Here is a 113,035-nt window from a genome sequence, read left to right as displayed (position 1 = left end):
TCCGCCCAGGGCCGCTGGCGCGCGATCACCAGCGCCCACCTCGTCGCCCTGGTCCGCTCCGGCGCCGGGTTCGAGAACGGCGTCCTGGTCGAACGAGGGAGGCGGTGGCCGCGTGACGGCGGCCACGACATACTTCAAGGCCGTTGACACAGCTACGAGTCGACGTGACCAGACATTCGTCCTAGCTCTGCGTCGGGTTGCTGTCCAGCTTGCGCCGTTCCCGGCGTCCGGGATGGCGGATGACCACTCCTCCCATGCCGCCTGCCCCGGTGAGCCGGATCAGCGGAGTTCCCGGGAGCCGGTCGGGAGTGGTCTTGTCCTTCAGGCCGCCGACGCCGGGATCCATGCCGCTGGTGTCTGTGGCCCAGCTGTCGGGGATGATGATCGTGACACCGGATGTGTCCCCGTACGCCTCCACCACGACCTCCGTGAGACGGCACTCGACCCTGGTGAAGTCGAGCTTCACACCCCCCACGCCTCCGTGCGCGATCACGTGGCCGGGTACCTCCCAGCGTCCGGGGCCTTGGGACACGCCGTACATGCCGCCCTTGAGGGTCAGCGGCGGCCGGCTCTCCGGCGCATTCGGCCTCGGCAGGTCGACGGTCAGCACAGCCAGTTCGGCGTGTGTCTTCGACTTCAGCGCCTGCTCCAGGCGCGAGTCCAGTTCATCGAGATCGATTCGCCCCTCGGCCGCCGCGTCGCGCAGCTGTTCCACCACTGCCTCACGATCGTCGTGAGAGGCGCGGACGTCTCCTGGCCGAGCAGAGCGCGGCGGGATCTCCGGAGGCTGAGTAGGCATGGCCGCAAGGATAAACCGTCAGCGGACCGAGATGCCTTGGATCGCACGTCCCATCGCAACCTAGCTACCAGGCCTCCCAGATCCGGACGTTGACGGTAAGTCAGGACAGCTGACCGGGCTGTGGATCACCACGTCCGGGCACGTTCACTCACACCTGCCTGGGCACGCTCGGGAGTACCCCGACAGGGCTTCCCGATCTCGATCGCGCCCTCACCTCGCTCGGCCGACTGCTTCAGACGCTGGGCTGCACCGTCTCGCAGAGCTGGGACACCGGCTGCCGCCGGCTGCTCGGGCCGACCTGTCAACCGGGGCGGCCCGGAGCGAGACACCTGCAAGCACACCCCCGCCCGCACCCGATCACTGACGTGAGGTACCCACAACACGACGTTGACAATCATTTTCATTTACAGGATGCTGGCGAAGCCCCGCGCCCGCCGACCCGTCCTGCGGCCGGAACGCGGGGCCCACGCCACGTGATTCCTGGGAGCAGCATGTCGACATTCCGTAACCGCCGAGAGTTCCTCGCCCTGGCCGGCGCGGCCGGTACAGCCGGGGCCCTGGTCCTCACCGGCTGCGGGGCAGGCTCCGGCTCCGGTGGCGGCTCGGTGGACGGCAAGGCGGAGCCCAGGCGCGGCGGGCAGCTCCGGGCGCTGTTCACCGGAGGCGGCGAACAGGAGACGATCGACCCGCACGCCGAGGCCCTGGCCATCGACATGGCGCGCACGAAGGCGCTGTTCGACCGGCTCGTGGAGCTGGACGGGAACATGGCGCCGGTGCCGAGGCTGGCCGAGAAGTGGGAGGCCGACGCCGACGCGACGGTGTGGCGCTTCACCCTGCGGGACGCCACGTTCCACGACGGGAAGAAGCTCACTCCCGAGGACGTCCTGTTCAGCTTCGGCCGCATACTCGACCCCAAGGCGACCAACCACTTCGCGCAGGGCCTGCTGTCGGTCATCGACCTGAAGAGGAGCCGGGGTGTCGGCAGGAACACCGTCGAACTCCAGCTGGTCCGGCCGAACGCCGAACTGCCCGCCCTGCTGGCCACGTTGGGCACGTCGATCGTCAGCAGCCGTTACTCCGACCCCGCCGAGCCGGTCGGCACCGGGGCCTTCCGCCTGAAGTCCTTCCAGGCCGGCCGCTCCTTCGTCGCCGAGCGCTTCGACGACCACTGGGACGGCGGCGCCTACGTGGACGAGCTGCGGATCCTGTCCGCCGAGGCCGACGCGCGCGGCAACGCCCTGCGCGCCGGCGAGGCGGAGTACGGCTACGAGATGACGCCGACCTTCGCCCGTACCGCGCAGGCCGACAAGTCGGTCCGGATCGTCGCCGCCAAGGGCAGTACCGCCCAGGCCATCGTCATGAAGTGCGACCAGGAGCCCTTCACCGACCCGGACGTGACGCTGGCCTTCAAGCTGCTCGCCGACCGGGAGAAGCTGGTCGAAGTCGTCCTGGCGGGCCAGGGCGTGGTCGGCAACGACATGTTCGGCAAGGGCTACCAGTACTACCCGCAGGACGTTCCGCAGCGGAAGCGCGATGTCGAGGAAGCCCGCGCGCTGCTGAAGAAGGCCGGCGTGCTCAACAAGCCGCTGTCCATCTACACCTCCTCCGTCGCCAGCGGTTTCGTGGAGGCGGCGACCCTCTTCGCCGAGCAGGCCGCCGACGCCGGACTGCGGGTGAGGGTCACGAGCGGTTCGTCGGAGACGTACTTCAGGGACCAGCTCACCAAGGGCGTGATGGGCAGCCACCGCTCGGGCGCCATGACCGTCCCCACCTACATCAACGACCGCCTGCTGACGAAGTCCGCCTTCAACGCCTCCGGGTGGCGCCGCAAGGACTTCGACGCGACCTTCGCCAAGGCCCAGTCCACGACGGACGAGGCCGAGCGCACCGAGCTGTACGGAAAGCTCCAGCGGACCGTCCACGACGAGGGCGGTCTGCTGATCTGGGGTCACCCGGACTGGCTGAACGCCGTCTCCTCCCGGGTGCGGGGCGTCGAGGACGCCCCTCCCAACACCCTGGACTCCGCCCGCTTCGACAAGGTGTGGCTGGCCTGAGGATGCGCGGGTACGCCCTGCAACGACTCGCCGTCGGAGCCGTCCAGCTGGCCCTGCTGGCGGTGCTGGTGTTCGCGTTGACGTCGCTGCTGCCCGGCGACGCAGCCGAGGTCCGTAACAACGAGGACGCCACGCCCGAGCAGGTGGCGGCGCTGCGCGAGCAGCTCCGGCTGGACCGGCCGGCCCTGGAACGCTTCACCGACTGGGCCCAGGGCGTGCTCACCGGCGACCTGGGCACCTCGCTGGTGAGCGGCGGCCCGGTGCTGGACATCCTGACCGAGTCGGCCGGCCCCACGCTGGTGCTGGCCGCGGTGGCCCTCGTTGTCGTCGTGCCGCTCGCGGTGCTGCTCGGCATCGCCTCCGGGCTGCGCGAGGGCGGGCGTCTGGACCGGGCGGTCACGTCCGTGACGCTCGCGCTCAGCTCCGTACCGGACTTCCTGCTGGCGCTGCTGCTCGTGGCCGGCCTGTCGCTGAAGCTGGGCTGGCTGCCCGCCACCTGGGTCGGCGTGGGCGCGGCGGACCTCCTCGTCGAGCCCGCGCTGCTGGTCATGCCCGTCGCGGTGGTGGCGGCCCGCATGGTCTGCCTGCTGTCGCGGCAGGTGCGGGCGGGCATGGTGACGGTCCTCAAGGCGGACTACGTCGTCCAGGCGCGGCGCCTCGGCGTGCCGCGCCGGACGCTGCTGCTGCGCCACGTCCTGCCCAACGCCGCTGTGCCCGGGGTCCAGGAACTGGCCCGGGTGGGCGACAACCTGGTCGGCGGGGTGCTGGTCGTCGAGGCGGTCTTCGCGATCCCCGGTGTGGCGACCGCACTCGTCCGTGCCGTGGAAGCCCGCGATGTGCCCACCGTGCAGGGCCTGGCCCTGGTGGTGGCGGTGGCGGCCCTGCTGTTCAGCCTGGTGGCGGATCTGGTCTGCCATCGACTCGTCCCGCGAACGGAGGTCCTTCGGTGAAGGCCACGGCCATGCCCATGGTGTCGGTCGGCGGGCTGCTGCTGGCGCTGCCGCTGGGCGCCGCCCTCCTCGGACCGCTCCTCGCCGATCCCGCCGTGCCGGGCGCGTACGCCCCGTACGCCCCGGGCGGGAGCGAAAGCCCGCTGGGGACGGACGGGTTGGGGCGTGATGTGCTGGCCCTGCTCCTGCACGGCGGGCGCAGCGCGCTCGGCATGGCGCTCGGCGCGGTCGCCGTCGCCTACCTGGCGGGCGGACTCATCGGTCTGCTGGCCGCGACGGCCCGCCGCCGCTGGGCCGACGAGCTGCTGATCCGTCCCCTCGACGTGCTGCTGCCGCTGCCCACGCTGCTCGTGATCAGCGTGGTCGCGGTGGGCTGGCGCGGCTCGCCCGCCGCCATCACTCTCGCGATCGCGGCTGTCAACGTCCCGCCGGTGGCACGGCTGGTGCGGGCCGCGGCCCTGGACGCGGCGAGCAGTCCCGTGGCCGAGGCACTGCGGGTGCAGGGCGAGTCCCGGCTCCGTGTCCAACTGGACTACGTGGCACGCTCGGTGCTCGCTCCGGTCGCCGCCGACATCGGCACCCGCATCACCCTCGCCGTGTTTCTCGTGGGCTCGGCCAACTTCCTCGGCCTGGGTCTTGACCCGACGGCTCCCGACTGGGCGGTGAGCATCTCTCGCAGCCGCGAGGGCCTGCTCCTCCAGCCGTGGGCCGTACTGGCGCCCGCCCTGATGCTCGTCATGTTCACCGTGGGGCTCAACCTGCTCGCCGATGGCCGGCTCGCCCGCTCCCGCCGTACGCAGGAGGCCGTCCGATGACCCCGATCGTCTCCGTGCGGTCACTGACCGCGCGTGCCGGGGACACCGTGCTCCTCGACGCGGTCGACCTCGACCTGTACGAGGGCCGGGTCACCGCGCTCGTCGGCCCGTCCGGCAGCGGCAAGACCACGGCCGCCCTCGCCCTGCTCGGTGAGGCGGGCCCGGGGGTACGCCTGACCGGCGGGGTGGCGGCCGACGGCGTGACCGTCGTGGATGAGGACGGCATCACGAAGGCCGCCGCCGGACTGCGCGGGCGGGTGGTCGCGTACATGCCCCAGCACCCGGGCAGCGCCCTGAACCCGGCCCGCCGCACCGGAGCCGTCCTCGCCGAGCTCGCCCGGCTGCACCACTCCGCCTCCACCGGTACGGCGGCCGTCGCCGAAGCGCTGGACGCGGCCCAGTTGCCGCCGGGACGGGACACCGGGCGGCGCTTTCCGCACCAGTTCTCGGGCGGGCAGCGCCAGCGCGTGGCACTCGCCCAGACGCTGGTGTGCCGCCCACGGGTGCTCGTCCTCGACGAGCCGAGCACCGGCCTGGACACGGTGACCCGGATGAGGCTGGCCGGGGAGCTGGCGGAGCTCGCACGCACCGGCCTGGCGATCCTGCTCCTCAGCCACGACCACGACCTCGTCCGGGCCCTGGCCGACCACGTGGTCGTCCTGCACCGGGGGCGGGTGACCGCGTCGGGCGGCCCAGCCGGCGCCCTGCCCGCCCGGCGCGGGGTGACCACCACGCGACACGCCCCCCGCGACGGCGACGGCCCCCCGGTCCTCGACGTGAGGAACCTCTCCGCCCACCTCCACAGCCGCCACCGGGGCCCCGTGCTGCACGGGGTCGGCCTCCAACTGCCCGCCGGGGCCTGCGTCGGCGTGGCCGGGCTGTCCGGCAGCGGCAAGACCACGCTGGCCCGCTGCGTCGCCGGACTCCACGAACGCCACCGCGGCGACGTGCTGCTGGACGGCGACCGGCTGCCGGTGCTGCGCCGCCGCACCGCCGAGCAGAAGCGACGGGTGCAGTACGTCTGGCAGGAGGTGCGCTCCTCCTTCGACGAGCGGCGCCCGGTCGCCGAACAGGTCGCCCGGACCGCCGTACGGCTGCGGGGGCTCACACGCGACGAGGCGAGGCACACGGCCCTGCGGATGCTGGACCGTCTCGGGCTCGCCGCCGACACCGTCGCACGCCGACCGGGTGGCCTGTCGGGGGGCGAGCTGCAACGTGCCGCGCTCGCCCGCGCCGTACTCGCCGAACCCGACGTGCTCGTCTGCGACGAGATCACCACCGCCCTGGACGCCGACGCGACCGACGCCGTCCTCGCCGAACTCGCCGCCCTGCGTGAACGGCACGGCACCGCGCTGCTCTGGGTCAGCCACGACCTGGAACTCCTCGCCGCCGTCGCCCACCGCATCGTCGTCATCGACAGCGGACACATCGTCGAGACCGGCACACCTCAGCAGGTGCTGCGGGCCCCCCGGGCCACCCTCACCCGGCAGCTCGTCCACGCCATGGATCTCGGCAGGGCGCTCAAGGCCACCGATCAGGCCGCCCCGTCCGTCTCCGGCGCCTGAACGACTCACGACCCACCACACCCCCGACCACGGAGGACACATGACCGACCGCACCGCAGCGGGCGACACGGCTGCGAGGGGCGACGCCCGGGCACTGCTCGACGCGCTGCCCGACACGCTGCCCCGGGACGAGATCCTCGCCATCAACAGCTCCAAGTCCGACATCCACACGCACCGCACGTACGCGTACAACGGCTGGACGTTCGACCTGCCGCCCGGCGTCTTCAAGCCCGGCGACACCAGCCGTATCGTCCACGACCGGCTGCTGGACGGCACCATCCCGCTCAAGGGCCGCGCCTACGCGGCCATCGGTGTCGGCCTGGGCGTCGAGGCCGTGATCGCCGGCACGGCCGGCGCCCGCGAGATCTACGCCGCCGACGTCCACCCGGACAGCGTCGCCACCGCCGCCGCCCACTACGAGCGCGTCGTCGGGGACCGCCCCGGCACCGCCTTCCGTCCGCTGGTCTCCAACCTCTTCGAGGAGTTCCCCTCCTCCGCCCGCCTCGACGTCATCACCTTCAACCCGCCCGCGGTGAGCGTGCGGACCAGCGACGACCCGACGGTGGTCCGCAACGTCTGCGTGGGCGCCGAGATCGTCGTCCGCTTCTTCGACCAGATCATCGACCGGGACCTGCTCGCACCCGGCGGCGAGATCTACCTGGTCGTGTCCAACACCTCGGAGCTCAAGCGCATCGTCGCGTACGCCGTCGACGCCGGGTTCCGGCCGGAGATCCTGCACCGCCAGACCTGGGAGGTCGACGACTGCCAGGCGTACTTCTTCAAGCTGAACCGTCGGCCTGCCGCCTGACCAGGAGGAGAAAGACATGCATGAGCACATAGCGGAGGCCGTCAAGGAGCCCGATGTGGTGGCGGTCCCTCCGGGAGCGGTCTGTCTGCGCTTCGAGACCATGAAGCTCTACTCGGCGCTCGGCGCCGTACGCCACCTGCTGGAGACCGGGCAGGTCGAGCCCGGTGACACGCTCGTCGACAGCTCCAGCGGCATCTACGCCCACGCACTGGCCCTCGCCTGCCACCGCTACGGCCTGCACTGCCACGTCGTCGGGTCGACGACGGTGGACCGTACGCTCCGCGTCCAGCTGGAGATCCTGGGCGCCACGCTCGAACAGGTCCGGCCGTCCAAGAACCTGCGCCTGGACCAGAACCTGCGCGTGGAGCGCATCGGCGAACTGCTGCGCGAGAACCCCGGCTACCACTGGATGCGGCAGTACCACGACTCGATCCACTACCTCGGCTACCGCGACGTCGCCGACCTGATCGGCAAGGAGGTCCCGGACGGACCTCTGTCCATCGTCGGCGGGGTCGGCACCGGAGCCTCCACCGGCGCCATCGCCACGTATCTGCGCGAGGCGGGCCGGGAGGTCACCCTCGTCGGCGTGCAGCCCTTCGGCAGCGTCACCTTCGGTGCCGAGCACGTCTCCGACCCCGACATGATCATCGCGGGGATCGGCAGCTCCATCCCCTTCCAGAACGTCCGGCACGACCTGTACGACCGCATCCACTGGGTCAACTTCGACTACGCCATGTCCGGCGCCGTCGAACTCCTGCGCGCCAGCGGCATCTTCGCCAGCCTGTCCGCCGGTGCCGCCTACCTGGCCACGCTCTGGGAGCGCGAGCGCGACGACTCCCGGACGTACGTCTTCCTCGCCGCCGACACCGGGCACCGCTACGTCGACAGCGCCTACGCCGACCACCCCAAGGCCATCGGTCTGGGCTCCATGCGGCCCCACGAGGTCCTGACGCGGGACGGGCTGCGGCACCCCTGGTCCGCGATGGACTGGCCGCCGAGCGACAGCGCCCTCGTGCGCGGCGAACCGCTGCTGGTACCCGGCGCGGTCTAGCCGCCCTCCTCCCCTGATCACCCCCGGACGAAAGAACTCGACATGTCTCCCTCGCAGCCGCACTCCGTGGCAGACCTCCGGCAAGCGGTTCTCGACGGCGCCTACGGGCCGCCGCCCCAGGAGCTCGCCGTGACCAGCGCTTTCTGGCTCCACCACACCACCCGGCTCGCCGGCAGCCAGGTCACCTACCGCAACAACTACCTGCTGCTGAGGTCCGGGGACGCCTTCGGGGCCTCTTCCTTCGAGGCCGGAGCCCTCGCCCCCGAGTTCTGCGCGGACGCCTCGGGCCACACCCTCGACACCCTCGTCCGGCACGAGTCGGCACCCGTGCGCATCGCCGCCCTCGACGCCTACCTCGGTCGCGTTCAGCCGCATCGCGGCGCGCCCGACGCCGAACCCGTCGTCCTGCCGACCGGCACACCCGAGACGCGGGCCCGGGCCAGGGACGCGGCCGTCGCGGGACTGCTGGACATCGCCCCCGGTGCCAAGGTCGCTCTCATCGGCGTCGTCAACCCGCTCGTCGCCGCGATACGCGAACAGGGCGGCACCCCGCTGCCCTGCGACTTCAACCTGCGCGCCACCAACTGGGGCGACCCCGTCACCGACGACATGGACCAGGTCCTCGCCGAGGCGGACGCCGTGGTCGCCACCGGCATGACCCTCAGCAACGGCAGCTTCGACGTCATCCTGGGGCACTGCCGCAAGCAGGAGGTTCCGCTGGTGGTGTACGCGCAGACCGGCGGCGCCGTCGCGCGTGCCTTCCTCGGCGCGGGCGTCACCGCGCTCTCCGCCGAGCCCTTCCCGTTCTCACAGTTCAGCGCCGACGAGACCGTGCTGTACCGGTACCGGGCGGCAGGCTCATGAGCAGCGAGACCAAGGACCCGGGCCCGGTGGACACGGACAAGGCGGCCGGCGGGGCCGCGCGGGAACCGGCCGCGAGCGTGGCGGCCGTACCGGGCGACTGGAGGATGACCCGCCTGCTGTGGCCGCTCATGCTCGCCTCAGCCATCGGGCTGGTGCCCTTCACGATCTACAGCACGTTCCTCGTCCCCATCGCCGACACGGCGGACAGCGGTGTCGCCGCGCTCGGCCAGCTGCGCGGTCTGGGCGGCCTGGCCGCGCTCGCGGTGGGAACCGCCCTCGCTCCCCTGATCGACCGCGTACGCAAGGAGTGGGCGGCCGCGGGCGGGCTGGCCGTGCTCGCCCTCTCGGCGGCCCTCGGCGCGACCGGCGATTTCCTGCTGCTGGCGGCGTTCTGCCTGCTCGTCGGCGCCGGTACGGCCGTGCTGAACCCGGCGCTCACCGCGGCGGCGGCCGACCGTTTCGACAGCGACGCGGCCTCCGGCCGGGCGGCGACCCTCATCACCGCCACGCAGTCCCTCACAGCACTGCTCGCCGCGCCCCTGGTCGCCCTGCCCGCCCTGCTCTGGGGCTGGCAGGGCGACCTGTGGGCGATCGCCGCCGTCGCGGCCGTGCTCGCCGCGTACTTCCTTCTCCGGGGCCGCCGCCCTCACCCGGCCGGGCAGGACAGCGCGGCCGGGGCGGACAAGGCGGAGCGGCCGGGCTACCTGGCGTCGTTCAGACTGCTGGGCGCGCTTCCGGGCGTGGTGCCGCTCCTGTTCGTCGCCCTGCTGCGGACGGCGGCGTTCATGGGGTACCTCGCCTACCTGGCGGCCTTCTACGACGAGCGCTTCGCGCTGTCCCCCGGGCCGTTCGCCATCGTCTGGACGTTGAGCGGTACCGCGTTCTTCCTCGGGAACCTCGTCGCCGGGCGTCTGCTGAGCGCCGACCGGCCGAAGGTCCCCACCGAGCGGCTGATGACCCTGGCCCTGCTGGTGGCACTGGCAGCACTCGTGGGCGTGTTCTTCACCCACTCCCTGTTCCTCGCCCTCCCGCTGACCGCCCTCGTCGGCGCCGGTCACGCCACGGTCGCCGCCTGCGTCACCACGCTCCTCGTACGCCGCTGCGGCTCGCTGCGCGGCACCGCGCTGAGCATCAACTCCGCCGGCATGAGCCTCGGCGTGTTCGTCGGAGCCGGTCTCGGCGGCGTGGGACTGGCACTGGGCGGCTATCCGGGCACGGCCGCCGCACTGGGTGCCCTGACGCTGGCGGCGCTCGTCCTCGCCCGTGTCGCCGCCCGCCATGGAGACATGAGCGAGGGCCGGGCCGCGTAGCTGGAGTGGGGGCGTGCCCACGGGCCGCTGGCGTAGGGCCCGTAGGCACGCGGAGGCACTGGCCTGCCCTGCGGAAACACGGCGTCGACCGGCAGGGGGTCCGTTCCGGCACCGAAGCCGTCGAGCGCCCGGAGGCCGTGCGTCAGGCCCCCGTGACCGCCGCCGGGGACACCGGCTCGGCCGCCGGGGGCTTCAGACGGCGGACGACCAGGCCCGGGAGCAGGGATGCGACGGCGAACAGGGCTGCCAGGCCCAGCCATCCCGGGGGGCCCTGGACGAGGACCACGGCGGTGATCAGGAGGGGGCCCGCCATGTCCTGGACCGCGAAGCCCAGGCTGAAGACCGAGAGGTAGACGTTCCTGCGGTCCTCGGGGGCGTAGGTGTAGGAGAGTTCCCAGGCTCCGGCCGCCTGCCAGAGCTCCCCCGCGGTCAGCAGTACGCAGGCGGCCAGCGCCGCCGCGATCGCCAGGGAAGCCTTCGTGTCCACGGGGACGGCCAGTACGGCGGCGCAGCCTGCCAGGGCCAGTCCGGCGCGGCGCAGGGCCCGGACGCCGGTCCGGGGGTCGGTCACCCCCTTGGCGAAGGGCACCTGGAGCACCACGGCCAGCACGGTGTTGACGAAGACCAGGATCGGGACGAGGGCGTCCGGGGCGCTGTCGTGGCTGGTCACCCACAGGGGCAGGCCCACGGCCAGCAGGGTCATGTGCAGGGTGAGTACGGAGTTGAGTCCGGCCAGTGTCAGGTAGCGGCCGTCCCTGACGGCTCGGAAGGCGGCGAACGGGTTGCGGAACGCGGGGGCCTTGACCGGGCCCGGGGCGCGCAGCCGCAGCATCAGCAGGGCAGAGACGGCGAAGGCGGCCGCGTTGCCGATGAGGACACCGCGGTTGATCCAGATGTCGTCGATCAGCAGCATCGGGGTGGCGGCGAGCGCGCCGAGGGAGAAGCCGATGTTCCGCACGGTGCGGACGACGGCCATCATCCGGACCCGGTCGCCGTCCCCGGCGATGCCCCCGACGAGCGCCTGGGTGAGGGGGCCGGTCGCGTTCTGGGCGACGGCCTGGCAGGACGCGGCGACGGCGAAGGCCACGGGGCCCTGGACGAACGCGAGCCCCGTGAAGCACAGGGCGCGCCACAGCATGGCGCCGATGAGGACGTTGCGGGCACCGGCCCGGTCGGCGAGGCCGCCGAGCGGGATGGTGGCGACCAGCCCGACGAACGCTGCTATGCCGAGGCCCGCGCCCAGTTGGACGTGGGTGAGTCCGGCCGCCGTGGTGAAGAAGACCGTGGCGCCCGCCAGGAAGAGGCCGGTGCCGAAGGAGCTGGTCAGGGTGGCGAGCGCGAAGAGGCGGCCGGCGGGACTGCCGGGCAGGTACTCGCTCAGGGGCGGGAGGCCGAGGCGTTGGGCCGCCGGGCCGGTGCGGGGCCCGGTCATGGGGCGCCCACGGTGACGGTGATGTACGAGGCGGCCGTGCGGGCCGTCGCGGCGGCCTCCGCCGGACCCGCCCCGGTGGCTATGACGTAACCGGCGCGCTGCCAGGAGCTGGTGGTCACCACGACCTGCCGGCCGGGCACGGCGGACACGGCCACCTCCTCGACGCCGTCCAGCGCCTCGGCCTTGTCCGTGCCGGTGACGGCGAGGACGACCGCGTCCGGTGTCTGTGCGGCCGGGGCGGGCAGGAAGGTGACGGCAGCGGCGCGCCGGGCGGGGCGCGCCGGTGCGGGGTCCTCGCCCGCCAGCAGCCCGAGGAGGTCCGCGAGGATGCCGTCGCCGCCGTACGCGAGGTCGATCAGGGAGTGGATACGGTCCCCGGGGAGACGGCCCGCGCACTCGATCAGGTGGGGCCGCCCGCCGGTGAGCACCCACTCGGCGTGCAGGATGCCGGTGCCGAAGCCGACGGCGCCGACCAGACCGGCCATGGCGGCGCGCAGCGCGTCCTCGTCGGCCGCGCCCGGGGGCGCGGGCACGGTGTGGCCGAGTTCGACCGGGTGGCGGCCGGGCAGGACGTCCTTGGCGGTGACGTTGAGGAAGCCGACGGTGCCGTCGTGGACGAGCGCCTCCACGCTGAACTCCGGCCCGTGCAGGCGTTCCTCGACCAGATAGCGGGCGCTGTCCGGGTAGTTCACGCGCAGCCGGGGCTCGTCCGCGCCGACGGTGTGCTGCCAGGCGGACTCGGCGTCGTCGTCGGGGCCGAGCAGCACCACGCCGAGGCTTGCCTGGCGGTTGGCCGGTTTCAGGACGCACTCCCCGCCGTGCCGGGCACGCAGCTCCTGGACGTCGGCGGGGCCGGTGGCCTCGGCGAACGCGGGCTGTGCGAGGGCGTGGGCGGCGGCGGCCCGCCGCAGCTCCCCCTTGTCACGCAGGGTCCGGGCCGCGCGGACACCGCCGCCGGGCAGGCCCCAGGCGTCCGCGAGTACGGCGGCGGCGACGACCCCGTACTCGACGCCGGGGAACACGGCGCGGACCCGCGGCGGGCGGGCCACGGTGCGCGCGAGCTCCCCTGCGCCCCCCTCGTCCTGGGTGGCGGCGGCGCGCACCTCGGCGACGCAGCGGTACCGGGAGGCCGCCTCACGGATGTTCCGCGCGTCGATGATGTGCGGCTCCTCCAGGATGAGCAGGCTGGCCTCGGGGAGCAGCCGGTCGAGTTCGGCCATGAGGAAGGCGCCGTAGCCGACCAGGACATGCGTGACGCCCTCGGCGGGGGCGCGGGTGTCGGTCGTCATCTGACCTCTCCTATCGGTTCGGGCCCTGTGCGGGGGTCGGCCGGGGTGCCCGGGCCGTGCCCCTGTTCTTCCAGGCCTCCCGCATCACGATGGCGAAGAACTCGGCATAGGTGCGCTGCACGTGCAGTCCGAACTCCTGGACGTCGCCGTGCCGTTCACGCAGTCGGTTGATCGGGACGTTCATCGCGGCGTGGTGCTCGATGTGCAGGTTGTTGCCGTTGGTGAACCAGGTGGTGAGCCGGCTTCCCGTTATGGAACGCGTATTGCGCAGCACATCGACGCTGGCGGTGTCGCACAGGACGTGCTCGGGCAGTTCGACCAGAAAGTGCATCGGCATGGCCACGATGAAGGGCAGCAGCCACAGTCGCAGGACGAGCGGGCCTTCGCCCAGGAGGCAGGCGGCGGCGATCAGCGCGAAGAAGGCGGCGAACCAGCGGTATTCGCTGATGATCGCCTTCCGGCTCCTGGGTGCGATCTGCCCCATGTCGTACTGCCAGGTGCCGGGGACACAGCGGGCGGTGTCGCGCACGACGGCCAGGATGCGCGACCCGTCGAACAGCCCCTTGGCCAGGGCTCCGAGCGTCAGCGGCTTACGGGTGTCGAAGCCGAAGAACTCCGTGTCCTGGGGCGTGCCCAGGTAGCGGTGGTGCTGGAGGTGACGTACCCGGTAGTGGCTGTACGAGACCAGCATCGGCGTGCCGAGGGGCACGCCGGCTATTCGGTGCCAGCGCGAGCTGCGGAAAGCGGAATGGTGCAGGCATTGGTGCTGCAATTCCACCGCGTGGGTGTAGGCGGCGGCAAGGATCACGATACCGGCGGCGGCTGCCGCATAGGATGCCTGAATCGCGAAGAATACCCCGGACCCGACCATGACGGCAAGCGCGCACAGTTTCCCGATGAAGACCGCTTCGTCTCTGCCGCGAACAGCTGCACGCTGGAAAAGAAATTGCGGAGAAAGCGCGTTTTTGGACATCAGAAAGATACCCCCCGTTGTTCAGTGATTCTGCTGGAGATTCAGCGCGATGGCGCCCTGGGCGGGCGCCATCGCGTCGGGGTCAGTCGGTGGTGGGCGTCTGCTGGAGGCGTGCCCGCCACTCCTCGACCTGCTCCGCCACGCGCTCCGGCGAGGTGCCGCCGAGGCTGCGGCGCGAGGTCACCGAGTCCTCCACACCGAGCACCGCGAAGACGTCCTCGGTGATGCGGGCGTCGACCTGCCGCATGTCCTCCAGCGACAACTCATCGAGGCTGCGACCGTGTTCGTCCGCCAGGCGCACGAGGCGGCCGGTGATGTGGTGGGCCTCGCGGAACGGCATGCCCAGCTCACGCGTCAGCCAGTCGGCCAGGTCGGTCGCCGTCGCGTGAGCGGCACCCGCCGCGGCGCGCATCTCGGTGGCGCGCGCCTTCATGTCGCCGACCATGCCGATCATGGCCTTCAGACAGAGCTCGAAGGTGTCCGCGCCGTCGAAGGTCCGCTCCTTGTCCTCCTGCATGTCCTTGGAGAACGTCAGCGGCAGGGCCTTCATGACCGTCAGCAGCCCGAACAGCGAGCCGTGCACCCGGCCGACCTTCCCGCGGACCAGTTCGGCGGCGTCGGGGTTGCGCTTCTGCGGCATGATCGAGGAACCGGTAGTCCAGGCGTCCGAGAGCTCGATGAAGCTGAACTGCGGCGACATCCACAGCACGATCTCGTCGGCCAGGCGGGACAGGTGCGTCATGCACAGGGAGGCCGCGGAGAGGTACTCAAGGGCGAAGTCCCGGTCGGAGACGGCGTCCAGGGAGTTGCGCATCGGCCGTGCGTAGCCGAGGAGTTCGGCCGTACGGTCACGGTCGATCGCGAACGACGTCCCGGCGAGCGCGGCGGCCCCGAGGGGGGACTCGTTCATGCGCGCGCGGGCGTCGAGCAGCCTGCCGTGGTCGCGCCCGAACATCTCGACGTACGCCATCAGGTGGTGGCCGAAGGAGACCGGCTGCGCACTCTGGAGGTGCGTGTAACCCGGCATGATCGTCGCCGTGTTCTGCGCGGCCTGCTCGACCAGGACCTCGATGAGCTGGTGGACCAGGGCGAGCGCGCGGTCGTTCGCGTCCCGCACCCAGAGGCGGAAGCTGGTGGCGACCTGGTCGTTCCTGCTGCGGGCGGTGTGCAGCCGCCCGGCCGCGGGGCCGATCAGATCACGCAGCCGGGACTCGATGTTCATGTGGATGTCTTCGAGTTCCACCGAGAAGGCGAAGGTACCGGAGGTGATCTCGCCCCGGATCACCTCCAGGCCGTCCTTGATCGCCGTCGCGTCCGCCTGGGAGATGATGTCCTGCTCGCAGAGCATCGTGACATGGGCGACCGAGCCGTCGATGTCCTGCATGGCCATACGCCGGTCGAATCCGATGGAGGCGTTGATCTGTTCCATCACTTCGGACATGCCCTCACCGAAGCGCCCCCGGATCAGCCCACTGCCCTTGCTCGCGTCGTTGTGCACTTTCTGCGCCGCCTTTCGAAGAAGAGAGAAAACCGTGCCGGAAAAACCTGCGGCACACTACCTGACGTCAATATGCACCCCGGCGACGACCTCTCGGCATATATCGACCGCCTGTGCGGCGGTCGAAGCTGTGGCCAGGACGTAGCCGACCCGTGTGTGGGAGTTCCGGATCGGGGAAATCGTGTCCCCGGCCTTCAGCGGAAGGTGGAACTTCACCACACCGGGCAGCCCCGGCCACCGCTGCGCCCCGCTGACGCCGACGACCGTGCCCGGCGGTGGCGCGAAGAAGCGGATCGCGGCGGCGCGCGCGACCGTGGGCGCGGGCGGCGGGGGCGCGGTCCGGTCCAGGGACCACTGGACCAGGAGGTCGATCAGGTCGTGTCCGGTCGCCTGGCGCACGAGGGTCGGAATCTGGTCCCCGCCGACCCGGGTGTGCGTCTCGATGACTTCCGGGCCGTCGGGCGTCAGACGCACCTCGGTGTGGGTGCAGCCGTCGGTGATGCCCATGACGTCGAGGAACGCGGAGACGTAACCGCCGATGGCCGTCGCGACGTCCGGGGGGAGTGGCGCCGGTACGACGTGGCCGACCTCGACGAAGGGGTTCTCCGGGTCCGAGTCCTGAGTGAACTTGCCGGTGATCGCCAGCACATGGTGGTCACCGGCGCAACTGACCGCCTCGACCGAGAACTCCGGACCCGCGAGGAACGGCTCCGCGATGTACGTGTCGGTGGTCGCGGGCGGCATGACCACCTCCTCGGCCCGGCGCAGGCACACCACGTGCTCGCTGCCCAGGCCGTGCCGGGGCTTCACGATCACCGGGTAGCCGTGCTCGGCCGCGAACGCCCGGATCTCGTCGGCGTCGCGCACGACGGCGGACGGCACGGTGGAGAAGCCCTTCTCCCGCAGCCGGGCGCGCATGGCCAACTTGTCCCGGGTGCGCCCGACCACCTCCGCGGAGAGGCCGGGCACACCGAGTTCCTCCGCGATCCGGGCCGCGGGCAGCAGACCGTGCTCCGTGAGGGAGAGCACCGCGGTGAACGGCGCCCCGCGGTGGATCTCCCGCAGCAGCGGGATCAGCGCGGGGTCGTCGTACCCGGTCAGTACGGTGCGCCGCGCGACCCGCACCAGGTCGGCGTCGTAGCCCGCCGGTGTGTCGACCAGCGTGATGTCCGCACCGAGCTGGCGGATCCGGTCGCACAGACCGGGACCGCCGCCGACAACGACGACCTGCTTCGGATTCTCCATGGTCAAGCCCTCTCAGCGCCTCGCCGCGTGCCCTTGCCCGCGTGCCCCTGTCCGTGTGTCCCGCCGGAACTCACGTGGCCCGGATGTAGCCGTCCAGGTCGGCCTGCGAACGGCTGCGCAGCATCGAGTAGCCGGTACGGCTGTTCACCGAGAAGGGCTCCGCGCCCGGCACGATGCCGTCCGGTTCGTCGTGGGCCCGCAGCACGTCGACGCTCGGCGGGCGCGGCCCCTCGGAGCGCTCGTCGTAGTGGAAGCGGATCCCGTGCCAGATCCCGCCCTGTTCCCGCGCGGCCGGCTTCCAGGGGAGGCCGGCCCGAGCGTGCAGGTAGGCGTCCTCCAGGGACAGCCCCTGCTGGAGCTCGACGAGCTCCGGTACGTGGTCGCCCGCCGGCCGGGCGGCGGCCTCGATGACGCTGATCCGCTCGGGAGTCATCTTGAACTCCACGTGCATCACGCCCTGTTCCATGGCCCAGCTGGACGCGATGCGCTCGGTCACGGTGAGCAGTTCCCGCAGGCGGTCCTCCGGCAGGTCCACGCCGGAGACATGGCCGATCTCGTAGCAGGCGGGCAGCGGCGACACGAACTTGCGGGTCACCGAGTGGGCGAGGACTCGGCCGTCCCGCACGACGCATTCGAGGCTGAACTCCGGCCCGCCCACGTACTCCTCGACCAGGGCGTCGGTGCTGAACTCGTAGTTGGTCAGCCGCGAGGTCCGGAAGGCCGACATCCTCGTCAGCGCTTCCTCCACCTCCTCCCGGGAGTCGCACTTGCGCACGAAGAGGCTCATCGCCATGTCGACCGGCTTGACGATCACAGGGAAGGCGACGCCCGTCCAGTCGAACGACCTGCTCTCCTCGACGGAGGACAGTTCGGCGATCGTCCGGGGCTGGGGGATGTCGTACTCCTGGAACATCCGCCGCATCAGGGCCTTGTTCCGGGAGGCCCGGATCCGGGCCACGTCGTTGTGGTACAGGCCCAGTTCCCGGGCCAGCACATCGGCCGCGATCACCGCGAACTCGTTGCCCGCGACGACCGCGTCGAACCGCCGTGCCCCGATCTGCGACAGCAGTTCCCCGGGCGAGTCCGACAGGGCGGGCACCCTGATCCACTCGTGCAGCGTCGTGACCCGGTCGCCGACGGTCGAGCTCTCGATCGTCACGATCGTCAGCCGCCAGCCCTCGCGCTCACAGATCGCGGCGATCCGGCCCAGCGACCACTGCGCGACCGGGTGCAGCAACAGAACATGCTTGTTCACGTACGTCCCTCACACTTGTTCACGTACGTCCCTCACAGGCTTTCGTTGCGAGCGAAGTACCGCTCGAACCCGACCATTTCCTTGCAGCGCCGGATGATTTCCTGCTGGTAGTACTTCTGGTAGAGCTTGGTGTCGTCGGTGACGCAGTACGACGGCAGCAGCACGGTCCTCGGGCGTTCGCTGTCGTTGGGTCCGCTGAAGTGCGGGGTCAGCGAGTGGAACACCAGGACGTCACCGGAGGCCAGGGCGGGGACGTGGATACGGGAGGCGTCCAGCCGATCCGGATCGCAGTCGCCCTCGGGGTTCCCCGGCGGGCCGGGCACCAGCTCCTGGTGGCTGCCCCGGTAGAACGCGATGCCGCCGGAGCGCTCGTCGCTCGGATAGAGGTTGATGACCACCGTGCACAGCAGGTCCGGGGCGGTGTCGAGCCACTTCCAGTAGAGGAAGTCCTGGTGCGTGGCGTAGCCCTTGACGCCCGGTTGCTTGCGGATCAGCTTGCACTTGAGGATCTCGGCGGAGCCGCCGAGTACCGCCTCCAGTGCGCCCATCAGCTTGGCGCTGGTGGCGGCCCCGTTCAGCGTCGGTGAGATGTCGAGGACCGGGTCGAGGCGGTCAAAGGCGTACTCACCGTCCGGTCCACGCCGGAACTCGGTACGCAGATTCAGATCGTCGTCCAGCCCGTCCACGTTCCACAGCCGCTCGCACTCCGCGCGGAACGCGTCGACCTCTTCGTCCCCGAACAGGCCAGGCAGCACGGTGTAGCCGTCCTGCCAGTACTGCTTCGTCTTCTCCGCCAGATCGACAGCGGCAATCATCGCGTCTCCCCCGCTTCGTTCGCCGTGATTCCCCGGTACCCCGGACGGGCCCTGAACTCCGAGAGTCGCCCGCGCAGTTCGGCCGCGGCCTCGCGCACCCGGCCCGGTGCCGTCCCTCCCTGGCTGTCGCGGGAGGCGACCGACTCCTCGACGCCGATGTCCGGCCACTCGGCGCAGGCGAGGCGCGGGTCGATGCCGCGCCGTGCCTCCAGCGGCAGCTGGGCCGGCGAGCAGTCCCGCTCCCCGCAGAGACGGACCAGCTTCGTCACCAGGTGGTGGGCCTCCCGGAAGGGAATCTGCCGCTCGCGCGTCAGCCAGTCCGCCAGGTCGCCGGAGGTGACGAAGCCGATGTCGGCCGCGCGGCGCATCGCGTCCACGTCCGGCCGCATCAGGGTGGCGAGCGAGACCGCGGCGTCCAGGGACAGCGCCAGGGTGTCCGCCGTGTCGAACAGGGGCTCCTTGTCCTCCTGGAGGTCCCTGAAATAGCTCAGCGGGAGCCCCTTGACCACGGTTTGCAGCGCGTGCAGATTGCCCAGGACCCTGCCGCTCTTGGCGCGCATCAGCTCGGCCGCGTCCGGGTTGCGCTTGTGGGGCAGGGCCGAGGAGGAGCTGACCAGCTCGTCGGGGAGCGATACCAGCCCGACGGGCTGCGAGGACCAGTAGACGATCTCCGCACCGAAGCGCGAGAGGTTCAGCGCGACCGACGCACCGGCGCTCAGGAAGTCGAGGGCGAAGCCGCGGTCCCCCACGCTCTCCAGGGAGTTCGCCGTCGGCCTGCCGAATCCGAGAGTCCGGGCCACGCCGTCCCGGTCGACGGGGAACCCGGTGCCGGCCAGGGCGCCGGACCCCATCGGGCTCTCGTCCTGGAGGGCGTGCACCAGGCTCAGCCGCTCCGCGTCGCGCAGGAACGTCTCCGCGTAGGCGAGGCAGACATGGCCGAAACTGATCGGCTGCGCGACCTGGAGGTGTGAGAACCCGGGCATGACGGTCGCGGCGTGCCGCTCGCCCTGGACGAGCAGCGCCTCGGTCAGGTCCAGCACCCGGGCGCGCAGGGCGGTCACCTGGTCGCGGAGCCACAGCCGGAGCGCGGTCACGGCGAGATCGTTACGGGCCCGCGCGGTGCCCAGCCATCCGGCGTCGGCCCCGATGCGCTGCTCCAGATACTCCTCGACGGCCGTGTGCACGTCCTCGGCGTCCGGGTCGAGCGGATCGGCTCCCGACCGGATCAGCCCGGCGAGCTCGTCAAGGCCGCGGTGCAGCCCGGCCGCGGCCTCCGGCGGCACGATCCGCTGCTTCAGCAGCATCGTGACGTGCGCATGGGACGCCGCGATGTCGTAGGGGGCGAGCCTGCGGTCGAAGTGCGCGGTCGTGCCGATCGCCGCCATGTGGGCGGCGGCCGCGGACCGTTCGTCGACGGTCACGAGGGGACTCCTCCGGTCGGGCGCTCCGCCGCCTCGGCCAGCCGCCCGGCGAAGGCCCCGGGCGTGCCCGGTGCGGCGGCGGCCGCCGCGAGGTCCGCCCAGTCCGGGCGGAGGCAGAACAGCAGCAGCGCCCTGGCGATGTGCAGACGTGCGACGGCCTCCGGGTAGATCATCGACTGCGGGCCGTCGATGACCTCGGGCACGACCTCGTCGCCCCGGTAGGCGGGCAGGTTGTGGAGGAAGATCGCGTCCGGGCGGGCGTGGGCCATGAGTTCGGGCGTGACGCGGTAGGGCGCCAGCTGCGCGCGGCGCGCCTCGGCCTCGTCGGCCTTGTTCATCGGAATCCACGCGTCGGCGACCACGACCTGCGCGTCCTTGACGGCGAGCTGCGGGTCGGTGGTGGCCGTGAAGCCGAGCAGGTGCTCGGTCCGGTCGGCGGGCAGCGCCATGGCGGCGGGCGTCGCGCAGGTGAACCGGGCGCCGACCTTGGCGGCTGTCTGCGCCAGCGACAGGGCGATGTTCGTACCGTCCCCGACGAAGGCGATGCGGATGCCCTCCACCGTGCCGAACTGCCGCTTGACGGTGAGGAAGTCGCAGAGGGCCTGCGTCGGGTGGTGCTCGTCGCACATGCCGTTGATGAAAGGGGCGGGCGACAGCGCGCAGATCGCTTCCTGGGCGGCGAAGTCGTAGATCCGGCTCAGGAGTACGTCGTTGAACCGGCCCGCGACGTTCACGAAGTCGGGCAGGTGCTCGGTCTTCGCGGCGTGGCGTCCGACGCGGGCCTCAGCGCCGTTGTAGTGGATGGCCTGGCCGCCGAGATCACCGATGGCACGTTCGAACGCGGTCCGCGTGCGCAGCGACGTCTCGTCGAAGATCATTCCGAGGCACTTCCCGCGCAGCAGGGCGGGGAGGTGGCCGAAACGCTGCTTGTGCTCCTCCAGCGCGTCGGCGACGGCAATCACGTCGAGGACGTCCGAGGCGGTGAGGTCGTCGATCGTCAGAAGCTGTTTGCGGGTCACGCGACGCCTCCCTGGACCACGGTCCCCAGCTGGCGCAGCCGCAGCGCGTTGAGACGGATGAATCCGGTGGCGTCGTCCTGCCGGTAGGGGCCGCCCTCCTCGAAGGTGACCAGGTCCTGGCTGTAAAGGGAGTTGGGGCTCCTGCGGCCCTCGACGATCACGTTGCCCTTGTAGAGCTTGAGGCGCACGGTTCCGGTGACGCGCTCCTGGCTCTTGTCGATGAGCGCCTGGAGCATCTCGCGCTCCGGGGAGAACCAGTAGCCGTTGTAGATGAGTTCGGCGTAGCGCGGCATCAGCTCGTCCTTGAGGTGAGCCTCTCCCCGATCGAGCGTGATCGACTCGATCGCGCGGTGCGCGTGCAGCCAGATGGTTCCGCCGGGGGTCTCGAACAGGCCGCGGCACTTCATGCCGACGTACCGGGTGTCGACGATGTCGATCCGACCGATCCCGTTCTCCGCTCCGAGTTCGTTCAGCCGGGTGAGCAGAGACACCGGGTCCAGTCGCTCGCCGTCGATCGCGACGGGGTCGCCCTTCACGAAGTCCACCTCGATCGTGGTGGGCCGGTCGGGGGCCTCTTCGGGGGACTTGGTGCGTACCCAGGCGTCGTCCTCGGGCGTGAGCCAGGGGTCTTCGAGCGTCTTGCCCTCGCACGAGATGTGCAGGAGGTTGGCGTCCGCCGAGTAGGGCGCCTCGCCACGCTTGTCCTTGGCCACGGGGATGTCGTGCCGGTCGGCGAACGCGATCAGCTGGGCGCGGCCGCCCATGTCCCATTCACGCCAGGGTGCGATCACCTGGATGCCGGGGGCGAGGGCGTAGTAGGCGAGCTCGAAGCGCAGCTGGTCGTTGCCCTTGCCGGTCGCGCCGTGGGCGACCGCGTCGGCGCCCACCTCGCGCGCGATCTCTATCTGGCGCTTCGCGACCAGCGGCCGGGCGATCGGCGTGCCCATGAGGTAGTTCCACTCGTAGGCGGCGTTTCCGCGGTACATCGGAAAGGCGTAATCGCGGACCAGCTCGTCGCGGAGGTCGTCGATGTAGATGTTCTCGGGCTTGACGCCGAGAGCCAGGGCCCTTTCCCTGGCGATTTCCAGCTCCTCGCCCTGGCCGAGGTCAGCGGTGAATGTGACGATTTCGGCCCCGTACTCGATCTGTAGCCACTTCAGAATGACCGAGGTGTCGAGCCCCCCCGAGAACGCCAGGACAATTTTGCGTGGCTTGCTCATACCTACAGATCTCTTTCAGCTGTATAGAGTGGCGGGCATCGGAGTCATGGCGGTGCACCAGGCCCTTCCGGCACACCGATGAGGCCCGCGTGAGGTCACGCGCAGCAGGAAAGCGTCATGGTTCTTGGATTCCCCCCGCTGCCCCGTTGCGTGGACCGGGGATTCTTTTTGAGCCTCGGTGAACTCACCGCGGGAACAGCATGAATGAGCCATCTTGCAGGGAGCAAGAGCCGCAGAGCATCATCTCAATATCCGAGACATATCGCGCCGATGGTGCGCACCTGCACGGATTGGTCCGACAAGTGCCCCTATTCCAGTCCGGTTTCCGCCTCAGGCGCCTTCCACGGCCCACAGCGGCGACGCGACCGCACCCCGGAGCGTCTTGGTGCGGAGGGACTCCACACCGAGACGGAGGGAGCAGGCGCCGTGCGCGTAGGCATCGCGTTCTCGGCGGCGGCGAGGCTGGTGGCGGCGGCCACGAGGTGGCCGAGCGCCGCGCGCCGTCGGCCGGGGCGAGGTACGGACTGATGGTCCCGGGCCGTACGAGGACGAGGGCGGCCAGGACCGCCGCGGCCCCCGACGCGCGGGTCAGCACGGAGGCGCTGGAGCGCCCGGGGTTCTGGGCGAGTTGGCCCACCGCGAGTGCGGCGATGCCCTGGCCGGCGATCAGACCGCTGCCCAGGAGCGTCGCCGCCTCCCCCATCCGCTCCAGCGGCGCGACGTGTTCCGCGAGGCTGAGCACCGCGACGAGATGCGGCGCCACGCCGAACCCGATCGCGGCGATTCGGCGGTCGCGCCGATGAAGCTGTCGACGACGAGGAGGGGGAGCAGCACGCTGGTCACCGCCATGGCGCGGAAGAGCGCCAGGAGGGCGGGGTGCAGCAGCCGTACGCGGGAGGCCTTGCGGGCCGGGACCGGCCGGTGGCCGCGGCGGTCGGCGTGGCGCCCGAGGAACGGCCCGCCCACGGCCTGGCCCGTCCACGGCATCCCGGCGGCGATTCCCGCTGTGCCGATGCTGTTGAGTTCCGTCAGCGTCAGAAGGGTGGCGATGGGGCAGATCGCCGCGGGCCGGCGCGCCACCAAGGAGATCGCGGGCAGCGCGGGACCCGCGATCCGTGTGACGGTCCGCAGGCTCGCCATCGCTGCCACTTCGCTGGAGACACCTCCGACCAGGCCGCCGCGGCGGAACGCTTGGGGATGCGGATGCACTCAACTCACTTTGCATCCAGCCATGTTGCGCATCAAGAGACTCAACTCACTTTTTCTGTCCGCTAATTCAGCCCGGCGACCGTAACCGCACCACACTCCGGCAACCCCCCTAGAAATTCGGGATCTCACAGTGTGGACAATTTGGGAGGAGGCGACGAACCCCGCCCGGCAATCGTCGTAGGTTCCGTTCCTGTCGCCCACATCGCGGCCGCCTGTCTACTGGCACCACTTCCGCCACTGACCCACGCATCGATCAACAGACCTATGGCGCAAAGCAGTTGGACGGAGGCACAGCCTCCGGGGGAGGCTTGCGGGAAGGGGGCACCGCCCCGCCCGTCCTGACGCGCGGCTTCGGCCCGTGCCTCTCTCACTCCCTGTCTCTTTCCGTGCCGTACGGAGCTGCGGCACCGCTCCCCGTTGGCAGGCCAGTTCGAAGTCGAACCTCCACAGGTAAGGATCAGGAACGATGAGCGCTATTCGCGACGAGCTCGCCCGGCACATCGAGCAGGGCGTCATTCCGCCCTTCAACTACGCGTACCCTTCCCGCTCCGCCTACCGCCCCCTGAACGGGACCCGGAACATCCGGGAGATCTGGGCCGAGGACCTCCAGCGACACCCCGTTCCTGAACTGAACCTCTATCTGCACGTGCCGTTCTGCCGGTACAAGTGCGGGTTCTGCAACCTCTACACCGTCATCTCCGAGGACATGGACGTGTACGACGCGTACATGGACGCCCTCTGTACCCAGATCCGTGACCACACGGAGATCATCCAGAGCCGTCGGCTGCGCACGATCTACATCGGCGGCGGAACTCCGAGCCTGCTGAGCCTGCGCCACTTCGAGCAGCTCTTCGGGACGCTGGACGAGGTGTATCCCAACTGGCGGAGCACGGTGGAGGAGGTCGCCATCGAGGCCACTCCGGACTCCATCGTCAAGGAGCCCGGCACCCTGGAGGGCCTGATCGCCCTGGGTCTCACCCGGGCCAACATCGGCATCCAGTCGCTCGTCCCCTCGGAGATCCGGGAGGCGGGCCGGGGACAGGCGGGCGAGGGCGTCATCCGCCGGGCCATCGAGATCACCCGCGAGAAGCGGCTGCCCAACCTGAGCACCGACCTGATCATGGGCTTCGCCGGGCAGACCCCGGAGAGCTGGCGGCACTCGGTCGACGAACTGGCGGCGCTCGCCCCCGAGACGATCAGCACCTACTTCCTGACCGTCCGGCCCGACGCGTGGTTCTCCAAGACCGGCGCGTACCAGTACATGATGAGCCCCGACCTGTACGAGCGGTACGACTACGCGAACGCCACGTTCCGCGCGGCCGGATACGTACAGGAGTCGAACGTCCGCTACAAGAGGCTGGGGCGCGGCGGCTACCAGCAGAAGGTCCTCACCTTCCACGGCGTTCCGCTGCTGGGCCTGGGCGCCGGGGCGCGCAGCTACACCAGCTCGGTCGACTACATGGTCGGGAACGTGAAGCCGAGCCTCACCGAGGTCGCGGACTACATCACCAAGGCCAGGAACCACGAACTGACCCCGCTCACCGGGTTCGTCCTCAACGACGAGGAGATCATCCGGAAGCGGCTGGTCCTGGACTCCTTCGACCTGGATCTCAACGAGCTGAACCGCTTCGGCTACCAGGAGATGGCGCACCTCTTCGAGCCGGTGCTCACGGCGGCCGAGGACATCGGCCTGCTGCGCCGCCTGCCCACCAACCGCATCCAGCTGACGCAGCTGGGTTTCAAGCACCGCGACACCCTGTCCTGGATGCTCTTCTCCAAGAACGTCATCGACCTGGACCGCGAGTACTACGCCGGCCTGCACAGCGAGAACAAGCGCGCCCAGAAGCACATGGGCAGCGAACCGCTCAGCATTTCGGGCCTGAGGACCCCCCGGTCCTGATCGCGGTCCCTCGGCACGACATGCCCGCACCACGTGCCTGCACGGCTCGCCCCGGTGCGGCCCGGGAGAGCTCCATGACCCGGCTTCTTGTCGCCGCGGGCGGCGGCGACGTGATCGGCACGACCCTCGTGCACCACGCGCTCCACGGCGACGAGCCGACGATGGTGCTCAGCTACTCGTGGAAGCGGCTGGACGTCGACCCGGCCCCCGAGCCCGTCAGGCGAAGGGGGTGGGGTCGGACAGGAGTCCGAGAGAGGGCGGTGCTAACGTGCGGGCACCCCGGCCCCACACGGACTTCTGCCCTGCTCACCGACACGAAAGGGCACAGGACCATGACCGTGCCGCCGACTCCGCCCCCGCATTCCCCGGTGCCCCCCTCGCCTCCGGCGGCGGGCCCGTACGGCCCCTGGAAGCCGGTGCCCCGGCAGCCGCTCAGCGGGCTCGCGGTCGCCTCGCTCGTGCTGTCGCTGCTGATCTGCCTCGCGCCGGTGGGGCTGGTCCTCGGGATCGTCGCGCTGGTGCGGCTCCCGCGCACCGGCAAGCGCGGCAAGGGGCTCGCGGTCGCCGGGACCGCCGTGGGCGGCACGGTGGTGGCCCTGTCCGCGGTGCTGCTGGTGGTCGGCGGGGTCCGGTTCAGCGCGTGGACGGGAGAGGGGCCGGCCCCCTTCACGCCCTCGGACCGGGCGGCGACGTCGCTCTACGACCTGGCCGAGGAGGACTGCTTCACCCCGGCCTCCGGGCTGCCCACCCCCGGCGGGGACCGGCTGAAGACCATGTCGGCGGAGATCGTCCCGTGCGACGAGCCCCACCAGGGGCAGGTCTACGGGTCGTTCGAGCTGACGGGCAAGGCGTTCCCCGGGGCCGCCGCCGTCGCCGATGCGGCAAACAAGGGATGTGCTCCCCTGCTGCACGACTTCGCGCTGGACACCACGGCCCTGCCCCGGTCCCAGATGTTCTCCTACCACCCGGACTCCGCCGGCTGGGCGAGCGGCAACCGCACGGTGCTGTGCTGGCTGGGCTCCACCGCCGGCCGGCTGGAGACGTCGCTGCGGCAGGATCTGGAGGACTGGGACGAGGCCCAGTTCGCCTATCTGATGGCGCTGCGTCCCGCCAGCGAGGCCCGGGTCAGCAGGCCCGCGACGGCGGCGGACGACAACCTCGCCGGGGCGACCGCCTGGGCAGGGCGGATGGCGGCCGGGACGGACGAGTCGGCACGGATACTGCGGGTCACGGGCGGCCTCCCGGCCGAGGCCGAGGACCCGGTGACCGCGTTCGCCGACCGGCTCGACAAGCTGTCGGGCGTCATGAGCGCCGCGGCGAAGGCGCGTACGCCGCAGGAGTTCGAGAAGCTCATGAACAGCATCGGCGAGGACGACGGGTCCCGCGAGGAGCGCGCCGTACGCGACGCGCTCGGGCTGCGGCTGCCGGGCGGGGCCGATCTCGCCGGGTGACCCGCGCGCCCTGCTTGTCCCGGCTCTCCCCCTGCCCGGGGCCCCTCGCGCCGGAGCGCACCACGCATGACACTGGACCCTGACCGCAGGCACTTGACACTTCGGAAGCCGACGCTTCGGAACACAGTCATCGGAGGGGGATCCTTATGCGGGACAGCCATCGCGCGGAAGCCGAAAGGCTGTTGGTGCGCGCCGTGGAGGAGGAGGCACGGCGCACCGGCGGCCGGACGGACGCCGGTGCGCTGATGGCGCGGGCCCGGGCGGCGCTCGACACCATCACCGCGGGCGCGGCCGAGGAGTACGCCGCGTACACCCGGGTGCTGGACTCGGCGGCGGCGGGAGCGCGGCCGTTGTCGGAGCGCTTCAGCCGGGCGTCGCTGGGAACGCCCCTGCTGGTCACCGGAGTCGCGGCCGCCGCCGCGTTCACCGCCGATGTGGCGCTCGGCACGGAGACCGCGCTGGCGCTCGGTGCGGGCGCGGCCGTCGCGGTGGCCGGTGCGGCGACGACCGTGGCGAAGGTGACCGCCTCGCACTGGCCCGCCGCGCACCGCCGGGCCGGGGCGGCCGGACAGCCCGGCGGGGCCGAGCAGTTGCGGCTCCAGTGGCTGAGCGCCCTGGATGTGCGGGGCATCCGCCCGTATCTGGACCAGCAGCGGATGCTGGCTCCGGCCGCCCGCTCCCCGAAGAAGCCCGCCTCCCCCGCCGTACGGCAGTTGCGCGGCGTGGACCGCAGTGCGGCGGCCCGCACCCGGGTGATGCTGGAGCAGACCTTCGGCCATCTCCCGCAGGCCGAGGGGCCGTTCGTGGGACGGAGGGCGGAGCTGGCGCAGATCACCCGGTGGGTGCACGCGGCCCGCGCCTCCACACAGACCCGACCGACCGTCGTCGTGCTGCACGGGGAGCCGGGGTCGGGGCGCACCACGCTCGCGGTGCGGGCGGCGCACACGCTCAGGGACCAGTTCCGGGGCGCGTGCGTGGTCGATCTGCGCGGCCAGGTGGCCGGGGAGAGCCCGCTGCCGACCCGGGACGCCCTGCTGCATCTGCTGAACCGGCTGGGCGCGCCGCGCGAGCAGCTGCTGTTCCGGGAGGGCGCGTCGGCCGAGCAGCAGGTGCGGCGGCTCGCCGAGCTGTACCACCAGCACCTCACGGGGACCCCGGTCACGATCGTGCTGGACGACGCGACGGACGCCGGGCAGGTGCGCACCCTGGTGCCGGAGCGCTCGGACAGCCTGGTGATCGTCACCGCCAGGGAGCCGCTGGAACTGCCCGGGGACCTGCCGGCCCGGGTGCACCATCTGCCGGTCGGCCCGCTGGACGCGGCCGGGGCGGAGGAGCTGCTGCGCGAGGTGGCCGGGGAGGAGGAGACGGGGCCGTACGACTACCCGTCGACGGACGCCGTCGTGGAGCTGTGCGGCGGGCTGCCGCTCGCGCTGCGGGTGGCCGGTTCCGCGCTCGGGGCCCGTAGCCGCCACACGCTGGCGAAGGACCTGGCGGCAGGGCCGCCCCCGGGGGCGTCCGGGCCGGAGGCCCCCGTGGAGCGGGCCTTGTGGCTGCGCTACACGGACCAGGGTGAGCAGGCCAGGCGGCTGCTGCGGCGGCTCGCGCTGGCGGGCCGGGCGAGCCTGGGGGCGGCGGCGGCAGCGGCCCTGCTCGCGGCGGACGAGCAGGAGGCGGAGCGGCTGCTGACGGTGCTGGCGCGGGCCGGGCTGCTCACCCGCGTACGGGGCTCGCGCTACCGGCTGCACGATCTCGTACGGGCCTTCGCGCTGGCCCGGCTGCTGGACGAGGAGCCGCCCGCCGAACGGGCGGCTGCACAGGAACGGCTGCTGACGAACTACGCGGAGCTGGCCGACGCGGTGATCCGGATGGTCGACGGGAAGATGTCGACCCGGGCGGGCCGGTTCGGCTCGCACGGCTTCGGTTCGCTGGACTCGGCGCTGCGCTGGCTGGACGACGAGTCGAGCTTCATCACGGCGGCGCTGCGGCACGCGGAGGGCGTCGACCAGGGCACGGTGCTGCATCTGCTGGGCGCCCTGTGCGACTACTGCCTGCTGCGCGGCGACCTCTACCGCCTGGGCGAGATCAGCGAGCTGACGCAGGCCGTGGACCAGGGCCTGCTGGAGCGCTCGGTGCAGTGGCGTACCGGCATCGCGGCCCGGCAGCTCGGCGAGCTGGACAAGGCCCGCACCACCCTGTCCTCCGTCGTCGGCCTCTACCACGAGGCGCGGAACGACGCGGGCGAGGCGCTGGCCCTCTGCTCGCTCGGCATCACCCTGCACCACCAGGGCAACCTGACCGAGGCGGCGGCCCGGCTCGGCGAGGCGCTGGCCCTCCAGTCCTCCGGCGCGCAGGACGAGGACCGGGCGTGGACCCTGCACGCGCTGGCCGCCGTGGAGCGCGACCGGGGCGACCTGGCGAAGGCGCTCACGCTGCTGGACGACGCGCTGCGCCTGCACCGGGCGGGCGAGTCGCTGCACGGCGAGGCCTGGACGCAGTTCCAGCTGGGCCAGGTCCGGCTGCGCACGGGCGAGGTGGCGGCCGCCGAGGAGGCCCTGAGCACGGCCCTGGAGCTGTACGGCCGTACCCGCGACGGGCGCGGCGAGGCGTGGGCGATCACCCAGCTGGCCCGGGCCCGGCTGCTGGACGACGACCCGGCCGCCGCCCTGGAGCAGCTGCGCGACGCCCTGGCCCGGCACCGGGACAACGAGGACGCGCGCGGTGAGGCGTGGACCCTGTACTACCTGGGTCAGGCCTTGGAGGAGGACGGGGACACCGATCAGGCGGTGCGGGAGCTGGAGCGGGCCCGGACGATGTTCTCCCGGATGCGGGACGTGTACGGGCTGGCGTGCGCCCGGCACCATTCGGGCCGGGTGACACGGGACCAGCGGGCCGCGCAGACGGGCAACCTGCGCAATTCGGGGTTCGCCCGGCAGCTGCTGATGGACGCGCGGGCCGATTTCCGGCGGATCAGGGTGCCGTACGGTCAGGCGTGGGCGTGCGTGGAGCTGGCGTTGATCGACGCGGGCAACGGGCGGGCGCCGCAGGCGCTGGAGCTGTGCGGTGAGGCGGCGGAGCTCTTCGCCTCGTACGGGGACGCGCGGGGCGGCGACTGGGCCCGGTTCCTGCGCTGCACGCTGCTGCCGTACGCCTCGCCCGGGGGCAGCGAGGTGGGCACGGTGGTCGCGCAGCAGGAGCTGGCCGAGCTGATCGAGGCCCGGCACCCGGCGCGGGACGGCAGGCTGGAGCAGTCCGCGGCGGCGTTCGCGGTGGCGCTGGAGCGGGGCGTGGACCTGGAGGACGGCTGGCAGGCATGGCGGCTGGGCCTGACCCCGACCCGGCGCGCGGGCCAGATCATGGGCGTCCCGAGGGTGCCGTCGACGCCGTGACCGTACGGGCAGGGGTGCGGTCCGGGCCATGACCGTACGAGGTGAGGGCGTCCGGCTGCGGGCCGGACGCCCTTCCCGTACGCGCAGGGCCTGTGCCGCGCGCTACTTCCCGGGCGAGGCCGCCCCGTTCCCCGCGGGCGCGGCCGTGGCCGCCTCCGGGTCGGGGGCCTCCTCGAAGTTCACCCTGCCCATGTGGCGGTTCATCGACTTCATCAGCGCCCACACGCCGACGGCGAGCGCCGCGAAGACGAGGAAGCCGAGGACGCCGGGAGTGACCTTGTTCTTGTCGAGCTCGGCGGCGAGCGGGACGAGGTGCGTCAGTGCCTGGGTCGCGTACATATCAGGCATTGTCGCGGATGCCCGCGAAGAGGTCGCTCTCGGGGAGGGAGGTATCGACCAGAGACTTCGCCAGCTCGTACTCCTCGGTCGGCCAGACCTCGCGCTGGATGTCCATCGGGACCCGGAACCAGCCGCCCTCGGGGTCGATCTGCGTGGCGTGCGCGATCAGCGCCTTGTCGCGGATCTCGAAGAACTCGTCGCAGGGAACGTGCGTGGTCAGGGTGCGCTCGACGCGCTCGAACTCCTTCCAGCGCTCCAGCCACTCCCCGTAGGGGGACTCCAGGCCGCGGGCGAGGAGCGCCTCGTGCAGGGCGACGGTGCGCGGCCGGTTGAAGCCCTGGTTGTAGTAGAGCTTCCGCGGCTCGTAAACCGGGCCGAACTCGTCCTCGGGGAACTTCTCCTTGTCGGCCGCACCGTCGAACGCGATCATCGTGATCTTGTGCGTCATGATGTGGTCGGGGTGCGGGTAGCCGCCGTTCTCGTCGTACGTGGTGATGACCTGCGGCCGGAACGCGCGGATCTTCGCCACCAGGCGTCCCGCCGCCGATTCGGGGTCCTCCAGGGCGAAGCAGCCCTCGGGCAGCGGCGGCAGCGGGTCGCCCTCGGGCAGCCCCGAGTCGACGAAGCCGAGCCACTCCTGCTGGACGCCCAGGATCTCGCGGGCCTCGTCCATCTCCTTCTTGCGTACCTCGTGGATGTTCTTCTCGATGTACGCGTCGCCCTGGAGCTTCGGGTTGAGGATGGAGCCGCGCTCGCCTCCCGTGCAGGTCACGACCAGCACGTCCACCCCCTCGGACACGTACTTGGCCATGGTGGCCGCGCCCTTGCTCGACTCGTCGTCGGGGTGGGCGTGAACGGCCATCAGTCGCAGCTGCTCAGTCAAAGCTCGATCCTCAGTCATTCGGTCGCTCTGGTCGATCCGGTCTCTGCCAAAGAGGTGCCGGCCCGCGTGACGTCGGTGTGGGGCGCGGTCGGGTGACGCGCGGGCGACTTCTATAGTGACTGACCGAGGGGCCGGAAAATTCCTCGATGCCCGACCCGGAGGGAACGATCATGACGGCGGTTCGCGGGACCACGCCCGAGGGGCGGTACGGCCGCACCGAGGACCAGCGCGCGGACCGCAAGCTGAAGATCGTCGGATCGGTCCTGGGCGTGGCCCTGCTCGGCATGGTCGGCTGGATGGGCTTCCACTACGTGGGCGGTCAGGGCATCAGCGGCGAGATGATCAAGTTCGAGGTCGTCTCCGACACCCGGGCCGACGTCCACCTGGAGGTCCGCAAGGACCGCGACGGCCACGGCTACTGCGTGGTGCGGGCGCTGAGCGAGGACGGTTCCGAGGTGGGCCGCAAGGAGGTCCGCTTCGACGGGGCCGAGAAGCGGATCGACGAGCTGGTGACCGTCGTGACGCGTTCCCGGGCGACCGCGGTCGAGCCGATGGGCTGCACCGCCGACGACGGCCCGACCGGCTGATCCGGCCACACCCCCGCTGACCTGCGGCGACGCACACGAAACTGCGGCCGGGTCGGGCGTGTGACGTTTACCTTCTCCCCCTTTTCCTGCGGAATTGTTAGGCTCGTGGTTTCGCCCACCCGTGGAGGCACATGCTTCTGGGTAGGGCGATGCTTTGTATTCCCAGCACCGACGAGGAGCACCTGTGACTCAGACCAGCGAAAACGTCACCTGGCTCACGCAGGAGGCGTACAACCAGCTCAAGGCCGAGCTGGAGTACCTGTCTGGTCCCGCCCGCACGGAGATCGCCGTCAAGATCGCGGCGGCCCGTGAGGAGGGTGACCTCCGGGAGAACGGCGGGTACCACGCGGCCAAGGAGGAACAGGGCAAGATGGAGCTGCGGGTGCGCCAGCTCACCCAGCTCCTGGAGCACGCGAAGGTCGGCGAGGCGCCGGCCGACGACGGCGTGGTCGAGCCCGGCATGGTCGTCACGATCGCCTTCGACGGCGACGAGGACGACACGATGACCTTCCTGCTCGCCTCCCGTGAGTACGCCAGCACGGAGATCGAGACGTACTCCCCGCAGTCCCCGCTCGGTATCGGCGTGAACGGCAAGCGCACGGGTGAGGACGCGGAGTACGAGCTGCCGAACGGCAGGACCGCCACGGTGAAGATCCTGGCGGCGAAGCCGTACACGGGCTGAGAGACGCCCCCACCACGACAGGACACGACGCGGGTGTCCCGGCCCTTCGGAAGGGCCGGGACACCCGCGTCGCCGGGTACGCGCCCCGCGTCAGCGGCTGGACCGCCGGTACTTGCGGACCGCGAGAGTGCGGAAGACCACGACGATCAGCACGGACCAGAGCAGCGACGCCCAGACGGGGTGCTGCATGGGCCAGGCGCCGGAGTCCACCACTCCCGGGTTGCCGAACAGCTCGCGGCAGGCCTGGACGGTGGCGCTGAAGGGGTTCCAGTCGGCGACGTGCCGCAGCCAGGGCGTCATCTGGCTGGAGTCGACGAACGCGTTCGAGATGAACGTCACCGGGAACAGCCAGATGATCCCGCCCGAGGTCGCGGCCTCCGGGGTGCGGACCGACAGCCCGATCAGGGCGCCGATCCAGGTGAAGGCGTACCCCAGCAGGAGCAGCAGACCGAAGGCGGCCAGGACCCGCCCGGCGTTGGTCGGCTCGGCCGAGCCGGGGCGCCAGCCGACGATCAGCGCGACGACCGCCAGGACGAGGAGGGTGATGCACGTCTGGGCGAGGTCGGCGACCGTGCGACCGGTGAGGACCGCGCCGCGCGCCATCGGCAGGGACCGGAAGCGGTCGATGAGGCCCTTCTGCATGTCGTCGGCGATGCCCGCCGCCGACCCGGCCGTGGCGAAGGTGACGGTCTGCGCGAAGATGCCCGCCATCAGGAAGTTCTTGTAGACGTTCGGATCGGTCGTGCCGCCGATGCTCATCGAGCCGCCGAAGACGTACGTGAACAGCACGACGAACATCACCGGCTGGATGACTCCGAAGAGCAGCATCTCCGGAATCCGTGACATGCGGATCAGATTCCGCTTGGCGACGACGAGGGAGTCCCTGGCGGACTGGACGACCCCGCCGGAGGGGCGGGGCGCCAGGACGGGGGCGTCCTTGGTGGTGACGCTCACCGGGCGTCCTCCTTGCTTTCGGGGCCCCCGTTCTCCTGCTCCTGCTCCTGCACCTCGGCCGCGTGGCCGGTGAGGGAGAGGAACACGTCGTCCAGGGTCGGGCGGCGCAGGGCGATGTCGTCGATCTCCACCCCGTGGCCGTCCAGGTCGCGGATGATCTCGGCCAGCAGCTTCGCCCCGCCGGTCACCGGGACGGTCAGCTTGCGGGAGAGCCGGGCGACGGTGACCTCGCCCTTGCCGAGCGCGGACAGGACGGACCGGGCGGGCTCGATCTCGTCGGGGCGGTGCACGACGACCTCGACGCGCTCGCCGCCGGTACGGGCCTTGAGCTGGTCGGAGGTGCCGCGGGCGATGACCTTGCCGTGGTCGATGACGCAGATGTCGTGGGCGAGGCGGTCGGCCTCCTCCAGATACTGCGTGGTCAGCAGCAGGGTCGTACCGCCCGCCACCAGGTCCTCGATGACGTCCCACAGCTGCTGCCGGTTGCGCGGGTCGAGGCCGGTCGTCGGCTCGTCCATGAACATCACCGGCGGTGAGACGACGAGCGCGGCGGCGAGGTCGAGACGGCGGCGCATACCGCCGGAGTACGTCTTGGCGGTGCGGTCGGCGGCGTCGGCCAGGTTGAACCGCTCCAGCAGCTCGCCCGCACGGGCCTTCGCGGCCCGGCCGCGCATCTGGTAGAGCTGCCCGACCATCTGGAGGTTCTCCCGGCCGGTCAGATACTCGTCGACCGCGGCGAACTGCCCGGAGAGCCCGATCGAGCGGCGTACCTCGTTGGGCTTCCTCAGCACGTCGATCCCGGCCACGAAGGCGCTGCCGCTGTCGGGGCGCAGGAGGGTGGTCAGGACCCGGACGGCGGTCGTCTTGCCCGCGCCGTTGGGGCCGAGGAGGCCGAGGACGGTGCCCTCGGGAACGTCGAAGTCGACGCCGTCCAGGGCTCGTACGTCGCCGAAGGTCTTCACCAGACCTTCGGCATGGATGGCACCTGGCATAAAGGGACTCCCCCGTCACTCGCGGCTGACCGCACCCGTACGTGGTTTCCCCGCCGATCCTAGGATCGGCGGGGCCGCACCGCGCGGTGAACAACGAGATCGGGCCAACCGGCGGGAACCGGACGGTCAGCCGATGACCCGGTACCCCTCCGCGCGCAGCGCCGCCTCGACCTCTTCGCAGTGGCGGGGCCCCTTGGTCTCCAGGTGGAGGTCGACCTCCACCTCGGTCAGGCCGAGACGCGGGTCGGTGCGCACGTGACCGATGTCGAGCACGTTCGCGTCGGCCACCGTCAGCGCGGCCAGCAGGGCGGCCAGCGCCCCCGGGCGGTCGGTGAGCCGCAGCCGCAGGCTCAGGTAGCGGCCCGCCGCGGACATCCCGTGCCGCAGGATGCGCTGCATCAGCAGCGGGTCCACGTTGCCGCCCGACAGCAGGGCCACCACCGGACCCCGGAAGGCCTTCGGGTCGCTGAGCAGCGCCGCCACCGGACTGGCCCCGGCCGGCTCGACGACCAGCTTGGCCCGCTCCAGGCAGAGCAGCAGGGCACTGGACAGCTCGTCCTCGGTGACGGTGCGGACCTCGTCGACCAGCTCCCGGATCAGCGCGAACGGTACGTCGCCGGGGCGGCCCACCTTGATGCCGTCGGCCATGGTGACCGGGGCGTCGAGGGAGACGGGGTGCCCGGCGGCCAGCGAGGGCGGGTAGGCGGCGGCCCCCTCGGCCTGGACACCGACGATCCGGACGTCGGGGCGCAGCGCCTTCACCGCGACGGCGATGCCCGCGGTGAGACCGCCGCCGCCGAGCCCGACGACGATGGTGCGGACCTCCGGGCACTGCTCCAGGATCTCCAGGCCGACGGTGCCCTGGCCCGCGATGATGTCCGGGTGGTCGAAGGGGTGGATGAAGACCGCGCCGGTCCGCTCCGCGTACTCCTGGGCGGCGGCCAGCGTCTCGTCGACGACCTGGCCGTGCAGCCGCACCTCGGCCCCGTACTCCTGGGTAGCCGCGACCTTCGGCAGGGGCGCCCCGACGGGCATGAAGACGGTGGAGCGCACGCCGAGCAGGGAGGAGGCGAGCGCGACGCCCTGGGCGTGGTTCCCGGCGCTGGCGGCGACCACCCCGGCCGCCCGCTCCACCGGGGTGAGCCCGGAGATCCGGACGTAGGCGCCGCGCAGTTTGAAGGAGCCGGTGCGCTGGAGGTTCTCGCACTTGAGGTGGACGGGGGAGCCGACCAGCCGGGTCAGATGGCGGCTGCCCTCCAGCGCGGTCACCCGGGCCACCCCGGACAGCATTTTCTGCGCGCCACGGACATCGTCGAGGATCAGGGGCGGGTGGGGGGCGGTCGCGCGGAAGCTCATGCCCGCAAGTCTTGCAGCTCGGACCGTGCGCGGCAGACTTGTCTCATGGCGGCCTGCGGTGTTGTCCGCAGGTTTGTGCGGCACTGGTACGCGTTGCCCCGGGGCCGCGTACTCTGTCCCCCACTCCATCCGACACCGCATGAAGAGAGCCCCCGGCCATGCCCCCTCAGGACATGACGACTGCTGCGTCTCCTTCCGGGGGCGCCGTCCCCGAACACCCGGGCCCCGACCACCTGCTGGACTCACTCCAGCACCAGGTGGCGGTCTTCGCCCGCCGCGCCGAACAGACCCGCCTCGGCGGTGTCGGCCAGGTCCGCAACTCGATGGACCGGGCGGCCTACCTGCTGCTGAACCGGCTGGACCGGGAAGGCCCGATGGGCGTCAAGGCCCTGGCGGCCGGGATGGGTATCGACTCCTCGACGGTGACGCGGCAGGTCGCGCCGCTCGTCGACACCGGACTGGTCAAGCGCACCTCGCACCCGGAGGACGGCCGGGCCGTCGTGCTCCAGCTCTCGCCGCGCGGCCAGGCCCGCCTCGACGAGGTACGCGCCTCCCGGCGTGAGCTGATGTCGCAGGTCACGGACGGGTGGTCGGAGGAGGAGCGGGACACGTTCTGCGCCCTGCTCACCCGGTTCAACGCCTCGCTCGCGGCCCGGCAGGCCGCGTACCAGTCGACGCAGACCGACTGACGCCCGGCGCCGGTCCGGGCACCCGCGGCATCCGGACTCTTGACCGGGGCGGTGTGCCGGGGCTCGGATGAGGTCATGAGCGAGCGGGCCGAACACCGGGACCGGCTCCGCGCCCAGGAGTTCGAGGCCTTCGTGGCGGGCGCGGGCGGACGTCTGCTGCACACCGCGACGCTGCTCACCGCCGAGCCTCCCGAACCGCCGGGCGCGAACGTACGGGCCCAGCGGCTGCTGTCCGCGGCGCTGGCCCGTACGTACGCCGACTGGGACCGTTCACACGGCGGCGACCCCTACGAGCTGGCCCGCCGGGAGCTGGCCCTCCGCTTCGCCCGGGAGGCCCGGCAGCACCGGCGGCCGCGCGGCGGGGTGCTGGGGCGGCTCACCCCCGTCGAACGGCTCGTGCTCGTGCTGCGGATGTACGAGGAGGTCGACGAGGAGCGGACGGCGGCGCTGCTCGGACTCCCGGCCGACCGGGTCCGCGCGGTCTGCGCCCGTGCGGTGGCGGCGCTGCGCTCACCGGGTTCGCGGAGCGGGAGCGGGCGGCCGGCTCCGGCGCCCCGGGGGACGCCGTGAACGCCGGCCGGGAGCCGCGGGGGGACTCACGGGCCGAGCAGGTCCGCCGGATGCTGGACGGCCCGCACCCGGTGCTGCCGCCGGACCTGGCGGCGCGGGCGGTACGGCGGGGCGGGCGGCGGCTGCGGCTGCGGCGGGCGGCGCACCGGACTGCGGGGGGGCTGCTGGGCGCGGCGCTCGCGGTGTTCCTGGTGTGGGCCGGCATCGAGCAGCCGTGGGAGCGCGAGCCGGCGCGGGTGACGCCGCCGCTGGAGGGATGGTGAAGCCGTCGGGGTGCCGAGCCGTTGGGGTGCCGACCGCGACCGGCCTACCCTGGAGGAGTCGGTCGTCGTACGAGCCTGGGAGGCCGTGATGACCAGAAAGATCGCCGACTGCCGCAAGTACCCGAGCGAGATGAACTGCTCACTCACCATTTCCGGCGAGGAGGACGAGGTCGTACGGGCGGCGAGCGAACACGCCGTGTCCGTCCACGGACATGAGGACAGCCCTGAGCTGCGCGGTCAGATCCGGGAAATGCTGGAGGACGAGAAGGTCAGCGTCTGAGCGTGCGGGCGCCCGCCGGTTGGGGCGGGCGCCCGGGTACGTCGCCGTGCCGCGTGATCAGCCCAGCGCCTGCGTGAGGTCGGCGAGCAGGTCGTCGCCGTTCTCGATGCCGACGGAGAGCCGGACCAGGTCGGCGGGGACCTCCAGCAGGGAGCCCGCGACGGAGGCGTGCGTCATCCGGCCCGGGTGCTCGACCAGCGACTCCACACCGCCGAGGGACTCGCCGAGCGTGAACAGCTTGGCCCGGTTGCAGACCTCGACCGCAGCCTCCTCGCCGCCCGCGACGCGGAAGGAGACCATGCCGCCGAACGCCTTCATCTGCTTGGCGGCGACCTCGTGGCCGGGGTGCCCGGGCAGGCCCGGGTAGAGGACCTGGGTGACCTTGGGGTGGCGGGTCAGCAGGTCGGCGACCTTGGTGGCGTTCTCGGTGTGCCGGTCCATGCGGACGGCGAGCGTCTTGATGCCGCGCAGTACGAGCCAGGCGTCGAAGGGACCGGCGACCGCGCCCATGGCGTTCTGGTGGAACGCCAGCTCCTCGGCCAGCTCCGGGTCGCTGACGACGAGCGCGCCGCCGACGACGTCGGAGTGGCCGCCCATGTACTTGGTGGTGGAGTGCACGACGACGTCCGCGCCGAGGGACAGCGGCTGCTGGAGGTAGGGGGAGGCGAAGGTGTTGTCGACGACGAGGCGGGCCCCGGCCTCCCGGGCGACCTGGGCGACGGCGGCGATGTCGGTGATGCCGAGCAGCGGGTTGGAGGGGGTCTCGACCCAGACGGCCTTGGTGCGCGGGGTGAGCGCGGCCCGGACGGCCGCCACGTCCGAGGTGTCGGCCACCGAGAACTCCACGCCCCACCGCGCGGCGACCTTCGCGAACAGCCGGAACGTGCCGCCGTAGGCGTCGTTGGGGATGACCACGTGGTCGCCGGGGGTCAGCAGCGTACGCAGGAGGCAGTCCTCGGCGGCGAGACCGGAGGCGAAGGCGAGACCGCGGCGGCCGCCTTCCAGGGCCGCCAGGTTCTCCTCCAGGGCGGTGCGGGTCGGGTTGGCGCTGCGGCTGTACTCGTAGCCGCCGCGCAGTCCGCCCACGCCGTCCTGCTTGTACGTGGACACCTGGTAAATGGGCGGAACCACGGCGCCGGTGAGGGGGTCGGCGGTGTTCCCCGCGTGGATGGCGAGGGTCTCGAAGCTGTGCTGGTCGCTCATGGCCCCGAGCGTAGTTCGTCACGAGGGCCCTTACCGCCCACTCGCCGCTCCGGGGACAATGGGGCCATGGAGATTCTGTTGTTCCTGCTCGCGATGTGCATGCTGGCCGCCGTGATCGGCCCCTGGGTCATGCGCCGCCGGGGCGGTATCCGCCAGGTCGCCCCGGGTTCGCCGGACGCCGCCGACCCCGACACGTACGGCTTCGCCCGCCAGGAGGAGCTGGACGTCCGGATGCCCGGCCCCGACCAGGACCTCCTGGACGTCCTCGACGTCGTCCAGGCCACCCAGGACTGGCGGGCCGCCTCCCAGCTGCTCGCCGGTACGCCGAAGGAGGGCGAGGTCCGCTGGCAGCGCGTCCAGGCCTTCGCGGGTGCGGCCTCGCTGGAGCTGGCGCAGCAGCCGGGGAAGGGCGGGGCGTGGCTGCGCGCCTGGCGTGCGGAGTCCCCGAAGGACGCGGGCGGCGCGGCGGTGCACGCGGAGTTCCTGGTGCAGCAGGCGTGGCGCTCCTCGTCGGCCGGGAGCGACGACTTCCGGATCATCCTGGAGGAGGCCCGCACGGTCTGCGGCGAGGCGGCCCTTCTCGCCCCCGGCGACCCCGTCCCCTACATCGTGGAACTGGCGGTGGCCCGGGGCCTGGGCTACGCCCCCGAGCAGTTCGACCAGCTCTGGGCGAAGATCATCGACCGGGCCCCGGCGCACTTCGGCGCGCACCTCGCGGCCCTGCACTTCCACTGCGAGAAGTGGCACGGCTCCCGCGAGGACGCCGACGCCTTCGCCACGGCCGCCGCCGCCCGCGCCCCGCAGGGCTCGCTGCTGGCCGCGCTGCCGCTGTTCGCGGTGTACGAGCACCTGCCGGAGGTCAACCTCGTACAGGGCTTCTACCGAGGCCAGGTGGTGACCAGGGCGGTGGAGGGCGCGATGTTCGCGGTCCACGCGGCCCGCCCGGACGACCCGATGCTCGCCCACGTCCGCCATCTGCTGGTGCTGTTCCTGGTTCACATGGAGCGCTGGTCGGAGGCGATGCACCAGCTGGTCCGCATCGACGGCCATGTGGGCGCCCTGCCGTGGACGGCGGGTCCGGACCCGGCCGCGCAGTACACGGTCTACCGGGCGCTGGCGGTCGCGGGCTACGAGGCGAACGGCGGCAGCCCGGCGACGCTGCCGCACTGAGGCCCTAAGACTGAGGCCCTAAGGCTGGACGGGTGCGGGGGCCCGGCCCACCGCCGTGGTGACCAGCGCGCCCGCCAACAGCGCCGCGCCCGTCGCCGTGACCGCCGTGACACCGATGCCGTCCGCCACCAGCCCGCCGGTCAGCGCCCCGAGCGCGATGGCCCCGTTGAACACCCCGACGAACAGCGAGGAGGCGGCCTCACGGGCGTGCGGGGCGGCGAGCAGCACCCAGGTCTGGGTGCTGACCGAGACACCGCCGTAGCCGAGCCCCCAGGCGGCCATCAGTGCGGCCGCGAGGACGGGCGAACCGCCCAGCCACGGCAGGGCGGCCACCGTGACGGCGAGGACCGCGCCGATCGCCAGCAGCGTCACGCGCGGCGAGCGGGCCGCCCCGGCCCCGGCGAGGAAGTTCCCGGCCACCCCGGCGATTCCGTACACCAGGAGCAGGGCGCCGATGGTGCCCGCACCGACGCCGGAGACGTCCTCCAGGACCGGCCTGATGTAGGTGTACGCGGCGAAGTGCCCGGTGACCAGGAAGCCGACGACGACGAGGCCGGTGCGCAGCCGGGGATCGCGGGTCAGCCGCAGCACACCGCCGATCGGTACCGTGCGCTCGGCGGGCAGCCGGGGCAGCAGAAGCGCCGCCGCGACCAGCACCACGGTCCCGAGCCCGGCTGCCGCCAGGAACGCGGCGCGCCAGCCCGCGAGGGCCCCGAGGTACGTTCCGGCCGGGACGCCCAGGACGGAGGCGACAGCGACTCCGCTGAAGACCAGCGAGGTGGCGGCCCCGACGGATGCCGCCGGGACGAGGCGCACCGCGAGCCCCGCGGCGACGGCCCAGACACCGCCCATGCCGATGCCGACCAGGACGCGGGCGACGACCATCGTCCCGAAGTCCGGCGCCCAGGCCGCGCCCAGGTTGCCCATCACCAGCAGGGCGACCAGCGCGCAGAGGGCCGTACGCCGGTCGGTGCGGCCCAGCAGCGGCACGAGGGCGGGGGCCGAGAGTGCCGCGACGAGTCCGGTGATGGTCAGCGTCAGACCGGCCACGCCCTCCGGGACGCCGAGTGAGCGGCCCATCGGCGTGAGCAGCCCGACGGGCAGCATCTCGGACGTGACCACCGTGAACGTGGCGAGTGCGAGGGCGGACACGCCCCACCAGCCGTTCGGCGACCGCCCTGGCCGGGCGGTCGGGGCGGGCGGGGCACCTGAGCATTCCTGAACGTGCGTCATGTCCCCAGCCAATCGGGGAGGGGCAACGGGAACAACGGCCGATCACTCATCCTTCTATGAGCTGGGCTCATGCATGCGGAGACCAAGGGCGACGAGAGGGGGCGGGTGCGGTGAGCAATCCGGAGATCCGGGAGCTGGAGGCGTTCCTGGCGCTGGCCGACGAACTCCACTTCGGGCGCGCCGGGGAACGCCTCTACCTCTCGCAGAGCCGGATCAGCCAGCTGCTGAGGGCTCTGGAGAGCAGGATCGGCGGGCGGCTGGTCGACCGCACGAGTCGCCGGGTCCGCCTCACCCCGCTCGGCGAACAGCTGCACACGGGGCTGCGGCCCGCCTTCGACGCGATCGTCACGACGATCGAGGAGGTGCGGGACACGGCCCGGGGATTCGGGGGCGTGTTCCGCGTCGGCTTCCAGGGCACGGCGAACGACCCGTTCATGCGGGCGGTCGCGGCCTTCCGGGACGGGTATCCCGACTGCGCCGCCGAGATCGTGGAGGTCCCGCTGTCCGACCCGTTCGGCGCGGTGCGCCGGGGTGAGGTCGACGCGGCCGTGGTGCTGATGCCGGTCCGGGAGGACGGGTTGGTGCTCGGCCCGGTCTTCTCCGCCCAGCCGCTCGCCCTCGCCGTCTCCGACCGGCACCCGTACGCACGGCGCGCCGGCGTCGACGCCGAGGACCTGGCGGGCTGCCCGCTCATCGGCGTCCAGGGGGCGGCGGCCCCGGAGTACTGGCGCCGGGCGCAGGCCCCGGCCGTCACGCCCGGTGGCCGCGCGATCCCGGCCGGGCCCGCGGTGGGCAGCCTCCAGGAGGGCCTGGCGCTGGTGCGGGCGGGCCGGGGCGGGATGCTGCTGTGCCACCCGACGGCCGACTACTACGGCAGCCGGGCGGTGGCCTTCGTCCCGGTGACCGGCCTCCCGGACTCCTCCCTCGCGCTGGTGTGGCACCGCGACCGGGAGACGGCACGGACCCGGGCTTTCGCGCGGACCCTGGCGGCGGAGGCCGCGGCCGTCCGCCCCGGAATCCCGGGGGCCGTTGCCGCGTTGTACGGAGCGAACCCGACCCCGGAGGAGCCATCCGCATGTTCCTGAACCGCCGTACCCCCGAGCTCCCCACCCCCGAGCAGGCCCTGCGCGGCCGCCCCGTACCCGAATTCAGCGTCCCCTCCCGCCACACGGTCCTCGGCAACCCCTTGGTGGGGCCGTATCCGGAGGGCCTGGAGGTGGCGGACTTCGCGCTGGGCTGTTTCTGGGGTGCGGAGCGGAAGTTCTGGCAGACGGAGGGCGTCTGGACGACGCTCGTCGGCTATCAGGGCGGCTACACGGAGAACCCCACGTACGAGGAGGCCTGCTCGGGGCTGACCGGGCACACGGAGGCGGTCCGCGTGGTCTTCGACCCGGCGGTCGTCACGTACGAGGAGCTGCTGAAGCTGTTCTGGGAGTCCCACAACCCGACGCAGGGCTTCCGCCAGGGCAACGACGTGGGCACCCAGTACCGCTCGGCGCTCTACACCCACTCCCCCGCGCAGGCGGCGGCCGCCGAGGCTTCCCGTGAGGCGTACCAGAAGGTCCTGACGGCCTCGGGGCACAAGGAGATCACCACGGAGATCCTGCCCGCCGAGGGCCGCCCGTTCTGGCCTGCGGAGGCATATCACCAGCAGTACCTGGACAAGAACCCGGGCGGCTACTGCGGGATCGGCGGTACGGGGGTGTCCTGCCCGGTCGGTGTCTCCCCGACCGGCACCTGACCGTCGGCGGTCGCCCTCACGCGAGCCCCGCCAGCACCTCCTTCTCCCGTTCGGGGGACAGGCCGTCCGCGAGGGGTGGTGCCGTGTCCTCGGGCAGGGCGCGGCGCCAGGTCCAGGTGTCGTGGACCGTGTCCTGGAGGGGGCGGCAGCGCAGGCCCGTGGCCAGTGCCCTGGTCACGTCTCCCGCGTGTACCGCCGCGTGGAGGTCGCTGCCCGGTGGGGCCCAGATGGGGAGGTCGCTCCAGCCTCCGACACCCGCCGCCTCGATGGCCTCCGGGGTGGCCCAGCGCAGTTCGGCGGTGGATCCCGTGGCCCGTACGCAGGCGTCCAGCAGGTCGCCCATCGTGCCGTGGTCGCGGGGGCCCACCAGGTTGTAGGGGCCGTGCAGTCCGGCGGTCAGGGCGTCGAGCAGCCAGGTCGCGAGGTCGCGGGCGTCGACGTACTGGAGCGGGGTGTCCCTCGGGCCGGGGGCGAGGACCGGGCCGCCCCGGGCCACCCGCTCCAGCCACCAGGTCAGGCGTCCGGGGGTCTCGTGCGGGCCGAGGATCAGGCCGGGCCTGACGATCAGGGTGCGCTCCTCGCCGAACTCCCGCAGCACGGCCAGCTCCGCGCCGCGTTTGTCCGCCGGGAAGTCCGTCGCCCCGGCGTCGGGGTCCCCCTCGGCCAGGGGGCCGAACTCGTCCAGGCCCGCCGGGGCGGGCCAGGCGTACACCGAGCGGCTGGAGACGAACACGTAGCGGGCCGCCCGGTCGGCGAGCAGCCGGGCCGCGTCCCGCACGGCCGTGGGGGCGGACGACCAGGTGTCGACGACCGCGTCCCACTCACCGGTGGTGAGGGCGGTGAGGCCGTCGGGTTGTGTGCGGTCGCCGGTCAGGACCCGTACGCCGGGTGGGGCCGGGTGTTCGCCCCGGTGCAGGACGGTGACGTCCCAGCCCCGGTCGCGCGCGGCCTCGGCGACCGCGCGGCCCCCGAAGCCCGTACCGCCGAGCAGCAGCAGTCTCACTGTGTGCCTGTGCCTTCCCTGTGGTGGTGACAGTGGGGTGGGTGCGGGGTGTCCGTACCGTCAGCCCGTCGTCCTGGCCCGGTACGCCGCGAACCGCTCGCTGATCTCCCGCGCCCGGTCCTCCGCCTCCGACAGCTTCATCTCGGCGCAGTCGTAGCCCAGTTCTTCGGTCATGACGGCCATCGAGGCGGGCTCGAAGGCGACGGTGCCGTCCGCGCGTATCTCGCGGATGCCGTCCTGCACCTGGCCTGACACGTTGATCGCGTGGGCCTCCTCGTCGGTCATGCCGTCCGGCAGCAGCGGCCGGAACTTTCCGGACTCGATCGCCACGGGGAAGCCGCCCAGAGCGCCGTCCGCGCCGGGCGCGTGGACGACCGCGTCCCGCCCGTCGGCCAGCGGCTCCAGGACGCTCAGCGCCGAGGCCGCCGTCATGGTCTGGCCGGCCAGGCCGCCGGTTCGGCGGTACTGGGCGGGGAGCCTGCGGAGGAGGGCGGCGGTGTCGAGCTCGGCCGTCACGTCGCGGCCGTCGACGCGGATGCCGAGGCCCATCGCGGCCGGTCCGCTGTTGCCGTGGCGCGACAGGCGGTGCGAGACGTAGTGGTGGGCGACGAGCCGCACCTCGACGTCGGCGGTGGAGCGGCCGAGCTCGTCGGCGGCGGCCGCGGTGATGCCGGGCACGTTGTTGGCGACGTTGCCGATGCCGATGTGGGGCGAGAGGCCGATCGCGGTGAGCGCCGGGTGCACGGCGTCGGGGTAGGCCGCGTTGACGACGACGGCCTGGGTGCCGGAGAGCTTGACGGCCTCCATGGCCTTCATCACCGGGACCAGGTGCATCGGCAGCCAGGGGCCGTAGTTGGCGGCGTACACGCGCTGGAAGGCGGAGGCCTCCAGGGTGGAGATGACCCACCACGACTGGTAGCTGGCGGCGAGGAAGATGACGTCCGGTGCGAAGGCCGCGATGCGTTCGGCGGTGCGCGCCACGTCGGTCAGGTCCGTCAGGGCGTGGCTGACGGTGGGCGCGTAGCCGCGCTGTACGGCGCAGAAGCGGGCCAGGTTCGTGGCGCGCAGCGCCACTTCCTCATCCCGGCCGACCAGTTGGACGTGCCGCTCGCCGGTGCTGTGGGCGAGTTCGTGGAAGACGCGGCGGCCGAGGTCTCCGGCGCCCAGGACCATGATCTTGCGGGGCTGGTTCATGACGTACCTCCGAGGGGTGCGGTGGCGAGCGGGGTGGGGGGCGCGAGCCGGTGCGCTTCGCGGACCAGGCGGGGCAGTTCGCGCAGGGAGGGGAAGGTGCGGACGCCGTCGCGGTGCGGGCCGACGGCGGGGTCGGCGGTGTACTGGAGGACCCGCATCCCGGCGCCGAGTGCGGCGTCCACACCGACCGGGCTGTCCTCGACGACGACGCAGTCGTCCACGTCGGCGGCGCACTCGGCGGCCGCCCACAGGAACAGCTTCGGGTCGGGCTTCCAGGCGTTGATGTCGTACGCGGAGAAGAGCCGGCCCTCGAAGTGGTGCAGGATGCCCGCCTTGCCGAGGCGGTCCGCCATGATGTCCGGCGGGCTGTTGGAGGCGACGCACATGCCGGTGCCGGGGGTCGCGCTCAGCTGCTCCAGGGCGTGGGCGACCCCCTCGATGGGCTCCAGCCAGGAGCCGATCAGCTCGTCGCACTTGGCGCGGGCGAGCGCCATGGCTCCGGCGGGCGGCGGGGTGCCGGTGATCTCCTCCATGAGGTCGAGGCACTCCTGCATCTTCTTTCCGGAGAACAGCTCGTCCCGCTGTTCCTTGCCGAGGGGAAGACCCATCAGCTCGCCGATGTACGCGAGCCCGCCGTTCTCGGCGTCCTGGGTGTCGACCAGGACGCCGTCCAGGTCGAAGATGACGAACTCACTCATAGGTGATCCAGTCCACGTTCTCGATGGCGGCGACGGTCGCGGCCAGTTCCCGGTGGTTCGCGGCGGAGCCGATGACGGCCGCCGTGTTGCCGCGTGCGCCGATGCGCCAGTCGGCGGCGGCGCCCGGTTCGGCCAGCACGGTGACCCGGTCCACGCCGGGCAGCCGGCGCAGGGCGGAGACGTTGCGGATCGAGGCCACCTTGCGGGCCCCGACCGGCGGCACGATCAGGTAGTGGAAGGCGATCGGCCCGTCCTGTTTGACCTCGGGTGTCTCGTACGGCAGGCCGAGCGCGGCGGCGACCGCCACCCGGGCGGGGTCGGAGGTGCCCGAGCGGATCGCGAGGTCGTCGACCCAGGCGCCGAGGCGGCCGTTGACCTCGATGACCCGGGGGCCTTCGGCGGTCAGTTTGATCTCGACGTCGGCGACGCCGTGGATGTTCAGGGCGCGTACCGCGCGGCACGCCAGGTCCCGTACGGCCCGTTCCTCGTCCTTGGGCACGACGGAGAAGCCGCCGTAGCCGCCGCGCTCGCGGAAGGGTTCGGCCAGCGCGAACTTGCTGGTCACGAAGACCGGCCGGACGTCGTCGCCGTCGGCGACGCAGTCCACCGCGATGTAGTCGCCCCAGGGGGCCGGGGTCTCCCGGCCGACGAGCAGTTCCTCCAGCATCACCGCGGTCTCGGCGGGGCCGTCGTCGCCGGAGAACATCTGGGCCAGGGCCGCGTGGCACTCCTCGGCCGTCGCCACGGCCTGGGTGTTGCGGCTGGAGGCGCCGATCACCGGCTTGATGATGGCGGGCAGTCCGACGTACGCGATTGCCTCGTCGGCCTGTTCGGTGCCGGTGATCGTACGGAAGCGGACGCTGTCGACGCCCGCGTCGGCGAAGCGCTGCCGCTGGAGGTCCTTGTGGGTGATCGCGTCGACGTCGGCGGGCCGGTGGTAGCGCAGCCCGAGTGCGTCGGCGAGCCGCACGGTCGGGGCGATCTGGAACTCGCTGAAGGTGATGATGCCCGCCGGGCCGAGCGCGCGCAGTTCCGCCACGAGCTCCGCCTCGGTGCGGCCCGCCGCGTCCACGACGGAACCGACCGTCTCCAGCGTGGGGATCATCTCCCGCGCGTGGTCGGTTCCGGCCGTCACGAAGACCAGCGAGCAGCCGTTGTCCCGGGCGGCTTCGGCCAGCCTGGTCGGTGCGAGGCTCCCCGTGTCGTAGACGACGAGAAGCACCGGCTTGTCACTCATGGGGCAACCTCTGTGTTCCGGGGCCCGTGCGGGGCAGGGGCCTGCGCCGGGGCGCATGGACGTAGGCAAGTAAGGGTGATGTAGGGGAATGTGGTGGTAAGTCGGGCGGGAGAAGGGTGTGGCGGGCCCGCGGGCTGTCGCCGTGACAGTCCGCGGGGCGCGCCCTGCCGTCCGGTCAGGCCGCCGGGAATCCGCCTGCGCGGCGCGCCGTGGTCAGGGCCTTCGCCAGCGTCTCGACCGTCGAGCAGGTGAACAGCACCCGCACCGGGATCTCCAGGCCGAATTCCTCCTGGAGCCGCAGCGCCGTCCGGGTCGCGGTCAGCGAGTCGCCGCCGAGTTCGAAGAAGTCGTCGTGGGCGCCGACCTCGTCCGCCCACAGCGCGTCCGCCCACACGCGGGCGACGGCGCGTTCCGCGGGGGTGCGGGGTGCCACGAACTCGGCTTCCAGGCCGGTCCGTTCGCCGTCCGGGGCGGGCAGTGCGGTGCGGTCGGTCTTGCCGCTGGTGGTCAGCGGCAGCCGGTCGAGGAAGACGAACGCGCCGGGCACCATGTAGCCGGGCAGCCCGCGCCCGCACCAGTCGCGCAGGGCCCCCACGCCCGGGGTGCGGCCCGTTGCCGGTACGCAGTACGCGACGAGCGCCTTCTCGCCGGGGGCGCCGCCGGGAACGTCCTCGCGGACGGTCACCACGCAGGCGTCCACGTCGGCGTGGGCCAGGAGCGCGGACTCGATCTCGCCCAGCTCGATGCGGAAGCCGCGCACCTTCACCTGGTGGTCCAGGCGCCCGAGGAACTCCAGGTTCCCGTCGGGCAGCCACCGCACCAGGTCCCCGGTGCGGTACACCCGGGCGGCCGGCCCGTCGGCCGCGTGCTCGGGGAAGGGGTGCGCGGTGAACCGCTCCCCGGTCAGCTCCGGGCGGCCCAGGTAGCCGCGTGCCACGCCCCGGCCGCCGATGAGGAGTTCACCGGGTACGCCGACGGGCACCGGCCGGTCGGCCTCGTCCACGACGTACACCTCGGTGCCCGGGGTGGGGCGGCCGATCGGTACGGGGCCCGCCGCGTCGCGGATCTCGGCGACCGTCGCGTAGACCGTGGTCTCGGTCGGGCCGTAGCCGTTGACGACCCGGCGGCCCGCGCGCAGCATCTTCGCGGCCAGGTCGGCGGGGAGCGCCTCCCCGGCGGTGAAGACGGTCAGGTCGCGCGGTCCCGGCCGGTCGCCGAGGGCGTCCAGGAGCGGCCGCCACGCCGACGGGGTGGCCTGGACGAGGGTGACGTCGTGCCGGTCGGCGAGGGCGGCGAGAGCGCCGGGGGTGTGGACCTGTTCACGGTCGGCGCCGATGATCCGGCCCCCGGTGACCAGGGGCAGGAACACCTCGACGTTCGCGATGTCGAAGGTGGCCGAGGTGGTGAACAGGACCCGGTCGCTCGCGGGCGCCGGGAAGATCTCCCGCATCCCCAGGAGCAGGCCGGTCAGTGAACCGAGCGTGATGGCGACGCCCTTGGGGGTGCCGGTCGACCCGGAGGTGTAGAGGACGTAGGCGAGGTCGTCCGGCCCGGTGACGGAGGCGGGGTCCGCCGCGTCGGCGGTGGCGAGCGTCTCGCGGTCGGTGTCGACGGCGACCAGGGCGCGGTCCTCGGCGGCGAGCCGTCCGCGCAGGGCCTCCTGGGTGACGACGACGGGTGCGGCGGTGTCGCGCAGGACGAAGTCGATCCGGTCCACGGGGTGTTCGGGGTCGAGCGGTACGTAGGCCCCGCCCGCCTTCAGGACCGCGAGCAGCGCGACGATCAGCTCGGGGCCGCGCTCCAGGCAGACGCCGACGGGAACGTCCGGCGCGACCCCGAGCGTCCTCAGGTGGTGGGCCAGCCGGTTGGCGCGGGCGTTGAGTCCGCCGTACGTGACCTCCTCGTCGCCGAAGACCACGGCGACCGCTTCGGGGGTCCGCCCGGCCTGCTCGGCCACCAGCTCGGCGACCTGGCGGTCGGCCGGGCGGGCGGCGGGGCGGGCGCTCCACTCGGTGAGGAGCAGGCGCCGCTCGGCCGCGTCGAGCAGGTCGAGGTCGCCCAGCGCGCTGCCGGGGTGCCCGGCGACGGCGGTGAGCAGGGTGAGGAGGTTCCCGGCGAACCGCTCGGCGGTCTCCGTGTCGAAGAGCGCGGTGCTGTGGTCGAGGTGGAGCCGGAGCCCGGCCGCGTCGTCCTCGTGGGTCAGCGCGAGGTCGGGCGGGCAGGGGCCGGCGAGGGGGGCTCCACCGCCCTCCGGTCCTGTGAACAGAGCCTGGACCAGGGGGTGGTGGCTGCTGTCCGGTTCCGGCACGAGGGCGGCGACGAGCTCCTGGAACGGGACGCCCCGGTCCTGGGCCCCGCGCAGCGCCGCACCGGCCCGGGCCACCAGGTCCCCGAAGGTCGCCGCCGCCAGGTCGGTGCGTACGACGGCGAGTTCCCCCGCCACGGGTGTGCCGACGGCCACGTCCTGCCGGCGGCTCCAGCGCCCCAGCAGCAGCTGGTACGCCGCGAGCAGCACCACCGGCAGCGGTGCGCCGTATCCGGCCGCGGCCTTGCGCAGGGCGTCCGCCGTGGCGGCCGGGACGGTGTGCGTGCGGCGGGCCGTACCGGGCTCGCGCACCGAGGGGCGCGGGCGGTCGGCGGGCAGCTCCAGGGGGTCGAGGCCTGCCAGTTCGGTGCGCCACCACTCCAGGCGGGCGGCCGGGTGCGTCGCTTCGGCCGTGTCAGTCATGACCCCTCCGGGGTGCCGAGGATCCGCGCCAGTGCGTTGCGGTCCGTCTTTCCGTTGTCGTTGAGCGGCAGGCCGTCCAGCCGGGTGATCCGCGCGGGCACCATGTGCAGCGGGACCTGCTCGCGCAGCCAGGCGTCGAACCGCGCCGGGTCCGTCTCCCGGCCCGCGTAGGCGGCGACCAGCTCGGTCTCGCCCTCCGCCGTGGGGAGCGCGATCACGGCGACGTCGACGACCGCCGGGTGGCGGCGGACGACCGCCTCGACCTCGCCGATCTCCACCCGGTGGCCGCGGATCTTGACCTGCTGGTCGAGCCGGCCGCAGTGCACCATGACCCCGCCCTCGCGGCGGACCCGGTCACCGGTGCGGTACCAGTGGCGGTCGGTGAGCGGGCCGGAGCCGTCGTACACGGTGGCCCGGCCGCCCTCCTCGTACCGGAGGAAGCGGCCGGTGTTCTCGCGCGGGTCGAGATAGCCGTCGAAGCGCTGCGGGCCGCGTACGCACAGCTCGCCCTCGTCCGTCTCGCGCCCGTCCTCGTCCAGCAGGACGCCTTCCATGCCCGGGTACATCGTGCCGATCGGCACCGTGCCGCCGCTGAACCCGGCCCAGCTCGAACTGGGGCCGGTCAGGAGGTGGTTGGAGCAGCAGATGGTCACCTCGGTCGGGCCGTACATGTTGTGGATCGCCGAGTTCGGGGCCACCTCCCGCCACAGCGCGACGTGCTGGACGGTGACCGGTTCGGCGCCGAACAGGCTGTGCCTGAGGGTGACGCAGCGCCCCAGCGGGAGGTTGCCGAGCCGCTGGGCCTCGCGCACCACCGACGGCACCGAGAACCAGTGGGTCAGCTCCCGCTCCACGATGAAGTCGACCGGCGAGTAGAGGTCGGCCGCCGTCGGGACGACCAGGGTGCCGCCGCCGCCCCAGGTCGCGAAGAGGTCGAAGGCGTGCGCGTCGAAGGTCAGGCCGAAGACCTGGGTGAGGCGGCTGCCCGGGCCGATCTCGTAGCGCGGGATGTTGTGTTCGAGGTACGGGGAGAACTGGCGGTGCAGGATCGGCACGCCCTTGGGCTGGCCGGTGGACCCCGAGGTGAACAGGAGGTACGCCTCGCGTCCGAGGTCGGCGGGGACCGGTGGCAGCGTCTCCTGGAGCGCCCCCTCCAGCAGGTCCGGGTCGGCGCGCTCGTCCTCGGCCAGCTCCAGCACGGTCGGCCGGTGCCGCTCGGGAAGCAGCCCGAAGAGGCCGGCGGCCCGGTCGTCGACGAGAGCGACGGTGACCCCGGCGCGCTGGGCGATGTCGAGGTTGCGCTGCTGCGGGTAGTCCGGGTTCAGCGGCACCACGGCCGCGCCGAGCCGCTGGATCGCCAGATATGCGGCGTACGCGCCCACCGAGCGGGTGGCGGCGAGGGCGACCCGGTCGGGCAGCCCGCCGTGCTTGTGCACGATGCGGGCGGCCAGGGTGAGGGCGAGGCGGCGCAGTTCGGCGTAGGTGAGGACCTCGTCGCCGATCTCCAGCGCGGGGTGGCCGGGCAGCCGCAGGGCGGATTCCTCGAACCACTGGTACATCGTGCGGTGGGCCAGGGTGCCGGGGAGGCTGTCGGTGGTGGTCATCTGTTCCTCGATATCCATGTGCGTTCCAGGCTCTCCACCAGGTCGCTGCTGGTCAGACGTCTGCACTGCTCCACGGCGTACGTCGCCATGTAGTGCCGGAACTCGTCCTCGGGCTCCTCGTGGGCGTGCAGGACACGGCGGTTGTTGACGGCGGCCGGGTTGGCCAGCTCGGCCGCCGCGGCCTCCACCGCCGCGTCCAGCCGGTCCGCGGGGACCGCCTCGTCGCACAGCAGCCGCCCCTCGGGCGATGCGGCGTCGATCCGCCGGTCGGCGAAGATCGCCTGCCGGGCCAGCCGGTTGCCCGCGACCCGGGGCAGCCGCAGGTTGGCGGCGCCCGGGATGATCCCCTCGCGCAGGGCCGGGAGGGTGAAGTAGGCGTCGTCGGCGGCGATCACCCGGTCGAAGACGAGCAGGATCTGTGCCCCGCCGCCGATCGCGAAGGTGTCCACGGCGGCGATCCAGGGCTTCTCGACGGATTCCGGAAGCCAGCCGGTGCCGTCGTCCGGGACGCTGAGCCCCCGGAAGATCTTGTTGATGTAGCCGAGTTCGCGCCCCAGGAAGAAGTCGATGAGCGAGATCTCGCCCTCGTAGAGGCGGGTGAGGTTGATGCCCGCGCTGAACACCCGGCGCCCGGCGTAGCGCGGGTGGGTCATCGGCGCGCCGCGCATCACGCCCACCCGGATCGAGTCGTCGAGCAGCACCAGGTCGACGGCCGCCTCCAGTGCGGCGACCAGCAGGTCGTCCTCGGCGTTGAGGAACCGCGTGTTGTGGACGGTGACCTCGCCCGTGCCGCCCCGGCGCGTCACGGAGACGAGGCCGAGGTCGGCGTGGCCGGTGGCCCGGAAGCCGGGCAGTGCGGCCAGCGCCTTCGGGGTCGGCCTGCGCATCGCCTCCAGGAGGTGCGGCCCGGCCGTGGCGTCCCGCAGGAGGCCCCAGAAGAAGATCCCGTGATCGGTCTCCCGGCCCTCCTTGTCGCGCTGCGGCCTGCGCCGCTCCTCCTCGGCCTGGCTCTTCGTCGGTACGAGTCCGGGCACCAGGGTGTCCGCCCGGGCGACGAGGTCGTCCAGCCTGAGGAACTCCCGGCGCTCGTCGGTCAGTTCCGCGTAGAGGGCGGCGGCATGGCGTTCCATGAACCGCCGCCGGGCGCGGCGGGCGGCCGAGTGCGGCGGGGCGGCCGCCGCCCGGTCCGGGCCCGCGGCGCGCAGCTCCTCCTCGCTCCGGGCGAGGAAGGCGACGGTGGCGGCACGGTCGTCGGCGTACCCCCGGCCCAGGCCGGGCGCGGGCCCGGGCGATGTGCTCGTCGTCATGTGCGCGCTGTCCCCCGTCGTCGTCCGTGCCGGTTCCGTGGTCCGTACCGGTTGTGCCGTTCGTCCTGCCGCTGTCGTCATCGCGGCCGCCCCGGCGTGCGCTCCCGGTTGCGGGCGCGCATGGCCCGCAGCCGGGCCTGGCCGCGCTCCTGTGCGGCGGCTTCGGGCGGGTTGTCCCGGCCGGGGTCCCGGCGGCCCAGGTAGGCGGCCATGGCCCGCACCGTGGGGTGCCGGAAGAGGTCGACCACGTCGACCTGGCACTCCAGCGCGGTCCGCAGCCGGTCGCGCAGCCGGATCAGCAGCAGCGAGTTGCCGCCCGCGTCGAAGAAGCTCTCGTCGTGGCCGACCGTGCGGCCGAGGACCTCCCGCCATGCGGCGGCGACGCGTTGTTCGGACTCGCTCACCGGCGGCCGGGCCTCCTGCCGTGCCGCCTTCGCCTCCTCGGCGAGCACCTGCTCCAGCGCCCGGGCGACGGCGGGGCCGTCCGGGCGGCCGCCGGGCAGCAGCGGCATACGGTCCAGGACGCCGATGCGGGCGGGCAGCATGTAGCCGGGCAGCAGTTCGCGCAGGTGCCCGTGGAGTTCGACGGCGGCCGGGCCCGTCCCGGGCCGGGCGGTGACCGCCGCGTCGATGCCCTCGGCCGCCCGCGTGGTGACGTGGGCGCGTACGACGCCGGGGTGGGCCAGCAGCGCCGCCTCGATGTCGGCGGCGGCCACCCGCACCCCGCGCGCCCGGGTCTGCTCCCCGGCCCGCCCGGCGAACACCAGCCGCCCGTCGGGTGTGTGCCGTACGAGGTCGCCGGTGGCGAACAGGCGCCCGCCCGGCTTCCCGTACGGGTCGGGCAGGAAGCGCTCCGCCGTACGGCGTGCGTCGTTCAGGTAGCCCCGGGTGACGGCCGCGCCGCCGATGTGGAGCTCCCCGACGACGCCCGGCGGGACCAGCTCCCCGCGCGGGCCGAGGACGTACGCCGTGCAGTCCGCCGGGAGCCCGAGCGGGACGGGTGTGCCGTCCCCGGGGGCCGGGGCGGCGGGCCCGCCGATGGCGGGGCCCGCGGTCTCGGCCGTGGTGTAGAGGTGGTGGACCCGGCCCGCCCCGGCGGCGTACGCGGCGCGCAGGACGGCGGGGGCGAGGAGCTCGCCCCCGGCGAGGACCGTGGCCGGTGCGGTGTCCCGGCCCTCGCCGAGAAGGCCAGCGAGGGCGGAGGGTGCGGCGTACACCGTGGCCGCAGGCCCGCTGTCCGTGTGGCGCGTGCCGTCCGGCACGACCGCCCGGCCGCCCCGGGTGAGCGGGGCGAAGAGCTCGAAGACCGCGCCCGGCGAGTCCGGCGGGCTGAGCTGCGCCACCGCCTCCAGGGCTCCGGCGGGCAGTTCCCGGTGGGCCCAGCGCAGCCGGGAGACGAGGTTGCGGTGTTCGGCGAGTACGGCCTTCGGCTCGCCCGTGACGCCGGAGGTGCGCAGCACCCAGGCCGCGTGGGCGGGCGCGACGGCGGGCAGGGGCGCGGCCGGGTCGGTGGCACCCGGCTCCCCCGCGCCATCGTCCACTTCGGTCAGCCGCACCTGCGTGTGGTCGAAGAGCGAGGAGGAGTACGCGTCCGCGAGAACGGTCGACAGGCCCGCGTCCGCCACGGCCAGCCGCAGCAGGAAGGCGGGCAGCCCGGGGTCCAGCGGTACGCACACCCCGCCCGCCCTGAGCACGCCCAGCTGGGCGGCGGCCAGGGCGAAGGACTTGGGGGCGCAGACGCCCACCGGGTCCTCCGGCGCGAGGCCACCGGCCAGCAGCCGGGCCGCCACCCGGCCCGCCGCGTCGTCGAGTTCGCGGTACGTCCAGGTGCGCGCCCCGTCCGCCACGGCGACCGCGTCCGGGGTACGGGCGATCTGATCCGCCACCAGGGTGTGCAGGACGTCTCCGGCGCTCCCGGCGGCGCCTTCACCGGCGCCTTCACCGGCACCTTCGGCATCGACCTCGGCGGCACCGGGGCCGTCCGCCCCGCCCGCCGGGTTCCACTCCTCGGTCAGCAGCCGCCGCTCGGCGGCCGTGGGCCGCAGCAGCGCCGACACCCTTGCGGACGGGTCGGCGCCCGCGCGTTCCAGCACCGTGCGCAGCCGGACCAGCAGCGCTTCGGCCGTCGCGTCCTCGAAGAGGGCGGTGCGGTAGTCGACCAGGGCGAGCAGGCCCTCGTCCGTCTCGACGGTGTCGATGGCCAGGTCGGTCTTCATGGTCGGCAGCCGCAGCTCCCCCACCGTGAACACCGCGTCCGCCGCCCGCCGTACGGGCGCCGCGGGCTGGTGCGTGTACATGACCTGGTAGAGCGGGTGGTAGCTCGGGTCACGGGTGATGCCGAGCCGGTCCATGACCTCGTCGACCGGCAGGTCGGTGTGGTCCAGCGCGTCCAGCAGGTCACCGCGCACCCCGTGCAGCAGCTCGCGGAACTCCGGATCGCCGGACAGGTCGCCGCGCAGCACCACGGGCCGGGTGAGGTAGCCGACGAGCCCGGCGCTCTCGGTGGTGTCCCGGCCCGAGACGGCCATGCCGGTGAGCACGTCGGTGCCGCCGTACTGGCTGAGCACCACGTCGCACGCGGCTTTGAGGACCATGAACAGGCTGCACCGCTCCGCCCGGGCGAGCCGTCGCAGCGGCTCCACCACCTCCTGCGGTACCACCGCCGTACGCCGCTCCCCCGCGTGTCCCGCGCGTGCCGGGCGGGGCCGGGCGAGGGGCAGTTCCAGCACCTCGGGGGCGCCGGCCAGCCGCCGGGTCCAGTACGCCAGGTTCGCGGCGGCGGCCCGTTCGTCCTGCTTCGCACGCCGGGCCAGGAACGCGCCGTAGTCCACGGCGGGCTCCGGCAGCGGCGACGGCTCGCCCTGGGCGAACGCGTCGTACAGGGCGGCCAGTTCGCCGGTGAAGACGTCCATCGACGCCCCGTCGAAGACGATGTGGTGGACGCCGACGAGCAGCCGGTGGGTGGTGTCGTCCAGCCGCAGCAGCCGGGCCCGCAGCAGGGGGCCGCCGTCCACGGTGAACGGCTCGCGGGCGAACGCCTCGGCCAGGGCGGCCGAGGTGCCCCCCGCGTCCACGACGGGCAGCTCCGCCGGCGCGGGCGCCCCGACACGGGCGACGGGCTCGCCGTCGGCGCCGCGCACGATCCGGGTCCGCAGGGCGGGGTGACGGCGCACCAGTTCGTCGAGAGCGCGTCCGAGGGCCTTCGTGTCGAGCGGCCCGTCGATGCCGACGGCGAACGGGATGCTGAAGAAGGGGTCGTCCGGCCGGACCTGGGCCAGCGCCCACAGCCGCCGCTGGGCGGGGCTGAGCGGAAGGTGCTGCTCGGCGGCCGTCATGAGACCGCCTCCGTCTCGGCGGTGTCGCCGCTGGTCCGGCGGTCCTTGTCGCCCCCGCCGCGCCTGCCGCGCACCGACGCGGCGGCGAGCAGGGCCGCGGCGGGCAGCAGCAGTCCGCCGGCCACGATGATCGACAGGGCGATGCCCATCAGGTCCGCGGCCAGGCCGCCCAGGACCACGCCGAGGATGGTGAAGTTGATCATCAGGGCGTTGAGCAGCCCGACGCCCCGTCCCCGCATCTCCTCGGGCAGGTCGCTGATCAGGGTGTTGGCCACCGGCACCTGGAAGAGGCCGGAGCCGATCCCCGCCACCACGCACCAGGCCAGGACGACGCCCAGGCCCAGCGAGTCCCGCAGCCAGCCGGTCGGCGCGAGGAGCAGCAGGGAGACGCCGAACAGCACGATGGAGCCGATGAGCAGCCCCCGGTCGGAGTACCGGCGCACCAGCGGCGGGCCGGTCAGCGCCCCGATCACACAGCCCGCCCCGAAGGCCGCCTGCGCCAGGCCGAAGTTGAAGGCGGACAGGTCGAAGACGTTGAGGAGCTGGGAGTTGAGGTTGGTGGTGAAGAGCCCGAGGACGAGCATCACCGGCACCAGGATGATCGCGAGGAAGCGCAGCGACGGGACGGCGAGCACCCCGGAGACACCGGTGGCCAGCGACTTCCAGTAGGACTCGCGGCCGCTGTCCTTGCCGGGCACCGGGACCTCGCGCAGCACGGCCATGCTGGCCAGCAGGATCGCGGAGATCACGAAGGTCACCGCGTCGATGATGAAGACGACGGAGACACTGGCGAACGCGAGGAGCAGCCCGCCGAGGGCGGGGCCGACCAGGTTCAGGGTGTGGTTCGTGGACTGGAACAGCGCGACCGCCGTCGGGATGTTGTGCCCCCGCACGATCAGCGGGATCGCGGTGATGCGGGCCGTCTCGAAGAACGCCTTGGCGATGCCGGTGAGCAGGATCAGGACGAGCAGCAGCGTCGGTGAGTCGCGGGCCGGGATCATCGCCAGGACGAGCCCCACCCGGACGATGTCGGAGCCGACCATGAGGAGGCGCGCCGGGAAGCGGTCGGCCAGCGGGCCGACGAAGGCCCCCAGAATCCCGGAGGGCAGCAGCTGGGCGATGACCACGAGGGACACGTACAGCACCGGGTCCGAGGTCTCGGTGGCCGCCACGTAGATCAGGGTGATCTTGGTGATGGCGTCACCGAGGAAGGACGCGACGACGGCCAGCCAGTAGCGGATGTACGTCCGGTCCTTGAGCAGCTCAAGCACTCTCGACCACCTCGTTCAGAATCGTGGCGACGCCCTCGATGTACGGGTGGCGCATCATGGTGTAGTGGTTGCCCTCGACCACCCGGACATCGAGGTCGCCGCCCGTGGTCAGCTCGCGCCACGCCTCGGTCGAGTCGTACGTCTCCTCGGCCGCGCGGATCAGCGTGACCCGGCCCCTGACGTGCAGGGGACGGAAGTTCCAGACGAGCCGCAGGTTGGCGACCCAGAGGTCGAGGATGTCGCGGACCTGCTCGCGTCCGGCGTCCGGCGGCAGGTAGTCGGAGGCGCGGGCGATCGCGAGGAGGTAGTCGAGGTGCTCGTCGGGGGTCATCCCCCGCAGCTCCGCCACGGACTTCAGCGCGTCGCCGTAGTCCCACTGGAGGTTGGCCGCGACGGCCTCGACGATGTCGGCGGGGTCGGGCTCGGAGCCCTCGGCGACCTCGGCGGGCGGGTGCGAGTCCATCATCACGACGGACACCTCCGCCCCCGTCCGCTCCAGTTCCCCGGCGACGGCGAAGGCGTTGGTGCCGCCGTAGCACCAGCCGGCCACCGTGTACGGGCCCTCGGGCTGCACTTCGCGGATGAGGTCCGCGTAGGCCGCCGCCCGCGCCCCGAAGTCGGCGTACGGCAGCACGCCGTCGGCGGGCGGCGGGGAGGCCAGCGCGTACAGCGGGCGGTCGCCGCCCGCCATGAGACCGGCGAAGGGCATGTAGCAGACCACCTCGCTGCCCGCCGGGTGGGCGAAGAAGACGGGGGTGCCGGTGGTGCCGGAGCCGATCTCCACGAGGTGGACGTCCGCCTCGTCCTGGTAGCCGTCGCGCAGCATCCGGGCGAACCGTTCGACGGTGGCGCCCCGGAAGATCGCGGCCATCGGCAGCTGCTGCCCGAACCGCTTCTCGATCTCGGCCATCAGCCGCAGTACGAGCAGGGAGTGGCCGCCCAGGTCGAAGAACCGGTCGTGCAGTCCGATCGGCCGGACTCCGAGCACGTCCTCCCAGATGTGCGCGACCTCCAGCTCGATCGCGTCGCGCGGCGGTACGTAGCTCGCCGCGTCCCGCTCGATCACCGGCTCGGGCAGGGCCCGGCGGTCGATCTTGCCGCTGGTGTTCAGCGGGAAGGCGTCCAGGGTGACGATCGCGGACGGGACCATGTAGTCGGGCAGGAAGCGGCGCAGGTGCTCGCGCAGTTCCTCGGCGCCCGGGGCCCCGCCGTCGCCGTCCGCCGCCACGACGTATCCGGTCAGCCGCTTGTCGCCGGGCCGGTCCTCGCGGACGAGGGCCACCGCGCGGCGCACCGCCGGGTGTTCCTCCAACCGGGCCTCGATCTCGCCCAGTTCGATGCGGAAGCCGCGCAGCTTGACCTGGCCGTCGTCGCGGCCGAGGAAGACGAGCGTGCCGTCCTCGCGGAGCCGGGCCTTGTCGCCGGTGGCGTACAGCCGGGCGCCGGGCGTGGCGCCGAAGGGGTCGGGTATGAACCGCTCGGCGGTGAGCCCGGGGCGACCGCGGTAGCCGCGCGCGACTCCGGTGCCGCCCAGGTACAGATCGCCGGGGATGCCCACCGGGACGGGCTCCAGGCGCTCGTCGAGGACGTACACGCGGGTGTTGTCGAGGGGGCGGCCGATGGAGACCTGCTCGGTGCCGCTGTCCAGGCGGTGCGCGGTGGACCAGATGGTCGTCTCGGTCGGGCCGTAGACGTTCCAGGTGCGGCCGGACCCGGCGACGAGCTGCTCGGCCAGGGCCGGGGGGAGCGCCTCGCCGCCGACCAGGACCCGCAGGGAGCCCTCGTTCCGCCACCCGGCTTCCACGAGGAGCTGCCAGGTCGCGGGGGTGGCCTGCATGACGGTGGCGCCGGTCTCGTCGAGGAGGGCGGCGAGGCGGCGGCCGTCGACGGCCTCCTCCTTGCGTACGACGTGGACGCGGGCGCCGCTGATGAGCGGGGCGTACAGCTCCAGGCCCGCGATGTCGAAGGTGACCGGGGTGACGGCGGTGAGCGTGTCGCCGGGGCCCAGGCCGGTCTCGGCGGCCATCGCCAGCAGCAGGTTGGCCAGGTTGCGGTGGGTGACCTCGACGCCCTTGGGGCGGCCGGTGGACCCGGAGGTGTAGATGACGTACGCGAGCCGGTCCTCGCCCGCCGCGGGCCGCGCCGGGACGGCCGGGGCGGCGGCGACGGCCTCCGCGTCCGTGTCCAGGCAGATCCGCTCGCCGGGGCAGTCAGCGAGGCTGTCGAGCAGCGCGGAGCGGGTGAGCAGGAACGCGGCCCCGGCGTCGCCGGTCATGGCGGCCAGGCGCTGCGCCGGGTAGCCCGCGTCCAGCGGCAGGTAGGCGCCGCCGGACATGACCACGCCGAGCAGGGCGACGACCAGGTCCACGGAGCGCTCCAGGCACACCCCCACGACGGTCTCGGGCCGCACGCCACGCTCCTGGAGGTGGGAGGCCAACCGGCCCGCCCGCTCCAGCAGTTCGGCGTAGGTGAGCCGCTCGTCACCGCAGGAGACGGCGATTGCCCCGGGTGTGGCCAGGGCCTGACGGCGTACCAGGGTGTCCAGCGCGACGCCTTCCTCGCGGGGCGTCCCGGTCCGGTTCCACTCCACCAGCAGCGTCTGTGCCTCGTCGGGGCCGAGCAGCGACAGATCGCGCACGCTGCGTCCGGCGTCCTTCGACATCTGCTCCAGGACGCGCACGATCTGCCGGGCCGTCCTGGCCATCGTGCTCTCGTCGAACAGGTCGGTGTTGTACTCCAGCATCCCGTGGAAGTGGTCGTCCGCCAGTGCCGGGTCGTCGAAGAAGCCGAGCAGCACGTCGTCCTTGGCGGTGGCGTTGTCGAGCATGAGCTCCTCGACCCGCAGCCCGGCCATCGGGGTCTCCTCCTCGTGGAGGAAGTCCACGAGGATGAACGACGTCTGGTAGATCGGCGTGCGGCTGGGGTCGCGGTCGAGGTCGAGCTCGTCCAGCAGCGTCCCGAAGGGGATGTCGTGGTGGTCGAAGGCGCCCATCATCGTGGTGCGGGTCGCCTGGAGCAGTTCCCGTACGGTCATCTCCGGCCGGACCGTGGTGCGCAGCGGCAGCATGGTCAGGAAGTAGCCGATCATCGGCTCGGTCTCGGGCCTGCTGCGGGTCGAGGAGGTGGTGCCGACCACGATGTCCTGCTGTCCGGTGAGCCGGTGCAGGATCAGCTGCCAGGCGGCGAGCAGCGCGATGTTGACCGTGACGTCCTCGCGCTTGGCGAGGTCGCGGACGGCCTGGGTCAGCTCGGGGGTCAGCGGGAACTGGTAGCGGGCGCCGTTCGCCGTCTGGAGCGGGGGGCGGGGGCGGTCGGTCGGCAGCTCCAGGACCAGGTCGGCGCCTTCGAGCTGCTTCTTCCAGTACGGCAGGTGCTTGCGCCGGACCTCCTCGCGCAGCCACTGCGGCTGCCACTCGGAGTAGTCCGGGTAGTGCACCTCGATCGGTGCGAGCCGGGGTTCGCGGCCGGTGGCGAACGCCGAGTAGAGCTCGGCGATCTCGGCGTTGAAGATGCCCATCGAGCCGCGGTCCCACACCAGGTGGTCGACCGTGCCGACGAGGACGTGCTCCCGGTCGCCGAGACGCAGCAGGGCGATCCGCAGCAGCGGCCCCTTCACCAGGTCGAACGGGGTGCGCAGTTCCGCGGTCGCCAGCAGCGTCATCTCCGCCTCGCGCCGCTCCTCGGGCACGGACCGCAGGTCCTGGTGGCGCAGCGGCACCGCCATGGACGGGTGGATCACCTGGACGGGGGCGTGGCCGTCCTGCTCGAAGGTGGTGCGCATCGCCTCGTGCCGCTGTACGAAGGCGTCCACGGCGCGCTGGAGGGCGTCCGTGTCCAGCTCGCCGTGGAGCCGTGAGGCGAAGTACACGTTGTAGACGGGGTCTTCGGGGTCGAACTGGTGGATGAGCCAGATGCGTTCCTGGTCCACGGTGAGCGGGACGCGGTTCTCCCGCGTGCGGCGGGGTACGGGCGCGTTGGTGACGGTGCCGGCGGTGCGCTCGCGCATCCGGCGGTCGAGCAGGGCGCGCTGGGCGGGGGTGAGACCGGCCAGCCGGTCCGCGAGTCCGGTCACGACTTCTCTCCTTCGGTCTCGCCCCGGTGGCGGTAGCGGTCCTTGAGTTCGGTGAGGTGGTCCAGGCCCTTGAGCACCTGGCCGGGGTCGAGTCCGAAGTCGACCAGGCAGGCGACCTCGTCGACGCCGATGTCGACCAGGTCCTCGATCAGGGACTCGCACTTGTCGGGCGTTCCGAGCAGGGCCAGCTGGTCGAAGTAGCGCTCGAAGGTGGCGTTGAGCATGACGTCGCGCTCGGCGTCGTTGAGCTTGGAGAACTCGCTGCCGAAGCTGTCCTGCTGTTCCAGGAAGGTCTTGAGGTACGCCGTCAGCGGCCCCCGTACGGTCTCCCTGGCCTCGTCGTCGTCGGAGCCCAGGTAGGTGTGGACCATCGCGGTGACCCGGCCCTCCGCCGGGTCGTACCCGGCCCCCGCGAGCGCCTCGCGGTAGGCCGCCGTCTTGTCCTTCAGGTCGGCGGGGCGCTGGGCGACCAGTCCGGTCAGGACGTACGCGCCGATCTCCCCGGCCCGGACGAACGTCTCGATGCTGCCCTGCGCCGACACCCACACCGGAAGCCTGGGCTGGAGGGGGCGCGGCAGGGTGCGTACGGTCTGCGACGATCCGTCGGCGCGCGGGAGTTCGACGCTCTCGCCCGCCCACAGCCGCTGGACGGTGTCGATCGACTCGAACATCTCGTCCTTGCGGCGCGGGTAGCGCTGCTGCCCGTCGCCCGGGGCCAGGAGGAAGTCGTCCGGGTGCCAGCCGGAGGCCGCCGAGATCGCGGCCCGGCCGCCGGACAGGTTGTCGACGACCGCCCACTCCTCGGCCACCCGCACCGGGTGGTGCAGGGGCAGGACGCAACTGCCCGCGCGGATCTGGATGTTCTCGGTGAGTACGGCGATGGCGGACGCCAGCAGCGACGGATTCGGGTAGAGGCCGCCGAAGTCCACGAAGTGGCGCTCGGGGACCCAGATGCCGTCGAAGCCGTTGGCGTCGGCGTGCCGGGCGCTGTCCAGCAGCAGCTGGTATTTGCCCGGGCCCTTGGCCGTGCCGTCTCCCGAGAAGAAGAACAGGCTGAAGTCCATGGTGCTGCCGGGCCGCCGGCCGCGGCGCGGCGCGGCGGATCTGGCGGCCGTCTTCGTACCGGGGCCGGGGTCCACGGCCGAGGGCGCCTTGACGTTGCGCTCGCGCAGGGACCGCTCCAGTACGGCGCGCTGCTCGGGCGAGAGCGAGGACATCCGCTCCTTGAGCCTGCGTGCGGCCTCGGACTCGTCAGACATGGTCGTCACCCTTCAGCTTTGCTTCGGCCTCGCCCGCGGAGAGGCCCTCGACCTCGCGCAGCAGTGCCTCGAACTCGTCCAGGCCGATCGCTTCGGCCTGGTGGGAGCGGATCGCGGCGGCGAGCCCCGGTACGGTCGGCGCCTCGAAGACGGCGCTCATCGGGAAGTCGCCGTGGGCCTGCCGCAGCCGCCCGACGATCTGGATGGCGAACAGCGAGTTGCCGCCCAGGTCGTAGAAGTCGTCGTCCGGCCCGATCGGGGAGACGCCGAGCATCTCGTGCCACACCCGGGCCACGGCCTGGGCGAGTTCGTCGTCCGGCCAGACCGTGGCCGGGTCCCAGTCGTCGTCCCCGCGGCCCCGGCCACCGCCCAGCGAGTCGGTGAACGAGGTCGCGGTCAGCCCGGACTGGTCGGCCAGGACGTCCTGGAAGTCGGCCCTGGAGACGACGACCTGGGGCAGCGCACCGAAGAGCGCGGCTCGGGCGAGCGCCAGGCCGTCGGCGGCCGGGATGCCCTGGGCGAGGCGCAGCCGCTCGTACAGCTCCCGCACCTCGGGCAGGCCCGCCATCTGCTGCTCGAACCAGTCGTCCCAGTCCCACTGCGACCAGTCGAGGGCGAGGGTGGGCCGGCCGGCGGCGGTGGCGGCCTGGGCGAAGGTGTCGAGGAAGGCGGCGGCGGCGCAGTTCTCGGCCTGTCCGAAGCCGCCGACGATGCCGGTGGTGGCCGACGCGGTGAGGAAGAAGTCGAGCGGGTCGTCCGCCAGCAGTTCGTCGAGCAGCAGGGTCGACCTCACCCGGGCCGCGAGGACGGCGTCGAAGTCCTGCCGCGCCTTGAGCGCGGTCAGGCCGGAGCCCCGGGCGTCGGCGAGGTGCAGGACGCCGTCGACCGCGCCCAGCACGGTCCGCGCCGCCTCGACGGCGGTACGGGCCTGGCCGGGGTCGGCCAGGTCGGCGGTGCGGTAGACGACGGCCTCGGGGTGGGCGGCGCGCAGTGCGGCGAGCCGGGCGACCCGGGCGCGTACCCGGTCGTCGTCGCCCGCCGTGCCGCCGCGCCAGGCGTCCCACTCGCTCTCGGCCGGGAAGCCCGGGTCGCCGATGAGCACGGCGCGCGCCCCGCTCGCGGCGATCTGCTCGGCGAAGGCCAGTCCGGTTTCGCCGGACGCCCCGGTGACGAGGTACCCGGCGCCCGCACGCCAGGCCCGCCCGGTGGGTACGGGTTCCAGCCCGACCGGTGCGAAGGCGCGCAGGAGGCGCTGGGCGCCCCGGTAGGCGACGAGGCTCTCTCGCCCCTCCCCCGCGAGTTCGGCGTCCAGCTGCGCGGCGACGCGTGTGCGGTCGGCGCCGGTGGCGGGGAGGGTGACGTCGACGCTGCGGCAGGTCAGCCACGCGTACTCCTGCGGCAGCACGGTGACCGCGCCGTACAGGGTGGCCCGCTCGGGCCGGATCACGGCCGTCCCGTACGCGTCCTGGAGGCTGTCGGTGAGGACGTCGATCCGCACCGGGCGGTCCTCCCCGCTGCCGCCGAGCGCCTGGGCGAGGGCGACGAGGCTGTGGAACCCGGTGTCCAGGCCGGTGGCGTAACGGCCCGCCGCGTCACCGGCGTTGTCCCCGGGGCCGGTGACGGCCCAGGCGTGCAGCACGCGGTCGGGGGCCGCTCCCGCGCGCCGCAGCTCCTCGACGACCCGGCCGAGGTGGTCCGCGTCGGCGGGGTCCGCGTCGAAGCCGTGCTCGGAGGTGCGGGCGTAGGCGGTCGCCTTCCGCACGGTGGTGACGGTGTGGCCCCTGGTGCGCAGGGCGGCGGTCGGAGCGTCGGTGAGGCCGGTGTCGTCCTGGAGCACCAGCCAGCTGAGCGGGGCGTCCGCCGGGGCCGCCCCGGGGAGCGGCGCGGGGTGCCAGACCGGTGCGTACGTCCACCGCTCGGGGTCGGTGCGTACGTTCCCGGCGGCCGCCGCCTCCGGCTTCGGAAGCAGGTGGCCGCGGCCCTCGAAGGGGTAGGCGGGCAGCGGGACCCGGTGGCGGGCCCGGTCGTCGTGCAGGGCGGCCCAGTCGGCGGCCACCCCCAGCCGCCACAGCTCGGCCAGGCCTTCGCGGACGGTGCGGGCCTCGGCGGTGCGCTCCTCGCCGCGCGGCTTGCGCAGCAGGGTGACGACGGGCGAGGGCTCCGGGTGGGTCCGGACCAGTCCGCTGAGCTGGCTGCCCGGACCGGCCTCGACCAGGACCAGGGCGTCGCCGCGCTCGGCGAGGGCGGTGATCCCGTCGGAGAAGCGGACCGGGGCGCGGGTGTGGGAGACCCAGTAGTCGGGGTCGGTGGCCTGCTCGTCGGTGATCCAGGTGCCCGTCACATTGGACAGGAAGGGAATCTTCGGGGTGTTGAGCCGCACCGAGCGCAGCACCTCCGCGAGGCCGGGCAGCGCCGGTTCGACCAGGGCGGTGTGGAAGGCGTGCGAGGTTTCCAGCTCCCGTACGGACACGCCCCGCTCCTCCAGCGCCCGGCGGGCCTCGGCGACCTCCTCGGGGGTGCCCGCGACGACGCAGGAGGCGGGCGCGTTGACGGCGGCGATCGTCGCGCGGCCGTCCAGCGCCTCGGTCAGCGCCGCCTCGTCCAGCAGGACGGACAGCATCCGGCCGGGCGGCAGGTCCTGCATGAGCGCGGCGCGCCGGGCGACCACGCGCAGCGCGTCCTCCAGGCTGAACACCCCGGCCAGGCAGGCCGATACGAGTTCGCCGAGGCTGTGCCCGGTCATCGCGTCGGGGCGCACGCCCCACGACATCAGCAGCTGGGCGACGGCGTAGTCGAGGCTGAAGACGGTCGGCTGGGTGTACAGGGTGCGGCGCAGCCGCTCCTGGGCCTCGTCCCCGCCGGTGGCGAAGGCCACCTCCCGTACGTCCCACCCCAGGTGGGGCAGCAGGATCTCGGCGCACCGGTCGAGCGCCTCGCGGAACACCGGCTCGGTGCGGTACAGCTCCGCGCCCATACCGGCGTACTGGGCGCCCTGACCCGGGAAGACGAACACCACACCGGGCGCCTCGTCCGGCACGGCGGACGCGGCGGGCGCGGGCCGCTCCAGGGCCGCGGCCGCGGCGGCGCGGCTGTCCGCGACGACCGTGCGGCGGTACGGGAGGGCGGCGCGCCCGATCTGGAGGGTGTAGGCGGCGTCGGCGAACCCGGCGGGGTCCTGCCCGGTCGCTTCGCCGGCCGTGAGCGCCGTCGCGAGGCGCGCGGCGGCGGTGTCGAGGGCTTCGGGCGTACGGGCGGACAGCGGCAGCACCTGCCACTCGCCGTCGGGGGCCTCCGTGCTGCGGGCGGGCGCTGCTTCGAGGACGACGTGCGCGTTGGTGCCGCCGATCCCGAAGGCGCTCACACCGGCGCGCGGCGGCAGCTCCGTCGCGGGCCACGGCACGCCCTCGGCGTCGACCCGGAAGGGGCCCTTGTCGAGGCCGAGTGCGGGGTTGGGGGCGCGGAAGTGGGCCGTCGGCGGGATGAAGCGGTGCTCCAGCGCCAGGGCCGCCTTGATGAGGCCGGTGACCCCGGCCGCCGCGTCGAGGTGGCCGACGTTGGACTTGACCGAGCCCAGGTGGACCGATCCGGCGGGGGCGTCGGGCTGGAACGCCTCGGTGAGCGCCTGGACCTCGATCGGGTCGCCGAGCGGGGTGGCGGTGCCGTGCGCCTCGACGTACTGGACCGTACGGGGCTCGACCCCGGCGACCGCCAGCGCCTCGGCGATCACCTCGGCCTGGCCGTGCGGGGAAGGCGCGGTGAAGCCGATCTTCGCGGAGCCGTCGTTGTTGACCGCGCTGCCGCGGATCACCGCGTGGATGTGGTCGCCGTCGGCGAGGGCGTCCTCCAGCCGCTTGAGGACGACCAGGGCCACCCCGTCACCGGAGACGGTGCCGGAGGCCTCGGCGTCGAACGGGCGGCAGTGACCGTCCGTGGAGAGGATCGCGCCCTCCTCGTACCGGTATCCGCGCGGCTCGAACTCCCGCACCGCGACCCCGCCCGCCAGCGCGAGGTCGGACTCGCGGCTGAGCAGGGACTGGACGGCGAGGTGGACGCTCACCAGCGACGACGAACAGGCGCTCTGCACGGTGAAGCTGGGGCCGGTCAGACCGAGCTTGTACGAGAGGCGCAGCGCGAGCATCCCGGGGTCGTTGCCGATCGCCACCTGGATCTCGTCGGAGACCAGGCCGTCCAAGGCGCCGCGCGGGGCGATGCGCTCCTGGAGGTAGCCGCTGCCCGACGTACCGGCGAACACCCCGGTCCGCCCCTCGAACGACCTCGCCGGGTAACCGGCCCGCTCCAGCGCCTGCCAGGCCGTCTCAAGCAGCAACCGGTGCTGGGGGTCCATGAGTTCGGCCTCGGACCGGGTGACACCGAAGAAGTCGGCGTCGAAGCGGTCGAACCCGTCGAGGGGGAAACCGGCCTTCACATACGCCGGGTCGTCCCGCAGCTGCTCGGGGACCCCGGCGGCGGCCAGCTCCTCGTCGGTGTAGGTACTGCGCCCCTCCTCGCCCGCCGCCACCAGCCGCCACAGCTCGTCGACATCCGCGGCACCCGGGAAGCGACCGCTCATTCCGATGATGGCCACGGCCTGCTCGGGCAGTGGCAGATCCGTCTCGTACGTCATGCGTTCTCCCCGTGCGGGTGGTGCGGGTGGGATGCGGGCCGGTGCCCGGCACCGGTGTCGTGCTGTGCGGCGAGCAGCTCGTCCAGGGCGCTCGCGAGTTCCCGTACCGTCGGCCGGTCGAAGAACAGCCGCAGCGTCGCGGCGACGCCGAGCTGTTCCCTGGTGAGGGCGACGGCCTGGGTGGCGAGCATGGAGTGTCCGCCCAGTTCGAAGAAGTCGTCGTCGCGTCCCACCCGGTCGACCGAGAGCACCTCGGCCCAGATGTCGGCGACCACCTTTTCGACGGGGGTGGCGGGCGCGGCGAACTCCGCGTCGAGCTCGGGACGTACGGCCTCCGGGGCGGGCAGCGCGCGCCGGTCGACTTTGCCGTTGTGGGTCAGCGGCAGCCGGTCCAGGGCCACGTACACGTTCGGCAGCATGTACTCGGGCAGCGTCCGGCCGAGGTGTTCGCGCAGTTCGGAGGGCCCGGCCGGGGTCCCGGCGGCGCCGACCCAGTACGCGACCAGGCGCGGGTCTCCGGCCGCGTCCCGGTCGACGGCCACCACCGTGTCCCGGACGGCCGGGTGGCGGGTGAGCGCGTTCTCGATCTCGCCCAGCTCGATGCGGTAGCCGCGGATCTTGACCTGGTGGTCCAGCCGGCCCAGGTACTCGTGGTCCCCGTCGGCCGCGCGCCGGGCGCTGTCGCCCGAGCGGTACCGGCGGGCTCCGGGCACGGCGGCGTCCGGGTCGGGCAGGAAGCGCTCGGCGGTGAGGGCGGGGCGGCCCAGGTAGCCGCGTGCCACGCCCGCTCCGCCGACGTACAGCTCTCCGGCCGCCCCTTCGGCCACCGGTTCGCCGTCGGCGCCGAGGACGTCCATCGTCCAGCCGCCGAGGGGGCCGCCGATCATGCTGCCCGCTCCGCCGTCGAGGTCGGCCGAGGTCATGCGGCGGTAGGTGGAGTGGACGGTCGTCTCGGTGATCCCGTACATGTTCACCAGGGCGGGCGCCGCGTCGCCGTGGCGGGCGATCCACGGCCGCAGCATCTCGGGCGGCAGCGCCTCCCCGGCGAAGACGACCAGCCGCAGGGCGAGTTCGGCCGGGTCCCCGGGGCCGGGGTGCTCCTCCTCGTACCGGACGAGCTGGCGGAAGGCGGCGGGCGTCTGGTTGAGGACGGTGACGCCCTCGCGGTGCAGCAGCGCGTGCAGCTCCTGCGGGGCGCGCCGCACCTCGTCCGGTACGACGACGAGCCGGCCGCCGTGCAGCAGGGCGCCCCACATCTCCCACACGGAGACGTCGAACGCGGCGGAGGCGCACAGCGACCACACGTCGTCGGGCCCGAACCCGAAGCGGTCGCGGACGCCGGTGAGCAGGCCCGTCACATTGCGGTGCTCGATCATGACGCCCTTGGGGACGCCGGTCGAACCGCTGGTGTAGATGACGTACGCGAGACTCGACGGCCCGGTTCCGGGGTCCGGGGGCGCGGTCTCCGGGTAGCCGGTGAGGTCCTCGCCGTCGCGCCCGGTCAGCACGGTGTGCGGGGCGCGCAGGCCACGCCCCGCGCGGTCGGTGAGCAGGACGGCGGCGTTGGCGTCGGCGAGCGTGAAGCGCAGCCGCTCGTCGGGGGCGGAGGGGTCGAGCGGTACGTACGCCCCGCCCGCCTTCAGGACCGCGAGCAGCGCCGTCACCAGGGACGTGGTGCGCTCCACGCAGACGGCGACGGGTATCTCGGGGCCGACGCCCAGGACGCGCAGTCGGTGCGCCAGCCGGTTGGCGTCGCGCTCCAGCTCGGCGTAGGTCAGCCGGCCGTCCACGCCGGTCACGGCGATGGCGTCACCGCGGGCGGCCGCCTGCCGTGCGAACCACGCGTCGATGGTCCCCGGGGCCTGGGCGGGTGCGGCCATCTGGTCAACGGTCACGGTGGGTGTTCCTCTCGGTGCCGGACTCGGTGCGGGGCTGCGGACTCTGCGGTCCGGACGCGGTACCGGCGGCGAACCGCGCCGCCGCCAGCTCCGTCACCGGTGTCCCGGGCCGGGCCATGGCTTCGGCCAGCGTCCGTTCGTAGGCGGCCAGCAGCGCGGCCGGGGTGTCGGGGCCGAACAGATCGGTGTCGTATTCGAGGGTCAGCGCCAGGCCGTCGCCGCGCTCCTGCGCGTACAGGCTGAGGTCGTACTTCGCGGTGTCCTGCGGGCCCGTGAGGTCCAGCGAGCACCCGTCGAGCCCGGCGAAGACCGGCTCGGGCTGCTCCTTGAGGAAGCTGAACATCACCCGGAAGACCGGCATGAAGTCGCGGCCGCGCCGGGAGACCAGCGCCTCGACCAGCTTGTCGAAGGGCAGCTCCTGGTGGGCGGAGGCGTCCAGCACCGCCGTACGGACCCGGGCCAGCAGCTCGCGGAAGCCTGGGCCGCCGTCCAGCCGCACCCGGACCGGAACCATGTTGATCAGGCAGCCGACCAGATCCTGTAGCTCGGGCCGGTCCCGGCCCGCGACGGGGGTGCCGACCGTGATGTCCTGCGCGCCCGACCACCCGGCGAGCAGGGTGTGCAGACCGGCCAGCAGGGTCATGTACGGAGTGACGCGCTCGCCGCGGCTGAACTCACGTACGGAGGACACGAGTTCCGGCCGGAGCTCGCGTGCCGTGACGGCCCCCCGGAAGCTGCGTGCGGTGCCGCGCGGCTTGTCGGTCGGCACGGCGAGCGCCTTCGGGTCGTCGCCCAGAGTCTCGCGCCAGTGGTCCACGAGGGCGTCCAGGGTCTCGCCCCGGAGCCGGTCGCGCTGCCAGGAGGCGTAGTCGGCGTAGTGCAGCGGCACCTCGGCGGGCGGTTCGCCGCCGCCGTACAGCTGCCCCAGTTCACGGAAGAAGATCTCCACCGACCAGCCGTCGACGGCGACATGGTGGAACGTCACGATCAGCCGGTACTCGTCCGCGCCGACCCGCACCAGCCGGACCCGCAGCGGCGGCCCGGCGGCCAGGTCGAAGACGCCCGCGCCCTCCTCGGCCGCGACGCGCTCCGCCTCGGCCACCGGGTCGGCGGCGCCCGTCAGGTCGGTGTACGGCAGCTCCAGCGGCGCCGGGTCCGCGATGACCTGGTACGGGAGCCCGGACGGCGCCGCGTACGTCGTGCGCAGCACCTCGTGGCGGGCGACCAGGGCGTCGAGGGCCCGGCCGAGCGCGGCCCGGTTCAGGGCTCCGCGCAGCCGCAGCACGGTCGGCACGTTGTAGAGGGTGGTGTCGGGGTCGATCTGCTGCATGAACCACAGCCGCTGCTGCGCGAACGACAGCTGGGGCCGTTCCTGCCGGGCCCCGGGGCGGGGGCCGGTGGGCCCGGGACCTCCCGGGGTCGGGCCCGCCGCGCCCCGGCCCATGGCGGCCCGCACCAGACGGGCCATCTCCGCCAGCGTGCCCGCGCCGAGCAGTTCGGCGGCGGGGACGTCCACGCCGAGGTCCTCGTCGATACGGGCGGCGAGGAGCCGTGCCTGCTCCGGCCCGCCGCCGAGACCGGCGAACTCCGAGTCCAGGTCCACCGGGGCGCCGGTGACCTCCAGCAGCTCGGCCCACATCTGGGCGAGCTCCTCTTCCACGAATCCCATGGTGGCTGTCATCCGAGTGAGTTCTCCGGGCGAGAAGTGCGCACAGTTTCCTGGAGCAGATCGACAAATCCTTCGGGCCGCTTGCTGAGATAGAAGTGGTCCCCTGCGAAGACGTGCACCCCGGGTTCGCCGGCGGTGGTGTGCCTTCCCCACAACCGGGCGTCCGCGGCCCGCACTTCGTGGTCGCCGTCCGCGACGAACACGGTGACCGGGCAGCTCACCGCCGCACCGCCGTCCGCCCGGTAGGAACCGAGGGCGGCCAGGTCGGCCCGGATCGCCGGGAGCACGAGCTCGATCAGCTCGGCGTGCTCGGCGACGCCCCGGGCGGTGCCGCCCAGTCCCATGATCCGGGCGAGCACCTCGCTGTCGGGCTGATCGTCCGCCCGCAGCGCCCGCTCCGGGCGGTGCCCCGAGGGGGCCGAACACGCCGACGCGACCAGCGCTTCGGGAATCACGGCACCCGCCCGCTCCAGGCGCCTCGCGGCCTCGAAGGCGACGATCGCCCCCATGCTGTGGCCGAACAGGACCGGTCGCCGGACGCCTCCGAGACGGGTGAGGAGTACCTCGGCCACGGAGTCGGCCAGTGCGTGGAGGGAGCTGACGGGCTCCTCGAACAGCCGGTTCTCCCGGCCCGGATACTGGATCACCAGCATCTCGATGTCCGGGTCAAGGACCTCCGAGAGGCCGTGGTAATAGCTGGCCGAACCACCCGCGTGCGGAAAGCAGACCAGGGTGTGCGCGGCCTGTGGCTTCGGGTGGAAGCACCGGATCCAGCTGCTCGCCTCGGTGTCCATGGTCACCGCGCCTGGAGTGCTGTGAGTGATGCGGGTACGGCGGCCCGCGCGGTGGGTGCCGCGGCCCGCAGCGCCCGGTGTGCCTCGCCGAACTCGACGACCTGGGCGGCGATCCCGTTCAACTGCCGCTGGATGTGCGGGTCGTCGCACTCGCCGCTCGCGGTGAACCCCGCCGTCGCGCTGTTCAGCGCCACACCCAGCGGCGTGGGCCAGCCCCGGAGCGCGTGCACCACGTCCCGCAGGGTGGCCAGGGTGGTCACCGCGCCCTGCCAGCCCTGCCCCACGGCCAGGCAGCCGACGGCGCGCCCCGTCAGATAGGGCCGTTCGTCGTCCCGCAGCTCTTCGATGTGGTCCAGGGCGTTCTTCAGCAGCCCCGACACCGTCCCGTGGTACGCCGGGCCGGCGAGGACGACCCCGTCTGCCCCGGCGATGGCGGCCAGCATGCGCCGTGCCCGGGGCTCCGGGGACGCGGCGCTCGGATCGTAGAGGGGCATCACCAGGTCGGTGCCCGCGATCAGGCTGACGTCCGCACCCAGCCGGGCCGCTTCGGCCAGCACGACACGGAGTCCCCGCTCCGCCGTGGAACCCGGCCGGGAGGACCCTCCGATTCCGACGACCTTGACGGCCTGCTGCATCAACCCACCCATTCGATCGGTGAACTCCCGGTCGCCCGGGACCGTTCCGTCCTCCACCCTTCGCCACGCGAAACGGCGGGGTCAACGTCGGCCCGACGGGCAGATCCGATCGTCGGCTTCGGCGATTCCGATCAGCCGCGGCCCCGATCGGTGGCACCAATGGAAGCCATCGGCGATCCGCATGTGCCACCGATTGCCGACCGGACCCGCGCGGGGGGATGATCAGCCCCTCGCTCTCCCCGGATTCCCCCCACTCGGCGCCGTCCGACCGTCCGGAAGGCCACCGCCCCGGACCCCGTCCACCGCCCTACTCGATCGGCGATGCCCATGCCTCTGGTCGACGACCCCCTCGCCCCGAGCATCGCCGTCGTCGGCGCGACCGGCGCGGTGGGCGGCACCCTGCTCGACGTCATCGAGGACCGGGGGCTGCGCTACCGGGCACTGCACCTCCTGGCGTCCGCGCGCTCGGCCGGTCGGGAGATCCGGGTCGGGGACCGGGAGTACCGGGTGGGCGAGCTGACCGGCTTCCACTTCGGCGACGCGGACGTGGTGTTCTTCTCCGCCGGGCACGCCGTCAGCAGGGCCTGGGTGCCGGTCGCGGTCGCCCACGGCACCCTGGTGATCGACAACACCTTCGCCTTCCGGATGAGCGCCGACGTGCCGCTGGTCGTCCCGCAGGTCAACTCCGCGGAGCTGGACCGCCGCCCGGCGGCCGGGGTGATCGCCAACCCGAACTCCGTCACGATCCCCCTGGTCCGTGTCGTCCGGGACGTGGAGCGCCGCTGGGGGGTGCGCCAGATCTCCGTGAGTACGTACCAGGCGGCGTCCGGCAGCGGTCACTCCGGTATCGAGGAGCTTCAGGAGGCGTCCCGGCTCGCCCTCCAGGACCCCCAGGCGACGATGCCCGCCGAGGAGTTCTCGCCCGCGCTGGCCTTCAACGTGGTGCCGCAGATCGGCCGGGTGCTGGACGACGGCTTCACCCTCCAGGAACGCAAGCTGCTCCAGGAGTCCCGCAAGATCCTGGGCCTGCCCGGCCTCGACATCACGGCGACCTGTGTCCGGGTTCCGGTGGTCAACGGCCATTCCGCGGCGATGTGGGTCGAGTGCCTGGAGCCGGTGGACCGTGCGGAACTGTGCCTGCTGCTGGGCGGGCTGCCCGATGTGACCGTCCACGGCGACGGGATGCACGGCGACGTCCTCACCCCCGCCACCCTCGGCGACCCGAACCATCTGCATCTGGGCCGGATCAGGATCTCTCCCACCAACCCGAACAGCTTCCTGCTCTGGCTGGTCACCGACAACCTCCGGGTGGGTGCCGCGCTCAACGCGCTCCAGATCATGGAGACACTGGTCGTCAAGGGGCACCTGTGAACGCCGAAGGCCGCCGGCACGCCGATGACGTACCGGCGGCCGGTCCTGAGGATCACGGCAGCCGCTGCAAGGCGCCTGCTCAGCCCACCAGTTGCAGCTGGGGCCGGTCCTGCGCCATGAACTGGACCGTACGGTCGAGGAACACCCGCATCTCCCGGGTGAGCCGGCGGCCCCGGCGCCACGCGATCTGCGTGTACACCTCGAACGGCGGCTCCCAGTCGAGGACGGTCAGGGTTCCGGCGGCGACCGCGTCGGACACCGCCATCTCGGGCAGCACGCTGACCCCGAGACCGGCCGCGAGTCCGCGCTTGACCGACTCGATGTTCCCGAACTCCAGCAGCTGTACGGGCCGGGCGGCGCCGGAGTTGAGCTCGGCCTCCAGCATTCCCCGGTACGCGCACCCCGCCTCGGGCGCCAGGACCCGTGCCCCGCGCAGCTCCCCCGTGCTCACCCGGCGCACCGACGCGAGGGGGTGGCCGGGCGCGGCGACCGCTACCAGCGGTTCCCGCCCCAGCACCTGGGTCTGCACACCCGGGTGCTCCGTGTCCGCCTCCATGAGGAACCCCATGTCGAAGGCGCCCTGCCGCAGCGCCTCACAGGTCTGGGCGCACTGGCTGGGGCGCAGCGCGAGCTGGAGCAGTGGGTAGCGGTGGTGGAAGAACTCCAGCACCGGCGGCATGCGGTACGAGGTGAGGCTCTCGGTCGTCCCGACGGTGAGCACCCCCGAGGGCTCCGCCCAGCCGGTGGTGCTGTCCCGGGCCTCGTCGACGAGGGACAGGATCCGCTCCGCGTACGGTACGAGCCGCTCCCCGGCGGGGGTGAGCCGGATGCCGCCCCGCAGCCTTTCGAAGAGCTCGACGCCCAGGGCCACTTCCAGCCCCTTGACCTGGGCGGTGACGCTGGACTGTGCGTATTTCAGCTCGGCTGCGGCCCGGGTGAAGCTCAGCAGCGTCGCGACACGGTGGAAGGTGGTGAGCTGTCTCAAATCCACCGGTATCACTGCCAGCCCATGTCCGCCCGGGGCACATCGGCGGACGTGGTCCCCTCCGCCGTGACGGCGGGCGCGGAGACGGCCGCGTCGGCGGTGTCGGTGGCGGTGATCACGGCGGCGGGTGCGAGCAGCGCCGTGGCGGCGAGCACGGTGAGAGCAGCAGCCTTGGCGATACGGGCACGGAGCATGATCGGCGTCCTTTCGGCAGGTGAATCCACGGAGAACGGTGCGACTGAGAGGTGTTTCCTGGCGGACCCGTCCGCCTCGAAGTAGCATCGCCGCTGGTGAACCTTGGGGGGAAGGGAATCGGCGGGCCGCTTTGGGTCATGACCCAAAGCGGCCACTGAGTCACTGAACGGCCCGTCGGCGGGCCGCCCCCGTGCCGTAGCAGAAGGACGATGGTGCGATACCGCTGGAACGGGGAACTGAGCGATGCTGGAACTGCTGGGGCTGGATACGCACACGGAAGCGGTGTACCGGGCCATGCTGGAGCACCCTCAGGACGGCGTCACCGCACTCGCGCGCCATCTGGATCTCTCCGAGGACGCCGTCCGCGCGGCCTGGGACAGACTGGCCGAATTGTCACTGCTCCAGCCTTCCACCGGCTCCGCGCTGCCGCCGCGGGCCGTCAGCCCCGAGCTCGGGCTCGATTACCTGCTGGCCCGCAGGCAGGCCGAGTTCGCCGTCCAGCGGCAGCGCATCACCGCCGCCAGGACCGCGGCCTCCCAGCTGATATCCGAGTACGCCGACCGCCGTCCGGCCGGCGGCCCGGTCAGCGTGGAGCACCTGGACGACGTGACGCAGATCCGCACCCGGCTGGCCCTCCTGACGGAGGGTGTGCGGCGGGAGGTGATGGCCTTCGCCCCGGGAGGGGCGCAGACCAAGGAGAACAGGGCGTCCGCGCGGCCGCTCAACGAGAAGCTGCTGGGCCGCGGTGTGACGCTGCGGACGATCTATCTGGAGAGCTTCCGCAACTGCGCGGCCAGCATGGCCCACGCCAACTGGCTGACCGCCATGGGCGGTCAGGTCCGCACGGTGGGCGAGCTCCCGCTCCGCATGACCATCCTCGACCGGTCGACGGCCGTGATCCCGCTCGACAGCGAGGACAGCAGCAAGGGCGCGATGGTCGTCACGGGTACGGGAACGGGTACGGGCATGCTCACCGCGCTCTGCACTCTGTTCGAGACCGTCTGGGAGGCTTCGCGCCCTCTGGGCGAGGAGCACCGCCGCCAGGAGAGTGAACTCGACCGGCAGGAGGCCGCGGCCCTGCGGCTGCTCGCCGAGGGGCACACGGACGAGGGCATAGCCAAGCGCCTCGGCGTCTCGCACCGCACCGCCCGCCGCATCGCGACGGGTCTCATGGACCGGTTGGGGGCCCGCAGCAGATTCGAGGCGGGCGTCCGCGCGACCCAGCGGGGCTGGCTGCCTCAGGAGCACTGACCACCACCGGCGCACGGTCGGACCGACCACGGACCGCCCGGCCCTAACTGGGCCTCTCGGGCCACACGGGCTCCCCGGACCACGAGGGCCTCCCGGACCACACGGACCAACCGGCCCACGCGGCCCTCTCGGCCCGCCGAAGCCCGACCGTCCGCACGGCCCCGACTTCCCGGGCCGCCCCGTCCGCTCGGCCGGCAACCGGCTAACCGGCTAACCGGCCCGACGGACGCTCAGCGGCCGCTGGTCGACCCAGACCTCGTCCACGTGGGCGAGGCACTCCTCCCGCGACCCGCTGACGCCCGTACCCCGCCAGCCCGCCGGTACCTCGCGCCCCTCCGGCCAGATCGAGTACTGCTCCTCATCGTTGATGACCACGGCGAAACGGCCCTCTTGGTCGTCCTGGACCACGACGCACCTCCACGGATTCTGCTCGGCTTGCACCGCCCAGCCTGGGCCGCCCCGCCCCCCGCCACAACACATCGCCCATGGAAGCTCCCGAACCTCCGCATCGGCCCGGCCGATACGGCGGTCCGCGAGGGCGCGGCAGCCGTACGAAGAGGGCGCCCCGGTCGGCGGGTTCAGCCGAGGGCGGTGGCGGCCCCGCCGTGGTCAGGGCGGCCAGCAGGTGGGACCGGGCACCCGGTCGCGGCCGGGGTGTTCGCGGTCGCCCTGGCCCCGGACACGGGCCGCGCGGAGCACTACCGCCTACGCCCGCGCGCCTGAACGAGCTGTTGCGGTGCTCACCTGGAGACGGCGGAGACTCGACGGCGGTAGTAGGCGATCGCGAGAACGATGGTGATGGGCCCCCAGGCGGCGAGGGGAGTGCCGCACACCGTCGCCAGCGCGTTCCAGGCGCTATTGGTGTACTCGACCGTGTCGATGACGCCGTACAGGGTGAGTTCGCGATCGTCGCCCAGAGGGACGCCGGTGAACAGGAAGGTGAGCATCAGGCCGCCGACCACGGCGGGGACGACGGCCGCCATCGGCCGGACCGGTCTGCCGCCGATGACCGGTATCCAGGCGGGCGCCACCTCCCCCCAGCCCCGGACCAGTCCGATGGTCAGGGTCGCGATCAGTTCCGTCAACACGCTGAGCCCGAGAACGTACGGCAGGCTCACCCAGTAGGCAGGCATGGCGCCCTCCTGGACCTCCTGCCCCATCGTGAAGTGCACGGCGAAGGGAAGCCGCCACAGGCACGCCGGCAGCAGAAGCAGCGGCAGCGCGTAGGCCAGGCGCATCGCCCAGCGAGGAACGGGCCGCTGGGTGTCACCGACGGACGGGGGCCTGTGGAGGATCTTCATCGCCATGACTCCACCCTCGCGGAGCAGGCGCGACGAGGAATCCCCCGCGCGAGCCGGCCCGCTCCCCCGCGCGGCGGAGACCACACCCGGCGGCCTCGCCCGCGCGGAGCAGCGGTTGCGGGGACAGCACCGGTGCCGGCACCGGCATCGGCGCAGGTACCCCGCCACGTACGGTCAGATCAGCCCCTGCGCCAGCATCGCGTCCGCGACCAGCTCGAAGCCAGCGATGTTCGCACCCACCACGTAATTGCCGGGGCTCCCGTAACGCTCGGCGGTCGTGTGGCAGGAGTCGTGGATGTGCCGCATGATCTCGGCCAGCCGCTCCTCGGTGTGGGCGAAGCTCCACGAGTCCCGGGACGCGTTCTGCTGCATCTCCAGCGCGCTGGTCGCCACCCCGCCCGCGTTGGCCGCCTTGCCGGGCGCGAAGGCGACGCCCGCCTCCTGGAAGACCCGGACCGCCTCCGGGGTGGTGGGCATGTTGGCGCCCTCCGCGACCGCCTTGACCCCGTTGCGTACGAGGTCGAGCGCGTCGGCCTCGTGGAGTTCGTTCTGCGTGGCGCAGGGCAGGGCCACGTCCACGGGGACCGACCACACTCCCGTACCGGGCACGAACCGGGCGTGTGTGCCGCGCCGTTCGGCGTACTCCGAGACCCGGCCGCGACCGGCCTCCTTGATCTCCTTGAGGAGGGCGAGGTCGATGCCCTTCTCGTCGACGACGTAACCGCCGGAGTCCGAGCAGGTGATGACGGTCGCGCCGAGCTGCTGGGCCTTCTCGACGGCGTAGACGGCCACGTTGCCGGAGCCGGAGACCGCGACGGTCTGGCCCTCCAGCGACTCCCCCCGGCTGCGCAGCATCTCGGCGGTGAACAGGACCGTGCCGTAGCCGGTGGCCTCCGTACGGGCCTGTGCTCCTCCCCAGCCGAGGCCCTTGCCGGTGAGCACGCCGGACTCGTAGCGGTTGGTGATCCGCTTGTACTGGCCGAAGAGGTAGCCGATCTCGCGGCCGCCGACGCCGATGTCACCGGCGGGGACGTCGGTGTACTCGCCCAGGTGGCGGTGGAGTTCGGTCATGAAGGACTGGCAGAACCGCATGATCTCGGCGTCGGAGCGGCCCTTGGGGTCAAAGTCCGCGCCGCCCTTCCCGCCGCCGATCGGCATGCCGGTGAGGGCGTTCTTGAAGATCTGCTCGAAGCCGAGGAACTTCACGATGCCGAGGTTGACCGAGGGATGGAAGCGCAGCCCGCCCTTGTACGGACCGAGCGAGCTGGAGAACTCGACCCGGAAGCCGCGGTTGACGTGGATGTCGCCGGAGTCGTCCGACCACGGCACCCGGAAGATCAGCTGGCGCTCGGGTTCGCATATCCGCTCGATGATGCGGGCGTCCACGAACTCGGGACGCCGCGCCAGCACCGGGCCGAGCGTCTCCAGGACCTCGCGGACCGCCTGGTGGAACTCCTGCTCGCCCTGGTTCCGCCGCAGGATCTCGGCGTAGAGCGGCTCGATGACCCGATGGGACGCTTCGGGCATACGGGCGGGGTCGGGAATGACCGGCATCTGATCAAGACCTTCCGTGGGCGGCTCGTGGGCCCCGATTGTCCCGCATCACCCGATGATCTTCGAGGGTTGTCCGCGCAGCGCCCCGGGCGGCGCGGGCGCCGCGACTCCCGAAAGCAAGCAGAACGTAAGGGTGCTGTAAAACAACGCGGGGGCACGGGAGTTACCCATCAGGAACAGAGACACCTCGGCTGACGATCAGTCATGATGCCTCCATGACGAAGCCGTGGCGCCCGGAGTATCCCGGGTATCCGCACCCCCCGGCACGCCCCGCCCCCGGACTCCACGGGCAGCCCCGCATCCCCAAGGGCACGGGCGACATGCGGCGCTATCTCGCGGTCGGGCTCGACTGCTACCTGTGCCTGCTGGCCGTCGGGCTGCTGGTGCGGTCCTGTCTGGACTCCGGCGGGACGGGGCGGGCGATCGCCCTGCTGGTCGCCCAGCTGATCGTGCTGTCGTTCGCCAACCAGGTGCTGCTGACCATGGTCGTCCGGGCGAGTGCCGGAAAGCTGATCATGGGAGTCCGGGTGATCCGGCTGCCCGACGCGGGCCGCCCGGGCTTCCGCCGCCTGGTGCTGCGCTGGCTGTACGGGCTCCTCTGGCTGCCGCTCCAGCCCTGGCACCGGCTCCGGCGTCCCGCGCCGGCGGCCCGCACACCGGAGCGGCCCCCGGGCTGCCACGCCGAACCGCACGAGGACCTGGCGGGGGTGCGCCAGGTCCGCCGCAGCGATCTGCGGCTCTACCGGGCAGCGGTGTCGGACCGGACCGACTGAGGCCCCCCTTCGGTAGGTTGACGGCCATGACTGCCCTCGGCCCCGTCGCCTGGCCGCCCGCCCCGATACCGACCGGACGCCTCGTGCTCCGCACCGCCGAGCCCCGGGACCGTATGGCGTTCGTCGAGCTGTTCTCGTCGCCGGAGGTGTACACCTACCTCGGCGGCGCCCGCCCCCGCGCCGAGCTCGACCGCGTGATGCCCGAGGTGCCCGGACAGCGCCCCGGGCTCTTCGTGATCGATCTCGACGGGGCGATGATCGGCACGGTCACCCTCGACCGGCGCGACGCGAACCGCCCGGGCCGGCTGCGCCCCGACGGCGAAGAGGCCGAGATCGGCTACCTGCTCCTGCCTCGCGCCTGGGGCCACGGGTACGCCGCCGAGGCGTGCGCGGCGGCGCTCGGCTGGTTCGCCGACGCACTGCCCGGCGAACCGGTGGTGCTCTGCACCCAGACCGCCAACGCCCGCTCGATACGCCTCGCGGAGAAGCTGGGCTTCACCGAGGTGGAGCGGTTCGAGGAGTTCGGCGCCGAGCAGTGGTTCGGTGCGTGGTCCCCCGGTCACACCGTCGGACGCAGGGGCTGAGAAGTCCCGTCGAGGGGTGCAGAAGCCCCGTGGAGGGGCCGAGAACGCCGGTGCGCCGAAGGTGGCGGCAGGGTCTACCAGGTGCGCCAACACCGGGAAACAGGCCAGACGTTGGCTTGTTTGATCATTACGCTCACCACCCGTCGAGCGTTCGATTGCCCCCGTAATGCACCCGGGCCACATGGGCCACACGGGTCACACAGGTACCGAACAGCACCAGACGGGGCGAACGTGAAATCACTCATGCGCCGGCTCCGCATGCCCATAACTCTGGGCATTGCCGCCGCACTCTCCCTTACCGCCTGCGGAACGGGAACACAGAACGTAGGGGCCGTACAGATCTCGGACTCGTCCCCGGCATCACGAAAGACGGATGCAGCGGGGAAGACCGGCAGGGACGAACCGGACGCGATCTCCTTCAAGCCTGACGGGCCGGTCGCCCTCACGGGCCGGGTCATCGGTGAGGAGACGCTCAAGGACGCCGAGTTCCAGCTCTCCGCCGACCCCGACCCCGAAACAGTCGGGGAACTCAAGCCGGGAGACACGGTAAGCCAGCTGCCCTTCCCCGATGCCGAGTTCGAAACCCGAAAGAACGAGTTCGCGGTAAAACTCGACATCGACGACATAACCGACCCGGACTACATCAATGACAGAAATATCGTGACACTGTCATTGACCATCAGGATACCGGGAAAGAACGGTGCCGATAAATTCGCCTACACCGGGGCATCCGTGGAGTACACGGGCTCCAATCCCGGCGTGATCCCGTGGTCGGATACACGGACGACGCCAGGGCATGGCGGAGAAAAAGTACGACCAGGCGACGAGGTTCGCCCCGAGTTCATCGAGGTCACCCTACAGGCGCCCTCACCAAAGAACCTGATACCCCGTACGTCATCGCCCAGAGTTGCGAGTGCCGCTGCCGAGACTCCTCCGCACTGCTCGACGAAGACCTTCATAAGGAGCGCCGATGTGTGGTCGAACATCGGTGAAACCTACCCGGTGGGTGACGGCAAGGGCGGCATGACGTTCACCTCGGAGGCAAGCGCCAAGTACGAGGGTGCGGTCAGCTTCGGAGGCTGGTCGGCGTCCAAGGCGGTTGAGATCAAGAGCGGTATCGAAGGGGTATGGGAACCCGTCGGCTGGCCACGGAAGTACCTGGTGGAGATCCGGTACAAGAAGTACCAGTGCGTGTACCAGAGCAAGGACCAGGCCGCCGTCTGGACGGTATGGGAACCCAGCGGGCATACCGGCGGCTCCGACCACGTAGGTGGCGACGAGTACGACGACTACAAGGACCGGGTGCAGCGGCCGGACTGGGTAGGAATGAATGAGGAAGACCACTGCACGAAGTCGACCGTCGATGCGTGGAACCGGGACAACTCGGCCGGTGGCTCCGAAAGCCTCGGCTGGGAAGGCAAGCTCACCGCTGGTGCGAAGAATCAGCTGGAGATCGGCATAGAACTCGGCGTGTCACGGGAATGGTCCACCTCGTCCAAGATCACCTACAACATGACCAAAGACGTCGACAGGCTCTGCGGCATCGACGAGAAGCCGGGATTCGCCAGCAAGATCGCGCAGTACGCCAAGGTCGCCCCCTCCGGAACGTGCCTCAACGTGGAGATACCGGAGGCCAAGCAGGTCGAGCCGAAGGCCCCACCGGAGCAGCAGCTCAACGAATACGCGAAGAAGACCCCGGACGGGTGGACCGGTGGCGACTCCACCTACTCGGTACGCCTTCCGGACGGGCGTCTGCTGTACATATTCTCCGACACGTTCCTGGGGCCGCTCAACAAGGACGGCACCAGACCGGTGAGCGCCCAGTTCGTGAACAACTCCTTTGTCATTCAGGACGGAAACGACCTGAAGACCGTCACCGGCGGGACAAAGGAGAATCCGCGTGCCCTCATGACGGACCTGGACGACGATCCCACCAGGTGGTACTGGCTCGGTGACGGGATGATCTCGGATGTACAGCTTGAGGGGGAGCTGCGCCCGACGAAGCGCCTGCAGATCATCTTCCACCAGTGGCACCGGTATGACCCTGACGACCTCTGGGGGTTCAGGCTGGAGAAGACGATCGTAGCCACCTTCGATCTCAACGACCTCACCAGGCCGGCCCACGTGAAGGACATCCCGTCCTCCCCTGTCGTACCGAAACTGAGCCCCACGCAGTGGGGGTCGGCCATTGTTCCCGCAAGTGAGAGCGGAGACGGGTACACCTACGTCTACGGGATCGAGGACGCCCCGATCAACAAGCGTATGAGGGTGGCGCGCATCAAGGGGACCGACCTCAACAAGGATTACAAGTGGGAGTTCCTGAACGACGGCAGGAAGGCGTGGCTGGGCAAGGAATCGCTGGGCACAACCAACCTGACGGGTGTGGCCAATGAGTTCAGTGTCACCAAGTGGGGGAACTCCTTCGTGCTCGTCAGCCAGGACAGCACGGAGGCCTTCAGCCAGAGAGTTCGCCTGTGGGCATCCTGCAATCCCTATACCGGGTTCAGGAACAACCCCGGCCGGGACGTCGTCTACATGATGCCCGAGGTCGGTTTGTGGGGAAGCTATGGCGACGGGAACATATTCGCCTACAACGCCCATGTGCACAGAGACCTGTCATCCGGTGGCCGGTGGACCCTCTCCTACAACGTCAACAGCTTTGATGCCACCGTGGGGGAGGACGGGGCCCACTACAGGGACCCCAGTATCTACAAGCCCCGGTTCGTGTCGTTCGCCCTCGTACCCTCGACACAGGGCGTGAGCGCCGAGGCAGAGGGGCTGAGACCCAAGGACTCGTCACTCGGCGTCAACAGCCCCTGCACGACCGCATGCACGGGCGTGCCGCAGCTCAGCGGGCGGTAGCCAGGCGGTAGCGGGCGGGTCCGGCCGGCAGAGCCGGGCCCGCCCTTGCCGTGCATGTGGCCTCCCGGTCGCGCCGGCGGCCGGGTCGGCAGACCACGGGCATCCTGAACCAGGCGTATCGCACCTCACCCGTCAGAGGTGAAGTGGCTGATCTCCAAGGGTGAGTTGAGGACCCCGGTACCGTGATCCCTCATGACCACCAAGCCAGAACACGAGAAGACCAACGAGGAGTTCATCTCCCCTCGTCGCAGTGAACAGTCCGGCCCCGTGGCCTACACCCGCTACCGGTGCACGTGGACCCGGGCCCGTGACGAGGTCATGGGCCAACTGTGGCTCGGACTCGCCACGTTCACCGGCTCGATCATCGCGCTGATCGTCGCGGCGAACAGCGAACCGGGCCCGGACAACGAGACCGCGACCGCCCTTGTCTGGGCCTGGGCACTGGGAATGGCCGCGGTCATATCGTTTGTACTGACTCTCTGGCGCTGGCCTGTCGAGTACCGCGCCCACCCGCCTGCCCCGGATGACCAGACCCCCTAGCCGGCGGGCGAGTGCCGGAGAGGCGCCGGACACGCCGAAGGCGGCGGCCCCGGAGCCTTCCGGGGCCGCCGCCTTCGGGCGGGGACGGGGGTGAAGCAGAAGCGTTCGGACCGGTGGATCAGACCTGGGAGCCGGCCTTCCACTGGGCCCAGTCCATGTTCCAGCCGTTGAGGCCGTTGTCCGGCTTGATGGTCTTGTCCGGGGAGTTCTTGACGATGACCACGTCACCGACGAGCGAGTTGTCGTAGAACCAGGCACCGGGCGCGTTGGGGTCGTTCGCGCCCTTCACGTCAGCGAGGCCCACGCAGCCGTGGCTGGTGTTGGCGGAGCCGAAGATGCCCTTGCCCCAGTAGTTGCCGTGGATGAAGGTGCCCGAGGTGGACAGACGCATCGCGTGCGGCACGTCCTTGATGTCGTACTCGCCCTTGCCGTCGTCATCGGTGAAGCCGACGGTGGCACCGTTCATCCGGGTCTCCTTGTACTTCTCGGAGATCACCATCTGTCCGTTGTACGTGGGGGTCTCGGGCGAGCCGGCGGAGATCGGGATGGTCTTGATGGTCTTGCCGTCGCGCGTGACCGTCATCATCTTGGTCTTCGCGTCGACGGTGGACACCTGGTTGCGGCCGACCTTGAACGTCACGGTCTTCTGCTGCACGCCGTACACGCCGTCGGCGCCCTCGACTCCGTCGAGCTCCAGCTTCAGCGTGACGGTCGAACCGCCCTGCCAGTAGTCCTCCGGGCGCAGATCCAGGCGCTGGGAGTTGAACCAGTGGCCGACGACCTCCTGGCCACTGCTGGAGGTCACGGTGATACCGCTCTGGACGGCCTTCTTGTCCGTGATCGGCTTGTTGAAGTTGATCGAGACGGGCATCCCGACGCCGACCGTGGAGCCGTCCTCGGGGGTGAAGTTCCCGATGAAGCTGTTGTCGGGCGAGACGGTGGTGAAGGAGCTGTTCTCGTGGGCCTCGCGGCCCTTCGAGTCGGCCGCCGTGGCGGAGATCTTGTACGTGGTGGACCGCGCCAGCTGGCCCGAGGGCTTCCAGCTGGACCCGTCGGCCGCCAGGGTGCCCTCGACCGGGGTGCCGTCCGCCGTGGTCATGACGACCTTGGTCAGCTTGCCCTTCTTGACGGAGACCTGCGCGGCGTTGTTGATGCTGGCGTTGGTCGCGCCGTTCTCCGGCGCGATCGCTATCTGCGCTTCGGAGGCCTTCTCGGCCGCCGCCTTGTCGACTTCCTGCGCCTGCGAGGACTCCGAACTCCCGGCGCCCGTCTTTCCGCCCTTGTCGCCGTCGTCGGTACAGGCCGAAAGCACCAGCACGCCGCCGAGCAGTGCGGACATGGCCACGAGACCCCTGCGCCGCTTGCTGTCCGTCATCACACGCTTCTCCATCGTTGCCGATTCCCCAAAAATCCCCGGACGGGACCGCCAGGCCACTTTCCCCGTCAATGTTCCAAGAACACCCGGAACGGGTGCTCCGTTCCGCATCCACGGAAGATGTGGGGAACACCACTCATCGACGCACTCCCGGCAGCGGTGGTTCCCGTGGCCGGGACCCGGTTCCGCGCCGCCGCACAGTGCGGCCCCGGTCCGCGGTCGAGCGGGTCCGGGGCCGGTGTTCTCACACGTCAGACCCGTTGTGCGGGGTCACCGTCCTCGCGGTCGTTCTTCCCATTGTGCGTGACCGTGGAGCCGGGCCCCTCCTCGTCGCCCTCGTCCAGCGGCAGGAACAGGGCGTCCTCCTCGTCGTCCGCGTCATCGTCCCAGCCCTCCGCATCGGGGTCGAAGTCGATGCTCTCGCTGCTCCAGGAGGCCTGGGCCAGCTCGACCCCGGGCACCTCGCCGACCAGGTCGAAGGGGTCGACCAGCGAGGCGAGGGCCTCAGCACCGTCTGCCCGGACAGCGGCCTCGGCGTGCATGCGCTCCTCCTCGCCCCTCTCCTCGGCATCGCTCACGGCGACCTCCGTGAGCGGCTCCCCGTACTCGGCGGCGATGGATTCGAGAGCGGTGCCGGTCAGGGCGTCGAGGTCGGTGACCTCCAGCACCATCTCCACGCGAAGTCGAACAAACCTGGATGTCTCTTCAGTGGTCATAGGCCGGAGCGTAAGGCTCGTGGAGGCCACGACTTTCCTCCGACCCGCTGCTTTGCTTAGCATCGACCCACGGGGCTAACTCACGGTTGTCGCAAGGGGATCGAATCTGTGACCGTCGCTCGTCGAACACTGCTGACCGCCACCGCCGCGGGCACACTGCTGGCCGCCCTCTGGTTCGTCCCGTCGGCCAACGCGACCGTCGAGAACCCCCCGAGCGGCGCTTCGCCCGCCACGCCGGGCCGGGCCGCCGAGCAGCCCGCCGGTGACCCCGGCGACGCCTCCGGGGCGCGCCTCGCCGACACCGGTCCGGGCCTGGACACCACCCCGTATCTCATCGGCGGCACCGCCCTGTTGGGCATCGGCGCGGGCTTCGTGACCTACTCCGTACGCCGTTCCGGGACGCGCCCGGCGCTCTGATCCGTACGTACGAGAAGGGCTGCCGCTCCCCCCGGTGCGGCAGCCCTTCCGCGTGAGCCCCCTCAGGGCTTCTTACCGGGCGCGGCTCAGGCCAGCGTCCCGGTGACCGGCTCCACGGCCGCGACCAGGCGTCCTTCCCGTACGAACGCGTCGGCGGCGGCCAGGTCCGGGGCGAGGTAGCGGTCCGGGCCCGGCCCCTGCGCCCCGGCGGCCCGCAGCGCGGCCACGGCGGCCTGCGAGGCGGGTGCGGGGGTGAGGCCCCCGGTGGCGCGCAGCTCGACCGCGCGGGTCGCGGCGTACAGCTCGACGGCGACGATCCTGGTCAGGTTGTCCACGGCCGTACGCAGCTTGCGCGCGGCCGACCAGCCCATGGAGACGTGGTCCTCCTGCATGGCGGAGGACGGGATGGAGTCGGCGGAGGCGGGGACGGCGAGCCGCTTCATCTCGCTGACCAGGGCGGCCTGGGTGTACTGGGCGATCATCAGCCCCGAGTCGACCCCGGCGTCGTCCGCGAGGAACGGCGGCAGGCCGTGCGAGCGGTTCTTGTCGAGCAGCCGGTCGGTGCGGCGCTCGCAGATCGAGCCGAGGTCGGCGGCGACGATCGCGAGGAAGTCCAGGACGTACGCGACGGGCGCCCCGTGGAAGTTGCCGTTGGACTCGACCCGCCCGTCGGGGAGGACCACCGGGTTGTCGACGGAGGAGGCCAGTTCGCGGCCCGCGACGACCGCCGCGTAGTCCAGGGTGTCGCGGCCGGCGCCGTTGACCTGGGGGGCGCAGCGCACCGAGTAGGCGTCCTGGACCCGGGGCGCGTCGTCCTGGTGATGGCCCGTCAGGCCCGATCCCGCCAGCACCCGCAGCATGTTGTCCGCGCTGACCCCCTGGCCGGGGTGCGGGCGGATGGCGTGCAGCTCGGGGGCGAGGACCTTGTCCGTGCCGAGCAGCGCCTCCAGGGAGAGGGCGGCGGTGATGTCGGCCGAGGTGTAGAGGTTCTTGAGGTCGGCGAGGGCCATGACCAGCATGCCGAGCATGCCGTCGGTGCCGTTGAGGAGGGCCAGGCCCTCCTTCTCGCGGAGTTCGACGGGGGCGATGCCGTGCGCGGCGAGCAGCTCGCCCGCCGGCCGGACCGTGCCGTCGGGGCCTTCCGCGTCGCCCTCGCCCATCAGGGTGAGCGCGCAGTGCGAGAGGGGTGCGAGGTCGCCGGAGCAGCCGAGCGAGCCGTACTCGTGGACGACGGGCGTGATGCCCGCGTTGAGCAGGTCGGCCATGGTCTGCGCGACCTCGGGGCGTACACCGGTGTGCCCGGAGGCGACCGTCTTCAACCGGAGGAACATCAGCGCGCGGACGACCTCGCGCTCGACGCGGGGGCCCATACCCGCCGCGTGCGAGCGAACGATGTTGCGCTGGAGCTGGGCGCGCAGCTCGTGGCTGATGTGGCGGCTGGCGAGCGCACCGAAGCCGGTGGAGACGCCGTAGACCGGCTCGGGCTTGGCGGCGAGCGCGTCCACGATGAGGCGGGCGGCGGCCAGGGCTTCCACGGCGGCGGCGGAGAGCTCGACCCGGGCGCCGTGGCGGGCCACGGCGACAACGTCATCGGCGGTGGTTCCGGACGTCCCCACCACAACAGTGTGCATATCCATATTCAGCAGCGTACGGACTGAACACCGCTATGTCACTAGTGGTTCGGCACTGGGCTCCTTACCGCCGGGCGACCGCTCACGGCCGGTTGCCGCGCAGCCTGCGGCGGTCGTGCGCGGACTTGGGCGGGGAGTCCGCGAGCCGGATGACCTCGCCGTCCCGCCCGGCCACCACCGGTTTGAGCGAGCGCGCGGCCTTGGCCCGGTACTGGGCCGCGTCCGCGAGCCGGAAGAGCCGACGGGCCGAGCGCACCGGGCCGATCGGGTCGCCCGTCGACGCGACCCCGCAGGCCACCCCGTCGCCCAGCTCGATCACCGCCGACCGGTCGCACAGCTCGGTGGCCACCTCCACCACGTCCTCGGCCGGGGGACCCGCCGCGAGCAGGCAGAACTCATCGCCGCCGAGCCGGGCCGCCAGCGCCTCGGGCAGCATCGCCCCGCACAGCGACAGCACCGAGCCGAAACGTTCCAGCAGGCGATCGCCGACGGCGTGGCCGTGGGTGTCGTTCACCGCTTTGAGGCCGTTCAGATCGCAGACGACCAGGCTGACCACCGTGTCGTCGGCGCGATGCCGCTCGATGGCCTCGTCGAGCCGGATGTCGACCGCCCGGCGGTTGGCGAGACCCGTCAGCGGGTCGGTGAAGGCCAGCTTGCGGACCTCCTCAAGCCGCTCGGTCTGGGCGATCCCGGAGGCCACGACGGCGGCGAGGACGGTCGCGAAGTCCGCGTCGGCCCGGCCGAAGACGGACTGCCCGGCGGGCCGCGCCACGTACAGCTCGCCCCAGGCCCGGCCGTGCAGCACGATCGGCGCGACCACACAGCAGCCCCGGCCGCGCCGCCGGAGCGCCGCGACCCGCTGGTGGCAGTACGGGCGGGCGCCGCGCGCCGGGCCGCCCGCGCCGGGCCCGCCGTCGGCGGTCTCCACCCAGGCGTCGGGCTCGCCGCCGCCGGCCCAGCGCTCGTGCAGGAACTCGGTGATCTCCGGGAACTCGTGGACCGGGTAGGCCTCCTCCTCGGGGAACTCCTCCTCCCCCTCGGCCCGCAGCCCCGCGTTGACCAGTACGCGCAGCCTGCCCCGGTCGCGCTCCCACACGGAGAGCGCGGCGAAACTGCCGTTCAGCGCCTCGCAGGCACCCAGCGCCGCCGCCCGCCACGAGTCGCGCGGCGTGTACGCCGCGGCCATGGTCTGCGCCAGCGAAACCACGGCCCGCAGCCGCGCATCGTCACCACCCATTCGTACAGCTTATGTAGATTTGTTCACTTTTGATCAGTTTGATGCCTAACTAATTTCGCCCTTTTCTCAACAGATCACTCGCTCTCCGCAACACGTCACCCGCTCATTCCCCGGGCCAGTCGGGGCGACGCTTCTCGTTGAACGCGGCCACCCCCTCCGCCCGGTCCCCGGAGAAGGCCACCGACCGCCAGGCCGCGTCCTCGACCTCCAGGCCCGCCCGCAGATCGAGCCCGTGCCCCAGCCGCAGCGCCTTCTTGGCCGCGCACAGCCCGACGGGGGAGTTGGCGGCGATCCGGCCGCCCAGCGCGAGGGCCTCCTCGCGGTCCCGGCCCGCCTCGACCAGCTCGTCGACGAGCCCCAGCTCGCGGGCTTCGACGGCTTCGACCCGGCGGGCGCTGAAGACCAGCTCGGCGGCGCGCGCCGCCCCGACCCGGCGCGGCAGCAGCTGCGTACCGCCGCCGCCCGGGATGACGCCCACCGACACCTCGGGCAGCCCGACCACGGCGGTGGTGTCGGCGACGATCACATCGCAGGCGAGGGCGAGTTCGAAGCCGCCGCCGAGAGCGAAGCCGTGCACGGCGGCGATCACCGGCATCGGCAGCTCCAGGACGCCGGTGTAGGCGGCGCGGGCGGTCGGCCGCTGGCGTACGAGGTCGGCGTCGGTGAAGGAGTTGCGCTCCTTGAGGTCCGCGCCGACGCAGAAGGCCCGCTCATGGCTGGAGGTGAGGACGGTGGCGCGGACGTCCCGGTCGGCGCCGAGCGCCTCGCAGGCGGCGGCGATGGAGCGGGCCATGTCGGTGGAGACGGCGTTCATGGCCTTCGGCCGGTCGAGGACCAGCTCGGCGACATGCTGCTGCCCCTCGTGCCGCCGTACGACGACGAACTCCCCGAACCGCTGCTCGGACGTGACGGTCATGGCTGCACCCCTGTCGGTTGACGACTGCCGGTTGATGACTGCCGTTTGAAGACTGCCGGTTGACGACGTCCGCTCGACGACGCCCGCTCGACGACGCCTGTTAACGAGCGTTATCGACAGGGATCCTAGACAGGGCGGCGGTCCCACCGACAGAGCGGGCCGGGGTGGAGGTGCGAGGGCTCAGGAGCCGCTCTTCCCGCGCCGGGCCAGCAGCCACGGCTCCACCACGCCGAGCCCGCGCACCGGCCGCTGCCACATCGGCTGGAGCCCGAAGCGGTACGTGGGCAGCGGCGGCTCGTCGTCCGGCTCGCGGCCCTCCTTCTCGGCGAGCCGGGCCCGCTCGGCGGCGGCCGCGGCATCCTCGGCGGCCTGCGCCTCGGACTCCGGGGCCTGACCGTGGCGGATCAGCTCCTTGGCGAACGCCCCGTCGACCAGGACGGCGTCCTTCGGGGCTATCGAGGTGAGCCGGCTGGCGAGGTTCACCGTGGTGCCGAAGACATCGCCCATCCGGGTGGTGACCGTGCCGAAGGCGATGCCCACACGCAGCGCGGGCATCGTCTCGTCCTGGGACATCGCCTCGATCAGCCGGAGCGCTATCTCGGCGGCGGTGCCGGAGTCGTCGGCGGCGAAGAGCACCTCGTCGCCGAGGGTCTTGATGAGCCGCCCGCCGTGCGCGGCGACCAGGTCGGCGGCGGTCGTCTCGAAGGACTCGACCAGCTCGCCGAGCTCCTCCTCCTCAAGACGCCGGGTCAGCCGGGTGAAGCCGACCAGGTCCGCGAAGCCGACGGCGAGCCGCCGGTCGACCATCTCCTCGTCGTCCGCGGCCTGCACGACCCGCCCGGTGGCGGCGGCCAGCTGGCGCCGCCACACATAGACGAGGAACTCCTGAAGCTCCGGCAGCAACAGCTCGACCAGCGGATACGTGACCTCGGTACGGGTCATGCCGGGCTCGGGCGGCTCGGTCAGGCCCTCCAGGAACGAGTCGATCTGCCACTCGGCGAGCCGGGCGGTGGTCTGCCCGGTGGAGCGGGCCACCTGGATCGCCATCGGCTCGCTGAGCAGCCCCGCCTCGACGAGACCGGCGAGCCGGCGCAGGGCGAGGACGTCGGCCTCGGTGAGCGCCCGGGCCTGGCCGATGTCCGCGAAGCCCATGGCCCGCCAGAACCGGGAGGCCAGATCCATGGAGACCCCGGCGGTACGGGCCGCCTGGAAGGGCGTGTAGCGGCGGTCTGCCCCGAGGATCAGCTGTTCGAGCCGGATCGCGAGGGGGTCGTCGGTCGGTTCGGCCGTGTGGTCGACCTCGTGGTGGGGTGTGGCGTGGACCGAGGAGTCCGGTCCGGGCTCCTCACCCGCACCGGACGTCGTGTCGCCGACGGTCACCAGCCGCCTCCTGCCCGTTCCCTGCGCACTGCTCTGCCGATCTGTCGCTCGATCGCCTCAACGATACGGCAGGTGTGCCCTAGCTCACGTCCTTGGTTGACCGATACGGGTGCGTCGCGCGTGACATCGGCCGCGCGGGCGCACTCCGTCCCCGCTTCCGTACGCCTCCTCAGGTCAGCCCGCCGGCCGCCCCGCGCAGATGCACGATGTCGCCCGCCGAAACCGGCTGCCGGAGCCCGTCCTCGGTGGAGAGCACCAGCCGCCCGTCCCCGTCGATGGCGACGGCCTCGCCGACCAGGGACGTCCCGCCCGGCAGCTCGGCCCGTACGGTCCGGTCGAGGGTCGCGCAGCCCGCGGCGTACGCGGCCTGGAGCCCGCACGCGGCCGCGTCCCCGCCGGCCGCCTTCCACTCCCCGTACCAGTGCTCCAGCGAGCGCAGGACGGCCCGCAGCAGAGTCTCCCGGTCGGTGGAGACCGCTCCGGCGAGCACCAGCGACCCGGCGGTGGGGGCGGGCAGCTCGTCGGCGCGCAGCGAGACGTTGATGCCCAGGCCGACGACGATGCCGTCCCCGGCGAACTCCCCGAGAATGCCCCCGGCCTTGCGCTCCTCCCCCGGGGAGGCCTCCCCCGGACGGCGCCCGCCGGAGCCCTCGGGGACCGTGACCAGCAGGTCGTTGGGCCACTTCAGCGCCATGTCGACGCCCGCCGACTTCGCGAGCCCGGTCGCGGCGGCGACCCCGGCCAGCAGCGGCACCCACCCCCACCGCTCCACCGGGATGTCGCCCGGCTCCAGGTACACGGAGAAGAACAGCCCGGAGCGGGGCGGGGCGGTCCAGGTCCGCTCAAGGCGCCCGCGCCCGGCCGTCTGCTCCTCGGCGACCAGCACCGTGCCCTCGTCCGCCTCCCCCGCGCGGGCCCGCCCGGCGAGGTCGGTGTTGGTGGACCCGGTGGACTCCACGACCTCCAGCGAGCGCCACAGCGCGTCCGGTCGCAGCAGTCCGCGGCGCAGCGCGGTCGCGTTCAGGGGCGGCCGGTCGAGGTCCGACCAGCGGTTGTGTGGCGCATCCGGTGGTGTCATGCAAGCCACCCTAGGTGTGGGAAAGGACGCACTGCCGAACCGTAGGCGCGCCGATACGCTACGAGTCAGTAGCCAGAGCCGAACGGACGACCGGCCCGTCCCCCCGTGACCGTGGCCGGACCCCGTCCCCGTGACCAGGCAGGGAGCCGCCCCCCGATGTCCGAGCCGCAGACCGACATCCACACCACCGCGGGCAAGCTCGCGGACCTGACGCGCCGTATCGACGAGGCGACGCACGCCGGGTCGGCACGCGCGGTCGAGAAGCAGCACGCCAAGGGCAAGCTGACGGCCCGTGAGCGGGTCGAGCTGCTGCTGGACGAGGGCTCCTTCGTGGAGCTCGACGAGTTCGCCCGGCACCGCTCCACCAACTTCGGCATCGAGAAGAACCGCCCGTACGGCGACGGTGTCGTCACCGGGTACGGCACGGTCGACGGCCGCCCGGTCTGCGTGTACTCGCAGGACTTCACGATCTTCGGCGGCTCGCTCGGCGAGGTCTACGGCGAGAAGATCGTCAAGGTCATGGACTTCGCGCTGAAGACCGGCTGCCCGGTCATCGGCATCAACGACGGCGGCGGCGCGCGCATCCAGGAAGGCGTGGTGGCGCTCGGCCTGTTCGCCGAGATCTTCCGCCGCAACGTGCACGCCTCCGGGGTGATCCCGCAGATCTCGCTGATCGTCGGCCCGTGCGCGGGCGGTGCGGTCTACTCCCCCGCGATCACGGACTTCACGGTGATGGTCGACCAGACCTCGCACATGTTCATCACCGGGCCCGACGTCATCAAGACGGTCACCGGCGAGGACGTCGGCTTCGAGGAGCTGGGCGGCGCCCGTACGCACAACACCACCTCCGGGGTGGCGCACCACATGGCGGGCGACGAGAAGGACGCCATCGAGTACGTCAAGTCCCTGCTCTCCTACCTCCCTTCGAACAACCTCTCCGAGGCCCCGGCCTTCCCGGAGGAGGCGGACCTCGCCACCACCGACGAGGACCGGGAGCTGGACACGCTCATCCCGGACTCGGCGAACCAGCCGTACGACATGCACACGGCGATCGAGCATGTGCTGGACGACGGCGAGTTCCTGGAGACCCAGGCCCTGTTCGCGCCGAACATCGTCACCGGCTTCGGCCGGGTCGAGGGCCACCCGGTGGGGATCGTCGCCAACCAGCCGATGCAGTTCGCCGGCTGCCTGGACATCAACGCGAGCGAGAAGGCGGCCCGCTTCGTCCGCACCTGCGACGCGTTCAACGTGCCCGTCATCACCTTCGTGGACGTGCCGGGCTTCCTGCCGGGCGTGGACCAGGAGTACGGCGGCATCATCCGGCGCGGCGCGAAGCTGATCTACGCCTACGCGGAGGCCACGGTCCCGCTGATCACCGTCATCACCCGCAAGGCCTTCGGCGGCGCGTACGACGTCATGGGCTCCAAGCACCTGGGCGCCGACCTCAACCTCGCCTGGCCGACCGCGCAGGTCGCCGTCATGGGCGCGCAGGGCGCGGTGAACATCCTGCACCGGCGCACCATCGCGGCCGCCGAGGACCCGGACGCCACCCGGGCCGAGCTGATGGCGGACTACGAGGACACGCTGCTCAACCCCTACGTGGCGGCCGAGCGCGGGTACGTCGACGCGGTGATCATGCCGTCCGACACCCGGGCGCACATCGTCAAGGGGCTGCGTCAGCTGCGGACGAAGCGGGAATCCCTGCCTCCGAAGAAGCACGGCAACATCCCGCTCTAGCCGCTCGTCCGCTCGCCCTTTCACAGAGAGGTCTGCCCATGATCAAGGTCGTACGGGGCAACCCCACCCCGGAGGAGCTGGCCGCCGCACTGGCGGTGGTCCGGGCGCGCGCCGCGGCGGCGTCCGCCGTGTCGTCCGGGGCGCCGCTGCCGCCCGAACAGTGGTCCGACCCGGGGCGCATCGCGCGTACCGGCCGCCCGCAGCCGGGCCCGCGGGCCTGGGCGCGGACGTACTGGCCGGCCTGAGCCGCCAGGAGCCGCCCCCGCCGCCGGGGGCGGCTTGAGTACGGGTACTCAGGCGCTGCGGCGGGCTGCGCAGCAGGATCGGAGCCATGCTGTGGTCCGACCCCGAGAACAAGCCGCCGAAGGAACTGCGCGACGTCCAGGCCATGATGCGCAGAGCGGGCGTCCTGCTGGCGCTGGCGATGCTGGTGGCGATGTTCGTGCTCGGCATCCACTGACGGCTGCTGGATGCGCTGACCGCCGCCGGATGCACTGACGGCTGCCGGATCTCCGGACCTCCGGACCTCCGGGCCCTTCTACGATGGCCTGTATGACTGATCAGCCCCAGCGGCGTCTCGTGCTCGCCTCCGCCTCCCCCGCCCGCCTCGGTCTGCTGCGCCAGGCCGGATTCGCCCCCGAGGTGATCGTCAGCGGGGTGGACGAGGACGCGCTGAGCGCGCCGACCCCCGGTGAGCTGGCTCTCGTCCTGGCGCGGGCGAAGGCGGCGGTGGTCGCCGAGCGCCCCGAGGCGGCGGGCGCGCTGGTCATCGGCTGCGACTCGGTGCTGGAGCTGGACGGCGAGGCGCTGGGCAAGCCCGCCGACGCGGAGGAGGCCACCGCCCGCTGGAAGTCCATGCGCGGCCGGTCCGGCGTCCTGCGGACCGGGCACAGCGTGATCGACACCGCCACCGGCCGCGCGGCGTCGGCGACCGCGTCCACCGTCGTACGGTTCGGCGAGCCGAGCGACGACGAGGTCGCCGCGTACGTTGCCTCGGGCGAACCGCTGCACGTGGCGGGGGCGTTCACCCTGGACGGCCGCTCGGCGCCGTTCATCGACTCCATCGAGGGCGACCACGGCAACGTGATCGGCCTGTCGCTGCCGCTGCTGCGCCGTCTGCTCGGCGAACTGGAACTCTCCGTAACGGATTTCTGGGCCTGAGGCCGACCGCGCCCCCGCCGCTCAGGCGGTCGCCGGGGCAGGTGTGTCGTGCACGGGCTCCTCGGCGCGGGGCTCGGGCCCGTACGACAGCAGGGTGAGCACCAGCAGGGCCAGCACGGCCATCATGAACGCGAAGGCGCCCCAGCCCACCAGGCCGACGGTGACCGCGCCGAGGACCCCGTGCACGACCGCGCAGCCGATCAGGGCGATCCGCCCGAAGCGCCCCGGCGACCGGTCACGGACCCCGGCCAGCAGGGCGACCAGCCCGCACAGGACGAGCAGCAGCCCGCAGACCCCGCCCATCACCCAGGTCCCGGCGGACATGACCTCGGGGTCCATGCCGGCGAGCGACATGTTCTGGTTCTCGGTGACCGTGGCCAGGACGGCGTTGATGAGCACGATGCCCACCGCCTCCCCGAACAGCACGAGCGCCGTCACGATCGCCACCGGTCTGCGCATCAGCGTCCCACCCCTGTTACCTCTGGTACGTGCGTAGCGCGGACCCTACTCACCGGTATCCCTTCGGACAAGGGATCGGACGTCCCCGTGCGCCGCGCAAAGAATCCACCGGGCGTTCGTAGGGAGTCCACAAAGAAACGCCGTGAGGCGTTGAGCTTCAGGACAGAGACCTGCACCACACCGGATGGTTACTGTGCCGTTGAGGATCCCGGCGTACCGTGGTGCCACAAGGGATTTCACTACTGGGGCAAGCCTCGGATCACACTCCGTGTGGGCAAGCTCACCATTGGGGACGGGTCGTACGGCCGTGTCGGTAGTCCCTAAACTCAGCTTGTTTCGAGGAGGGAGTCATCGTGCGCAAGGTGCTCATCGCCAACCGTGGCGAAATCGCTGTCCGCGTTGCTCGGGCGTGCCGGGACGCGGGGATCGCGAGTGTCGCGGTCTACGCCGAGCCGGACCGGGACGCGCTGCATGTCCGGGCCGCTGACGAGGCGTTCGCCCTGGGCGGTGACACCCCGGCCGCCAGCTATCTGGACATGGCCAAGGTGCTCCAGGCCGCCGCCGACTCGGGGGCGGACGCGATCCACCCGGGTTACGGATTCCTGTCGGAGAACGCGGAGTTCGCCCAGGCCGTCCTGGACGCCGGGCTCACCTGGATCGGCCCGCCGCCGCAGGCCATCCGCGATCTCGGCGACAAGGTCGCGGCCCGGCACATCGCCCAGCGCGCGGGCGCCCCCCTCGTCGCGGGCACCCCGGACCCGGTCTCCGGCTCCGGGGAGGTCGTCGCGTTCGCCGAGCAGCACGGGCTGCCGATCGCGATCAAGGCGGCCTTCGGCGGTGGCGGCCGCGGTCTGAAGGTGGCCCGCACCCTGGAGGAGATCCCGGAGCTGTACGACTCCGCGGTCCGCGAGGCGGTCGCCGCGTTCGGCCGGGGCGAGTGCTTCGTCGAGCGCTACCTCGACAAGCCGCGCCACGTGGAGACCCAGTGCCTGGCCGACTCCCACGGCAACGTGGTCGTCGTCTCCACCCGGGACTGCTCGCTCCAGCGCCGCCACCAGAAGCTCGTCGAGGAGGCCCCGGCCCCCTTCCTGTCACAGGCGCAGAACGAGGAGCTGTACGCGGCCTCCAAGGCGATCCTGAAGGAAGCCGGTTACGTCGGCGCGGGCACGGTCGAGTTCCTGGTCGGCCTGGACGGCACGATCTCGTTCCTGGAGGTCAACACCCGCCTCCAGGTCGAGCACCCGGTCACCGAAGAGGTCACCGGCATCGACCTCGTACGCGAGATGTTCCGCATCGCGGACGGCGAGGAGCTGGGGTACGGCGACCCGGCGGTGCGCGGTCACTCCTTCGAGTTCCGGATCAACGGCGAGGACCCGGGCCGCGGCTTCCTGCCCGCCCCCGGCACCGTCACCACGTTCGCCCCGCCGACCGGCCCCGGTGTCCGCCTGGACGCGGGCGTCGAGTCCGGCTCGGTCATCGGCCCGGCGTGGGACTCCCTCCTCGCCAAGCTCATCGTGACCGGCGCGACCCGCGAGCAGGCCCTCCAGCGTGCCGCCCGCGCGCTCGCGGAGTTCCAGGTCGAGGGCATGGCCACGGCGATCCCGTTCCACCGGGCCGTCGTCGCCGACCCCGCCTTCACCGCGGACCCGTTCACCGTGCACACCCGGTGGATCGAGACCGAGTTCGTCAACGACATCAAGCCCTTCGCCGCGCCCGCCGAGGCGGACGCGGAGGACGAGGCCGGGCGGGAGACCGTCGTCGTCGAGGTCGGCGGCAAGCGCCTGGAGGTCTCGCTGCCGTCCTCGCTGGGCATGAGCCTGGCCCGTACGGGCCTCGCGGCCGGAGCCAAGCCGAAGCGCCGCGCGGCGAAGAAGGCCGGTTCCGCCGCCTCGGGCGACAGCCTCGCCTCGCCCATGCAGGGCACGATCGTGAAGATCGCGGTCGAGGAGGGCCAGGAGGTCAAGGAGGGCGACCTCGTCGTCGTCCTGGAGGCCATGAAGATGGAGCAGCCGCTCAACGCGCACCGCTCCGGCACCGTCAAGGGCCTCACCGCAGAGGTCGGCGCCTCCGTCTCCTCCGGTGCCCTCATCTGCGAGATCAAGGACTGACCGCACAGTGCACCGGCCTGGGGCCCGGCCCGCGTCGCAGGACGCGGGCCGGGCCCCTCGCCGTCAGTGGCATCCTGGAACCGACGAGGGGCCGAGGACCAGGACCGAGGGAGGGGCAGGAAGCCATGGCAGAGGCGATCCCGACGGACAGGCACACGGCTGCGGACACGAGCACGGACCGGCCGCCCGTCCGGCCGATGCGCGCGGACGCACGGCGCAACCACGACCGGCTGGTGGGCGAGGCCCGCAGGTCCTTCGCCGAGCACGGCACCGATGCCTCACTGGAGGACATCGCCCGGCGCGCGGGCGTCGGCATCGGCACCCTCTACCGGCACTTCCCCAACCGGGACGCCCTGATGAACGCGGTCTTCCAGGACGCTCTCCGCTCCCTCCTGGACCGCTCCCGGGAGCTGGCGGCGGCGGAGGCACCGTGCCGGGCGCTGGTGGAGTGGCTGGGCGCGATCGTCACTCATGCGGGTGAGTACCGCGGCCTGGCCCACGCCCTGATGTCCGCGTCCCGCGACGGGACCTCGGCCCTCGTCCAGTGCCATCTGCCGCTCCGCGAGGCGGGCGCGGGGCTGCTGCGCCGGGCCCAGGAGAGCGGATCGGTACGGGCGGACGTCTCCATCGACGACCTGCTCCAGCTCACCAACGCGATCGCACTGGCCGCGGAGGAGTCACCGGACGATCCGGAACTGGCGGACCGGCTGCTGCGGCTGACGCTGCGGGGGCTGAAGTAGGGCAGGGGGCAGGCGTCCGGGGCCGCGTCCGAAGCGGAAGGTGTCCGAAGCGGAAGGCGTCCGGGGCCGAAGGCATCCGGGAAACGAAAGGCGCCCGGCCCCGCCCGAACCCGCCCGGCCCCGCCGGGGCTACCGCCTCCGCAGGTCCGCCACCCGGGCCCGCTGCTCGCCCGGGACGTCCGCCAGCGCGGAGGCGCTGCGCAGCTGCGGCCCGAGGCCGCCGTTCTGCGTACGGCGCTGGCCGGGAAGCGGCATGTCACGGCGGGGCTGACGGCCCGGCGGCGCGCCGTCCCCGCCGGACGCGTCCGCCTCCGGACCGGCCACCGTGATCTCCACACCCTGGTCCGCCAGGGCCTGGAGCTCGGCGGCGGCGCGCTCGTCGTGGAGCGGCGGCGCGTCGGTCACCAGACGCGTGATGAGTTCCGTCGGCACGGTCTGGAACATGGTGTCCGAGCCGAGCTTCGTATGGTCGGCCAGGACGACCACCTCCGCGGCGGCCTGCACCAGGGCCCGGTCGACGCTGGCCGAGAGCATGTTGGAGGTGGACAGGCCACGCTCCGCCGTGAGGCCGCTCCCGGACAGGAAGGCCCGGGAGACCCGCAGCCCCTGGAGGGACTGCTCGGCCCCGCTGCCCACCAGCGCGTAGTTGCTGCCGCGCAGGGTGCCGCCGGTCATGACGACCTCGACCCGGTTGGCATGGGCCAACGCCTGGGCGACCAGCAGGGAGTTGGTGACGACGGTCAGGCCGGGGACCCGTGCGAGCCGGCGGGCCAGCTCCTGGGTGGTCGTACCGGCGCCGACCACGATGGCCTCGCCCTCGCCGACGAGCCCTGCGGCCAGGTCGGCGATGGCCGTCTTCTCCGCGGTGGAGAGATGGGATTTCTGCGGAAAGCCGGACTCCCGCGTGAAACCGCCCGGCAAGACCGCACCGCCGTGCCGGCGGTCGAGGAGTCCTTCTGCCTCCAGTGCCCGCACGTCCCGCCGTACGGTCACTTCGGAGGTCTGGACGACGCGGGCGAGCTCACGGAGCGATACCGCCCCGTTGGCACGCACCATTTCGAGGATCAACTGACGACGTTCTGCAGCGAACACGAAACTGACAGTAACCTGGTCGCCGGTGAGTTTTCAGCAGTTTGCGCCGAATAACAGAAGTTGTACTTCAAAGGGGCCTCCAAGTGGTATAGGAGGCCCCTTTGTTGTTCAGGGGTGATCGTCAAGCGATCACAGCCCCGCCCGGACTGCCGGGGGTTGCCGGGGATTGTCTGGTTTCCCGGAGGCTCAGCTCTCGCCCGTGAGCTTGCGGGTGTGCAACTGCCGGGCCACTTCGGCGATCGATCCGGACAGGGACGGGTACACGGTGAAAGCGTTTGCGATCTGTTCCACTGTCAGGTTGTTGTCGACCGCGATCGAGATCGGGTGGATCAGCTCGCTGGCGCGCGGCGCGACCACGCAGCCGCCGACCACGATGCCCGTACCGGGGCGGCAGAAGATCTTGACGAAGCCGTCGCGGATGCCCTGCATCTTGGCGCGCGGGTTGCGCAGCAGCGGCAGCTTCACGACCCGGGCCTCGATCTTGCCCGCGTCGACGTCGGCCTGGCTGTAGCCGACGGTGGCGATCTCCGGGTCGGTGAAGACGTTGGCCGAGACGGCCTTGAGGTTCAGCGGGGCGACCGCGTCGCCGAGGAAGTGGTACATCGCGATCCGGCCCTGCATCGCGGCGACCGAGGCCAGCGCGAAGATCCCGGTGACGTCACCGGCGGCGTAGACACCGGGTGCGCTGGTGCGCGAGACCCGGTCGGTGAGGATGTGCCCGGAGTCCTTGAGCCGGACCCCGGCCTCCTCCAGGCCCATGCCCGCGGTGTTGGGGATCGCGCCGACCGCCATCAGACAGTGCGAGCCGGTGATGACCCGGCCGTCGGCGAGGGTCACCTCGACCCGGTCGCCCACCCGCTTGGCGGACTGGGCCCGGGAGCGGGCCATGACGTTCATCCCGCGGCGGCGGAAGACGTCCTCCAGTACGGCCGCCGCGTCCGGGTCCTCGCCCGGCAGCACGCGGTCGCGGGAGGAGACGAGGGTGACGCGCGAGCCGAGCGCCTGGTAGGCCCCGGCGAACTCGGCGCCGGTGACACCCGATCCGACGACGATGAGCTCCTCGGGCAGCTCGTCGAGGTCGTAGACCTGGGTCCAGTTCAGGATGCGCTCGCCGTCGGGCTGCGCGTCCGGGATCTCCCGGGGGTGGCCGCCGGTCGCTATCAGCACGGCGTCGGCGGTCAGCCGCTCCTCAGTGCCGTCGGCGGCGGTGACGACGACCTGGCGGGACCCGTCGGCCGCCTGGAGCCCGTCGAGCCGGCCCCGGCCGCGCATCACACGGGCGCCGGCCCGCGTGACGGAGGCGGTGATGTCGTGGGACTGGGCGAGCGCGAGGCGCTTGACCCGGCGGTTGACCTTGCCGAGGTCCACACCGACGACCCGGGCGGCCTGCTCCACGTGCGGGGTGTCGTCGGCGACGATGATGCCCAGCTCCTCGTAGGAGGAGTCGAAGGTGGTCATCACCTCGGCCGTCGCGATCAGGGTCTTCGAGGGGACGCAGTCGGTGAGGACCGAGGCCCCGCCGAGACCGTCGCAGTCGACGACGGTCACCTCCGCGCCGAGCTGGGCGCCCACCAGGGCCGCCTCGTAGCCGCCGGGGCCGCCGCCGATGATCACGATCCGGGTCACGAAAAGTCCGCCTCGCGTGGGTGTCATCCCCACGGCCGTCTGCCGCCCCGGCCGGGGGTCCGGGGGATCGCCCCGGGGGAATGCAGTACGTACTCCATTGTCCCGCACCCGCCAAGGAGCTTCGCCCCGGGGCCCTCCATACGGGGACGGGGGCCTTCCTGGGCCCTCCGCCGGGCCGGTACGGGCCCTCCCCGCTCCTCCTCCCGCCCTCCCCCGACCGGGGGCTTCGTCACAGGAACCGGCACTCCCGCGACCACCTCCCGTACCCTCGGAGCCATGTCGCTCTACGCCGCGTACGCCGGCAACCTCGACGCGCGGCTGATGACCCGCCGCGCCCCGCATTCCCCGATGCGCAGCACCGGCTGGCTCAACGGCTGGCGGCTGACCTTCGGCGGGGAGCAGATGGGCTGGGAGGGGGCGCTGGCCACCGTGGTGGAGGCGCCGCGCTCCCAGGTCTTCGTCGCGCTGTACGACCTGGCGCCGATGGACGAGGACTCCATGGACCGCTGGGAGGGCGTCGGGCTCGACATCTACCGGCGCATGCGCGTACGTGTGCACACCCTGGACGGCGAGGAGCCGGCCTGGATGTACGTGCTGAACGGGTACGAGGGCGGGCTGCCCTCGGCGCGCTATCTGGGCGAGATCGCGGACGCCGCGGAATCCGCCGGCGCACCCCACGACTATGTGATGGAACTGCGCAAGCGCCCCTGCTGACCAGTGCGGACCCGGCCCCCGCCGCGCTCTGTCCACCCTCTCCCCACCCTCTCTTCGTACGAAAGCACGAACACTTCCCCGGGTCCTTTGAGCCTGGTCATCTACGCGCGTAGGGATTCAGCGGTTACGCTCGTCCGCGTGAACGCATCTGTTATTCCGGACAACATCCAGGGCGACCCGCAGGCAGCTGCTGCCGGGGCCGCCGCCCGCCTGCGCGAGCTGACCGGCGCCGAGACCCATGACGTCGCCCTGGTCATGGGCTCCGGCTGGGCTCCCGCGGGCGAAGCACTCGGCGTCCCGGAGGCCGAGTTCCCCGTCACCGACCTGCCCGGCTTCCCGGCCCCCGCCGTCGAGGGCCACGGCGGCAAGGTCCGCTCGTACCGGATCGGCGAGAAGCGCGCGCTGGTCTTCCTCGGCCGCACGCACTTCTACGAGGGCCGGGGCGTCGCCGCCGTCGCCCACGGCGTCCGTACGGCGGTGGCGGCGGGCTGCAAGACCGTCGTCCTGACGAACGGCTGCGGCGGTCTGCGCGAGGGCATGCGCCCGGGCCAGCCGGTGCTGATCAGCGACCACATCAACCTGACGGCCGCCTCCCCGATCATCGGCGCCAACTTCGTCGACCTGACCGACCTGTACTCCCCGCGGCTGCGCGCGCTGTGCAAGGAGATCGACGACACCCTCGAAGAGGGCGTGTACGTCCAGTTCCCCGGCCCGCACTACGAGACCCCGGCCGAGATCAACATGGTCCGGGTGCTCGGCGGCGACCTGGTGGGCATGTCCACGGTCCTGGAGGCCATCGCGGCCCGGGAGGCGGGCGCCGAGGTGCTCGGCCTCTCCCTCGTCACCAACCTGGCGGCGGGCCTGTCCGGAGAGCCCCTCAACCACGAGGAGGTCCTCCAGGCGGGCCGCGACTCGGCGACCCGGATGGGCGCGCTGCTGGCGAGGGTGCTGGAACGGATCTGACCCGGCCCGGGGCCGCGCCCGCCCTGCCCCCCCCAGCCCGCCGGCTTCTTTCCGGCCCGTCGGGCGTTCGGGGACCGGGGTCCGGGGCGGAGCCCCGGTTTCGGGGAGGGGGTGGGCAGGGGAACGGCCCCCGCCCCGCCCCGGCCCCCACAGCACCGCCCACCCCACCCCCGCGCACCACGCAGCACCACGCACCACGCATCCCGCGTCCCAGAACCTCCGCACCCCCGAAAGGCGGCCCCCGTGCACGACCTCATCGCGCAGGCCAGAACCTGGCTGGCCGAGGACCCCGACCCCGAGACCCGCGACGAGCTGGCCGCGCTCATCGAGGCGGGTGACACCCAGGAGCTCGCCGCCCGTTTCGCGGGCACGCTCCAGTTCGGCACCGCCGGGCTCCGCGGTGAGCTCGGGGCCGGGCCGATGCGGATGAACCGGTCCGTGGTGATCCGGGCGGCGGCGGGCCTCGCCGCCTACCTCAAGGCGCAGGGCCACGAGGGCGGCCTCGTCGTCATCGGGTACGACGCCCGCTACAAGTCCGCCGACTTCGCGCGCGACACCGCGGCCGTGATGACCGGCGCCGGACTGCGCGCCGCCGTGCTGCCCCGCCCGCTCCCCACCCCCGTACTGGCGTACGCCATAAGGCACCTGGGCGCCGTGGCCGGCGTCGAGGTCACCGCCAGCCACAACCCGCCGCGCGACAACGGCTACAAGGTCTACCTCGGCGACGGCTCGCAGATCGTGCCCCCGGCCGACGGCGAGATCGCGGCCGCCATCGCCGCGGTCGGCCCGCTGGACGGAGTGACCCGCCCGGAGGACGGCTGGCAGACCCTGGGCGACGAGGTCCTGGACGCCTACCTCACCCGTACGGACGCGGTCCTGGACGCCGACAGCCCCCGTACGGCACGCACGGTCTACACCGCGATGCACGGAGTCGGCACCTCGGTGCTGACCGCCGCGTTCGCCCGGGCCGGGTTCCCCGCGCCGGTGCTCGTGGCCGAGCAGGCCGAGCCGGACCCCGCGTTCCCCACCGTGGCCTTCCCCAACCCGGAGGAGCCCGGCGCGATGGATCTCGCCTTCGCCACCGCCCGCCGGGCCGCGCCGGACCTGATCATCGCCAACGACCCGGACGCGGACCGCTGCGCGGTCGCCGTGCCCGACACCGCGACGGACGGCGGCTGGCGGATGCTGCGCGGCGACGAGGTGGGCGCGCTGCTCGCCGCGCACCTGGTGGAGCGGGGCGTCACCGGCGTGTTCGCGGAGTCGATCGTGTCGTCGTCACTGCTCGGCCGGATCGCGGAGAAGGCGGGCCTCGGGTACGAGGAGACGCTGACCGGCTTCAAGTGGATCGCCCGGGTGGACGGTCTGCGGTACGGGTACGAGGAGGCGCTCGGCTACTGCGTCGACCCCGAGGGCGTCCGCGACAAGGACGGCATCACGGCCGCCCTGCTCGTCGCCGAGCTCGCCTCCGTACTCAAGGAGCAGGGCCGTACGCTGCTGGACCTGCTGGACGATCTGGCGCTCGCCCACGGGCTGCACGCCACCGACCAGCTGTCGGTGCGGGTGGAGGACCTCACGGTCATCGCCGACGCCATGGCCCGGCTCCGGGAGCAGCCGCCGACCGCACTGGCGGGCCTCGCGGTCACCTCGGCCGAGGACCTGTCGCGGGGGACGGACGCGCTGCCGCCCACCGACGGGCTGCGCTACCAGCTTCAGGGCGCCCGGGTGATCGTCCGCCCGAGCGGCACCGAGCCGAAGCTGAAGTGCTACCTGGAGGTCGTCGTTCCGGTCGCGGACGCCGCGTCGCTGCCCGCCGCGCGGGAGCGGGGGGCCGAGCTGCTGGCCGGGATCAAGCGGGACCTGGCGGCGGCTGCCGGAATCTGACCGCCCGCACCCGCCCGACGCCGGAAGGGCCGGTACCCCACCCCAGGGGTACCGGCCCTTCCGCGCTCCAGGGGCGCCGCGCCTCAGCCCGTCGCCCACAGCACCGCGAGCAGCACCGCCCCTACGGCGGCCGGGGCGATCACCTCGTACGCCCAGCGCACCGAGACCCCGGCCGCCCCCTCCGGCGTCGTCCCGCCCGCGCCCTCGGCCAGGTCCCGCAGATCGCGGACGGTCTGGTCGGCGGACGCGGTGCGCTCGGCGGCGTCGCGGACGTCGGCGCTGACCGACGTGCGGCCGTAGGGGTCGTCGTGGGCCGCGCGGGCCGCCGTGCGGGCGGCGCGCTTGCGGGCGCGCAGGGAGACGGGGATGGCCCACAGCTGGTACTTCGTGCCGTCCTGGGCGAGCAGCTCGGAGGAGTACGAGGCCCTGACGTCGGCGACCTCGGTCCAGGGAAGCTGGATCGTCCGGAACGGGTTGCGGATCCGGATGCGCTCGTCGTTCGCGAACACGGCGGGCCGCAGGGTGAACGCCACGACCAGCGGGACCACGAGGAGCAGCGCCGCCGACGCCAGCCACGGGACCCGGCCCTCGCCCCGGATCATGGCGTCCCCGGCCATCCAGGCGATCAGCAGGATCAGCAGCGCTCCGCAGACCAGCGCGGCCACGGAACGGTAGGTCCGGTCGGCGTGGGGCGGCTCTGCGGGAGGTGTGGGGCTCGTCATGGGGCCGATTGTGCCTGACGGGCGCGGAGGACGGCGGAGCGGCCGCCGTGCCGCCGCGCCCCGGGGCCCGGGACCGGAGGGGCGGGGTGCGGGACGCACGGATCGTCCGGCCCCCTGTACAGGTCGCTACGCGCGTAGATATGCTCCTCTGGTGACCATGCCCACCACTGCTCCCGCATTCTCCGACGCGACCGCGTCCGACAGTGCGCTGCGCCGCTTCCTGTTCGGGCTGCCGGGCGTCGACGCCGTCGGCCTCGAAGCGCGCGCCGCCTCTCTCGGTACCCGTTCGATCAAGACGACGGCCAAGGCGTACGCCATCGATCTCGCCATCTCGATGATCGACCTGACGACGCTGGAAGGCGCGGACACCCCGGGCAAGGTCCGGGCTCTCGCCGCCAAGGCCGTCAACCCCGACCCGCTCCGCTACGCTCCGCCTCGGCTCTCTTCCGACCCCCTGGATGCCGAGCCCGACCGCACGACCCCGCACACCGCGGCGGTCTGCGTCTACCCCGACATGGTGGCCACCGCGGCCGCCGCGCTCGCCGGTTCCGGTGTGAAGGTGGCGTCCGTGGCGACCGCCTTCCCGGCGGGCCGGGCCGCGCTGGACGTCAAGCTCGCGGACGTCCGCGACGCCGTGGCGGCCGGGGCCGACGAGATCGACATGGTGATCGACCGGGGGGCCTTCCTCTCCGGCCGCTTCCTGAAGGTGTACGAGGAGATCCTCGCCGTGAAGGCGGAGTGCGGCACCGCCCGCCTCAAGGTGATCTTCGAGACCGGTGAGCTGTCCACGTACGACAACATCCGCCGGGCCTCCTGGCTCGGGATGCTGGCGGGCGCGGACTTCATCAAGACCTCGACCGGCAAGGTGGCCACCAACGCCACCCCCGCCAACACCCTCCTCATGCTGGAGGCCGTCCGCGACTTCCGGGCGCAGACCGGCGCACAGATCGGCGTGAAGCCGGCCGGCGGCATCCGCACCACCAAGGACGCGGTCAAGTTCCTGGTCCTGGTGAACGAGACGGCGGGCGAGGACTGGCTGGACCCGCACTGGTTCCGGTTCGGCGCGTCCAGCCTGCTCAACGACCTGCTGATGCAGCGCCAGAAGCTCAGCACCGGCCGTTACTCCGGCCCCGATTACGTGACGGTGGACTGATAGCCATGGCATCCGCATTCGAGTACGCACCGGCGCCGGAGTCCCGCTCCGTCGTCGACATCGCCCCCTCCTACGGGCTGTTCATCGACGGCGAGTTCGCCGAGGCCGCCGACGGCAAGGTCTTCAAGACCGTCTCGCCGAGCAGCGAGGAGGTCCTCTCCGAGGTCGCGCGGGCAGGCGCGGCGGACGTGGACCGGGCCGTGAAGGCGGCCCGGAAGGCGTTCGAGAAGTGGTCGGCGCTGCCCGGCTCCGAGCGCGCCAAGTACCTGTTCCGGATCGCGCGGATCATCCAGGAGCGCAGCCGTGAGCTGGCCGTCCTGGAGACGCTCGACAACGGCAAGCCGATCAAGGAGACGCGCGACGCGGACCTCCCGCTGGTCGCCGCGCACTTCTTCTACTACGCGGGCTGGGCCGACAAGCTGGACCACGCGGGGTACGGGGCGAACCCCCGGCCGCTGGGTGTGGCCGGTCAGGTCATCCCGTGGAACTTCCCGCTGCTGATGCTCGCGTGGAAGATCGCCCCGGCGCTGGCCACGGGCAACACGGTGGTCCTGAAGCCCGCCGAGACGACCCCGCTGAGCGCCCTGTTCTTCGCGGACATCTGCCGTCAGGCGGGCCTGCCGAAGGGCGTCGTCAACATCCTCACGGGGTACGGGGACGCGGGCGAGGCGCTCGTCTCCCACCCCGACGTCAACAAGGTCGCCTTCACCGGCTCGACCGCCGTCGGCAAGGCCATCGCGCGCTCCGTCGCGGGCACGGACAAGAAGGTCACCCTGGAGCTGGGCGGCAAGGGCGCGAACATCGTGTTCGACGACGCCCCGATCGACCAGGCCGTCGAGGGCATCGTCACCGGCATCTTCTTCAACCAGGGCCAGGTCTGCTGCGCGGGCTCCCGGCTGCTGGTCCAGGAGTCCGTTCAGGACGAGGTGCTGGACGCGCTCAAGCGGAGGCTGGCCACGCTGCGCCTGGGCGACCCGCTGGACAAGAACACCGACATCGGCGCGATCAACTCCGCCGAGCAGCTGGCCCGGATCACCGCGCTCGTCGAGACCGGCGAGGCGGAGGGCGCGGAGCGCTGGAGCGCCCCCTGCGAACTGCCGTCGTCGGGTTACTGGTTCGCGCCGACCCTCTTCACCAACGTCACCCAGGCCCACACGGTCGCCCGTGACGAGATCTTCGGCCCGGTCCTCTCCGTGCTCTCGTTCCGCACCCCGGACGAGGCGGTCGCCAAGGCCAACAACAGTCAGTACGGCCTCTCGGCGGGCATCTGGACGGAGAAGGGCTCCCGCATCCTCGCGGTGGCGAACAAGCTCCGCGCGGGCGTCGTCTGGGCCAACACGTTCAACAAGTTCGACCCGACGTCGCCGTTCGGCGGCTACAAGGAGTCGGGCTTCGGCCGCGAGGGCGGCCGCCACGGCCTGGAGGCGTACCTCGATGTCTGACCAGAACCGACTTGGCGTCTTCAAGACCTACAAGCTGTACGTCGGGGGCAAGTTCCCCCGCTCCGAGAGCGGCCGGGTGTACGAGGTGACCGACTCCAAGGGCCAGTGGCTCGCGAACGCGCCGAAGTCCTCCCGCAAGGACGCGCGCGACGCGGTCGTGGCCGCGCGCAAGGCGTTCGGCGGCTGGTCGGGCGCGACCGCGTACAACCGCGGCCAGGTCCTCTACCGCGTCGCGGAGATGCTGGAGGGCCGCAAGGAGCAGTTCGTCCGCGAGGTCGCCGCATCCGAGGGGCTGTCGAAGTCCAAGGCGGCTGCCGTCGTCGACGCGGCGATCGACCGCTGGGTCTGGTACGCGGGCTGGACCGACAAGATCGGCCAGGTCGCGGGCGGGGCCAACCCGGTCGCGGGCCCCTTCTTCAACCTCTCCACCCCCGAGCCGACGGGCGTCGTCGCGGTACTCGCACCGCAGGAGTCCTCGTTCCTCGGCCTGGTCTCGGTGATCGCCCCGGTCATCGCCACCGGCAACACCGCCGTCGTCATCGCCTCGGCCGACGCCCCGCTGCCCGCGCTCTCGCTGGGCGAGGTGCTGGCCACCTCGGACGTGCCCGGCGGCGTGGTCAACATCCTGTCCGGCGCCACGGCGGAGCTCGCCGCGCCGCTCGCCGCCCACCAGGACGTCAACGCGATCGACCTGACCGGCGCGGACACCGCGCTCGCGAAGGAGCTGGAGATCGCGGCGGCGGACAACCTCAAGCGCGTGCTGCGTCCACAGCCTGTGGACGCGGACGACGCGTCGGCCGCCACGGACTGGCTGGCCTCCCCCGGCACGCACCGCCTGACGGCGTTCCTGGAGACCAAGACCGTGTGGCACCCGACGGGCGCGCTGGGCGCGGCGGGCTCCTCGTACTGACGCGGGTCGCGCGCTGACGTAGGTCACCTGGTCCCCGAACGGGGCCGCTCCCTCCGGCGATCCGGAGGGAGCGGCCCCGTTCGCTCGTCGCCCGGTGCGTCAGCCCGTCACCAGGCTGGTCACCGACCCCACCACCGGCAGGTCGCTCAGCGCCCCGCCGCTGGTGATCGGGTCGGTGACGATGGCCGTGGTCACCGGCTTGAAGTCGGCGATCTGCGTCCCCACGGCGTTGTCCAGCGGGTCGACCCCGGTCCCCGCGAGCGGGTCGAGCTGGAGGTCGGTGACCGGGGCGATGCCGCTGGCCAGCGAGGTCCCGAGCGCGCTCGTCACAGCCGGTGCGGCCGTCTCGGAGACCGCCTGGAGGGCCGAGACGCCCTGCTCCGGGACCTCGGCGGCCGCGGGCAGCTGGACGGCCTGCGCGGAGCCCGCACCGGCCCCCAGGGCCGCCCCCAGCGCGGAGACGGTGAGACCGGCGCGCAGCAGGACGCGACGTTGGGGCTTACGTGCATGAAGTGCCATGTTTTCCACCTGATCGAGCCTGGTCGGGTAGTCGTCCGTACGCGCAGAGTAGTTGAGGTGTGGTGCCCGATACCAACGAAGGACCCGAGGGATCCCCTGCGCGGGTCAATGCCTCACACTTCTGTTCTGTGAGTTCCCAACCGATCCCGACCCGCGTCGTGCTGCTCGCGGGCCCCTCCGGCTCCGGCAAGTCCTCCCTCGCCGCCCGCACCGGTCTGCCGGTGCTGCGCCTGGACGACTTCTACAAGGAGCACGACGACCCGACACTGCCCCGGGTCCCCGGCTCCATGGACATCGACTGGGACTCGGCGGGGTCCTGGGACGCGGACGCGGCGGTGGCGGCCATCGCGGAGCTGTGCCGGACCGGACGTACGGACGTTCCCGTCTACGACATCGCCTCCAGCTCCCGTACGGATCACGAGACCTTCCGCATCGAGCACGCGCCGCTCTTCGTGGCCGAGGGCATCTTCGCGGCGGACATCGTCGAACGCTGCCGGGAGCTGGGCCTGCTGGCGGACGCGCTGTGCCTGCGCGGCCGCCCGTCCACGACGTTCCGGCGCCGACTGGCGCGCGATCTGCGCGAGGGCCGCAAGTCGGTGCCGTTCCTGCTGCGGCGCGGCTGGCGGCTGATGCGGGCCGAGCGGCACATCGTGGCCCGCCAGACGGCCCTGGGGGCGCACCCCTGCGGGAAGGACGAGGCGCTGGGGCGCCTGGCCGCCGCGAGGGTGGGGCAGCGCCGCCGTACGCCGGTGGAGGCGCCCGCCCCGGAGTAGGGGGCGCCCCGGATCGGGGCGGCAGGAGCGTTCCGGGCTTCTCGGGAAGACCGCCGCTGTCCCGCCCCGCGTCCAGCACCTGCCGCACATCCCTCCCGGGAACGGGAGTTCGCCCGGTCGGCCTCTGTGCATCGCCCGTGTCTTCGCCCTACCCCCGCGGGACTGGACCGGCCAGTCCGTTCTCCCAGGTCCAGGCGGCGATGCCCACGCGGTTACGGGCCTTCAGCTTGGCCTGGACGTTGGCGATGTGGGTCTTGGCGGTGCCCGCCGAGATGAAGAGCTTCTCGCCGATCTCGGCGTTGGTGAGGCCCTCGGCGACCAGCCGGGCGATCTCGGCCTCCCGGGCGGTGAGAGGCGACGGGGCCGTGGGCGCTGCCGGGGCGGGGGCAGGGGCGAGGGTCTGGAGCAGCCGGACCGTGATCTGAGGACTGATGAGGACGTCCCCCGCCATCGCCGCCCTGACCCCCTCGATCAGCAGCCCGGGACCCGAGCGCTTGAGCAGGAACCCGCAGGCGCCGTCGGCCAGAGCCGTGCGCACGTAGTCGTCGTGGTCGAAGGTGGTGACGACGAGGACGCGCATCGGGTCGGGTACGCCGGGGCCTGCGAGGTGCCGGGTGAGTTCGAGGCCGTCCAGCCCGGGCATCCGGATGTCGGCGAGGATCAGGTCGGGTCGCAGGGTGCGGGCGAGGTCGACGGCGGTGAGGCCGTCCGCCGCCTCACCGACCACGGTCATGTCGGGCTGCGAGCCCAGAATCAGGCGGAAGCCGCTGCGTACGTCCTCCTGGTCGTCGGCGATCAGGATGCGGGTCGGGCCGCTGGGCGTCATCGTGGGGCCCCTTTCGGGAGAGTGGCGGGAAGGACGGCGGTGAGCTGCCAGCCGCCGTCGCCGTACGGCCCCGCCGAGAGGGTTCCGCCGAGGGCCTGTGCGTGCTCGGTGAGAGCGGGGAGGCCCAGGCCTCCCCGGGAGGCGCGGCGGCGAGCCGGGGCGGGGCGGGCACCGCGGTCGTTGGTGACCCGGATCTCCACGGTGGTGGCCGTGGGCATGAACACGACCGTGGCACGAGATGCGCCGGGGGCATGCCGGCGCATGTTGGTCAGTGCTTCGACAACGATGCGATACGCGGCGGATCCCGCCTCGCGGGAAAGCATCTCCATGACCACCGCAGGCAGGTCCAGATGCGCCTCGGTCGCCCCTGCCGAGGTGAAGTCCTCTATCAGCGAGGGCAGTTGGGATACACCGGGGAGCGGCTCGGTGGTGGGGGTCTCCGGACCGTGCAGCATCCGCACCGTCCGGTCCATCGCGGCCAGGGCGCTCAGGCCCGCCTTCTCGATGCGTTCCAGGGCGAACATCGCCTGGGAGACGTCGGTGGCGGCGACGAAGCGGGCCGCCTGTGCCTGGACGACGATCCCGCTGATGTCATGGGCGACGAAGTCGTGCAGGTCACGGGAGAGCTGAAGACGCTGGGCGCTGCGGGCCTCGGCCACCGCGCTCCGGCGACGCGCTTCCTGGCGGCGGGGGTAGCCGCCGGCCGCCGCCGCGACGGCCACGGGAAGCAGCCAGAAGGTGGCGATTCCGACGGATTCCAGGAAGGACTCACCGGCGACCAGCGGCAGCGGCCAGAGGGTCACCGCGAGGGCGGTCAGCGGGAGGACCGCTTTGAGTTCGCGCAGGGGTGACCAGCGGGTGACCACGGCCAGGAGGACCAGCAGAAGGGCGGCCTCCGCCAGCTTCCAGCCGGAGCCCAGCGCACCCTTCGGCAGGGCGAAGCTGGTGATCAGAGAGAGGGCGGCGCAGACCGCGGCCGGACGGGCGAGGCGCCCGAGGCGCTGACGAACCGCGGCACGGGGGCGAGCGACGGCCCACACCAGCGTGCCCGCGGCCGCGAGAGACGGCAGAGCGCCAAGCACCTTGACGGCAGGGCCGGTTGATTCCCACATGGTGATCAGCGTACGGGTGTGCGAGGTGGCGACGCCCTCTGCCGAACGGCAGAGGAGGGCCGGGACACGGCACGACCTTTGTGCCGATCGGCGGATGGGATCAAGGGGTGCCGGGGGGTGAAGCTTGAGCCGTTCAACCGACCACGAACCACAAACCCCCTCCAGAAAACGGGAGTTCCTCATGCGCAAGACCGCAATCGGTGCCACAGCAGCCATCGCCGTCCTCGCCGGGCTGGGGGGGGGGGGGGGGGGGGGGGGGGGGGGGGGGGGGGGGGGGGCGGGGGCAACTCCCCAAAACCCAACAACAAACAACCAACAGGAACCGGGTAAGG

At 72.2% G+C, this 113,035-nt stretch carries 94 protein-coding genes and 1 pseudogene (1 of these 95 only partly in view); 41 read left to right on the top strand and 54 right to left on the bottom strand.

The window, feature by feature from the left end:
• Positions 1 to 147 (top strand): annotated as a pseudogene (locus tag ACZ5WC_RS07140) (IS256-like element IS6120 family transposase) (its annotated part extends 93 nt beyond the left edge of the window); the annotation flags it as partial.
• A gap of 34 nt (positions 148 to 181) precedes the next feature.
• Here the strand turns inward: ACZ5WC_RS07140 and ACZ5WC_RS07135 are convergent.
• A complete protein-coding gene (locus ACZ5WC_RS07135; protein WP_468539840.1) occupies positions 182 to 799 on the bottom strand; it encodes a DUF1707 SHOCT-like domain-containing protein in 618 nt (205 codons plus the stop codon).
• Between the two features lie 491 nt (positions 800 to 1,290).
• On the opposite strand from ACZ5WC_RS07135, the gene ACZ5WC_RS07130 reads away from it, so the two are divergent.
• Genes ACZ5WC_RS07130 through ACZ5WC_RS07095 form a run of 8 tightly spaced genes read left to right on the top strand, consistent with a single transcriptional unit; the run spans position 1,291 to position 10,216 of the window.
• Positions 1,291 to 2,853, top strand: coding sequence for an ABC transporter substrate-binding protein (locus ACZ5WC_RS07130; RefSeq protein ID WP_468539839.1), 1,563 nt, complete (start codon positions 1,291 to 1,293; stop codon positions 2,851 to 2,853).
• Between the two features lie 2 nt (positions 2,854 to 2,855).
• Positions 2,856 to 3,803, top strand: coding sequence for an ABC transporter permease (locus ACZ5WC_RS07125; RefSeq protein WP_468539838.1), 948 nt, complete (start codon positions 2,856 to 2,858; stop codon positions 3,801 to 3,803).
• Complete coding sequence (locus ACZ5WC_RS07120; protein WP_468539837.1) at positions 3,800 to 4,618, top strand: ABC transporter permease; 819 nt, start codon at positions 3,800 to 3,802, stop codon at positions 4,616 to 4,618. Before ACZ5WC_RS07125 ends, ACZ5WC_RS07120 begins: the two co-directional genes overlap by 4 nt.
• The gene (locus ACZ5WC_RS07115; RefSeq protein ID WP_468539836.1) at positions 4,615 to 6,183 is read left to right on the top strand and encodes an ABC transporter ATP-binding protein; all 1,569 of its coding nucleotides are present in this window, start codon (positions 4,615 to 4,617) and stop codon (positions 6,181 to 6,183) included. The genes ACZ5WC_RS07120 and ACZ5WC_RS07115 overlap by 4 nt, the downstream gene beginning before the upstream one ends.
• A gap of 40 nt (positions 6,184 to 6,223) precedes the next feature.
• Positions 6,224 to 6,991 carry a class I SAM-dependent methyltransferase gene (locus tag ACZ5WC_RS07110; RefSeq protein WP_468539835.1) on the top strand — a complete coding sequence of 256 codons (768 nt, stop codon included), beginning with the start codon at positions 6,224 to 6,226 and terminating at the stop codon, positions 6,989 to 6,991.
• A gap of 16 nt (positions 6,992 to 7,007) precedes the next feature.
• Entirely contained in the window at positions 7,008 to 8,042 is a 1,035-nt protein-coding gene (locus ACZ5WC_RS07105) for a pyridoxal-phosphate dependent enzyme (RefSeq protein ID WP_468539834.1), read from the top strand.
• Positions 8,043 to 8,084: 42 nt separating this feature from the next.
• Positions 8,085 to 8,906: a Rossmann-like domain-containing protein gene (locus tag ACZ5WC_RS07100; RefSeq protein ID WP_468539833.1), complete on the top strand. Its 822-nt coding sequence runs from the start codon at positions 8,085 to 8,087 to the stop codon at positions 8,904 to 8,906.
• Positions 8,903 to 10,216, top strand: coding sequence for an MFS transporter (locus tag ACZ5WC_RS07095; protein WP_468539832.1), 1,314 nt, complete (start codon positions 8,903 to 8,905; stop codon positions 10,214 to 10,216). Before ACZ5WC_RS07100 ends, ACZ5WC_RS07095 begins: the two co-directional genes overlap by 4 nt.
• Before the next feature lie 142 nt (positions 10,217 to 10,358).
• Here ACZ5WC_RS07095 and ACZ5WC_RS07090 read toward each other — a convergent pair whose 3' ends face one another.
• The 11 genes from ACZ5WC_RS07090 to ACZ5WC_RS07040 all read right to left on the bottom strand — a co-directional run bounded on the left by ACZ5WC_RS07090 (position 10,359) and on the right by ACZ5WC_RS07040 (position 23,523).
• Positions 10,359 to 11,648 carry an MFS transporter gene (locus ACZ5WC_RS07090; protein ID WP_468539831.1) on the bottom strand — a complete coding sequence of 430 codons (1,290 nt, stop codon included), beginning with the start codon at positions 11,646 to 11,648 and terminating at the stop codon, positions 10,359 to 10,361.
• The gene (locus ACZ5WC_RS07085; protein WP_468539830.1) at positions 11,645 to 12,937 is read right to left on the bottom strand and encodes an ATP-grasp domain-containing protein; all 1,293 of its coding nucleotides are present in this window, start codon (positions 12,935 to 12,937) and stop codon (positions 11,645 to 11,647) included. Before ACZ5WC_RS07085 ends, ACZ5WC_RS07090 begins: the two co-directional genes overlap by 4 nt.
• 10 nt (positions 12,938 to 12,947) lie before the next feature.
• Positions 12,948 to 13,910 (bottom strand): fatty acid desaturase family protein, encoded by a 963-nt coding sequence (locus ACZ5WC_RS07080; protein ID WP_468539829.1) that lies wholly within the window; start codon positions 13,908 to 13,910, stop codon positions 12,948 to 12,950.
• Positions 13,911 to 13,992: 82 nt separating this feature from the next.
• Positions 13,993 to 15,408 (bottom strand): argininosuccinate lyase, encoded by a 1,416-nt coding sequence (argH, locus tag ACZ5WC_RS07075; RefSeq protein WP_468539828.1) that lies wholly within the window; start codon positions 15,406 to 15,408, stop codon positions 13,993 to 13,995.
• Positions 15,409 to 15,465: 57 nt separating this feature from the next.
• A complete protein-coding gene (locus ACZ5WC_RS07070) occupies positions 15,466 to 16,653 on the bottom strand; it encodes an ATP-grasp domain-containing protein (RefSeq protein ID WP_468539827.1) in 1,188 nt (395 codons plus the stop codon).
• A gap of 70 nt (positions 16,654 to 16,723) precedes the next feature.
• Positions 16,724 to 17,908 (bottom strand): ATP-grasp domain-containing protein, encoded by a 1,185-nt coding sequence (locus tag ACZ5WC_RS07065; RefSeq protein ID WP_468539826.1) that lies wholly within the window; start codon positions 17,906 to 17,908, stop codon positions 16,724 to 16,726.
• A gap of 32 nt (positions 17,909 to 17,940) precedes the next feature.
• Positions 17,941 to 18,723, bottom strand: coding sequence for a phytanoyl-CoA dioxygenase family protein (locus ACZ5WC_RS07060; protein WP_468539825.1), 783 nt, complete (start codon positions 18,721 to 18,723; stop codon positions 17,941 to 17,943).
• On the bottom strand, positions 18,720 to 20,144 hold the full coding sequence (gene argH, locus ACZ5WC_RS07055) for an argininosuccinate lyase (RefSeq protein ID WP_468539824.1): 1,425 nt from the start codon (positions 20,142 to 20,144) through the stop codon (positions 18,720 to 18,722). Before argH (ACZ5WC_RS07055) ends, ACZ5WC_RS07060 begins: the two co-directional genes overlap by 4 nt.
• Entirely contained in the window at positions 20,141 to 21,163 is a 1,023-nt protein-coding gene (locus ACZ5WC_RS07050) for an ornithine carbamoyltransferase (protein WP_468539823.1), read from the bottom strand. Before ACZ5WC_RS07050 ends, argH (ACZ5WC_RS07055) begins: the two co-directional genes overlap by 4 nt.
• Positions 21,160 to 22,383: an argininosuccinate synthase gene (locus ACZ5WC_RS07045; protein WP_468539822.1), complete on the bottom strand. Its 1,224-nt coding sequence runs from the start codon at positions 22,381 to 22,383 to the stop codon at positions 21,160 to 21,162. Before ACZ5WC_RS07045 ends, ACZ5WC_RS07050 begins: the two co-directional genes overlap by 4 nt.
• A gap of 666 nt (positions 22,384 to 23,049) precedes the next feature.
• On the bottom strand, positions 23,050 to 23,523 hold the full coding sequence (locus tag ACZ5WC_RS07040; RefSeq protein ID WP_468539821.1) for a hypothetical protein: 474 nt from the start codon (positions 23,521 to 23,523) through the stop codon (positions 23,050 to 23,052).
• 535 nt (positions 23,524 to 24,058) lie between these two features.
• On the opposite strand from ACZ5WC_RS07040, the gene ACZ5WC_RS07035 reads away from it, so the two are divergent.
• From ACZ5WC_RS07035 to ACZ5WC_RS07025, 3 genes are all read left to right on the top strand, one after another.
• The gene (locus ACZ5WC_RS07035) at positions 24,059 to 25,492 is read left to right on the top strand and encodes a coproporphyrinogen-III oxidase family protein (RefSeq protein WP_468539820.1); all 1,434 of its coding nucleotides are present in this window, start codon (positions 24,059 to 24,061) and stop codon (positions 25,490 to 25,492) included.
• A gap of 74 nt (positions 25,493 to 25,566) precedes the next feature.
• Complete coding sequence (locus tag ACZ5WC_RS07030) at positions 25,567 to 26,943, top strand: DUF4190 domain-containing protein (protein ID WP_468539819.1); 1,377 nt, start codon at positions 25,567 to 25,569, stop codon at positions 26,941 to 26,943.
• A 146-nt stretch (positions 26,944 to 27,089) separates the two neighbouring features.
• The gene (locus ACZ5WC_RS07025; RefSeq protein WP_468539818.1) at positions 27,090 to 30,329 is read left to right on the top strand and encodes a tetratricopeptide repeat protein; all 3,240 of its coding nucleotides are present in this window, start codon (positions 27,090 to 27,092) and stop codon (positions 30,327 to 30,329) included.
• 102 nt (positions 30,330 to 30,431) lie between these two features.
• Here the strand turns inward: ACZ5WC_RS07025 and ACZ5WC_RS07020 are convergent, their stop codons facing one another.
• Complete coding sequence (locus ACZ5WC_RS07020) at positions 30,432 to 30,668, bottom strand: hypothetical protein (protein ID WP_096623668.1); 237 nt, start codon at positions 30,666 to 30,668, stop codon at positions 30,432 to 30,434.
• Position 30,669: 1 nt separating this feature from the next.
• Positions 30,670 to 31,551, bottom strand: a complete 882-nt coding sequence (gene mca, locus ACZ5WC_RS07015) for a mycothiol conjugate amidase Mca (RefSeq protein ID WP_468539817.1) — start codon at positions 31,549 to 31,551, stop codon at positions 30,670 to 30,672.
• Positions 31,552 to 31,721: 170 nt separating this feature from the next.
• Here mca and ACZ5WC_RS07010 point away from each other — a divergent pair, with 170 nt between their 5' ends.
• Positions 31,722 to 32,138: a DUF4307 domain-containing protein gene (locus ACZ5WC_RS07010; RefSeq protein WP_311122965.1), complete on the top strand. Its 417-nt coding sequence runs from the start codon at positions 31,722 to 31,724 to the stop codon at positions 32,136 to 32,138.
• Between the two features lie 184 nt (positions 32,139 to 32,322).
• The gene (greA, locus tag ACZ5WC_RS07005) at positions 32,323 to 32,820 is read left to right on the top strand and encodes a transcription elongation factor GreA (RefSeq protein WP_468539816.1); all 498 of its coding nucleotides are present in this window, start codon (positions 32,323 to 32,325) and stop codon (positions 32,818 to 32,820) included.
• A 90-nt stretch (positions 32,821 to 32,910) separates the two neighbouring features.
• On the opposite strand, the gene ACZ5WC_RS07000 is transcribed toward greA, so the two are convergent.
• The 3 genes from ACZ5WC_RS07000 to ilvA form a co-directional block, all read right to left on the bottom strand.
• Positions 32,911 to 33,774 (bottom strand): ABC transporter permease, encoded by an 864-nt coding sequence (locus tag ACZ5WC_RS07000; protein ID WP_468539815.1) that lies wholly within the window; start codon positions 33,772 to 33,774, stop codon positions 32,911 to 32,913.
• On the bottom strand, positions 33,771 to 34,766 hold the full coding sequence (locus ACZ5WC_RS06995) for an ATP-binding cassette domain-containing protein (protein ID WP_468539814.1): 996 nt from the start codon (positions 34,764 to 34,766) through the stop codon (positions 33,771 to 33,773). The genes ACZ5WC_RS07000 and ACZ5WC_RS06995 overlap by 4 nt, the downstream gene beginning before the upstream one ends.
• Before the next feature lie 126 nt (positions 34,767 to 34,892).
• Positions 34,893 to 36,122, bottom strand: a complete 1,230-nt coding sequence (gene ilvA, locus ACZ5WC_RS06990; protein WP_468539813.1) for a threonine ammonia-lyase — start codon at positions 36,120 to 36,122, stop codon at positions 34,893 to 34,895.
• A 158-nt stretch (positions 36,123 to 36,280) separates the two neighbouring features.
• On the opposite strand from ilvA, the gene ACZ5WC_RS06985 reads away from it, so the two are divergent.
• From ACZ5WC_RS06985 to ACZ5WC_RS06970, 4 genes are all read left to right on the top strand, one after another.
• Entirely contained in the window at positions 36,281 to 36,811 is a 531-nt protein-coding gene (locus ACZ5WC_RS06985; RefSeq protein ID WP_468539812.1) for a MarR family winged helix-turn-helix transcriptional regulator, read from the top strand.
• 75 nt (positions 36,812 to 36,886) lie between these two features.
• Complete coding sequence (locus tag ACZ5WC_RS06980) at positions 36,887 to 37,381, top strand: sigma factor-like helix-turn-helix DNA-binding protein (protein ID WP_468539811.1); 495 nt, start codon at positions 36,887 to 36,889, stop codon at positions 37,379 to 37,381.
• On the top strand, positions 37,378 to 37,644 hold the full coding sequence (locus tag ACZ5WC_RS06975; RefSeq protein ID WP_468539810.1) for a hypothetical protein: 267 nt from the start codon (positions 37,378 to 37,380) through the stop codon (positions 37,642 to 37,644). The genes ACZ5WC_RS06980 and ACZ5WC_RS06975 overlap by 4 nt, the downstream gene beginning before the upstream one ends.
• Before the next feature lie 88 nt (positions 37,645 to 37,732).
• A complete protein-coding gene (locus tag ACZ5WC_RS06970) occupies positions 37,733 to 37,924 on the top strand; it encodes a DUF1059 domain-containing protein (RefSeq protein WP_096623716.1) in 192 nt (63 codons plus the stop codon).
• A 57-nt stretch (positions 37,925 to 37,981) separates the two neighbouring features.
• Here ACZ5WC_RS06970 and ACZ5WC_RS06965 read toward each other — a convergent pair whose 3' ends face one another.
• Positions 37,982 to 39,127 (bottom strand): cystathionine gamma-synthase, encoded by a 1,146-nt coding sequence (locus ACZ5WC_RS06965; protein WP_468539809.1) that lies wholly within the window; start codon positions 39,125 to 39,127, stop codon positions 37,982 to 37,984.
• 66 nt (positions 39,128 to 39,193) lie between these two features.
• Here ACZ5WC_RS06965 and ACZ5WC_RS06960 point away from each other — a divergent pair, with 66 nt between their 5' ends.
• Positions 39,194 to 40,297 carry a hypothetical protein gene (locus ACZ5WC_RS06960; RefSeq protein ID WP_468539808.1) on the top strand — a complete coding sequence of 368 codons (1,104 nt, stop codon included), beginning with the start codon at positions 39,194 to 39,196 and terminating at the stop codon, positions 40,295 to 40,297.
• 18 nt (positions 40,298 to 40,315) lie between these two features.
• Here the strand turns inward: ACZ5WC_RS06960 and ACZ5WC_RS06955 are convergent, their stop codons facing one another.
• Positions 40,316 to 41,530 (bottom strand): MFS transporter, encoded by a 1,215-nt coding sequence (locus tag ACZ5WC_RS06955; protein WP_468539807.1) that lies wholly within the window; start codon positions 41,528 to 41,530, stop codon positions 40,316 to 40,318.
• A gap of 110 nt (positions 41,531 to 41,640) precedes the next feature.
• On the opposite strand from ACZ5WC_RS06955, the gene ACZ5WC_RS06950 reads away from it, so the two are divergent.
• On the top strand, positions 41,641 to 42,615 hold the full coding sequence (locus ACZ5WC_RS06950; protein WP_468539806.1) for a LysR family transcriptional regulator: 975 nt from the start codon (positions 41,641 to 41,643) through the stop codon (positions 42,613 to 42,615).
• Positions 42,606 to 43,271, top strand: a complete 666-nt coding sequence (gene msrA, locus ACZ5WC_RS06945; protein WP_468539805.1) for a peptide-methionine (S)-S-oxide reductase MsrA — start codon at positions 42,606 to 42,608, stop codon at positions 43,269 to 43,271. The genes ACZ5WC_RS06950 and msrA overlap by 10 nt, the downstream gene beginning before the upstream one ends.
• Before the next feature lie 16 nt (positions 43,272 to 43,287).
• On the opposite strand, the gene ACZ5WC_RS06940 is transcribed toward msrA, so the two are convergent.
• From ACZ5WC_RS06940 to ACZ5WC_RS06865, 16 genes are all read right to left on the bottom strand, one after another.
• Positions 43,288 to 44,274, bottom strand: a complete 987-nt coding sequence (locus ACZ5WC_RS06940; protein ID WP_468539804.1) for an NAD-dependent epimerase/dehydratase family protein — start codon at positions 44,272 to 44,274, stop codon at positions 43,288 to 43,290.
• A 60-nt stretch (positions 44,275 to 44,334) separates the two neighbouring features.
• Entirely contained in the window at positions 44,335 to 45,468 is a 1,134-nt protein-coding gene (locus ACZ5WC_RS06935; RefSeq protein ID WP_468539803.1) for a hypothetical protein, read from the bottom strand.
• Complete coding sequence (locus ACZ5WC_RS06930; RefSeq protein ID WP_468539802.1) at positions 45,465 to 46,166, bottom strand: HAD-IA family hydrolase; 702 nt, start codon at positions 46,164 to 46,166, stop codon at positions 45,465 to 45,467. The genes ACZ5WC_RS06935 and ACZ5WC_RS06930 overlap by 4 nt, the downstream gene beginning before the upstream one ends.
• Positions 46,159 to 47,403, bottom strand: coding sequence for an ATP-grasp domain-containing protein (locus tag ACZ5WC_RS06925; RefSeq protein ID WP_468539801.1), 1,245 nt, complete (start codon positions 47,401 to 47,403; stop codon positions 46,159 to 46,161). Before ACZ5WC_RS06925 ends, ACZ5WC_RS06930 begins: the two co-directional genes overlap by 8 nt.
• Before the next feature lie 175 nt (positions 47,404 to 47,578).
• Positions 47,579 to 50,131: a non-ribosomal peptide synthetase gene (locus ACZ5WC_RS06920; protein ID WP_468539800.1), complete on the bottom strand. Its 2,553-nt coding sequence runs from the start codon at positions 50,129 to 50,131 to the stop codon at positions 47,579 to 47,581.
• Positions 50,128 to 51,753, bottom strand: coding sequence for an AMP-binding protein (locus tag ACZ5WC_RS06915; RefSeq protein ID WP_468539799.1), 1,626 nt, complete (start codon positions 51,751 to 51,753; stop codon positions 50,128 to 50,130). The genes ACZ5WC_RS06920 and ACZ5WC_RS06915 overlap by 4 nt, the downstream gene beginning before the upstream one ends.
• Positions 51,732 to 53,042 carry an enoyl-CoA hydratase/isomerase family protein gene (locus ACZ5WC_RS06910; RefSeq protein ID WP_468539798.1) on the bottom strand — a complete coding sequence of 437 codons (1,311 nt, stop codon included), beginning with the start codon at positions 53,040 to 53,042 and terminating at the stop codon, positions 51,732 to 51,734. The genes ACZ5WC_RS06915 and ACZ5WC_RS06910 overlap by 22 nt, the downstream gene beginning before the upstream one ends.
• 77 nt (positions 53,043 to 53,119) lie before the next feature.
• Positions 53,120 to 56,377 carry a non-ribosomal peptide synthetase gene (locus tag ACZ5WC_RS06905; protein WP_468539797.1) on the bottom strand — a complete coding sequence of 1,086 codons (3,258 nt, stop codon included), beginning with the start codon at positions 56,375 to 56,377 and terminating at the stop codon, positions 53,120 to 53,122.
• The gene (locus ACZ5WC_RS06900; RefSeq protein WP_468539796.1) at positions 56,374 to 57,648 is read right to left on the bottom strand and encodes an MFS transporter; all 1,275 of its coding nucleotides are present in this window, start codon (positions 57,646 to 57,648) and stop codon (positions 56,374 to 56,376) included. Before ACZ5WC_RS06900 ends, ACZ5WC_RS06905 begins: the two co-directional genes overlap by 4 nt.
• Positions 57,641 to 61,720, bottom strand: coding sequence for a non-ribosomal peptide synthetase (locus tag ACZ5WC_RS06895; protein WP_468539795.1), 4,080 nt, complete (start codon positions 61,718 to 61,720; stop codon positions 57,641 to 57,643). The genes ACZ5WC_RS06900 and ACZ5WC_RS06895 overlap by 8 nt, the downstream gene beginning before the upstream one ends.
• Positions 61,717 to 62,979, bottom strand: a complete 1,263-nt coding sequence (locus ACZ5WC_RS06890; RefSeq protein ID WP_468539794.1) for a MupA/Atu3671 family FMN-dependent luciferase-like monooxygenase — start codon at positions 62,977 to 62,979, stop codon at positions 61,717 to 61,719. The genes ACZ5WC_RS06895 and ACZ5WC_RS06890 overlap by 4 nt, the downstream gene beginning before the upstream one ends.
• Positions 62,972 to 67,603: a type I polyketide synthase gene (locus ACZ5WC_RS06885; RefSeq protein WP_468539793.1), complete on the bottom strand. Its 4,632-nt coding sequence runs from the start codon at positions 67,601 to 67,603 to the stop codon at positions 62,972 to 62,974. The genes ACZ5WC_RS06890 and ACZ5WC_RS06885 overlap by 8 nt, the downstream gene beginning before the upstream one ends.
• Positions 67,600 to 69,498, bottom strand: coding sequence for an amino acid adenylation domain-containing protein (locus ACZ5WC_RS06880; RefSeq protein ID WP_468539792.1), 1,899 nt, complete (start codon positions 69,496 to 69,498; stop codon positions 67,600 to 67,602). Before ACZ5WC_RS06880 ends, ACZ5WC_RS06885 begins: the two co-directional genes overlap by 4 nt.
• Positions 69,488 to 71,182, bottom strand: coding sequence for a condensation domain-containing protein (locus ACZ5WC_RS06875; RefSeq protein ID WP_468539791.1), 1,695 nt, complete (start codon positions 71,180 to 71,182; stop codon positions 69,488 to 69,490). The genes ACZ5WC_RS06880 and ACZ5WC_RS06875 overlap by 11 nt, the downstream gene beginning before the upstream one ends.
• On the bottom strand, positions 71,179 to 71,964 hold the full coding sequence (locus tag ACZ5WC_RS06870; protein WP_468539790.1) for a thioesterase II family protein: 786 nt from the start codon (positions 71,962 to 71,964) through the stop codon (positions 71,179 to 71,181). Before ACZ5WC_RS06870 ends, ACZ5WC_RS06875 begins: the two co-directional genes overlap by 4 nt.
• Positions 71,965 to 71,966: 2 nt before the next feature.
• The gene (locus ACZ5WC_RS06865; RefSeq protein WP_468539789.1) at positions 71,967 to 72,599 is read right to left on the bottom strand and encodes an NADPH-dependent FMN reductase; all 633 of its coding nucleotides are present in this window, start codon (positions 72,597 to 72,599) and stop codon (positions 71,967 to 71,969) included.
• Between the two features lie 321 nt (positions 72,600 to 72,920).
• Between ACZ5WC_RS06865 and ACZ5WC_RS06860 the strand changes: the two genes are divergently transcribed.
• Positions 72,921 to 73,970 (top strand): aspartate-semialdehyde dehydrogenase, encoded by a 1,050-nt coding sequence (locus tag ACZ5WC_RS06860; protein WP_468539788.1) that lies wholly within the window; start codon positions 72,921 to 72,923, stop codon positions 73,968 to 73,970.
• A gap of 79 nt (positions 73,971 to 74,049) precedes the next feature.
• Here ACZ5WC_RS06860 and ACZ5WC_RS06855 read toward each other — a convergent pair whose 3' ends face one another.
• Positions 74,050 to 74,961: a LysR family transcriptional regulator gene (locus ACZ5WC_RS06855; protein WP_468539787.1), complete on the bottom strand. Its 912-nt coding sequence runs from the start codon at positions 74,959 to 74,961 to the stop codon at positions 74,050 to 74,052.
• 5 nt (positions 74,962 to 74,966) lie between these two features.
• Positions 74,967 to 75,149: a hypothetical protein gene (locus ACZ5WC_RS06850; RefSeq protein ID WP_468539786.1), complete on the bottom strand. Its 183-nt coding sequence runs from the start codon at positions 75,147 to 75,149 to the stop codon at positions 74,967 to 74,969.
• 244 nt (positions 75,150 to 75,393) lie between these two features.
• Here ACZ5WC_RS06850 and ACZ5WC_RS06845 point away from each other — a divergent pair, with 244 nt between their 5' ends.
• Positions 75,394 to 76,401, top strand: coding sequence for a helix-turn-helix domain-containing protein (locus ACZ5WC_RS06845; RefSeq protein WP_468539785.1), 1,008 nt, complete (start codon positions 75,394 to 75,396; stop codon positions 76,399 to 76,401).
• A 210-nt stretch (positions 76,402 to 76,611) separates the two neighbouring features.
• On the opposite strand, the gene ACZ5WC_RS06840 is transcribed toward ACZ5WC_RS06845, so the two are convergent.
• The 3 genes from ACZ5WC_RS06840 to gdhA all read right to left on the bottom strand — a co-directional run bounded on the left by ACZ5WC_RS06840 (position 76,612) and on the right by gdhA (position 79,256).
• Positions 76,612 to 76,809 carry an MbtH family protein gene (locus tag ACZ5WC_RS06840; protein WP_468539784.1) on the bottom strand — a complete coding sequence of 66 codons (198 nt, stop codon included), beginning with the start codon at positions 76,807 to 76,809 and terminating at the stop codon, positions 76,612 to 76,614.
• A gap of 332 nt (positions 76,810 to 77,141) precedes the next feature.
• Positions 77,142 to 77,708: a hypothetical protein gene (locus tag ACZ5WC_RS06835; RefSeq protein ID WP_468539783.1), complete on the bottom strand. Its 567-nt coding sequence runs from the start codon at positions 77,706 to 77,708 to the stop codon at positions 77,142 to 77,144.
• Positions 77,709 to 77,876: 168 nt separating this feature from the next.
• Positions 77,877 to 79,256: an NADP-specific glutamate dehydrogenase gene (gdhA, locus tag ACZ5WC_RS06830; protein ID WP_468539782.1), complete on the bottom strand. Its 1,380-nt coding sequence runs from the start codon at positions 79,254 to 79,256 to the stop codon at positions 77,877 to 77,879.
• Between the two features lie 320 nt (positions 79,257 to 79,576).
• On the opposite strand from gdhA, the gene ACZ5WC_RS06825 reads away from it, so the two are divergent.
• The 4 genes from ACZ5WC_RS06825 to ACZ5WC_RS06810 all read left to right on the top strand — a co-directional run bounded on the left by ACZ5WC_RS06825 (position 79,577) and on the right by ACZ5WC_RS06810 (position 84,015).
• Positions 79,577 to 80,029: an RDD family protein gene (locus ACZ5WC_RS06825; RefSeq protein ID WP_468539971.1), complete on the top strand. Its 453-nt coding sequence runs from the start codon at positions 79,577 to 79,579 to the stop codon at positions 80,027 to 80,029.
• A gap of 26 nt (positions 80,030 to 80,055) precedes the next feature.
• Positions 80,056 to 80,613, top strand: coding sequence for a GNAT family N-acetyltransferase (locus ACZ5WC_RS06820; RefSeq protein WP_468539781.1), 558 nt, complete (start codon positions 80,056 to 80,058; stop codon positions 80,611 to 80,613).
• 231 nt (positions 80,614 to 80,844) lie between these two features.
• Positions 80,845 to 83,475 (top strand): hypothetical protein, encoded by a 2,631-nt coding sequence (locus ACZ5WC_RS06815; RefSeq protein WP_468539780.1) that lies wholly within the window; start codon positions 80,845 to 80,847, stop codon positions 83,473 to 83,475.
• A 192-nt stretch (positions 83,476 to 83,667) separates the two neighbouring features.
• Complete coding sequence (locus tag ACZ5WC_RS06810; protein ID WP_468539779.1) at positions 83,668 to 84,015, top strand: hypothetical protein; 348 nt, start codon at positions 83,668 to 83,670, stop codon at positions 84,013 to 84,015.
• Between the two features lie 118 nt (positions 84,016 to 84,133).
• Here the strand turns inward: ACZ5WC_RS06810 and ACZ5WC_RS06805 are convergent, their stop codons facing one another.
• Positions 84,134 to 85,405: a L,D-transpeptidase gene (locus tag ACZ5WC_RS06805; RefSeq protein WP_468539778.1), complete on the bottom strand. Its 1,272-nt coding sequence runs from the start codon at positions 85,403 to 85,405 to the stop codon at positions 84,134 to 84,136.
• Positions 85,406 to 85,641: 236 nt separating this feature from the next.
• A complete protein-coding gene (locus ACZ5WC_RS06800; protein WP_468539777.1) occupies positions 85,642 to 86,106 on the bottom strand; it encodes a hypothetical protein in 465 nt (154 codons plus the stop codon).
• Between the two features lie 108 nt (positions 86,107 to 86,214).
• On the opposite strand from ACZ5WC_RS06800, the gene ACZ5WC_RS06795 reads away from it, so the two are divergent.
• Complete coding sequence (locus tag ACZ5WC_RS06795) at positions 86,215 to 86,523, top strand: hypothetical protein (RefSeq protein WP_468539776.1); 309 nt, start codon at positions 86,215 to 86,217, stop codon at positions 86,521 to 86,523.
• 86 nt (positions 86,524 to 86,609) lie between these two features.
• On the opposite strand, the gene hutH is transcribed toward ACZ5WC_RS06795, so the two are convergent.
• From hutH to ACZ5WC_RS06770, 5 genes are all read right to left on the bottom strand, one after another.
• Positions 86,610 to 88,160, bottom strand: coding sequence for a histidine ammonia-lyase (gene hutH, locus ACZ5WC_RS06790; protein WP_468539775.1), 1,551 nt, complete (start codon positions 88,158 to 88,160; stop codon positions 86,610 to 86,612).
• 76 nt (positions 88,161 to 88,236) lie between these two features.
• Entirely contained in the window at positions 88,237 to 89,391 is a 1,155-nt protein-coding gene (locus ACZ5WC_RS06785) for a GGDEF domain-containing protein (RefSeq protein ID WP_468539774.1), read from the bottom strand.
• 103 nt (positions 89,392 to 89,494) lie between these two features.
• Complete coding sequence (locus tag ACZ5WC_RS06780) at positions 89,495 to 90,307, bottom strand: enoyl-CoA hydratase/isomerase family protein (RefSeq protein WP_468539773.1); 813 nt, start codon at positions 90,305 to 90,307, stop codon at positions 89,495 to 89,497.
• A 180-nt stretch (positions 90,308 to 90,487) separates the two neighbouring features.
• Positions 90,488 to 91,687 carry an adenylate/guanylate cyclase domain-containing protein gene (locus ACZ5WC_RS06775; RefSeq protein WP_096623598.1) on the bottom strand — a complete coding sequence of 400 codons (1,200 nt, stop codon included), beginning with the start codon at positions 91,685 to 91,687 and terminating at the stop codon, positions 90,488 to 90,490.
• 169 nt (positions 91,688 to 91,856) lie between these two features.
• Positions 91,857 to 92,765 (bottom strand): biotin--[acetyl-CoA-carboxylase] ligase, encoded by a 909-nt coding sequence (locus ACZ5WC_RS06770; RefSeq protein WP_468539772.1) that lies wholly within the window; start codon positions 92,763 to 92,765, stop codon positions 91,857 to 91,859.
• A 156-nt stretch (positions 92,766 to 92,921) separates the two neighbouring features.
• On the opposite strand from ACZ5WC_RS06770, the gene ACZ5WC_RS06765 reads away from it, so the two are divergent.
• The 4 genes from ACZ5WC_RS06765 to ACZ5WC_RS06750 all read left to right on the top strand — a co-directional run bounded on the left by ACZ5WC_RS06765 (position 92,922) and on the right by ACZ5WC_RS06750 (position 95,663).
• A complete protein-coding gene (locus tag ACZ5WC_RS06765; protein WP_468539771.1) occupies positions 92,922 to 94,502 on the top strand; it encodes an acyl-CoA carboxylase subunit beta in 1,581 nt (526 codons plus the stop codon).
• Between the two features lie 38 nt (positions 94,503 to 94,540).
• Entirely contained in the window at positions 94,541 to 94,747 is a 207-nt protein-coding gene (locus ACZ5WC_RS06760; protein WP_047178449.1) for an acyl-CoA carboxylase epsilon subunit, read from the top strand.
• 86 nt (positions 94,748 to 94,833) lie between these two features.
• Positions 94,834 to 94,962 (top strand): morphogenic membrane protein MmpB, encoded by a 129-nt coding sequence (gene mmpB / locus ACZ5WC_RS06755; protein ID WP_096623592.1) that lies wholly within the window; start codon positions 94,834 to 94,836, stop codon positions 94,960 to 94,962.
• An 83-nt stretch (positions 94,963 to 95,045) separates the two neighbouring features.
• Positions 95,046 to 95,663 carry a Maf family protein gene (locus ACZ5WC_RS06750; protein ID WP_468539770.1) on the top strand — a complete coding sequence of 206 codons (618 nt, stop codon included), beginning with the start codon at positions 95,046 to 95,048 and terminating at the stop codon, positions 95,661 to 95,663.
• Positions 95,664 to 95,684: 21 nt separating this feature from the next.
• Here ACZ5WC_RS06750 and ACZ5WC_RS06745 read toward each other — a convergent pair whose 3' ends face one another.
• Positions 95,685 to 96,122 (bottom strand): hypothetical protein, encoded by a 438-nt coding sequence (locus ACZ5WC_RS06745; protein WP_468539769.1) that lies wholly within the window; start codon positions 96,120 to 96,122, stop codon positions 95,685 to 95,687.
• Positions 96,123 to 96,475: 353 nt separating this feature from the next.
• On the opposite strand from ACZ5WC_RS06745, the gene ACZ5WC_RS06740 reads away from it, so the two are divergent.
• Positions 96,476 to 98,230, top strand: coding sequence for an acetyl/propionyl/methylcrotonyl-CoA carboxylase subunit alpha (locus tag ACZ5WC_RS06740; RefSeq protein ID WP_096623586.1), 1,755 nt, complete (start codon positions 96,476 to 96,478; stop codon positions 98,228 to 98,230).
• A gap of 197 nt (positions 98,231 to 98,427) precedes the next feature.
• Positions 98,428 to 98,970 carry a TetR/AcrR family transcriptional regulator gene (locus ACZ5WC_RS06735; protein WP_096623708.1) on the top strand — a complete coding sequence of 181 codons (543 nt, stop codon included), beginning with the start codon at positions 98,428 to 98,430 and terminating at the stop codon, positions 98,968 to 98,970.
• A 129-nt stretch (positions 98,971 to 99,099) separates the two neighbouring features.
• On the opposite strand, the gene ACZ5WC_RS06730 is transcribed toward ACZ5WC_RS06735, so the two are convergent.
• Both ACZ5WC_RS06730 and ACZ5WC_RS06725 read right to left on the bottom strand, forming a co-directional pair.
• Positions 99,100 to 100,062: a DeoR/GlpR family DNA-binding transcription regulator gene (locus ACZ5WC_RS06730; RefSeq protein WP_468539768.1), complete on the bottom strand. Its 963-nt coding sequence runs from the start codon at positions 100,060 to 100,062 to the stop codon at positions 99,100 to 99,102.
• A 186-nt stretch (positions 100,063 to 100,248) separates the two neighbouring features.
• Entirely contained in the window at positions 100,249 to 101,688 is a 1,440-nt protein-coding gene (locus tag ACZ5WC_RS06725) for an NAD(P)H-quinone dehydrogenase (RefSeq protein WP_096623578.1), read from the bottom strand.
• Positions 101,689 to 101,964: 276 nt separating this feature from the next.
• Here ACZ5WC_RS06725 and ACZ5WC_RS06720 point away from each other — a divergent pair, with 276 nt between their 5' ends.
• The 3 genes from ACZ5WC_RS06720 to ACZ5WC_RS06710 all read left to right on the top strand — a co-directional run bounded on the left by ACZ5WC_RS06720 (position 101,965) and on the right by ACZ5WC_RS06710 (position 105,246).
• A complete protein-coding gene (locus ACZ5WC_RS06720; protein WP_007458837.1) occupies positions 101,965 to 102,402 on the top strand; it encodes a gamma-glutamylcyclotransferase family protein in 438 nt (145 codons plus the stop codon).
• Between the two features lie 138 nt (positions 102,403 to 102,540).
• Entirely contained in the window at positions 102,541 to 103,365 is an 825-nt protein-coding gene (locus ACZ5WC_RS06715; protein ID WP_468539767.1) for a purine-nucleoside phosphorylase, read from the top strand.
• A gap of 243 nt (positions 103,366 to 103,608) precedes the next feature.
• Positions 103,609 to 105,246: a phospho-sugar mutase gene (locus ACZ5WC_RS06710; RefSeq protein ID WP_468539766.1), complete on the top strand. Its 1,638-nt coding sequence runs from the start codon at positions 103,609 to 103,611 to the stop codon at positions 105,244 to 105,246.
• Between the two features lie 83 nt (positions 105,247 to 105,329).
• Here ACZ5WC_RS06710 and ACZ5WC_RS06705 read toward each other — a convergent pair whose 3' ends face one another.
• Positions 105,330 to 105,968, bottom strand: a complete 639-nt coding sequence (locus tag ACZ5WC_RS06705; RefSeq protein ID WP_468539765.1) for a PH domain-containing protein — start codon at positions 105,966 to 105,968, stop codon at positions 105,330 to 105,332.
• Between the two features lie 157 nt (positions 105,969 to 106,125).
• Between ACZ5WC_RS06705 and deoC the strand changes: the two genes are divergently transcribed.
• From deoC to ACZ5WC_RS06690, 3 genes are read left to right on the top strand one after another with little or no spacing between them, the layout of a single operon-like run.
• Positions 106,126 to 107,121, top strand: coding sequence for a deoxyribose-phosphate aldolase (gene deoC / locus ACZ5WC_RS06700; protein WP_468539970.1), 996 nt, complete (start codon positions 106,126 to 106,128; stop codon positions 107,119 to 107,121).
• Positions 107,122 to 107,126: 5 nt separating this feature from the next.
• The gene (locus tag ACZ5WC_RS06695; protein WP_468539764.1) at positions 107,127 to 108,563 is read left to right on the top strand and encodes an aldehyde dehydrogenase family protein; all 1,437 of its coding nucleotides are present in this window, start codon (positions 107,127 to 107,129) and stop codon (positions 108,561 to 108,563) included.
• Complete coding sequence (locus tag ACZ5WC_RS06690; protein ID WP_468539763.1) at positions 108,556 to 109,473, top strand: aldehyde dehydrogenase family protein; 918 nt, start codon at positions 108,556 to 108,558, stop codon at positions 109,471 to 109,473. Before ACZ5WC_RS06695 ends, ACZ5WC_RS06690 begins: the two co-directional genes overlap by 8 nt.
• 99 nt (positions 109,474 to 109,572) lie before the next feature.
• Here ACZ5WC_RS06690 and ACZ5WC_RS06685 read toward each other — a convergent pair whose 3' ends face one another.
• The gene (locus tag ACZ5WC_RS06685; protein ID WP_468539762.1) at positions 109,573 to 109,992 is read right to left on the bottom strand and encodes a hypothetical protein; all 420 of its coding nucleotides are present in this window, start codon (positions 109,990 to 109,992) and stop codon (positions 109,573 to 109,575) included.
• A 128-nt stretch (positions 109,993 to 110,120) separates the two neighbouring features.
• Between ACZ5WC_RS06685 and ACZ5WC_RS06680 the strand changes: the two genes are divergently transcribed.
• A complete protein-coding gene (locus tag ACZ5WC_RS06680) occupies positions 110,121 to 110,765 on the top strand; it encodes a uridine kinase family protein (protein WP_468539761.1) in 645 nt (214 codons plus the stop codon).
• 148 nt (positions 110,766 to 110,913) lie between these two features.
• Here the strand turns inward: ACZ5WC_RS06680 and ACZ5WC_RS06675 are convergent, their stop codons facing one another.
• Positions 110,914 to 111,591: a response regulator gene (locus ACZ5WC_RS06675; RefSeq protein ID WP_468539760.1), complete on the bottom strand. Its 678-nt coding sequence runs from the start codon at positions 111,589 to 111,591 to the stop codon at positions 110,914 to 110,916.
• Positions 111,588 to 112,703, bottom strand: coding sequence for a sensor histidine kinase (locus tag ACZ5WC_RS06670; RefSeq protein ID WP_468539759.1), 1,116 nt, complete (start codon positions 112,701 to 112,703; stop codon positions 111,588 to 111,590). Before ACZ5WC_RS06670 ends, ACZ5WC_RS06675 begins: the two co-directional genes overlap by 4 nt.
• Positions 112,704 to 113,035: the final 332 nt, after the last annotated feature.

This window comes from Streptomyces sp. NPDC033165, from assembly GCF_055577965.1.
This window is presented reverse-complemented; position numbering and strand designations above follow the sequence as displayed.

What these genes read in the sequence shown, in the direction of transcription:
- ACZ5WC_RS06735 (WP_096623708.1), top strand. Translation starts at nt 98,428, where the DNA reads ATGCGCGCGGACGCACGGCGCAACCACGACCGGCTGGTGGGCGAGGCC.
- mmpB (WP_096623592.1), top strand. Translation starts at nt 94,834, where the DNA reads ATGCTGTGGTCCGACCCCGAGAACAAGCCGCCGAAGGAACTGCGCGAC.
- ACZ5WC_RS07100 (WP_468539833.1), top strand. Translation starts at nt 8,085, where the DNA reads ATGTCTCCCTCGCAGCCGCACTCCGTGGCAGACCTCCGGCAAGCGGTT.
- ACZ5WC_RS06965 (WP_468539809.1), bottom strand. Translation starts at nt 39,127, where the DNA reads ATGAGCGACCAGCACAGCTTCGAGACCCTCGCCATCCACGCGGGGAAC.
- ACZ5WC_RS07035 (WP_468539820.1), top strand. Translation starts at nt 24,059, where the DNA reads ATGAGCGCTATTCGCGACGAGCTCGCCCGGCACATCGAGCAGGGCGTC.
- ACZ5WC_RS06885 (WP_468539793.1), bottom strand. Translation starts at nt 67,603, where the DNA reads ATGACGTACGAGACGGATCTGCCACTGCCCGAGCAGGCCGTGGCCATC.
- ACZ5WC_RS06845 (WP_468539785.1), top strand. Translation starts at nt 75,394, where the DNA reads ATGCTGGAACTGCTGGGGCTGGATACGCACACGGAAGCGGTGTACCGG.
- deoC (WP_468539970.1), top strand. Translation starts at nt 106,126, where the DNA reads ATGCCCACCACTGCTCCCGCATTCTCCGACGCGACCGCGTCCGACAGT.
- gdhA (WP_468539782.1), bottom strand. Translation starts at nt 79,256, where the DNA reads ATGCCGGTCATTCCCGACCCCGCCCGTATGCCCGAAGCGTCCCATCGG.
- ACZ5WC_RS06705 (WP_468539765.1), bottom strand. Translation starts at nt 105,968, where the DNA reads ATGACGAGCCCCACACCTCCCGCAGAGCCGCCCCACGCCGACCGGACC.
- ACZ5WC_RS07110 (WP_468539835.1), top strand. Translation starts at nt 6,224, where the DNA reads ATGACCGACCGCACCGCAGCGGGCGACACGGCTGCGAGGGGCGACGCC.
- ACZ5WC_RS06765 (WP_468539771.1), top strand. Translation starts at nt 92,922, where the DNA reads ATGTCCGAGCCGCAGACCGACATCCACACCACCGCGGGCAAGCTCGCG.
- ACZ5WC_RS06980 (WP_468539811.1), top strand. Translation starts at nt 36,887, where the DNA reads ATGAGCGAGCGGGCCGAACACCGGGACCGGCTCCGCGCCCAGGAGTTC.
- ACZ5WC_RS06920 (WP_468539800.1), bottom strand. Translation starts at nt 50,131, where the DNA reads ATGACTGACACGGCCGAAGCGACGCACCCGGCCGCCCGCCTGGAGTGG.
- ACZ5WC_RS06750 (WP_468539770.1), top strand. Translation starts at nt 95,046, where the DNA reads ATGGCCTGTATGACTGATCAGCCCCAGCGGCGTCTCGTGCTCGCCTCC.
- ACZ5WC_RS07060 (WP_468539825.1), bottom strand. Translation starts at nt 18,723, where the DNA reads ATGATTGCCGCTGTCGATCTGGCGGAGAAGACGAAGCAGTACTGGCAG.
- ACZ5WC_RS06820 (WP_468539781.1), top strand. Translation starts at nt 80,056, where the DNA reads ATGACTGCCCTCGGCCCCGTCGCCTGGCCGCCCGCCCCGATACCGACC.
- ACZ5WC_RS06870 (WP_468539790.1), bottom strand. Translation starts at nt 71,964, where the DNA reads ATGGACACCGAGGCGAGCAGCTGGATCCGGTGCTTCCACCCGAAGCCA.
- ACZ5WC_RS07025 (WP_468539818.1), top strand. Translation starts at nt 27,090, where the DNA reads ATGCGGGACAGCCATCGCGCGGAAGCCGAAAGGCTGTTGGTGCGCGCC.
- ACZ5WC_RS06925 (WP_468539801.1), bottom strand. Translation starts at nt 47,403, where the DNA reads ATGAGTGACAAGCCGGTGCTTCTCGTCGTCTACGACACGGGGAGCCTC.
- ACZ5WC_RS06865 (WP_468539789.1), bottom strand. Translation starts at nt 72,599, where the DNA reads ATGCAGCAGGCCGTCAAGGTCGTCGGAATCGGAGGGTCCTCCCGGCCG.
- hutH (WP_468539775.1), bottom strand. Translation starts at nt 88,160, where the DNA reads ATGGATATGCACACTGTTGTGGTGGGGACGTCCGGAACCACCGCCGAT.
- ACZ5WC_RS06675 (WP_468539760.1), bottom strand. Translation starts at nt 111,591, where the DNA reads ATGACGCCCAGCGGCCCGACCCGCATCCTGATCGCCGACGACCAGGAG.
- ACZ5WC_RS06955 (WP_468539807.1), bottom strand. Translation starts at nt 41,530, where the DNA reads ATGACGCACGTTCAGGAATGCTCAGGTGCCCCGCCCGCCCCGACCGCC.
- ACZ5WC_RS06810 (WP_468539779.1), top strand. Translation starts at nt 83,668, where the DNA reads ATGACCACCAAGCCAGAACACGAGAAGACCAACGAGGAGTTCATCTCC.
- ACZ5WC_RS06860 (WP_468539788.1), top strand. Translation starts at nt 72,921, where the DNA reads ATGCCCATGCCTCTGGTCGACGACCCCCTCGCCCCGAGCATCGCCGTC.
- ACZ5WC_RS07030 (WP_468539819.1), top strand. Translation starts at nt 25,567, where the DNA reads ATGACCCGGCTTCTTGTCGCCGCGGGCGGCGGCGACGTGATCGGCACG.
- ACZ5WC_RS06910 (WP_468539798.1), bottom strand. Translation starts at nt 53,042, where the DNA reads ATGACGACGAGCACATCGCCCGGGCCCGCGCCCGGCCTGGGCCGGGGG.
- ACZ5WC_RS07085 (WP_468539830.1), bottom strand. Translation starts at nt 12,937, where the DNA reads ATGACGACCGACACCCGCGCCCCCGCCGAGGGCGTCACGCATGTCCTG.
- ACZ5WC_RS07080 (WP_468539829.1), bottom strand. Translation starts at nt 13,910, where the DNA reads ATGTCCAAAAACGCGCTTTCTCCGCAATTTCTTTTCCAGCGTGCAGCT.
- ACZ5WC_RS06805 (WP_468539778.1), bottom strand. Translation starts at nt 85,405, where the DNA reads ATGGAGAAGCGTGTGATGACGGACAGCAAGCGGCGCAGGGGTCTCGTG.
- ACZ5WC_RS07090 (WP_468539831.1), bottom strand. Translation starts at nt 11,648, where the DNA reads ATGACCGGGCCCCGCACCGGCCCGGCGGCCCAACGCCTCGGCCTCCCG.
- ACZ5WC_RS06960 (WP_468539808.1), top strand. Translation starts at nt 39,194, where the DNA reads ATGGAGATTCTGTTGTTCCTGCTCGCGATGTGCATGCTGGCCGCCGTG.
- ACZ5WC_RS06670 (WP_468539759.1), bottom strand. Translation starts at nt 112,703, where the DNA reads ATGTGGGAATCAACCGGCCCTGCCGTCAAGGTGCTTGGCGCTCTGCCG.
- ACZ5WC_RS06850 (WP_468539786.1), bottom strand. Translation starts at nt 75,149, where the DNA reads ATGCTCCGTGCCCGTATCGCCAAGGCTGCTGCTCTCACCGTGCTCGCC.
- ACZ5WC_RS06930 (WP_468539802.1), bottom strand. Translation starts at nt 46,166, where the DNA reads ATGAGTGAGTTCGTCATCTTCGACCTGGACGGCGTCCTGGTCGACACC.
- ACZ5WC_RS06800 (WP_468539777.1), bottom strand. Translation starts at nt 86,106, where the DNA reads ATGACCACTGAAGAGACATCCAGGTTTGTTCGACTTCGCGTGGAGATG.
- ACZ5WC_RS06770 (WP_468539772.1), bottom strand. Translation starts at nt 92,765, where the DNA reads ATGACACCACCGGATGCGCCACACAACCGCTGGTCGGACCTCGACCGG.
- ACZ5WC_RS07095 (WP_468539832.1), top strand. Translation starts at nt 8,903, where the DNA reads ATGAGCAGCGAGACCAAGGACCCGGGCCCGGTGGACACGGACAAGGCG.
- ACZ5WC_RS07105 (WP_468539834.1), top strand. Translation starts at nt 7,008, where the DNA reads ATGCATGAGCACATAGCGGAGGCCGTCAAGGAGCCCGATGTGGTGGCG.
- ACZ5WC_RS07040 (WP_468539821.1), bottom strand. Translation starts at nt 23,523, where the DNA reads ATGGCGAGCCTGCGGACCGTCACACGGATCGCGGGTCCCGCGCTGCCC.
- ACZ5WC_RS06695 (WP_468539764.1), top strand. Translation starts at nt 107,127, where the DNA reads ATGGCATCCGCATTCGAGTACGCACCGGCGCCGGAGTCCCGCTCCGTC.
- ACZ5WC_RS07045 (WP_468539822.1), bottom strand. Translation starts at nt 22,383, where the DNA reads ATGAGCAAGCCACGCAAAATTGTCCTGGCGTTCTCGGGGGGGCTCGAC.
- ACZ5WC_RS06915 (WP_468539799.1), bottom strand. Translation starts at nt 51,753, where the DNA reads ATGGATATCGAGGAACAGATGACCACCACCGACAGCCTCCCCGGCACC.
- ACZ5WC_RS06690 (WP_468539763.1), top strand. Translation starts at nt 108,556, where the DNA reads ATGTCTGACCAGAACCGACTTGGCGTCTTCAAGACCTACAAGCTGTAC.
- ACZ5WC_RS06985 (WP_468539812.1), top strand. Translation starts at nt 36,281, where the DNA reads ATGCCCCCTCAGGACATGACGACTGCTGCGTCTCCTTCCGGGGGCGCC.
- ACZ5WC_RS07020 (WP_096623668.1), bottom strand. Translation starts at nt 30,668, where the DNA reads ATGTACGCGACCCAGGCACTGACGCACCTCGTCCCGCTCGCCGCCGAG.
- ACZ5WC_RS07125 (WP_468539838.1), top strand. Translation starts at nt 2,856, where the DNA reads ATGCGCGGGTACGCCCTGCAACGACTCGCCGTCGGAGCCGTCCAGCTG.
- ACZ5WC_RS06745 (WP_468539769.1), bottom strand. Translation starts at nt 96,122, where the DNA reads ATGCGCAGACCGGTGGCGATCGTGACGGCGCTCGTGCTGTTCGGGGAG.
- ACZ5WC_RS06825 (WP_468539971.1), top strand. Translation starts at nt 79,577, where the DNA reads ATGCGGCGCTATCTCGCGGTCGGGCTCGACTGCTACCTGTGCCTGCTG.
- ACZ5WC_RS07070 (WP_468539827.1), bottom strand. Translation starts at nt 16,653, where the DNA reads ATGGAGAATCCGAAGCAGGTCGTCGTTGTCGGCGGCGGTCCCGGTCTG.
- ACZ5WC_RS06905 (WP_468539797.1), bottom strand. Translation starts at nt 56,377, where the DNA reads ATGACGGCCGCCGAGCAGCACCTTCCGCTCAGCCCCGCCCAGCGGCGG.
- ACZ5WC_RS07130 (WP_468539839.1), top strand. Translation starts at nt 1,291, where the DNA reads ATGTCGACATTCCGTAACCGCCGAGAGTTCCTCGCCCTGGCCGGCGCG.
- ACZ5WC_RS06890 (WP_468539794.1), bottom strand. Translation starts at nt 62,979, where the DNA reads ATGTCTGACGAGTCCGAGGCCGCACGCAGGCTCAAGGAGCGGATGTCC.
- ACZ5WC_RS06685 (WP_468539762.1), bottom strand. Translation starts at nt 109,992, where the DNA reads ATGGCACTTCATGCACGTAAGCCCCAACGTCGCGTCCTGCTGCGCGCC.
- ACZ5WC_RS06760 (WP_047178449.1), top strand. Translation starts at nt 94,541, where the DNA reads ATGATCAAGGTCGTACGGGGCAACCCCACCCCGGAGGAGCTGGCCGCC.
- ACZ5WC_RS07010 (WP_311122965.1), top strand. Translation starts at nt 31,722, where the DNA reads ATGACGGCGGTTCGCGGGACCACGCCCGAGGGGCGGTACGGCCGCACC.
- ilvA (WP_468539813.1), bottom strand. Translation starts at nt 36,122, where the DNA reads ATGAGCTTCCGCGCGACCGCCCCCCACCCGCCCCTGATCCTCGACGAT.
- ACZ5WC_RS06785 (WP_468539774.1), bottom strand. Translation starts at nt 89,391, where the DNA reads ATGGGTGGTGACGATGCGCGGCTGCGGGCCGTGGTTTCGCTGGCGCAG.
- ACZ5WC_RS06995 (WP_468539814.1), bottom strand. Translation starts at nt 34,766, where the DNA reads ATGCCAGGTGCCATCCATGCCGAAGGTCTGGTGAAGACCTTCGGCGAC.
- ACZ5WC_RS06970 (WP_096623716.1), top strand. Translation starts at nt 37,733, where the DNA reads ATGACCAGAAAGATCGCCGACTGCCGCAAGTACCCGAGCGAGATGAAC.
- ACZ5WC_RS07135 (WP_468539840.1), bottom strand. Translation starts at nt 799, where the DNA reads ATGCCTACTCAGCCTCCGGAGATCCCGCCGCGCTCTGCTCGGCCAGGA.
- ACZ5WC_RS06835 (WP_468539783.1), bottom strand. Translation starts at nt 77,708, where the DNA reads ATGGCGATGAAGATCCTCCACAGGCCCCCGTCCGTCGGTGACACCCAG.
- ACZ5WC_RS06720 (WP_007458837.1), top strand. Translation starts at nt 101,965, where the DNA reads ATGTCGCTCTACGCCGCGTACGCCGGCAACCTCGACGCGCGGCTGATG.
- ACZ5WC_RS06780 (WP_468539773.1), bottom strand. Translation starts at nt 90,307, where the DNA reads ATGACCGTCACGTCCGAGCAGCGGTTCGGGGAGTTCGTCGTCGTACGG.
- ACZ5WC_RS07115 (WP_468539836.1), top strand. Translation starts at nt 4,615, where the DNA reads ATGACCCCGATCGTCTCCGTGCGGTCACTGACCGCGCGTGCCGGGGAC.
- ACZ5WC_RS06935 (WP_468539803.1), bottom strand. Translation starts at nt 45,468, where the DNA reads ATGAACCAGCCCCGCAAGATCATGGTCCTGGGCGCCGGAGACCTCGGC.
- msrA (WP_468539805.1), top strand. Translation starts at nt 42,606, where the DNA reads ATGTTCCTGAACCGCCGTACCCCCGAGCTCCCCACCCCCGAGCAGGCC.
- ACZ5WC_RS06875 (WP_468539791.1), bottom strand. Translation starts at nt 71,182, where the DNA reads ATGACAGCCACCATGGGATTCGTGGAAGAGGAGCTCGCCCAGATGTGG.